Origin of the sequence: Streptomyces sp. NPDC100445 (genome assembly GCF_044759735.1) — a bacterium.
Lineage (GTDB): Bacteria > Actinomycetota > Actinomycetes > Streptomycetales > Streptomycetaceae > Streptomyces.
On sequence record NZ_JBIVZV010000014.1, the window covers coordinates 1 to 113,034 of the forward strand.

Annotated in this window: 101 protein-coding genes and 1 tRNA gene; 49 read left to right on the plus strand and 53 right to left on the minus strand. The window is 73.0% G+C overall.

From position 1 onward, the window contains the following. Positions 1–598 precede the first annotated feature (598 nt). Positions 599–1,621: a tryptophan--tRNA ligase gene (gene trpS / locus ACIQVT_RS28835; protein ID WP_403760283.1), complete on the plus strand. Its 1,023-nt coding sequence runs from the start codon at positions 599–601 to the stop codon at positions 1,619–1,621. A gap of 84 nt (positions 1,622–1,705) precedes the next feature. Here trpS and proC read toward each other — a convergent pair whose 3' ends face one another. The 4 genes from proC to ACIQVT_RS28855 form a co-directional block, all read right to left on the minus strand. Beyond that, complete coding sequence (gene proC / locus ACIQVT_RS28840) at positions 1,706–2,518, minus strand: pyrroline-5-carboxylate reductase (RefSeq protein ID WP_403760286.1); 813 nt, start codon at positions 2,516–2,518, stop codon at positions 1,706–1,708. A gap of 88 nt (positions 2,519–2,606) precedes the next feature. Then, positions 2,607–3,416: a class I SAM-dependent methyltransferase gene (locus ACIQVT_RS28845; RefSeq protein ID WP_403760289.1), complete on the minus strand. Its 810-nt coding sequence runs from the start codon at positions 3,414–3,416 to the stop codon at positions 2,607–2,609. Between the two features lie 205 nt (positions 3,417–3,621). Beyond that, complete coding sequence (locus ACIQVT_RS28850; protein WP_403760292.1) at positions 3,622–4,170, minus strand: EamA/RhaT family transporter; 549 nt, start codon at positions 4,168–4,170, stop codon at positions 3,622–3,624. A gap of 91 nt (positions 4,171–4,261) precedes the next feature. Beyond that, positions 4,262–4,576, minus strand: a complete 315-nt coding sequence (locus ACIQVT_RS28855; protein ID WP_403760295.1) for an SH3 domain-containing protein — start codon at positions 4,574–4,576, stop codon at positions 4,262–4,264. Between the two features lie 148 nt (positions 4,577–4,724). On the opposite strand from ACIQVT_RS28855, the gene ACIQVT_RS28860 reads away from it, so the two are divergent. Continuing rightward, positions 4,725–6,905 carry a serine/threonine-protein kinase gene (locus tag ACIQVT_RS28860; protein ID WP_403760298.1) on the plus strand — a complete coding sequence of 727 codons (2,181 nt, stop codon included), beginning with the start codon at positions 4,725–4,727 and terminating at the stop codon, positions 6,903–6,905. 82 nt (positions 6,906–6,987) lie between these two features. On the opposite strand, the gene ilvD is transcribed toward ACIQVT_RS28860, so the two are convergent. The 3 genes from ilvD to ACIQVT_RS28875 all read right to left on the minus strand — a co-directional run bounded on the left by ilvD (position 6,988) and on the right by ACIQVT_RS28875 (position 12,069). Then, positions 6,988–8,841 carry a dihydroxy-acid dehydratase gene (ilvD, locus tag ACIQVT_RS28865; protein WP_403760301.1) on the minus strand — a complete coding sequence of 618 codons (1,854 nt, stop codon included), beginning with the start codon at positions 8,839–8,841 and terminating at the stop codon, positions 6,988–6,990. Between the two features lie 1,367 nt (positions 8,842–10,208). Next, on the minus strand, positions 10,209–11,033 hold the full coding sequence (locus ACIQVT_RS28870) for a sugar phosphate isomerase/epimerase family protein (protein ID WP_403760304.1): 825 nt from the start codon (positions 11,031–11,033) through the stop codon (positions 10,209–10,211). Between the two features lie 103 nt (positions 11,034–11,136). Further along, positions 11,137–12,069, minus strand: a complete 933-nt coding sequence (locus ACIQVT_RS28875) for a Ppx/GppA family phosphatase (RefSeq protein WP_403760307.1) — start codon at positions 12,067–12,069, stop codon at positions 11,137–11,139. A 72-nt stretch (positions 12,070–12,141) separates the two neighbouring features. Here ACIQVT_RS28875 and ACIQVT_RS28880 point away from each other — a divergent pair, with 72 nt between their 5' ends. Then, positions 12,142–12,981 carry a hypothetical protein gene (locus ACIQVT_RS28880; protein WP_403760310.1) on the plus strand — a complete coding sequence of 280 codons (840 nt, stop codon included), beginning with the start codon at positions 12,142–12,144 and terminating at the stop codon, positions 12,979–12,981. A gap of 33 nt (positions 12,982–13,014) precedes the next feature. Here the strand turns inward: ACIQVT_RS28880 and ACIQVT_RS28885 are convergent, their stop codons facing one another. Beyond that, positions 13,015–14,769 (minus strand): hypothetical protein, encoded by a 1,755-nt coding sequence (locus ACIQVT_RS28885; RefSeq protein WP_403760313.1) that lies wholly within the window; start codon positions 14,767–14,769, stop codon positions 13,015–13,017. 255 nt (positions 14,770–15,024) lie between these two features. On the opposite strand from ACIQVT_RS28885, the gene radA reads away from it, so the two are divergent. Both radA and disA read left to right on the plus strand, forming a co-directional pair. Then, positions 15,025–16,434: a DNA repair protein RadA gene (gene radA, locus ACIQVT_RS28890; RefSeq protein ID WP_403760317.1), complete on the plus strand. Its 1,410-nt coding sequence runs from the start codon at positions 15,025–15,027 to the stop codon at positions 16,432–16,434. An 80-nt stretch (positions 16,435–16,514) separates the two neighbouring features. Then, positions 16,515–17,639 carry a DNA integrity scanning diadenylate cyclase DisA gene (gene disA / locus ACIQVT_RS28895; protein ID WP_403760320.1) on the plus strand — a complete coding sequence of 375 codons (1,125 nt, stop codon included), beginning with the start codon at positions 16,515–16,517 and terminating at the stop codon, positions 17,637–17,639. A 184-nt stretch (positions 17,640–17,823) separates the two neighbouring features. Here disA and ACIQVT_RS28900 read toward each other — a convergent pair whose 3' ends face one another. Next, positions 17,824–18,645, minus strand: a complete 822-nt coding sequence (locus tag ACIQVT_RS28900; RefSeq protein WP_403760323.1) for a hypothetical protein — start codon at positions 18,643–18,645, stop codon at positions 17,824–17,826. A gap of 181 nt (positions 18,646–18,826) precedes the next feature. On the opposite strand from ACIQVT_RS28900, the gene ACIQVT_RS28905 reads away from it, so the two are divergent. The 5 genes from ACIQVT_RS28905 (at position 18,827) to cseC (ending at position 23,266) form a co-directional block, all read left to right on the plus strand. Further along, complete coding sequence (locus tag ACIQVT_RS28905; RefSeq protein ID WP_403760328.1) at positions 18,827–19,702, plus strand: A/G-specific adenine glycosylase; 876 nt, start codon at positions 18,827–18,829, stop codon at positions 19,700–19,702. A 274-nt stretch (positions 19,703–19,976) separates the two neighbouring features. Continuing rightward, positions 19,977–20,516: a SigE family RNA polymerase sigma factor gene (locus tag ACIQVT_RS28910; protein WP_392071801.1), complete on the plus strand. Its 540-nt coding sequence runs from the start codon at positions 19,977–19,979 to the stop codon at positions 20,514–20,516. Beyond that, positions 20,504–21,157: a hypothetical protein gene (locus ACIQVT_RS28915; RefSeq protein ID WP_403760331.1), complete on the plus strand. Its 654-nt coding sequence runs from the start codon at positions 20,504–20,506 to the stop codon at positions 21,155–21,157. Before ACIQVT_RS28910 ends, ACIQVT_RS28915 begins: the two co-directional genes overlap by 13 nt. 38 nt (positions 21,158–21,195) lie before the next feature. After that, on the plus strand, positions 21,196–21,900 hold the full coding sequence (gene cseB, locus ACIQVT_RS28920) for a two-component system response regulator CseB (protein WP_403760335.1): 705 nt from the start codon (positions 21,196–21,198) through the stop codon (positions 21,898–21,900). Between the two features lie 13 nt (positions 21,901–21,913). Next, positions 21,914–23,266: a two-component system sensor histidine kinase CseC gene (cseC, locus tag ACIQVT_RS28925; protein WP_403760338.1), complete on the plus strand. Its 1,353-nt coding sequence runs from the start codon at positions 21,914–21,916 to the stop codon at positions 23,264–23,266. Positions 23,267–23,350: 84 nt separating this feature from the next. Here the strand turns inward: cseC and ACIQVT_RS28930 are convergent, their stop codons facing one another. Continuing rightward, positions 23,351–24,922 carry an MDR family MFS transporter gene (locus tag ACIQVT_RS28930; RefSeq protein WP_403760342.1) on the minus strand — a complete coding sequence of 524 codons (1,572 nt, stop codon included), beginning with the start codon at positions 24,920–24,922 and terminating at the stop codon, positions 23,351–23,353. Between the two features lie 124 nt (positions 24,923–25,046). Between ACIQVT_RS28930 and ACIQVT_RS28935 the strand changes: the two genes are divergently transcribed. Further along, the gene (locus ACIQVT_RS28935) at positions 25,047–25,646 is read left to right on the plus strand and encodes a TetR/AcrR family transcriptional regulator (protein ID WP_403760349.1); all 600 of its coding nucleotides are present in this window, start codon (positions 25,047–25,049) and stop codon (positions 25,644–25,646) included. Position 25,647: 1 nt separating this feature from the next. Here ACIQVT_RS28935 and ACIQVT_RS28940 read toward each other — a convergent pair whose 3' ends face one another. Then, positions 25,648–26,199, minus strand: coding sequence for a M23 family metallopeptidase (locus tag ACIQVT_RS28940; protein WP_403760354.1), 552 nt, complete (start codon positions 26,197–26,199; stop codon positions 25,648–25,650). Positions 26,200–26,653: 454 nt separating this feature from the next. Between ACIQVT_RS28940 and ACIQVT_RS28945 the strand changes: the two genes are divergently transcribed. Then, entirely contained in the window at positions 26,654–27,307 is a 654-nt protein-coding gene (locus ACIQVT_RS28945; RefSeq protein ID WP_403760359.1) for an HAD family acid phosphatase, read from the plus strand. Positions 27,308–27,535: 228 nt separating this feature from the next. Here the strand turns inward: ACIQVT_RS28945 and ACIQVT_RS28950 are convergent, their stop codons facing one another. Then, a complete protein-coding gene (locus ACIQVT_RS28950; RefSeq protein ID WP_403760362.1) occupies positions 27,536–30,061 on the minus strand; it encodes an ATP-dependent Clp protease ATP-binding subunit in 2,526 nt (841 codons plus the stop codon). A gap of 429 nt (positions 30,062–30,490) precedes the next feature. Between ACIQVT_RS28950 and ACIQVT_RS28955 the strand changes: the two genes are divergently transcribed. Beyond that, positions 30,491–31,117 (plus strand): SCO3374 family protein, encoded by a 627-nt coding sequence (locus ACIQVT_RS28955; protein ID WP_403760365.1) that lies wholly within the window; start codon positions 30,491–30,493, stop codon positions 31,115–31,117. On the opposite strand, the gene ACIQVT_RS28960 is transcribed toward ACIQVT_RS28955, so the two are convergent. The 10 genes from ACIQVT_RS28960 to ACIQVT_RS29005 form a co-directional block, all read right to left on the minus strand. Continuing rightward, positions 31,096–31,431 carry an Lsr2 family protein gene (locus ACIQVT_RS28960; protein WP_030751806.1) on the minus strand — a complete coding sequence of 112 codons (336 nt, stop codon included), beginning with the start codon at positions 31,429–31,431 and terminating at the stop codon, positions 31,096–31,098. The genes ACIQVT_RS28955 and ACIQVT_RS28960 overlap by 22 nt on opposite strands. 203 nt (positions 31,432–31,634) lie before the next feature. After that, positions 31,635–32,168, minus strand: coding sequence for an amino-acid N-acetyltransferase (locus ACIQVT_RS28965; RefSeq protein ID WP_403760370.1), 534 nt, complete (start codon positions 32,166–32,168; stop codon positions 31,635–31,637). Between the two features lie 9 nt (positions 32,169–32,177). After that, a complete protein-coding gene (locus ACIQVT_RS28970; protein WP_403760373.1) occupies positions 32,178–32,576 on the minus strand; it encodes a BlaI/MecI/CopY family transcriptional regulator in 399 nt (132 codons plus the stop codon). A 214-nt stretch (positions 32,577–32,790) separates the two neighbouring features. After that, positions 32,791–32,970, minus strand: a complete 180-nt coding sequence (locus tag ACIQVT_RS28975) for a hypothetical protein (RefSeq protein ID WP_403760376.1) — start codon at positions 32,968–32,970, stop codon at positions 32,791–32,793. 66 nt (positions 32,971–33,036) lie between these two features. Beyond that, a complete protein-coding gene (locus tag ACIQVT_RS28980) occupies positions 33,037–33,681 on the minus strand; it encodes a hypothetical protein (RefSeq protein WP_403761031.1) in 645 nt (214 codons plus the stop codon). A 155-nt stretch (positions 33,682–33,836) separates the two neighbouring features. Beyond that, a complete protein-coding gene (locus ACIQVT_RS28985) occupies positions 33,837–34,634 on the minus strand; it encodes a type III pantothenate kinase (protein ID WP_403760379.1) in 798 nt (265 codons plus the stop codon). 5 nt (positions 34,635–34,639) lie between these two features. Continuing rightward, the gene (nadC, locus tag ACIQVT_RS28990; protein ID WP_403760382.1) at positions 34,640–35,617 is read right to left on the minus strand and encodes a carboxylating nicotinate-nucleotide diphosphorylase; all 978 of its coding nucleotides are present in this window, start codon (positions 35,615–35,617) and stop codon (positions 34,640–34,642) included. Positions 35,618–35,622: 5 nt separating this feature from the next. Next, positions 35,623–37,344 (minus strand): L-aspartate oxidase, encoded by a 1,722-nt coding sequence (locus ACIQVT_RS28995; RefSeq protein WP_403760385.1) that lies wholly within the window; start codon positions 37,342–37,344, stop codon positions 35,623–35,625. Then, entirely contained in the window at positions 37,341–38,333 is a 993-nt protein-coding gene (panC, locus tag ACIQVT_RS29000; protein ID WP_403760388.1) for a pantoate--beta-alanine ligase, read from the minus strand. The genes ACIQVT_RS28995 and panC overlap by 4 nt, the downstream gene beginning before the upstream one ends. Beyond that, entirely contained in the window at positions 38,330–39,322 is a 993-nt protein-coding gene (locus ACIQVT_RS29005) for a Rossmann-like and DUF2520 domain-containing protein (RefSeq protein ID WP_403760391.1), read from the minus strand. The genes panC and ACIQVT_RS29005 overlap by 4 nt, the downstream gene beginning before the upstream one ends. A 182-nt stretch (positions 39,323–39,504) precedes the next feature. Here ACIQVT_RS29005 and ACIQVT_RS29010 point away from each other — a divergent pair, with 182 nt between their 5' ends. After that, a complete protein-coding gene (locus ACIQVT_RS29010; protein ID WP_403760394.1) occupies positions 39,505–40,653 on the plus strand; it encodes a threonine aldolase family protein in 1,149 nt (382 codons plus the stop codon). A gap of 43 nt (positions 40,654–40,696) precedes the next feature. Here the strand turns inward: ACIQVT_RS29010 and ACIQVT_RS29015 are convergent, their stop codons facing one another. Then, entirely contained in the window at positions 40,697–40,903 is a 207-nt protein-coding gene (locus ACIQVT_RS29015; RefSeq protein WP_403760397.1) for a hypothetical protein, read from the minus strand. Between the two features lie 214 nt (positions 40,904–41,117). On the opposite strand from ACIQVT_RS29015, the gene ACIQVT_RS29020 reads away from it, so the two are divergent. Continuing rightward, positions 41,118–42,260: a DUF5937 family protein gene (locus ACIQVT_RS29020; protein WP_403760400.1), complete on the plus strand. Its 1,143-nt coding sequence runs from the start codon at positions 41,118–41,120 to the stop codon at positions 42,258–42,260. A 48-nt stretch (positions 42,261–42,308) separates the two neighbouring features. Here the strand turns inward: ACIQVT_RS29020 and ACIQVT_RS29025 are convergent, their stop codons facing one another. Together ACIQVT_RS29025 and ACIQVT_RS29030 are read right to left on the minus strand one after the other, a co-directional pair. Next, positions 42,309–42,980: a response regulator gene (locus ACIQVT_RS29025; RefSeq protein WP_403760403.1), complete on the minus strand. Its 672-nt coding sequence runs from the start codon at positions 42,978–42,980 to the stop codon at positions 42,309–42,311. A gap of 99 nt (positions 42,981–43,079) precedes the next feature. Continuing rightward, complete coding sequence (locus ACIQVT_RS29030; protein ID WP_403760406.1) at positions 43,080–44,285, minus strand: sensor histidine kinase; 1,206 nt, start codon at positions 44,283–44,285, stop codon at positions 43,080–43,082. Between the two features lie 118 nt (positions 44,286–44,403). Here ACIQVT_RS29030 and ACIQVT_RS29035 point away from each other — a divergent pair, with 118 nt between their 5' ends. After that, entirely contained in the window at positions 44,404–45,483 is a 1,080-nt protein-coding gene (locus ACIQVT_RS29035; protein ID WP_403760409.1) for an SAM-dependent methyltransferase, read from the plus strand. A gap of 21 nt (positions 45,484–45,504) precedes the next feature. Here ACIQVT_RS29035 and ACIQVT_RS29040 read toward each other — a convergent pair whose 3' ends face one another. Beyond that, complete coding sequence (locus ACIQVT_RS29040) at positions 45,505–46,656, minus strand: NADH-quinone oxidoreductase subunit D (protein WP_403760413.1); 1,152 nt, start codon at positions 46,654–46,656, stop codon at positions 45,505–45,507. Positions 46,657–46,687: 31 nt separating this feature from the next. Here ACIQVT_RS29040 and ACIQVT_RS29045 point away from each other — a divergent pair, with 31 nt between their 5' ends. After that, entirely contained in the window at positions 46,688–47,191 is a 504-nt protein-coding gene (locus tag ACIQVT_RS29045; RefSeq protein WP_403760416.1) for a PH domain-containing protein, read from the plus strand. Further along, positions 47,188–48,534 (plus strand): PH domain-containing protein, encoded by a 1,347-nt coding sequence (locus tag ACIQVT_RS29050; RefSeq protein WP_403760419.1) that lies wholly within the window; start codon positions 47,188–47,190, stop codon positions 48,532–48,534. The genes ACIQVT_RS29045 and ACIQVT_RS29050 overlap by 4 nt, the downstream gene beginning before the upstream one ends. 87 nt (positions 48,535–48,621) lie before the next feature. Here the strand turns inward: ACIQVT_RS29050 and ACIQVT_RS29055 are convergent, their stop codons facing one another. Next, positions 48,622–49,884 carry a hypothetical protein gene (locus tag ACIQVT_RS29055; protein WP_403760423.1) on the minus strand — a complete coding sequence of 421 codons (1,263 nt, stop codon included), beginning with the start codon at positions 49,882–49,884 and terminating at the stop codon, positions 48,622–48,624. 98 nt (positions 49,885–49,982) lie between these two features. After that, complete coding sequence (locus tag ACIQVT_RS29060) at positions 49,983–51,110, minus strand: alpha/beta hydrolase (protein ID WP_403760426.1); 1,128 nt, start codon at positions 51,108–51,110, stop codon at positions 49,983–49,985. Between the two features lie 226 nt (positions 51,111–51,336). Between ACIQVT_RS29060 and ACIQVT_RS29065 the strand changes: the two genes are divergently transcribed. From ACIQVT_RS29065 to ACIQVT_RS29090, 6 genes are all read left to right on the plus strand, one after another. Continuing rightward, a complete protein-coding gene (locus ACIQVT_RS29065) occupies positions 51,337–53,151 on the plus strand; it encodes a phosphatidylglycerol lysyltransferase domain-containing protein (protein WP_403760429.1) in 1,815 nt (604 codons plus the stop codon). A 128-nt stretch (positions 53,152–53,279) separates the two neighbouring features. Beyond that, the gene (gene folP, locus ACIQVT_RS29070) at positions 53,280–54,242 is read left to right on the plus strand and encodes a dihydropteroate synthase (protein ID WP_403760432.1); all 963 of its coding nucleotides are present in this window, start codon (positions 53,280–53,282) and stop codon (positions 54,240–54,242) included. After that, a complete protein-coding gene (locus tag ACIQVT_RS29075) occupies positions 54,239–54,772 on the plus strand; it encodes a nuclear transport factor 2 family protein (protein WP_403760437.1) in 534 nt (177 codons plus the stop codon). Before folP ends, ACIQVT_RS29075 begins: the two co-directional genes overlap by 4 nt. Positions 54,773–55,042: 270 nt before the next feature. Continuing rightward, positions 55,043–55,402 (plus strand): dihydroneopterin aldolase, encoded by a 360-nt coding sequence (gene folB, locus ACIQVT_RS29080; RefSeq protein ID WP_403760440.1) that lies wholly within the window; start codon positions 55,043–55,045, stop codon positions 55,400–55,402. Next, the gene (gene folK, locus ACIQVT_RS29085) at positions 55,399–56,010 is read left to right on the plus strand and encodes a 2-amino-4-hydroxy-6-hydroxymethyldihydropteridine diphosphokinase (protein ID WP_403760443.1); all 612 of its coding nucleotides are present in this window, start codon (positions 55,399–55,401) and stop codon (positions 56,008–56,010) included. The genes folB and folK overlap by 4 nt, the downstream gene beginning before the upstream one ends. A gap of 79 nt (positions 56,011–56,089) precedes the next feature. After that, positions 56,090–56,578, plus strand: a complete 489-nt coding sequence (locus ACIQVT_RS29090) for a DUF3180 domain-containing protein (RefSeq protein WP_403760447.1) — start codon at positions 56,090–56,092, stop codon at positions 56,576–56,578. A 24-nt stretch (positions 56,579–56,602) separates the two neighbouring features. Here the strand turns inward: ACIQVT_RS29090 and folE are convergent, their stop codons facing one another. From folE to dacB, 6 genes are all read right to left on the minus strand, one after another. After that, positions 56,603–57,208 (minus strand): GTP cyclohydrolase I FolE, encoded by a 606-nt coding sequence (folE, locus tag ACIQVT_RS29095; protein ID WP_356821310.1) that lies wholly within the window; start codon positions 57,206–57,208, stop codon positions 56,603–56,605. Between the two features lie 132 nt (positions 57,209–57,340). Continuing rightward, positions 57,341–59,380 (minus strand): ATP-dependent zinc metalloprotease FtsH, encoded by a 2,040-nt coding sequence (ftsH, locus tag ACIQVT_RS29100; protein WP_403760451.1) that lies wholly within the window; start codon positions 59,378–59,380, stop codon positions 57,341–57,343. Between the two features lie 196 nt (positions 59,381–59,576). Then, entirely contained in the window at positions 59,577–60,137 is a 561-nt protein-coding gene (gene hpt, locus ACIQVT_RS29105; protein WP_365873602.1) for a hypoxanthine phosphoribosyltransferase, read from the minus strand. 85 nt (positions 60,138–60,222) lie between these two features. Next, positions 60,223–61,287 carry a tRNA lysidine(34) synthetase TilS gene (tilS, locus tag ACIQVT_RS29110; protein WP_403760455.1) on the minus strand — a complete coding sequence of 355 codons (1,065 nt, stop codon included), beginning with the start codon at positions 61,285–61,287 and terminating at the stop codon, positions 60,223–60,225. A gap of 195 nt (positions 61,288–61,482) precedes the next feature. Then, complete coding sequence (locus tag ACIQVT_RS29115) at positions 61,483–62,580, minus strand: zinc-dependent metalloprotease (RefSeq protein ID WP_403761034.1); 1,098 nt, start codon at positions 62,578–62,580, stop codon at positions 61,483–61,485. Between the two features lie 122 nt (positions 62,581–62,702). After that, positions 62,703–64,262 carry a D-alanyl-D-alanine carboxypeptidase/D-alanyl-D-alanine-endopeptidase gene (gene dacB / locus ACIQVT_RS29120; RefSeq protein ID WP_403761037.1) on the minus strand — a complete coding sequence of 520 codons (1,560 nt, stop codon included), beginning with the start codon at positions 64,260–64,262 and terminating at the stop codon, positions 62,703–62,705. A 124-nt stretch (positions 64,263–64,386) separates the two neighbouring features. Between dacB and ACIQVT_RS29125 the strand changes: the two genes are divergently transcribed. Further along, positions 64,387–64,878, plus strand: a complete 492-nt coding sequence (locus tag ACIQVT_RS29125; protein ID WP_030734045.1) for an inorganic diphosphatase — start codon at positions 64,387–64,389, stop codon at positions 64,876–64,878. Between the two features lie 136 nt (positions 64,879–65,014). Continuing rightward, entirely contained in the window at positions 65,015–66,670 is a 1,656-nt protein-coding gene (locus ACIQVT_RS29130; protein ID WP_403760458.1) for a threonine/serine exporter ThrE family protein, read from the plus strand. An 18-nt stretch (positions 66,671–66,688) separates the two neighbouring features. On the opposite strand, the gene ACIQVT_RS29135 is transcribed toward ACIQVT_RS29130, so the two are convergent. After that, entirely contained in the window at positions 66,689–67,747 is a 1,059-nt protein-coding gene (locus tag ACIQVT_RS29135) for a DedA family protein (protein ID WP_403760461.1), read from the minus strand. A 176-nt stretch (positions 67,748–67,923) separates the two neighbouring features. On the opposite strand from ACIQVT_RS29135, the gene ACIQVT_RS29140 reads away from it, so the two are divergent. Continuing rightward, positions 67,924–68,289: a YbjQ family protein gene (locus ACIQVT_RS29140; protein WP_403760464.1), complete on the plus strand. Its 366-nt coding sequence runs from the start codon at positions 67,924–67,926 to the stop codon at positions 68,287–68,289. Between the two features lie 15 nt (positions 68,290–68,304). On the opposite strand, the gene ACIQVT_RS29145 is transcribed toward ACIQVT_RS29140, so the two are convergent. After that, entirely contained in the window at positions 68,305–69,069 is a 765-nt protein-coding gene (locus ACIQVT_RS29145; RefSeq protein ID WP_403760467.1) for a MerR family transcriptional regulator, read from the minus strand. 111 nt (positions 69,070–69,180) lie between these two features. Between ACIQVT_RS29145 and ACIQVT_RS29150 the strand changes: the two genes are divergently transcribed. Both ACIQVT_RS29150 and ACIQVT_RS29155 read left to right on the plus strand, forming a co-directional pair. After that, positions 69,181–70,467 carry an ion channel protein gene (locus ACIQVT_RS29150; RefSeq protein WP_403760470.1) on the plus strand — a complete coding sequence of 429 codons (1,287 nt, stop codon included), beginning with the start codon at positions 69,181–69,183 and terminating at the stop codon, positions 70,465–70,467. A gap of 30 nt (positions 70,468–70,497) precedes the next feature. Continuing rightward, positions 70,498–71,904, plus strand: a complete 1,407-nt coding sequence (locus ACIQVT_RS29155) for a glutamate decarboxylase (protein WP_403760473.1) — start codon at positions 70,498–70,500, stop codon at positions 71,902–71,904. Positions 71,905–71,919: 15 nt separating this feature from the next. Here ACIQVT_RS29155 and ACIQVT_RS29160 read toward each other — a convergent pair whose 3' ends face one another. From ACIQVT_RS29160 to ACIQVT_RS29175, 4 genes are all read right to left on the minus strand, one after another. Then, positions 71,920–72,561: a PadR family transcriptional regulator gene (locus tag ACIQVT_RS29160; RefSeq protein WP_403760476.1), complete on the minus strand. Its 642-nt coding sequence runs from the start codon at positions 72,559–72,561 to the stop codon at positions 71,920–71,922. Between the two features lie 54 nt (positions 72,562–72,615). Further along, positions 72,616–73,152 (minus strand): DinB family protein, encoded by a 537-nt coding sequence (locus ACIQVT_RS29165; protein WP_403760479.1) that lies wholly within the window; start codon positions 73,150–73,152, stop codon positions 72,616–72,618. Between the two features lie 102 nt (positions 73,153–73,254). Continuing rightward, positions 73,255–74,715 carry an aldehyde dehydrogenase family protein gene (locus ACIQVT_RS29170; RefSeq protein ID WP_403760482.1) on the minus strand — a complete coding sequence of 487 codons (1,461 nt, stop codon included), beginning with the start codon at positions 74,713–74,715 and terminating at the stop codon, positions 73,255–73,257. 88 nt (positions 74,716–74,803) lie between these two features. Further along, on the minus strand, positions 74,804–75,628 hold the full coding sequence (locus ACIQVT_RS29175; protein ID WP_403761040.1) for a helix-turn-helix domain-containing protein: 825 nt from the start codon (positions 75,626–75,628) through the stop codon (positions 74,804–74,806). Between the two features lie 355 nt (positions 75,629–75,983). Between ACIQVT_RS29175 and ACIQVT_RS29180 the strand changes: the two genes are divergently transcribed. Continuing rightward, a complete protein-coding gene (locus ACIQVT_RS29180; RefSeq protein ID WP_403760486.1) occupies positions 75,984–76,481 on the plus strand; it encodes an ATP-binding protein in 498 nt (165 codons plus the stop codon). A gap of 110 nt (positions 76,482–76,591) precedes the next feature. On the opposite strand, the gene ACIQVT_RS29185 is transcribed toward ACIQVT_RS29180, so the two are convergent. Further along, complete coding sequence (locus ACIQVT_RS29185; protein WP_205614162.1) at positions 76,592–76,861, minus strand: DUF397 domain-containing protein; 270 nt, start codon at positions 76,859–76,861, stop codon at positions 76,592–76,594. A gap of 351 nt (positions 76,862–77,212) precedes the next feature. On the opposite strand from ACIQVT_RS29185, the gene ACIQVT_RS29190 reads away from it, so the two are divergent. Then, positions 77,213–77,728: a DUF4232 domain-containing protein gene (locus tag ACIQVT_RS29190; protein ID WP_403760489.1), complete on the plus strand. Its 516-nt coding sequence runs from the start codon at positions 77,213–77,215 to the stop codon at positions 77,726–77,728. 4 nt (positions 77,729–77,732) lie between these two features. On the opposite strand, the gene ACIQVT_RS29195 is transcribed toward ACIQVT_RS29190, so the two are convergent. Then, a complete protein-coding gene (locus tag ACIQVT_RS29195) occupies positions 77,733–78,842 on the minus strand; it encodes a DUF2786 domain-containing protein (RefSeq protein ID WP_403760492.1) in 1,110 nt (369 codons plus the stop codon). A gap of 137 nt (positions 78,843–78,979) precedes the next feature. Between ACIQVT_RS29195 and ACIQVT_RS29200 the strand changes: the two genes are divergently transcribed. Then, positions 78,980–79,777: a Clp protease N-terminal domain-containing protein gene (locus ACIQVT_RS29200; protein WP_403760495.1), complete on the plus strand. Its 798-nt coding sequence runs from the start codon at positions 78,980–78,982 to the stop codon at positions 79,775–79,777. Positions 79,778–79,866: 89 nt separating this feature from the next. Continuing rightward, positions 79,867–81,570: a bifunctional 3'-5' exonuclease/DNA polymerase gene (locus ACIQVT_RS29205; RefSeq protein WP_403760498.1), complete on the plus strand. Its 1,704-nt coding sequence runs from the start codon at positions 79,867–79,869 to the stop codon at positions 81,568–81,570. A gap of 24 nt (positions 81,571–81,594) precedes the next feature. Here the strand turns inward: ACIQVT_RS29205 and ACIQVT_RS29210 are convergent, their stop codons facing one another. From ACIQVT_RS29210 to ACIQVT_RS29220, 3 genes are all read right to left on the minus strand, one after another. Further along, the gene (locus ACIQVT_RS29210) at positions 81,595–84,933 is read right to left on the minus strand and encodes a BTAD domain-containing putative transcriptional regulator (protein WP_403760501.1); all 3,339 of its coding nucleotides are present in this window, start codon (positions 84,931–84,933) and stop codon (positions 81,595–81,597) included. 466 nt (positions 84,934–85,399) lie between these two features. After that, complete coding sequence (locus ACIQVT_RS29215; protein ID WP_403760504.1) at positions 85,400–86,023, minus strand: pyridoxamine 5'-phosphate oxidase family protein; 624 nt, start codon at positions 86,021–86,023, stop codon at positions 85,400–85,402. 75 nt (positions 86,024–86,098) lie between these two features. Then, positions 86,099–86,443, minus strand: a complete 345-nt coding sequence (locus ACIQVT_RS29220; protein ID WP_403760507.1) for an ArsR/SmtB family transcription factor — start codon at positions 86,441–86,443, stop codon at positions 86,099–86,101. A gap of 153 nt (positions 86,444–86,596) precedes the next feature. Between ACIQVT_RS29220 and ACIQVT_RS29225 the strand changes: the two genes are divergently transcribed. Further along, on the plus strand, positions 86,597–87,850 hold the full coding sequence (locus tag ACIQVT_RS29225; protein ID WP_403760510.1) for an MFS transporter: 1,254 nt from the start codon (positions 86,597–86,599) through the stop codon (positions 87,848–87,850). 12 nt (positions 87,851–87,862) lie between these two features. On the opposite strand, the gene ACIQVT_RS29230 is transcribed toward ACIQVT_RS29225, so the two are convergent. The 3 genes from ACIQVT_RS29230 to ACIQVT_RS29240 form a co-directional block, all read right to left on the minus strand. Beyond that, positions 87,863–89,029, minus strand: a complete 1,167-nt coding sequence (locus ACIQVT_RS29230; protein ID WP_403760515.1) for an MAB_1171c family putative transporter — start codon at positions 89,027–89,029, stop codon at positions 87,863–87,865. Continuing rightward, on the minus strand, positions 89,019–89,531 hold the full coding sequence (locus ACIQVT_RS29235) for a hypothetical protein (protein ID WP_403760518.1): 513 nt from the start codon (positions 89,529–89,531) through the stop codon (positions 89,019–89,021). Before ACIQVT_RS29235 ends, ACIQVT_RS29230 begins: the two co-directional genes overlap by 11 nt. Positions 89,532–89,696: 165 nt before the next feature. After that, positions 89,697–90,122 (minus strand): helix-turn-helix domain-containing protein, encoded by a 426-nt coding sequence (locus tag ACIQVT_RS29240; protein ID WP_403760521.1) that lies wholly within the window; start codon positions 90,120–90,122, stop codon positions 89,697–89,699. Between the two features lie 355 nt (positions 90,123–90,477). On the opposite strand from ACIQVT_RS29240, the gene ACIQVT_RS29245 reads away from it, so the two are divergent. From ACIQVT_RS29245 to ACIQVT_RS29315, 15 genes are all read left to right on the plus strand, one after another. Continuing rightward, a complete protein-coding gene (locus ACIQVT_RS29245) occupies positions 90,478–91,260 on the plus strand; it encodes a thioesterase II family protein (protein ID WP_403760524.1) in 783 nt (260 codons plus the stop codon). Next, entirely contained in the window at positions 91,257–92,384 is a 1,128-nt protein-coding gene (locus ACIQVT_RS29250; RefSeq protein ID WP_403760530.1) for a LuxR family transcriptional regulator, read from the plus strand. The genes ACIQVT_RS29245 and ACIQVT_RS29250 overlap by 4 nt, the downstream gene beginning before the upstream one ends. Before the next feature lie 203 nt (positions 92,385–92,587). Beyond that, positions 92,588–93,457, plus strand: a complete 870-nt coding sequence (locus ACIQVT_RS29255; RefSeq protein WP_403760533.1) for a diiron oxygenase — start codon at positions 92,588–92,590, stop codon at positions 93,455–93,457. Continuing rightward, the gene (locus ACIQVT_RS29260) at positions 93,454–94,302 is read left to right on the plus strand and encodes a hypothetical protein (RefSeq protein WP_403760536.1); all 849 of its coding nucleotides are present in this window, start codon (positions 93,454–93,456) and stop codon (positions 94,300–94,302) included. Before ACIQVT_RS29255 ends, ACIQVT_RS29260 begins: the two co-directional genes overlap by 4 nt. Position 94,303: 1 nt before the next feature. Then, positions 94,304–94,720, plus strand: a complete 417-nt coding sequence (locus ACIQVT_RS29265) for a holo-ACP synthase (RefSeq protein ID WP_403760539.1) — start codon at positions 94,304–94,306, stop codon at positions 94,718–94,720. Between the two features lie 21 nt (positions 94,721–94,741). After that, positions 94,742–94,981, plus strand: coding sequence for a phosphopantetheine-binding protein (locus ACIQVT_RS29270; RefSeq protein WP_403760542.1), 240 nt, complete (start codon positions 94,742–94,744; stop codon positions 94,979–94,981). A gap of 18 nt (positions 94,982–94,999) precedes the next feature. Then, a complete protein-coding gene (locus ACIQVT_RS29275; protein ID WP_403760545.1) occupies positions 95,000–95,830 on the plus strand; it encodes an SAM-dependent methyltransferase in 831 nt (276 codons plus the stop codon). Positions 95,831–95,841: 11 nt separating this feature from the next. Further along, complete coding sequence (locus ACIQVT_RS29280; protein WP_403760548.1) at positions 95,842–96,792, plus strand: 3-oxoacyl-[acyl-carrier-protein] synthase III C-terminal domain-containing protein; 951 nt, start codon at positions 95,842–95,844, stop codon at positions 96,790–96,792. Then, a complete protein-coding gene (locus ACIQVT_RS29285; RefSeq protein ID WP_403760551.1) occupies positions 96,789–98,168 on the plus strand; it encodes an ATP-grasp domain-containing protein in 1,380 nt (459 codons plus the stop codon). The genes ACIQVT_RS29280 and ACIQVT_RS29285 overlap by 4 nt, the downstream gene beginning before the upstream one ends. After that, a complete protein-coding gene (locus tag ACIQVT_RS29290; RefSeq protein WP_403760555.1) occupies positions 98,165–99,475 on the plus strand; it encodes a type III PLP-dependent enzyme in 1,311 nt (436 codons plus the stop codon). Before ACIQVT_RS29285 ends, ACIQVT_RS29290 begins: the two co-directional genes overlap by 4 nt. An 18-nt stretch (positions 99,476–99,493) precedes the next feature. Continuing rightward, the gene (locus ACIQVT_RS29295) at positions 99,494–99,760 is read left to right on the plus strand and encodes an acyl carrier protein (protein WP_403760558.1); all 267 of its coding nucleotides are present in this window, start codon (positions 99,494–99,496) and stop codon (positions 99,758–99,760) included. 10 nt (positions 99,761–99,770) lie between these two features. Beyond that, entirely contained in the window at positions 99,771–100,616 is an 846-nt protein-coding gene (locus tag ACIQVT_RS29300) for a hypothetical protein (protein WP_403760561.1), read from the plus strand. 5 nt (positions 100,617–100,621) lie between these two features. Beyond that, positions 100,622–101,224 (plus strand): hypothetical protein, encoded by a 603-nt coding sequence (locus tag ACIQVT_RS29305; RefSeq protein WP_403760564.1) that lies wholly within the window; start codon positions 100,622–100,624, stop codon positions 101,222–101,224. Beyond that, a complete protein-coding gene (locus ACIQVT_RS29310; RefSeq protein WP_403760567.1) occupies positions 101,217–102,377 on the plus strand; it encodes an acyl-CoA dehydrogenase family protein in 1,161 nt (386 codons plus the stop codon). Before ACIQVT_RS29305 ends, ACIQVT_RS29310 begins: the two co-directional genes overlap by 8 nt. Before the next feature lie 31 nt (positions 102,378–102,408). Beyond that, positions 102,409–102,822 carry a holo-ACP synthase gene (locus ACIQVT_RS29315; protein ID WP_403760570.1) on the plus strand — a complete coding sequence of 138 codons (414 nt, stop codon included), beginning with the start codon at positions 102,409–102,411 and terminating at the stop codon, positions 102,820–102,822. Between the two features lie 70 nt (positions 102,823–102,892). On the opposite strand, the gene ACIQVT_RS29320 is transcribed toward ACIQVT_RS29315, so the two are convergent. The 5 genes from ACIQVT_RS29320 to topA form a co-directional block, all read right to left on the minus strand. Next, positions 102,893–102,969 (minus strand) — tRNA-Thr (locus ACIQVT_RS29320). 106 nt (positions 102,970–103,075) lie between these two features. Further along, complete coding sequence (locus tag ACIQVT_RS29325; protein WP_403760573.1) at positions 103,076–104,680, minus strand: alpha/beta hydrolase; 1,605 nt, start codon at positions 104,678–104,680, stop codon at positions 103,076–103,078. 101 nt (positions 104,681–104,781) lie between these two features. Then, a complete protein-coding gene (locus ACIQVT_RS29330) occupies positions 104,782–105,987 on the minus strand; it encodes a DNA polymerase III subunit delta' (RefSeq protein WP_403760576.1) in 1,206 nt (401 codons plus the stop codon). Between the two features lie 618 nt (positions 105,988–106,605). Beyond that, the gene (gene tmk, locus ACIQVT_RS29335) at positions 106,606–109,971 is read right to left on the minus strand and encodes a dTMP kinase (RefSeq protein ID WP_403760579.1); all 3,366 of its coding nucleotides are present in this window, start codon (positions 109,969–109,971) and stop codon (positions 106,606–106,608) included. Between the two features lie 131 nt (positions 109,972–110,102). Beyond that, complete coding sequence (topA, locus tag ACIQVT_RS29340; protein WP_403760582.1) at positions 110,103–112,931, minus strand: type I DNA topoisomerase; 2,829 nt, start codon at positions 112,929–112,931, stop codon at positions 110,103–110,105. Positions 112,932–113,034: the final 103 nt, after the last annotated feature.

The window sequence follows — 113,034 nt, forward strand, 5'->3', positions numbered from 1 at the left end:
CCCTTCGGTCTTGCGTTTCCGACTCTATCAGATCTTTCCGATCCGATTTCCTCGGTGCTTTCCAGGTTCCCGCTTCCGCGTTTCCCTTTCCGGCGCTTCCGACTCTATCAGACCCTTTCGGTGTCTGACTCCCAGTCAGCGGGGCTTGTCCTCCCGGCCCTTGGGCCGTTCCGACGAGTGAGACTTTAGCGGATTCCTGGCTCCCGAGCTAATCGGGGGCCGGCGCCCTTTCGAACGCGGATTCCTCATTTCGCGAATACGCGCGCCAATACGTTCGCCGCCGAAGCGTCGATCGATGGTGTGGTGCTCACGGAATGGCTGTCCGGGGACCGACCGGAGTCGGCGCTCACGTCGGACAACTCGGAGTACCTTACGGACGGGAACGGGGAGTGTCAACCGCACCCCGCTCGGCCCGTCCGCGGCGTACGGTGGGGAGGTGACCACGCGTACGTGTACCCAGCTCTGGTGGGCCGCCTGACGGCGGCCGTACACACGTATGCACTCGACGGCCGCCGCTTCGGCGGCCGTTCGTGTATCTCCCTCCGGGACTCCGGGGGCCGGCCGCGGGAGGGGCGGCCCGGACCGAAGGTGGAGTGAGATGAAGCGGGTCTTCAGCGGGATCCAGCCGACCGGGCACGTGACCCTGGGGAACTACCTGGGAGCCATGCGGCGCTGGGCCGAGGTCGATCAGCACCGGGCGGACGCGCTGTTCTGCATCGTGGACCTGCACGCGCTGACCGTGGACCACGACCCGGCGCGGGTGCGCAGGCTCAGCAGGCAGGCGGCGACGCTCCTGCTGGCGGCCGGACTCGATCCGGAGCGGTGCACCCTGTACGTGCAGAGCCATGTCGACGAGCACACCCGGCTGTCGTACCTGCTGGAGTGCGTGGCCGGCGACGGCGAGATGCGGCGGATGATCCAGTACAAGGAGAAGGCCGCGCGGGTGCGGGAGCGCGGTGGCAGCGTACGGCTGTCGCTGCTGACGTACCCGGTGCTGATGGCGGCGGACATCCTGGCCTACGGCACGGACGAGGTGCCGGTCGGGGACGACCAGGTGCAGCACGTGGAGCTGGCGCGGGACCTCGCGGTGCGGTTCAACCAGCGGTACGGGCACACGTTCGTGGTGCCCAGGGCCACGCTTCCGGGGGTGGCGGCCCGGGTCATGAACCTCCAGGACCCGACGTCGAAGATGGGCAAGTCGGACGCGGGGCAGGGCGTCGTCTATCTGCTGGACGAGCCGGACGTGGTGCGGAAGAAGATCATGCGGGCGGTGACCGACAGCGGCCGGGAGGTCACGTACGACCCGCGGGAGCGGCCGGGGGTCGCGAACCTGCTGGAGATCCTCGCCGCGTGCACGGGCGGGAACCCTGAGTCACTGGCGGACGTTCACGATTCGTACGGCTCTTTGAAGGAGGCCGCCGCGGAGGCGGTGGTGGAGGTGTTGCGGCCGGTGCAGTCCCGGCACCGGGAACTGTGTGCCGATCCGGCCCACGTGGAGGGGGTGCTGCGGGATGGTGCGGAGAAGGCCAGGGCGTTGGCGCGTCCGACCGTGGATACCGCCTACCGGGCGATCGGGCTGCTGCCGCCCGTGCCGGAGCCCTCGCTGAGCAGCGACCGGTAGCCGGGACGGTGACCGGCGGTCCCGGTGCGGGCGGGGCGGTGCCGCCGAACCGCACGGGGACCGGGCCGGCCGAGCCTCGCGGTCTCAGTCCTTCTTGCCGGAGGCCAGCTCGCGGCTGCGGTCGCGGGCGGCTTCCAGGGCGGCGATGAGGGCGGCGCGCACGCCGTGGTTCTCCAGTTCGCGGATGGCGTTGATCGTCGTGCCCGCGGGGGAGGTGACGTTCTCCCGCAGCTTGACGGGGTGCTCGCCGCTGTCGCGGAGCATCACGGCCGCGCCGATCGCCGACTGGACGATGAGCTCGTGGGCCTTGTCGCGGGGCAGACCGAGCAGGATGCCGGCGTCGGTCATGGCCTCGACCAGGTAGAAGAAGTAGGCCGGGCCGGAGCCGGACAGGGCGGTGCAGGCGTCCTGCTGGCCCTCGGGGACGCGGAGGGTCTTGCCGACCCCGCCGAAGATCTCCTCGGCGTGGGCCAGGTGCCGTTCGGTGGCGTGGCTGCCGGCGGAGATGACCGACATGGCCTCGTCGACGAGGGCGGGGGTGTTGGTCATGACCCGGACGACGGGGGTGCCCGCGGCCAGGCGCTCCTCGAAGAAGGAGGTGGGGATGCCGGCGGCTCCGCTGATGACGAGGCGGTCGGCGGGGAGGTGCGGGGCCAGTTCGTCCAGCAGGGCGCCCATGTCCTGCGGCTTGACCGTGAGGATCAGGGTGTCGGCGCTCTTGGCGGCCTCGGCGTTGCCGACCGGGCTGACTCCGTAGCGGGTGCGGAGTTCTTCGGCGCGTTCGGGGCGGCGGGCGGTGACCAGGAGGTCCGCGGGGGCCCAGCCGGCCCGGAGCATTCCGCTGAGCAGGGCTTCGCCGATCTTGCCGGTGCCGAGGACTGCGACTTTCTGGCTCATGCGGTTCAGTTTCGCACCGGTGAGGAGGGGTGCGGGCGGGTGTCCGCTGGGCGGACGGGGAAGGGTGGGACGCGTGGGGGTGGTGCGGTCAGGTCCGGTGCCCGGGCTTGACGGCGACCAGGAGGCGGACGTCGTAGGTCTCCTCGACGGTGCCGTCCGGGAACGCCACCAGCAGGTGGGCGCGCTCCTCCGCCAGGAAAGCGGCCGTCTGCTCCTCGGGGCGGACGAGGAGCGCCGAGTGACTGCCCAGGTTGGCGAGGTGGACGTCGACCGGGACGCGCCGGCTCCAGCGGACCGTGCGGCGGGCGAAGTCCAGGCGTCCGCTGGGGTCCGCCCGCTCGGTCCGCTCACCTGCCCGACGCTGTTCGGCGGCGGTGAAGCGGGGGCCGAGGAAGCGGGCCGTGCGCTCGGCGGCCTCGGCGATCCACTCGACGTCCAGTGCCTCCGTGTTCCACCACAGGGCCAGCGCGCCGCCGGGCCGCAGCACCCGGAGTGCCTCCGGCACCGAGCGGGCCGGGTCGGTCCAGTGCCAGGCCTGGGCGTAGGTGAGGAGGTCGGCGTGGGCGTCGGCGACGGGCAGCGCGTCGCCGACGCCACGGACCAGCGGGACGTGCGGCAGTGCGCGGCGGAACTCGGCGGCCATCCCCGCGCCGGGTTCGACGGCGAGGACGTCGGCGCCGCGGGCACGCAGGAGGGCGGTCGCGATCCCGGTGCCGGCGCCGACGTCCACGGTCCTGGCGCCGGACAGGGGACGGCCCGCCAGTTCCTCCAGGGTGTCGAGGAGGGCGGCCGGGTAGGAGGGGCGGTTCGCGGCGTACCGGGCGGCGGCCGAGTCGAACGAGCGGGCGCGGACGGCGTCGGAGGCGTCCGGGGAGGCGGACGGTTCGGGGGTGGCCATGGGGCCATGGTGGGCGGGGCGGGGGTGTGGGTACACCGGTTTCCGGCCAGGGTGCCGTGGTCGGCCGGGTGTCGGACGCGCGGGGGCGGGCGGGCGGACTGACGGACAGGCGGGTGCCGGTGCGGCGTCGGCGGGGGCCGCGGGGCTGCCGGTGTCCTAGGGCCTCTCGTTCGGATCATGCCGGGCCCGATCCAAACGAAAGACCCTAGCGGCGCCGCTTCTTCCGCGCCGGGTCGCCGGTGCGGCGGGTGGTGCGGCGTTCGTACTCCGCGCGGGCCGTCTCGTACTCCGCGCGGTGCAGTTTCTCGCCCGGGGCCTCGGTGAGGGAGCGGACGAAGTAGGCGAGGAGGGAGCCGACGAAGCCGATGGCGAGCAGGCCACGCAGCGAGGCCTGGCGCTGCGGGTCCTGCCGTACGCCGAAACCGTCCAGGGTGTTGCGGAAGGCGAGCGCGGTGCAGACGGCGAACATGGCGACGACCAGCACGGTCACGAAGGGACCGGTGTCGGCGATGCGGATGCCCTCGTACGCGAACCGCAGCACCAGGCAGGAGGCGGCCGCGGCGGCGAGGGAGCCGGCGGCGGCGCCGGCGCGGCGGGCCGCGTACCCGTTGTCGTGGTGCACCCAGGACGTGCCGAAGAAGCGCAGGGGTTCGGGGCGGGGGCCCGGGGCACGGTCCGGCGCCAAGCCCTCGTCCCGGTGTGCGCCGTCGGAGGGGACCGCCGAGGTGTCCGTGGTGCCGGTTTCGTCGCTCACGGGACGATTATGGCTCCGCGGGACGGCGGGCTCCCGGCGGGGGCGGGCTTCGGTGCCGGTCCCCGCCGGGTCCGGGCGGGCGGACCCGGGGTCAGCCGCAGCGGGCCGCGATGTAGCCGTCGCTGCCCGTGTGGACGTAGGCGTCCGAGACGTACTCGCCGCTGTCGATGAGGTCCCAGACGTTCGTCGTGCCGTAGGTGCCCGACACGGTGGCTCCGGGGGTCTGGCAGTAGATCGGGACCCGGACGCCCTCGGGCAGGACGCGCACGAGGTTGTAGCCGGGGCCGGGTCCGCTGCGGACGTTCAGCCGGACGCCGGGCGCGACGGCGTAGGTGCGGACGGCCGCCGCCCCCGCCGCCGGTCCGCCGTCGGTGTTCCCGGTCTCCTGCGCACGGTCGACTGACATGTCGGTGCTCCTCCCCCGTTGCTGAACCTGGCGCGAAACGCCTGTGCGCGACGCGCACGCAGACGCTAGCAAGCCGCCTCTGTCCCGTACGAACCATCGACTAGGCTCCGTGCGTCGCGCGCACGGACGAAGAGCACGGGGGTGGTCCATGGCGCCACAGCGCAACATCGGGGCGGGTGCGGAAGCGGAACTTCCCGAGTACGCCGGTCACTACCAGCTCGAGTCCTGTCTGGGCTCCGGTGGCATGGGCGTGGTGCACCTCGCCCGCAGCACCTCGGGGATGAAGCTCGCGGTGAAGGTCGTACACGCCGAGTTCGCGCGGGACCCCGAGTTCAGGGGTCGTTTCCGGCAGGAGGTGGCCGCCGCGCGGAAGGTCAGCGGTGCCTTCACCGCGCCCGTCGTGGACGCCGATCCCCAGGCCGCGCGGCCGTGGATGGCCACGCTGTTCATCCCGGGACCCACCCTGTCCGAACAGGTGAAGCGGAAGGGGCCGATGACCGCCCCGCAGCTGCGCCGGCTGATGGCCGGGCTCGCCGAGGCGCTGCGGGACATCCACCGGGTGGGCGTGGTGCACCGGGATCTGAAGCCGAGCAACGTGCTGCTCGCGGAGGACGGGCCGAAGGTCATCGACTTCGGCATCTCCCGGCCGACGGACAGTGAACTGCGCACCGAGACCGGGAAACTCATCGGCACGCCGCCGTTCATGGCGCCCGAGCAGTTCCGGCGCCCCCGGGAGGTGGGGCCGGCGGCGGACGTCTTCGCGCTGGGCTCGGTCCTGGTGCACGCGGCCACCGGGCGCGGCCCGTTCGACTCCGACAGTCCGTACGTCGTCGCCTACCAGGTGGTGCACGACGAGCCCGACCTGACGGGCGTACCGGAGAGCCTCGCGCCGCTGGTGCGGCGTTGCCTGGCCAAGGAGCCCGCGGAGCGGCCCACGCCGGACGAGCTGATGCGGGAACTGCGCTCGGTGGCGGCCTCGTACGACACGCAGGCGTTCATACCGGCGCAGCGCACGGATCCGGCGCCGCGCACGGACGTGGACGGGCCCGGTCCGGTGGCGGTGGCCGCCCCTGCCGAAGAGGCACGGCGGCGGCCGCGGTGGCTTTCGGCGCGGCGGCCGGGCCGGCGGGCGTTGTTGGGGACCGGTGCCCTCGGGCTGGTGCTGGCGGGCACCCTGGCCGCGGTGTGGGGCACCGGCGGGACGCGGGAGCCCGGCACCGCGGCGGTCCGGACGGCCGCGCCCCGCGCCTGGTCGGCGCGACCGGTGCCGGCCGGGGAGGGCATGCCGCAGTGCGCGGCCGCGGCGGGGAGGCTGTTGTGCGCGCGGCCGGGCGTGGTCTTCGCGCTCTCCCCGGACGACGGCCGGCTGCTGTGGCGGCGCCCGGCCGACACCCGGACCGCCGGCGGGCCGCCGGTGCTCTCGGGCGGCCTGGTGCAGCCGTACACGGACGGCGGGCCGCGGCTCGCCGGGCTCGATCCGGCCACGGGCAAGGAGGTCTGGCGGCGCCGCCTGCCCACGGGCACGACGGTGCGGTACGCCGGGGACACCGCCCTGCTCACCGGTCCGGCCGGCGCGGTCACCGGCGTGGACGGCGCGACCGGCGCCACCCGTTGGCGGGGTACGGTCCCCGGCCGGGGGGTGCCGTCCTTCATGACGTTCCCGGCGGCGTCCGGGGCGGCGGACGGGCCTGCGGACGGGGCGTCGGCCCGGGCGTCGGACGGGTCCGCGTACGCGACGCGGACGTCCGCCGACGGCACGCGCACGCAGGTGACCGCGGTGGATCCGCGCACGGGACGGGTGCGGTGGGACGTCCGGCTGAAGGGCTGGCTGAAACCATTCGCCACCCGGGCCGACGGTTCGGTGTTCTTCCTCGGGGTCGACAGCGGCTACGGCGCCCGGGAGATCGTCCGCTACACCCCCGGGAGCGGCGCGACGCGACGGGTGGCGCTGCCCGCCGTGCTCGCCGGCGCGCACGCCAGCGTGCGGGGGGACGTGGTCCACGTGCTGGCCACCGGCGGCTCCCTCGACGCGGTGGACATGGGGTCGGGCCGGCACCTGTGGCACCTGGAGACGTCGGTGAGCCGTGGCTCGGCGCCGGTCGCGGCGGGCGGGACGGTGTACGTCACCGGGAGCGACGGCCGGCTGCTCGCGGTCGACGCCCGCACGGGCAGGCTGACCGGGCAGACGCCGGCCCGGCTGGGCGCGCACTCGGCCGAGGTGATGAGCACGCCGGCCGCCCCGGTGGTCATGGGGGGCGACCGGGTCTGCGCCGCCGCGCCCGACGGCACCGTCTTCGCCGTCGACGCCCGCTCGCCCGGGACCTGGTGACCGGCGGCCGGGCGGCGCGCCGGCGGCACGACGAGGGGCCGCCCCCTGGGGAGCGGCCCCGCTGTCGGCTGATCCCGGCCGGTCAGCCCAGCCTGGACACGTCCCGCACCGCGCCCCGGTCGGCGCTCGTCGCCATCGCGGCGTAGGCGCGCAGCGCGGCGGAGACCTTGCGTTCGCGGTTCCTGGGGGCGTACACGCCGTTCAGCTCCTGCTCGCGGCGGGCCAGCTCCGCGTCGTCCACCAGCAGTTCGACGGTGCGGCCCGGGATGTCGATGCGGATGCGGTCGCCGTCCTGGACGAGGGCGATCGTGCCGCCCGAGGCGGCCTCCGGGGAGGCGTGGCCGATGGACAGGCCGGAGGTGCCGCCGGAGAAGCGCCCGTCGGTGATCAGGGCGCAGCTCTTGCCGAGGCCGCGGCCCTTCAGGTACGAGGTCGGGTAGAGCATCTCCTGCATGCCGGGGCCGCCCCTGGGGCCCTCGTAGCGGATGACGACGACGTCGCCGTCCTTGACCTGCTGGGTGAGGATCCGCTGGACGGCCTCCTCCTGGGACTCGCAGACGACCGCCGGGCCCTCGAAGGTCCAGATCGACTCGTCGACGCCGGCGGTCTTGACGACGCAGCCGTCGACGGCGAGGTTGCCGCGCAGGACCGCGAGGCCGCCGTCCTTGGAGTAGGCGTGCTCGGCGGAGCGGATGCAGCCGTTCTCGGCGTCGTCGTCCAGTGCCTCCCAGCGCTCCGACTGGGAGAAGGCCTCGGCGGAGCGGACGCAGCCGGGGGCCGCGTGCCACAGTTCGATCGCCTCGGCGGAGGGGGAGCCGCCGCGCACGTCCCAGGTCTTCAGCCAGTCGGCGAGGGACGGGCTGTGGACGGCGTGCACGTCCTCGTTGAGCAGGCCTGCGCGATGCAGTTCGCCGAGCAGGGCGGGGATGCCGCCGGCGCGGTGCACGTCCTCCATGTAGTACGTGCGGTCCTTGGCGACGTTGGGGGCCACCTTCGCCAGGCAGGGGACGCGGCGCGAGACGGCGTCGATCTGGTCCAGGCCGAACGGGACGCCCGCCTCCTCGGCGGCGGCCAGCAGGTGCAGGATCGTGTTGGTGGAACCGCCCATCGCGATGTCCAGGGCCATGGCGTTCTCGAAGGCCTGGAAGGTGGCGACGTTGCGGGGCAGGACCGTGTCGTCGTCCTGCTCGTAGTAGCGGCGGGTGATGTCCATGACCGTGCGGGCCGCGTCCTCGTACAGGCGGCGGCGGGCGGTGTGGGTGGCGAGGACCGAGCCGTTGCCGGGCAGGGAGAGGCCGATGGCCTCGGTGAGGCAGTTCATCGAGTTGGCGGTGAACATGCCGGAACAGCTGCCGCAGGTCGGGCAGGCGTTCTCCTCGATCCGGAGGATGTCCTCGTCGGAGATCTTGTCGTTGACGGCGTCGGAGATCGCGTCGACCAGGTCGAGCGTGCGGACCGTGCCGTCCACGAGGGTGGCGCGGCCGGACTCCATGGGGCCGCCGGAGACGAAGACCGTCGGGATGTCCAGGCGCAGCGCCGCCATCAGCATGCCCGGGGTGATCTTGTCGCAGTTGGAGATGCAGACCAGGGCGTCCGCGCAGTGGGCCTCGACCATGTACTCGACGGAGTCGGCGATCAGGTCGCGGGACGGCAGCGAGTAGAGCATGCCGCCGTGGCCCATGGCGATGCCGTCGTCCACGGCGATCGTGTTGAACTCGCGCGGGATGCCGCCGGCCGCGGTGATCGCCTCGCTGACGATCCGGCCGACCGGCTGGAGGTGGGTGTGGCCCGGCACGAACTCCGTGAAAGAGTTGGCCACGGCGATGATCGGCTTCCGGCCGATGTCCGCACCGGGTACACCCGAGGCGCGCATAAGGGCGCGGGCGCCCGCCATGTTGCGGCCGTGGGTGACTGTGCGGGACCTCAGCTCGGGCATCGTCGCTCGCTCCTTCGAAGACCTTCTGGTGAAGAGACCAGAGAGTTCTGACTCCCCTCCGAGCGTACGCCGCCCCTCCGAACCGTGGACACAACTGTCCGGAATGCGGGACGGACGTTCCAGCACGGCACCACGCGGGGCGGTCCGCATGCGCGGGGCGAGGGCGGCGATCGGGCAGCGGCCGCCTGCGAGGCCGCCTGCGGAGGGGTGCGGATCGCCGGGGGACTCCCGGGCCCCAGGGACGGGGCGGGGGCGCTCACCCACGCCATCCGGCAGGCCGTCGGCCACCGCGTTCCGTATGTGCGGGGCGGGGGCGGCAGCCGGACGCGTTACCGCCCACGGAGGGGGCGGGTTGGGACTCCCGGGACCGGGGGCGGGGGAGGGCGGCCGCTCCCCACGCCGTCCGGCGGGCCACCGGCCACGGCGTTCCGCATGCGCGGGGTGGCGGTCAGGCAACGGACGGACGTGCGAACGCCGGCGGCGGGGTCCGGGTCGCGGGGACCTCCCGGATACCAGGCCCGAGGCGGGTCAGCCGCTCCCCGACACCAGCCGGCGGGGCGGCGGTCAGGCAGCGGACGCGGCCGAACGCGACGCCGCTGGCGACGAGGTGTGGGGCGCGGGGGGTCTCCCGGACATCGGGACGAGTCGATCGCTCCCCCCACACGATCCGACCGGCCGTCGGCCGCCGCGTCCCGCACGCGGGACGGTGCGCCCAGCCGGACGCCAGGCCGCCGACAGCGGGCGTGTAGATCGCGGGGTCTCCCGGGCCGCAGGGATGGGCACACCATCCGGTGAGCCACCGGCCAGCCCATCCCGCACGCGCGGGACGGCGCAGCGGACGCGGCCGGACGCCGAGGCCCTGGCGGCGGGGGTGTGGGGCGCGGCGGGCCTCCCCGGACACCGGGACGGGACGAGTCGGTCGCTGCCCCACACGATCCGACCGGCCGTCGGTCACCCCAATCTCGCACACGCGGGACGGCGCGCCCAGCCGGACGCCAGGCCGCCGACAGCGGGCGTGTGGTCGCGGGGCCTCCCGGCCACACCATCCGGTGGACTACCGACCGGCCCATCTCGCACGAGCGGGACGGGGCCCAGGCAGCGGACGCGGCCGGAGCGACGCCGCCGGCGGCAGGGTGTGGGCCTCCCCGGGCACCGGGACGGGACGAGTCGGTCGCTGCCCCACACGATCCGACCGGCCGTCGGTCACCCCAATCCCGCACACGCGGGACGGCGCGCCCAGCCGGAGGTCGGGCCGCCGGCAGCCGGGGTGCGGGTCGCGGGGCCTTACGGGCATCGGGGACGGGACAGGTCAGCCGCTCCCCCGCATCATCCTGGCCGGCGCGTCCCCATGCACGGGGCCGCCCCGGTCATCCCCGGGGTATCCGCACCGCCGCCGAGGTCAGGTGTTTACGGGTGAATTCGAGGGCCTCGGCGAGGTCGGCCTCGCGCTCGGCGCCGGACATCGCGCGCCGGGTGTTGACCTCGATCACGACGTGCCCGTCGAAACCGGTGAGCGCGAGATGTTCCAGCAGCTCGGCGCAGGGCTGGGTGCCGCGGCCGGGCACCAGGTGCTCGTCCTTGGCGGAGCCTCGGCCGTCGGCGAGGTGGACGTGCCCGAGCCGGTCCCCCATGCGGCCGACCATGTCCAGGGCGTCGGTGCGGGCCGTCGCCGTGTGGCTGAGGTCGATGGTGAAGTGCCGGTAGTCGTCGCGGGTGACGTCCCAGTCGGGGGCGTAGGCGAGCATCTCGCGGTCGCGGTAGCGCCACGGGTACATGTTCTCCACGGCGAACCGCACGTCCGTCTCGTCCGCCATCCGCCAGATGCCGTCGACGAAGTCCCGGGCGTACTGCCGCTGCCAGCGGAACGGCGGGTGGACGACGACGGTGGACGCCCCGAGCTTCTCCGCCGCCGCCCGGGCGCGCTGGAGCTTGGTCCAGGGGTCGGTCGACCAGACCCGCTGGGTGATCAGCAGGCAGGGGGCGTGGACGGCCAGGACCGGGATGCCGTGGTAGTCGGACAGGCGGCGCAGCGCCTCGATGTCCTGACTGACGGGATCGGTCCACACCATGACCTCGACGCCGTCGTAGCCGAGGCGTGCGGCGATCTCGAAGGCCGTCGCCGTCGACTCCGGGTAGACGGAGGCGGTCGACAGCGCGATGCGCACGTCCGTTGGTTCACCCACGTCCGTCACCTTACGGCGTGGGGGTACCCGGGCGTTGGGTGCCGGCCGGCCGTTGTGAGGTATGCCATGCGGACCGGCTGGCGGGGGTCGCGGCCCCTGCCCGGTCGCGCCGTCAGGCGGAGCCCAGGTGGTCCAGGCGCCGCAGGATCACGCCCTCCCGCAGGGCCCACGGACAGACCTCCAGGCTCTCGACGCCGAACAGGTCCATCACGGCCTCGGCGACCAGGGCGCCCGCGACGAGCTGGCCCGCCCTGCCCTCGGAGACGCCGGGGAGTTCGGCCCGCTGATCGGTGGTCATGCCGGCGAGGCGGGGGACCCAGGCCTCCAGGGACTCGCGCTTGAGCTCCCGCTGGACGTAGAGCCCCTCGGCGCTGCGGGCGGCGCCGGCGATGCGGGCCAGCTGCTTGAAGGTCTTGGACGTGGCGACGACGTGGTCGGGGGCGCCGAAGCGGCTGAACTCACCGACCGTGCGGGCGATCTCCGTGCGGACGTGGCGGCGCAGGGCGCGGACCTCCTCGGGCGTGGGCGGGTCGCCGGCGAGCCAGCCCGCGGTGAGGCGGCCGGCGCCGAGCGGCAGCGAGACGGCCGTGTCCGGCTCCTCGTCCATGCCGTAGGCGATCTCCAGGGAGCCGCCGCCGATGTCCAGGACCAGCAGCTTCCCGGCGGACCAGCCGAACCAGCGGCGTACGGCGAGGAAGGTGAGCCGGGCCTCCTCCGCGCCGGCGAGGACCTGGAGGCGTACGCCGGTCTCGTCGGCGACCCGCGTGAGGACGGCGTCGGCGTTGGTGGCCTCGCGGACGGCGGAGGTCGCGAACGGCAGCACTTCCTCGACGCCCTTGTCCTCGGCGGCCTGGAGGGCGTCCCGGACCACGGCGATCAGTCTGTCGACGCCCTCGTCGCCGATGGCGCCGCTGTCGTCGAGGAGCTGGGCGAGCCGGAGGTCGGCCTTGTGCGAATGCGCGGGCAGCGGGCGCGCGCCGGGGTGGGCGTCCACCACCAGCAGATGCACCGTGTTCGAACCCACGTCCAGGACACCGAGTCTCATGGACGGAAACGCTACTGCCCCGGAGCCGGTCCGCGGTCCCCGGAGCGGCCCCCGGCCACTTACCCTGGACGGGTGCCAAAGACGAACAAGGCGAAGTCCGTGAAGCCGGATAAGACGGACAAGGTTCGCAAGGCCGGAAAGACTCCCAAGGGGGCGAAGGTGAGCGACGAGAAGGGGCTCGACTTCGCGCGCGCGTGGGTGGAGTTTCCCGACCCCGCGGACGACGAGCAGGTCTTCCGTTGCGACCTGACGTGGCTGACCTCCCGCTGGAACTGCATCTTCGGCAGCGGTTGCCAGGGCATCCAGGCGGGCCGCGCGGACGACGGCTGCTGTTCGCTGGGGGCCCATTTCTCCGACGAGGACGACGAGAAGCGGGTCGCCGGGCACGTCGCCCGGCTCACCCCGGACATCTGGCAGCACCACGCCGAGGGCCACCGCGACGGCTGGGTCTCCGAGGACGAGGAGGGGTCGCGGCAGACGCGGCCCTTCGAGGGGTCGTGCATCTTCCAGAACCGGCCCGGGTTCCCGGGCGGCATGGGGTGCTCGCTGCACATCCTCGCCCTGAAGGAGGGCCGGGAGCCGCTGGAGACCAAGCCGGACGTGTGCTGGCAGCTGCCGATCCGGCGGACGTACGACTGGATCGACCGGCCGGACGACACGCGCGTGCTCCAGGTGTCCATCGGCGAGTACGACCGCCGGGGCTGGGGTCCGGGCGGCCACGACCTGCACTGGTGGTGCACCTCGGCGACCTCGGCCCACGGTGCCGGCGAGCCGGTCTACGTGTCCTACCGGGCCGAGCTGACCGAGCTGATGGGCAAGGCCGGCTACGACCGCCTGGTCGAGCTGTGCGAGCAGCGGCTGGCGTCGCAGCTCCCGCTGGTGGCCCCGCACCCGGCCGACCCGCCCCGCTAGCCGTCGGGCGCTCGACCGCCGCTGCGCGGGCACCTAGCCGTCCGTCGAACTCGGCGGGTCCGTGGCCGGCGCGGTGGGGGACGGGGGCGCGGGGTCGGAGGGGGGTGGGCCGGTCGGATCGGGGGACGGGTCGGCGGGAGGCGAGGACTGGGTCGCGGGGGGCTCGGTCGGGGGTGTGGCCGGCGGCGTCGAGGGAGGCGCGGAGGACGGCCGGGGCGCCGGACGGCTCGGTGCGGTGCCGTAGCCGTCGATGGTGACCACCGCGCCCGCCGGGGCCACCGCCACCCGCGCGCGCCAGTGGCCGGAGGGCTCGCGCAGCTGGTCGACGTACACCTTGACCGTGAACGTGCCGCCGGGCCGGAGGGTCCCCGAGGACCGGCTGAAGTAGAGCCAGGCGGCCGGCGTGGACACCGACCAGTGGACCTCGGCGGTACCTGAGGCCTTGAGCGTGATCAGTGTGGTGTCGCCGTCGTTGGCGGCGTCGACCGTGAGCCGGCCGGCGCCCGCGCCGTCCTTCCCGCCCACGCCGACGACCGCGACGGAGACGTCCGCCTTGCCGTCCTCGCCGTGCCGGGCGCCCGGCCGCACGCCGGCGTTCCCCGCGTTCTCGTAGCCGCCGGCCGGGTCGCCGCCGACCGCGTCGGGGCCTTGGGCCTCGTGCGTGGTCACGGAGCGGCCGTCGTCGTCCCCGGCCGGTCCGCCCCGGTAGGCGGCCCAGAGGGCGAGCACGGGCGCGGCGACGACCGTGGCGACCACCGTCGTGGTGACGGCACGCGCGCGCAGGCGGTCGCGGCGGGCCGCGCGGTCCTTGGGGTCCATGGGGAAGCCGCGCCGGTCGAACCGGGGTGCGGCGGCGCCCCGCGCCCGCGAGTGGTGCGCCGGCGACGTGCGGAGTTCCGTGCGCGGGGCCTCCAGGACCGGCAGCTCGGCCGGGGTGACGGTGGCGCCGGGCCAGCGGCCGGGGGCGGCGCGCTCGGCGGTGCGGCGGCAACGCGGACAGTCGTCGACGTGCCGGACCAGCTCGCACCTCACGGCCGTGCTGAGCACCAGCTGGCTGTCGCCCGTGAGGTGGGCCACGCTCGGGCAGTCGCCGGCCCGGACCACGGCCAGGGCCGCGCCGGTGCGCTCGACCTCGCAGGCGGCGGAGGCGAGCAGTTCCCGCGCGGCGGCCGGTTCCATGCCGAGGACTGCGGCCACCTCGTGGGCGGACAGGTGGTGGCGGACGGCGAGCTCCAGGGCCTCGCGCTGCTCGGGGGTGGTGCCGGCCGCCTCCGGCCAGGCCAGCAGGGTCAGCTCGCGGCGGTGCCGTTCCCGCTCCTCCGGCGCCGCGGCCGGCCCGGTGCCGTCGTCCTCGGCGCCCTTCCCGGTTCCGGTACGGCCCGCCGCGTGCGTGGCCTGACGTTTCTGCTTGGCCTCGGCGAGCTTGCGCAGGCACGCCCAGCGAGCCAGCGCGTACAGCCAGGCCCTGCGGTCGCCGGCGGCCTCGGGGACCCGGTGCGCGCGCCGTTCGGCCAGGGCGAGGGCGTCGCCCAGGGCGGCGGTGGCCGCGTCGTGGTCGCACAGGACGGAGAGGCAGTAGGTGAACAGACCGTCGAGGTACGGCTCGTAACGCGCCGGCGTGCGCAGCGCGAGGTTGCGCGCCGCGGCGCGGTCGCGCGCCTCTCTTGCCTCGCGCGCCTCGCGTCGCGCTCCCCGCGCCTCATGCGACTCACGTGACTCACGCGACTCGCGGTGCGCCCGGTGCGCGCCGGTCGTGCGGGTGGTGGTCTCCGGACTGCTGCTCATCACCCGTGCGACCGTAGGCGCCGCCGGAGCGCCCCTTCCGGAACCTTGAGCACTTTTAATTCGTACGGGTGAAACGATCCCTCAAAAGGGGACAGGGACCTTCTGTTCCGGGCCCGGAGCCCCCGAGCGGTGACCGGCGCCGGCCCGCCCCGGCCGCGTCCGTCCTCCGCTCCGTGCCCGGTCCGTCGCTCCCTCCGAGTTCCGGTCCGTCCTCCCGTCCGTGGTCCCGTTGTCAGTGGCGCGGGCTACGGTTTCCGCATGGCTGCCCGTACCAAGACCACCAAGGACCGCCCGTCCTACCGCTGCACCGAGTGCGGCTGGCAGACGGCCAAGTGGCTCGGCCGCTGCCCCGAGTGCCAGACCTGGGGCACGGTCGAGGAGTACGGGGCGCCCGCGGTCCGGACGACGGCACCGGGCCGCGTCACCACCTCCGCGCTGCCCATCGGCCAGGTCGACGGCCGGCAGGCCACCGCCCGCTCCACCGGCGTGCCCGAGCTGGACCGGGTGCTCGGCGGCGGCCTCGTCCCCGGCGCGGTCGTGCTGCTCGCCGGCGAGCCCGGGGTCGGCAAGTCCACCCTGCTGCTGGACGTGGCGGCCAAGGCCGCGAGCGCCGCCCACCGCACCCTGTACGTGACCGGCGAGGAGTCGGCGAGCCAGGTGCGGCTGCGCGCCGACCGGATCGGCGCGCTCGCCGACGACCTGTACCTGACCGCGGAGACCGATCTGTCGGCCGTCCTCGGCCACCTGGACGAGCTGAAGCCGTCCCTGCTGGTCCTCGACTCGGTGCAGACGGTCGCCTCCCCGGAGATCGAGGGCGCGCCCGGCGGCATGGCGCAGGTCCGGGAGGTCGCCGGCGCCCTGATCCGCGCCTCCAAGGAGCGCGGCATGTCCACCCTGCTGGTGGGCCACGTCACCAAGGACGGCGCCATCGCCGGCCCCCGGCTCCTCGAACACCTCGTGGACGTCGTCCTGCACTTCGAGGGCGACCGGCACGCGCGCCTGCGCCTGGTCCGCGGCGTGAAGAACCGCTACGGCGCCACGGACGAGGTGGGCTGCTTCGAGCTGCACGACGAGGGCATCACCGGTCTCGCCGACCCGAGCGGCCTGTTCCTGACCCGCCGGGCCGAGCCGGTGCCGGGCACCTGCCTGACCGTCACCCTGGAGGGCCGCCGCCCGCTGGTCGCGGAGGTGCAGGCGCTGACCGTCGACTCCCAGATCCCCTCCCCGCGCCGCACGACCTCCGGCCTGGAGACCTCACGGGTGTCGATGATGCTGGCCGTCCTCGAACAGCGCGGCCGGATCAGCGCGCTGGGCAAGCGGGACATCTACTCGGCGACGGTCGGCGGCGTGAAGCTGTCGGAGCCGGCCGCCGACCTCGCCATCGCGCTCGCCCTCGCCTCCGCCGCCAGCGACACCCCGCTGCCGAAGAACCTGGTCGCCATCGGCGAGGTGGGGCTCGCGGGCGAGGTGAGACGGGTCACGGGCGTGCAGCGCAGGCTCTCCGAGGCGCATCGGCTGGGCTTCACGCACGCGCTGGTACCGACCGATCCCGGCAAGGTCCCGCCGGGCATGAAGGTCGTGGAGGTCGCCGACATGGGGGACGCGTTGCGGGTGCTGCCGCGCGCCCGTCGCCGAGAGGCCCCACGGGAGGCGGAGGAGCGCCGGTAGACTTTGCGCAGGTCTCGCCCGTCCGTACGAACCGCGTGCCGGAACGGGAGCGCCTCACAACCCGCGACCGGAGGAGTGCAGTGGCAGCCAACGACCGGGCAGCAGCTCCCGGCAAGTCCGGTGGGAGTGCCGGTGCCGATGGCCTGATGCGCTCCTCGCTGAGCGCCGTGGCGCCCGGCACCGCCTTGCGGGACGGCCTCGAGCGAGTCCTGCGGGGCAACACGGGCGGCCTCATCCTGCTCGGCTCCGACAAGACGGTCGAGGCCATGTGCACGGGCGGGTTCGTGCTGGACGTCGAGTTCACCGCGACCCGGCTGCGGGAGCTGTGCAAGCTCGACGGCGGCATCGTGCTCTCCTCGGACCTGTCGAAGATCCTGCGGGCGGGCGTGCAGCTGCTGCCGGATCCGACGATCCCCACGGAGGAGACGGGCACGCGGCACCGCACGGCGGACCGGGTCAGCAAGCAGGTCGGCTTCCCCGTGGTCTCCGTCTCGCAGTCGATGCGGCTGATCGCCCTGTACGTGGACGGCCAGCGGCGCGTCCTGGAGGATTCGGCGGCGATCCTGTCCCGCGCCAACCAGGCTTTGGCCACGCTGGAGCGGTACAAGCTCCGGCTGGACGAGGTCGCGGGCACGCTGTCGGCGCTGGAGATCGAGGACCTGGTGACGGTCCGGGACGTCTCGGCCGTCGCGCAGCGCCTGGAGATGGTGCGGCGCATCGCCACCGAGATCGCCGAGTACGTGGTCGAGCTGGGCACGGACGGCCGTCTTCTCTCGCTCCAGCTGGAGGAGTTGATCGCCGGGGTCGAGCCCGACCGGGAACTGGTCGTCCGGGACTACGTGCCCGAGCCGACGGCCAAGCGGTCCCGTACGGTCGCGGAGGCCCTGGCCGAGCTGGACGCCCTGAGCCACGCGGAGCTCCTCGAACTGGGCACCGTGGCGAAGGCCATGGGCTACACCGGCTCCCCCGAGACGCTGGACTCCGCTGTGTCGCCGCGCGGCTTCCGCCTCCTGGCGAAGGTGCCGCGGCTGCCCGGCGCGATCATCGACCGCCTGGTGGAGCACTTCGGCGGTCTCCAGAAGCTGCTGGCCGCGAGCGTCGACGACCTCCAGACGGTCGACGGTGTCGGTGAGGCCCGGGCGAGGAGCGTGCGCGAGGGGCTGTCCCGCCTGGCGGAGTCCTCGATTCTCGAACGCTACGTCTGACCTCCGGCGCCACCCGCCGGGCCGCCCGGGTCCCACGCCCGCGACCCGGCCGGCCCGCGCGGCCGGTCCCGCGGCCTCGACCGAGGGCCGTCCGGGCCGAGGGCCGTCCGGGCCGAGGGCCGTCCGGGCCGAGGGCCGTCCGGGCCGAGGGCCGTCCGGACCCGGACCGTCCGCGTCGCGGGACCTAGTCCGCGGACAGGACGAACGAAGCCTGGGTCTTCGCGAACCCCGGGGCCTTCGCCTCCAGCAGGTACGTGCCCGGCTCGGCCGAGCCCGCGGACGGCGTCGCGCAGTGCGGGGAGCTGGGCTTGCGGTCCCACGTCACCGTGTAGGTCACGCTCTTGCCCGCCGGCACCCGGAAGGTCAGACTCCCCGCGCCGTCCGGGCAGTCGTCGGACGACCAGTAGGCGTCGTCCGTGTCGGCCGGCGTGATCGTCAACACGGCCTTCTTCGGGCCGAGATCGGTCTTGCAGTCGGCGGACGAGGTGTTCTTCGCGGTGAGTTCGAAGGTCGGCGTCTGGTCCGGCGAGTACGAGTTGTGCACGCTGCGCAGGCTCAACCGCACCGCCCCGGCCGTGCAGTCGGGCAGCGGGGAGGACGCCGCGAGCGCGTCACCCGGGCCGACGTGACCGCCGGCCGAGCCGGCACCCGAACCGTCCGAGCCGCCGTCCCCGCCGGAACCGGAGCCGGAACCCGAGCCGGAACCCGAACCCGAACCCGAGCCGGAACCGGTGCCGTCGGAGCCGCCGCCGCCCGACTCGTCGCGTCCGCCGGGGTGTTGGCTGTACGCGGGACCGGACTCGGAGTCCGACGGTCCGGGAGTGATCGTGTGCCCGGGGTTCTTGCCGTCGGAGCCGTCGGCGTCCTTCTTGCCGCCTCCGCCGCCGAGCGCGACGATCAACGTGACCACCAGCACCAACAGGGCGAACACGGACAGCAGTACGGCCCTCCGACGCCAGTAGATGGAGGAGGGAAGCGGCCCGACCGGATTGCGCAGAGATCCCACGGCGCAAACTGTACGAGAGATCCCCGGGCTTGCTCGCGCCACCCGCCGCACACCCACGAACTTTTCCGGATCATCATTCCGGTAACTGCCGCCACCGGCACGGCCCTTCCCGGTTCGGCACGCTCGGTGACCGCGCCGTCACCCCCCATGTCCGCGCCGCCCGTGGCAGGATCGTAGGGCCATGACTGAGACGCTCCACGCCCCCGTGATCACCTGGTTCGACGCCCATGCCCGTGACCTCCCCTGGCGCCGCCCGGAGGCGGGTCCGTGGGGTGTGATGGTGAGCGAGTTCATGCTCCAGCAGACCCCGGTGAACCGGGTGCTGCCCGTCTACGAGGAATGGCTGACCCGCTGGCCGCGCCCCGCAGATCTCGCCGGGGAGGCACCCGGCGAGGCGGTGCGCGCCTGGGGCCGGCTCGGCTACCCGCGCCGCGCCCTACGCCTGCACGGCGCCGCGGTCGCCATAACGGAGCGGCACGGCGGGGACGTGCCGACGGGCCACGCGCAACTCCTCGCGCTGCCCGGCATCGGCGAGTACACGGCGGCCGCGGTGGCGTCGTTCGCGTACGGGCAGCGGCACGCCGTGCTGGACACCAATGTGCGCCGAGTCCTGGCGCGGGCGGTGACGGGCGTGCGGTACCCGCCGAACGCCACCACGGCCGCCGAGCGGCGGCTGGCCCGGGAGCTGCTGCCGGACGACGAGCGGACCGCCGCCCGGTGGGCCGCCGCCTCCATGGAGCTGGGCGCGCTGGTGTGCACGGCGAAGAACGAGGAGTGCCGGCGCTGCCCGATCGCCGAGCGCTGCGCCTGGCGGCTCGCGGGCAAGCCGGAGCACACCGGGCCGCCACGCCGCGGGCAGACGTACGCCGGCACGGACCGGCAGGTGCGCGGCAAGCTGCTGGCCGTGCTGCGGGAGGCGCACGTGCCGGTGGAGCAGGCGGCGCTGGACCGGGTCTGGCACGAGCCGGTGCAGCGGGCCCGCGCGCTCGACGGGCTGGTCGCGGACGGTCTGGTGGAGCCGCTGCCCGGCGGTCTGTACCGGCTGCCGCTGGGCTGACGCACAGGCATGTCACAGCCCCCGGGAGTCCGTTACGACACTCCGGAGCGGACATAGCCCACCAAAAGGGGCTGATGGGTCGCCCGCTGTACCCCGTTCCGCTCTTCGTTACACAACCGACGGATAGCCGACTGCCAGCCGCAGGCTGGTCCGCACAGCCCCGTGACAACCGCTCCGTAGCTTCTTCTCCGTGCCCGGCGGACCACCGGACACGTGGAACGGCAGGACTTCGGGCAACGGCCCGGGGGACGACGGGGAGCGGAGGCGGTTGATCATGGCGCAGGGCGAGGTGCTCGAGTTCGAGGAGTACGTCCGTACCCGACAGGACGCGCTGCTGCGCAGTGCGCGGCGGCTGGTGCCGGACCCGGTCGACGCCCAGGACCTGCTCCAGACCGCGCTGGTGCGGACGTACGGCCGCTGGGAGGGCATCGCCGACAAGCGGCTCGCCGACGCCTATCTGCGCCGGGTCATGATCAACACGCGGACCGAGTGGTGGCGTGCGCGCAAGCTGGAGGAGGTCCCGACCGAGCAGCTCCCGGACGCCTGCGTGGACGATTCCACCGAGCAGCACGCCGACCGGGCCCTGCTGATGGACGTCATGAAGGTGCTCGCTCCCAAGCAGCGCAGCGTCGTGGTGCTGCGACACTGGGAGCAGATGTCCACGGAGGAGACGGCCGCTGCCCTCGGCATGTCGGCCGGTACGGTCAAGAGCACGCTGCACCGGGCGCTCGCCCGGCTCCGTGAGGAGCTGGAGGCCCGCGATCTGGACGCACGCGCGCTGGAGCGTGAGGAGCGGGAGCGTTGCGCGGCCTGACCGGGGCCGGACCCGACGGGGTCCGAGGCAGTACACAGGCGGTGATCGCGGCGGGGACCGTGCTCGCCGCCCTCGCCCTTTTCGCCGCCGCCTGCGGCAGTGGGGGCACGGGCGCGCGGGACGAGGGCCCGGCGCACGCCTCGGCGGTCGTCGGAGCCGTCGCCTCCCCCTCGCCCAGCCCGTCCCGGTCGTACCGACGGGTGGACCCGGTGGCGCTGGTCAAGCACGACCCCGAGGTGTCGGGTGCGGTCAAGCGGGAGCTGCGACCCTGCGACGGCGACGAGTACCCGGTCGACGTCTCCTACGGCAATCTGACCGGCGGCCCGGTGGACGACGTCGTCGTCAACGTGCTGACCTGTGCCGACGCGGTCGGTGTCGGCTCGTACGTGTACCGGAGGGACGGCAGCGCGTTCACCGACGTGTTCAAGAGCGAGGAGTCCCCGGTCTACGCGGAGATCGACCAGGGCGTCCTGTCGGTGACCCGGCAGTACTACGAGCGGGGGGATGCGATCTCCAGCCCGTCGGGTGAGATCGTGACCCCCTACACGTGGCGGCTGGGACGGTTCACCCAGGGCAAGCCCACCCGCAACGAGTACAGCAAGTCCGCCGGCGGGGGCCCGACCCCCGCGCCGGACAACTGACCGCCCACACGCACACCACGAGGACTGAGAGCACCGGGATGGCAGACCAGACCCACGTCCTGTTCGTCGAGGACGACGACGTCATCCGCGAGGCCACCCAACTCGCCCTGGAGCGGGACGGCTTCGCGGTCACCGCCATGCCCGACGGCCTGTCCGGCCTGGCCGCGTTCCGGGCGGACCGCCCCGACATCGCGCTGCTGGACGTCATGGTCCCGGGGCTGGACGGCGTCAGTCTGTGCCGCCGCATCCGCGACGAGTCGACCGTCCCGGTGATCATGCTGTCGGCGCGCGCCGACTCCATCGACGTCGTCCTCGGCCTGGAGGCGGGCGCCGACGACTACGTGACCAAGCCGTTCGACGGCGCCGTCCTGGTCGCCCGGATCCGCGCGGTGCTGCGCCGCTTCGGGCACGCCGGCGGCGCCGGGCAGGCCGGTGACCCCGCGCCCGCCGTCACCGGCGGCACGCTGGCCTTCGGGGACCTGTACATCGACACGGACGGCATGGAGGTGCGCCGGGCCGGGCACCCCGTGGCGCTGACCCCGACCGAGATGCGGCTGCTGCTGGAGTTCTCCTCCGCGCCGGGTACCGTGCTCTCCCGCGACAAGCTGCTGGAACGCGTGTGGGAGTACGGCTGGGGCGGTGACACCCGGGTCGTGGACGTGCACGTGCAGCGGCTGCGGCAGAAGATCGGCCAGGACCGCATCGAGACGGTCCGCGGCTTCGGTTACAAGCTGAAGGCCTGAGCGGAGCGACGGTATGCGGGGGATCCTTCGGTACCCGGTCCGGCGCATGGAGCGCGCGGACCTGCGGACCGGGCTGAGATGGAAGCTGAGCGCGGCGATCGCGCTGGTGGCCGGCCTGGTGGCGATCGTGCTGAGCCTGGTAGTGCACAACGCGGCGCGCGTCTCGATGCTGGACAGCGCGCGCGAGCTGGCCAACGAGCGCCTGCTGCTGGCCCAGCGCAACTACGAGCTGAACCGGGGGCCGATCTTCCCCCACGTCCGGACCGACGACCCGGAGTTGCCCGTCGCGCTGCGCGCGAAGGTCGAGGAGGGCCGCCGGGCCAGTGACGTCTCCGGACACGGAGGGGTGCCGGACGTCTGGGCGGCCGTACCGGTGAAGGACGGGCACGTCCTCTCCGTGCACATGCACCTGCCGGACCGCAGCAGCGACGTCATGCGGGACCTGGACCAGGCCCTGGTGATCGGCTCGGTCGCCGTCGTGCTCGGCGGCAGCGCGCTGGGCGTGCTGATAGGCGGCCAGCTGTCCCGCCGGCTGCGCAAGGCGGCGGCCGCCGCCAACCGCGTCGCCAAGGGCGAGACCGACGTCCGGGTGCGGGAGGCCATCGGCGGGGTAGTGCGCGACGAGACCGACGATCTCGCCCGCGCGGTGGACGCCATGGCGGACGCGCTCCAGCAACGCCTGGAGGCGGAGCGGCGGGTCACCGCCGACATCGCGCACGAGCTGCGCACCCCGGTCACCGGCCTGCTCACGGCCGCCGAACTGCTGCCGCCGGGCCGGCTCACCGAACTGGTGCTGGACCGGGCGCAGGCGATGCGCACGCTGGTGGAGGACGTCCTGGAGGTGGCCCGGCTGGACGGGGCGTCGGAGCGGGCGGAGCTCCAGGACATCATGCTGGGCGAGTTCGTCACCCGTCGGGTGGCCGCCAAGGACCCGGACATCACCGTACGGGTGGTGCACGAGTCGGAGGTCACGACCGACCCGCGGCGGCTGGAGCGGGTGCTGTTCAACCTGCTCGCCAACGCCGCCCGGCACGGCCGCCCACCCATCGAGGTCACCGTGGAGGGCCGGGTCATCCGGGTCCGCGACCACGGCCCCGGGTTCCCGGAGGAGCTCCTCGCCGAGGGGCCGAGCCGGTTCCGCACCGGCAGCGAGGACCGCGCCGGGCAGGGGCACGGGCTGGGCCTGACCATCGCGGCCGGTCAGGCGCGGGTGCTCGGCGCCCGGCTGACCTTCCGCAACGTACGGCCCGTGGGGACGCCCGCCGGCCTCCCCTCGGAGGGCGCGGTGGCCGTCCTCTGGCTCCCCGAGCACGCCCCGACCGCCACGGGCAGCTTCCCGATGCTGCCGCGCCCCCTCGGCGCGTGAGGGTGCGCGTCCCCGCGGGGGGCGCGGACATGCCGAAGGCCCCGGGGGCGGACACCCCGGGGCCTTCGTGGCGCGTGACCGGTGTCAGAGGGCCTCGGCCATCGTCACCGGCACCGCGTCCCCGCCGTCGGCGGACGGCTTCGTCGGCCCGCCCTTGAGCGGGACCTCCTTGACGAACAGCGCCGCGACCAGGACCACGACCGCGATGACGGCGCCGAGCAGGAACGCGGAGTGCGTCCCCTCGGACACCGCGTGCTGGTAGGCCTCGCGGGCCTGCACGGGCAGCTTGGCCAGGCTCGCCGCGTCCAGCTGCGCCGACTTCTCGGTCAGCTTCGAGCCCAGCGCACCGGCCCGCTCGGACATGACGTCCTGGACCCGGTGGTTGAACAGCGCGCCCATGATGGCGACGCCGAAGGAGGACCCGAGGGTGCGGAAGAGCGTGGCGGACGAGGAGGCCACGCCCATGTCCTTCATCTGCACGCTGTTCTGCGCGACCAGCATGGTGATCTGCATCAGGCAGCCCATGCCGGCGCCGAGCACCGCCATGTAGAGGCCGGAGGTGAGGCGGGTGGTGCCCGTGTCCATCAGCGACAGCAGGTACAGCCCGACGATCATCAGCGCGCCACCGGCGACCGGGAAGACCTTGTACCGGCCGGTGCCGGTGGTGACCCGGCCGGCGACCATCGAGGTCACCAGCATCGCGCCGAGCATGGGCAGGAGCAGCAGACCGGAGTTGGTCGCGGAGGCGCCCTGCACCGCCTGCTGGTAGAGCGGCAGGAACAGGGTGGCGCCGAACATCACGAAGCCGGTGATGAAGCCGATCAGCGCCATCAGGGTGAAGTTGCGGCTCCGGAAGATGTGCAGGGGCAGCACCGGCTCGGCCGCCCTGGTCTGCCAGAACACGAACCCGACCAGCGTGGCCACACCGATGCCGATCAGTTCCATGATCCGCGCGGACGTCCAGGCGTACTCGCTGCCGCCCCAGGTGGTGACCAGCACGATGGAGGTGATGCCCACGGTCAGCAGGACGACGCCGAGGTAGTCGATGCCCGCCTTGGACCGCTTCCTCGGCAGGTGCAGCACGGCGGTGACCAGCGCGAGGGCGACCGCGCCGAGCGGCAGGTTGATGTAGAAGGCCCAGCGCCAGCCCCAGTTGTCGGTGATGGTGCCGCCGACCAGCGGTCCGCCGATCATGGCGAGCGCCATGATGCCGGCCATCATGCCCTGGTACTTGCCCCGCTCACGCGGCGGCACGAGGTCGCCGATGATCGCCATGACCCCGACCATCAGGCCGCCGGCGCCGAGGCCCTGCACGGCGCGGAAGCCGATGAGCTGGCCCATGTCCTGGGCCATGCCGCTCAGCGCCGAGCCGACCAGGAAGATCACGATCGAGCTGAGGAAGGCGCCCTTGCGGCCGTACATGTCGCCGACCTTGCCCCAGACCGGGGTGGAGGCCGCGGTGGCCAGGGTGTATCCGGTGACGACCCAGGACAGGTGCTCCAGGCCGCCGAGATCACCCACGATCGTCGGCATCGCCGTACCCACGATCATGTTGTCCAGCATCGCGAGCATCATCGCGATCATCAGTGCGAGCAGTACCACTCGCACGCTTCTGGGCTGTTTGCCCTCGGTGACAGTCTCGACCGCGTCCGCCATCCTCGTCCACTCCCCCTGCGGCAGCTACTTACTTGCCGCCCGGCTAGTTCAGTACACTGAGAAAGTAGACCTGTCACTAGCCGGTCGTCAAGTAAGTTTCCGCGGGAGCGCGAGGAGTACGAGGATGGGCGTCACCATGGACGGCACCAAGCAGCAGCGCCGCGGCAACACCCGCCAGCGCATCCAGGACGTGGCGCTCGAACTCTTCGCGGAGCAGGGATACGAGAAGACCTCCCTGCGCGAGATCGCCGAGCGCCTCGACGTCACCAAGGCGGCCCTGTACTACCACTTCAAGACGAAGGAAGAGATCATCGTCAGCCTCTTCGAGGACCTGACGCAGCCGATCGAGGACCTCATCGAGTGGGGCAGGCGACAGCCGCACACGCTGGAGACCAAGCGCGAGATCGTACGGCGCTACAGCGCGGCCCTGGGGGGCGCCGAACCGCTGTTCCGCTTCATGCAGGAGAACCAGGCGACCGTGCGCGAGCTGCGCATCGGCGACACCTTCAAGGACCGGCTGCGCGGCCTCAGGGACATCATCATCGACCCCGAGGCACCGCTGGTGGAGCAGGTCCGCTGCGTCAGCGCGATGTTCACGCTACACGCGGGGATGTTCGTGATGCAGGACCTGGAAGGCGACTCCGGGAAGAAGCGCGAGGCCGTTCTCGAAGTCGCCCTGGACCTGGTCACGCAGGCGCACCGGGGCGCCCACGGGACGGAGTAGCTCAGACGGAGACGCCCTTGGCGTGCAGGAAGGCGACCGGGTTGACGGCGGAGCCGTAGTTCGGGGTCGTGCGGATCTCGAAGTGCAGGTGCGGCCCGGTGGAGTTGCCGGTGGAGCCGGACAGGGCGATGTGCTGGCCGGTCGCGACGACCTGGCCGACCCGGACGTCGATCCGGGACAGGTGGGCGTACTGCGAGTACGTGCCGTTGCCGTGCTTGATCACGATGGCGTTGCCGTACGCCGGGCCGTCGCCGGCGCCGTTGGGACCGGCCTTGACGACGGTGCCGCCGTGCGCGGCCATGACCTCGGTGCCGGTCGGCACGGCGAAGTCCTGACCGCTGTGCTTGGCGACCCAGTGGCTGCCCGCCTGGTCGAAGCCCGCGGAGAGCGTGTAGGACTTCACCGGGTCGACCCAGGAGGCGGCGGACGCCGTGGCGGCGGACGCGACCCCGGTCCCCAGCACGGCCGTGGCGCCGATACCGGCCGCCAGGACGGCCACGCGGTTGCGGAGCGAGGACGTGCGGGAAGAGCGGGACGTGACGCGCTGGAACATCGATACCTCGTGGATTCGGGGACGTGTGGTCCACCCGGCGTACAGACGTCCGACCGGGCGGCTATCCCTTGGTAACCGAGCACCCCGGCTGTTCTCAAAACGCCCATCTACGGACAGAGGTAGTACATGACGGCGAAACCAAGCGAGTCTTGACAGACCCCACCGACCCTGGCCACCCCCGTTGACGACGGGTTTTCCCGTCGGGGACCCGAGGGGTAAATGTCCGTTTTATGGTCTTATTTAGGTTCACTAGCTGCCTTAGTAGGCCTTGTATGGCCTGTGCGGCTTATCACCGGACACGCGCCACAGCGATCACGGAAATGTGACGCAGGCCTCTAGGCACCTACCGTCCGGTAACCCTACGGTTCCCCTCGCGCCATCCTCGGCTCAGATCATGCACCTGACATTCAGGACGCGTACGGACACGCGTACCGACGTGAGAGGACCCCCACCGATGACCCGACGCCCCTGGGCGCGCCCCGCCTCCCTGACCGCCGCCGGCGCGGCCGCGGCCTGTCTGGCCGCCCTCGCCGGACCGGCCGCCCCGGCCCTGGCGGCCGGCCCGGCGCCCGCCCCGGCGGCCGCCCCGGCGGCCGCCGCCCGCGCCGCCGCGGCGGTCGACCACGCCGTCTGGCAGCGGGACTGCCAGGCCGTCATGGACCAGGCGCTGCCCTACCTGGAGCAGCGCATAGCCGCCGCCAGGCCCGGTGAGAAGCAGGCCGTCGTCCTCGACATCGACAACACCGCGTTGGAGACCGACTTCGGCTTCAGCTACCCCCAGCCGGCCAACAGGCCCGTCCTGGACGTCGCCCGGTACGCCCAGGACCACGGCGTCGCCCTCTTCTTCGTGACCGCCCGTCCCGGCATCCTCGCCTGGCCCACCGAGTACAACCTCGAGCACGACGGCTACCGAGTCGCCGGCCTCCGCGTCCGCGGCCTCGTCGACCTCTTCAAGGACGTCGCCGCGTACAAGACCGCCCAGCGGACCGGCATCGAGAAGGACGGCTACACGATCATCGCGAACATCGGCAACAGCCCCACCGACCTCTCCGGCGGCCACGCCGAGAAGACCTTCAAGCTCCCGGACTACGACGGACAGCTGTCGTAACAACCGACGACCGGCCCTTCCCGACCGACGAGGAGCCGGGCGGCCCGGACATGGAGGGCGTCCGGGCCATATGCCCCGACGGCCCGGAACCCGTCCGGCACCCGCACCGCCGCGCTCCGCCGTTCGACGGCCCGTCCGGTCCCGCTCCGAGCGGCGCGCGGCCGGAAAGCCGGAAGGGGCCGGTGCCCATAGGCACCGGCCCCTTCGCTCGGTCTGTCCGCCGGACGCCTACGCGTCCTTGCTCAGGTTCGGACCGGCACCGCCGGCCGCCTGCTCGATCGGCGGGACGTCGGGCAGCGCCGACTTCTCCTCACCCCGGAAGGTGAAGGTCTGGGTCTCGCCCTCGCCCTCGGTGTCCACGACCACGATGTGACCGGGACGCAGCTCGCCGAAGAGGATCTTCTCCGACAGCGTGTCCTCGATCTCGCGCTGGATCGTGCGACGCAGCGGACGCGCGCCCAGCACCGGGTCGTAGCCCTTCTTGGCCAGCAGCTCCTTGGCGGGCTGGGAGAGCTCGATGCCCATGTCCCGGTCCTTCAGGCGCTCGTCGACCTTGCCGACCATCAGGTCGACGATCCGCAGGATGTCGGCCTGCGTGAGCTGCGGGAAGACGACGACGTCGTCCACACGGTTGAGGAACTCGGGGCGGAAGTGCTGCTTGAGCTCGTCAGAGACCTTGTTCTTCATGCGCTCGTAGTTGGTCTTCGTGTCACCCGAGGCCGCGAAGCCCAGGTTGAAGCCCTTGGAGATGTCCCGGGTGCCGAGGTTGGTCGTCATGATGATGACCGTGTTCTTGAAGTCCACGACCCGGCCCTGGGAGTCGGTCAGGCGACCGTCCTCCAGGATCTGGAGCAGCGAGTTGAAGATGTCCGGGTGGGCCTTCTCGACCTCGTCGAAGAGGACGACGGAGAACGGCTTGCGGCGGACCTTCTCGGTCAGCTGGCCGCCCTCCTCGTAGCCCACGTAACCGGGGGGCGAACCGAAGAGCCGCGACACCGTGTGCTTCTCGCTGAACTCCGACATGTCGAGGGAGATCAGCGCGTCCTCGTCGCCGAAGAGGAACTCGGCGAGCGCCTTGGACAGCTCGGTCTTACCCACACCGGACGGACCGGCGAAGATGAACGAGCCACCCGGACGCTTCGGGTCCTTCAGACCGGCACGCGTACGGCGGATCGCCTTGGACAGCGCCTTGACGGCGTCGACCTGGCCGATGACCCGCTTGTGGAGCTCGTCCTCCATGCGCAGCAGGCGGCTGGACTCCTCCTCGGTCAGCTTGAAGACCGGGATGCCGGTGGCCGTGGCGAGGACCTCGGCGATCAGCTCGCCGTCGACCTCGGCGACGACGTCCATGTCGCCGGCCTTCCACTCCTTCTCCCGCTTGGCCTTGGCGGCCAGGAGCTGCTTCTCCTTGTCGCGCAGGGACGCGGCCTTCTCGAAGTCCTGCGAGTCGATCGCGGACTCCTTGTCCCGGCGGACGCCGGCGATCTTCTCGTCGAACTCGCGCAGGTCCGGCGGAGCGGTCATCCGGCGGATGCGCATCCGGGAGCCGGCCTCGTCGATCAGGTCGATCGCCTTGTCGGGCAGGAAGCGGTCCGAGATGTACCGGTCGGCCAGGGTGGCGGCCTGGACCAGAGCCTCGTCCGTGATGGAGACGCGGTGGTGCGCCTCGTACCGGTCGCGCAGGCCCTTGAGGATCTCGATCGTGTGCGGCAGGGACGGCTCGGCGACCTGGATGGGCTGGAAGCGGCGCTCGAGGGCGGCGTCCTTCTCCAGGTGCTTGCGGTACTCGTCCAGGGTGGTCGCACCGATGGTCTGGAGCTCACCGCGGGCCAGCATCGGCTTCAGGATGGAGGCGGCGTCGATCGCGCCCTCGGCGGCACCCGCACCGACCAGCGTGTGCAGCTCGTCGATGAACAGGATGATGTCGCCGCGGGTGCGGATCTCCTTGAGGACCTTCTTCAGGCGCTCCTCGAAGTCACCGCGGTAGCGGGAGCCGGCGACCAGCGCACCGAGGTCCAGGGTGTAGAGGTGCTTGTCCTTGAGGGTCTCGGGCACCTCGCCCTTGACGATGGCCTGGGCGAGGCCCTCGACGACGGCCGTCTTGCCGACGCCGGGCTCACCGATCAGCACCGGGTTGTTCTTGGTGCGGCGGGACAGCACCTGCATGACCCGCTCGATCTCCTTCTCGCGCCCGATGACCGGGTCGAGCTTGGACTCACGGGCGGCCTGGGTGAGGTTCCGGCCGAACTGGTCCAGGACCAGGGAGGTCGAGGGGGTGCCCTCGGCCGGGCCGCCGGCGGTGGCGGTCTCCTTGCCCTGGTAACCGGAGAGCAGCTGGATGACCTGCTGCCGCACCCGGTTGAGGTCTGCGCCCAGCTTGACCAGGACCTGGGCGGCGACGCCCTCGCCCTCGCGGATCAGGCCGAGCAGGATGTGCTCTGTGCCGATGTAGTTGTGACCCAGCTGAAGGGCCTCGCGGAGCGACAGCTCCAGGACCTTCTTGGCACGGGGAGTGAAGGGGATGTGCCCGGACGGGGCCTGCTGACCCTGCCCGATGATCTCCTCCACCTGCTGGCGGACCGCCTCAAGCGAAATGCCGAGGCTCTCCAGGGCCTTAGCGGCGACACCTTCGCCCTCGTGGATGAGACCCAGGAGGATGTGCTCGGTGCCGATGTAGTTGTGGTTGAGCATCCGGGCTTCTTCCTGAGCCAGGACGACAACCCGCCGCGCGCGGTCGGTGAACCTCTCGAACATCGTTAATCGCTCCTCAGAGCGGTCAGGCAGTGGGGGGAACTTCCCCTCCCTGTCCTTCCGCAGCTTAGTCCCGCAAGCGGGGACCGCTCATTCCAACTGCCGACACCGTCGATGGCCTCCTGACCCCGAACGCCGACATCTGTCCCAACCCGATGGTGCGAGACGATGTTCCCGCAGGCCAGGCAGTTACCCCAGTCGCCAGTACGCCGATGGCGAACGTGAGACGCCCCGTCCTGCGTGTCGCCCCCTCCCACTAGGCATGTCTTACCCGCGGGCACCGTCGGTCCATGCCGCGGGCACCGGTTCGCTCCGCTACGGGCGAACAACCTCACGCCTCCCCGGACCCCCACGCTCACCCTCCCGGAACACCCGGCGCAGCCGGGCGGACACCCAGCGTAACCCGCGGGCCCGCGGGACGGTTGCAGAGGTATGGCTGGTCCGGTCCTCACCACGTCCACGGTCCCTCTTCCCCGCCGACCCCCCGGTCCGGACGCACCGGACGCCCGTCTCCGGCACTGGTACGAGAACGATCTGGGCTGGCCGACCGTGCCCGGACGGCCGCTGCGGCTGCGTACGGGGGTGCTGTTCGACGTGCTGGACGTGCCGGCCGAGGCGGGCGCGCGGGTGCTCCGGCTGCTGGCGCCCGGCTCTCCGGTGGCCCTGCGCGGGGACCGGATGGAGCTGCTGCTGGCCGCGGGCGGCGCGGAGGAGGTGCCCGGGGTGCTGGAGTGGCTGGAGTGGGGCGCCGTGCGGCTGGACCTGCGCCTGCTGGGCGCGGGCGGCACGGTGCGGGCCCCGGCGCGGCCCGCGGGAGCCGTCACCTCGGGACGGGCGGGAACCGTGCAGGGGGCCGCCGTGTGGCTGCGGCCCCCTGAGCCGGGACGCGGGGTCGAGGCTTCGCTGCCGGCCATGCCGGCCGTGGGACGCGCGGGAGGCGTCCCCGATCTCGTACGACTGCTGGACACGGTGGCAGCGCACTGTCACCGTGTCCGGCTGCGACGCTCGGGCGCCGGGCCGGCCGATTCCGGGCGGAATCAGCCGTTGGCCTTCTCGTAGGCCTCGCGGATGGACGCCGGAACACGGCCGCGGTCGTTGACCTCGTAACCGTTCTCCTTCGCCCAGGCGCGGATCGCCGCGGTGTCCTGGTTGCCGCCGGAAGCGGCACGCGCCTTTCCACGTCCACCGGAGGCACGGCCCCCGGTACGACGACCGCCCTTGACATAGGGGTCGAGAAGACCGCGCAGCTTGTCCGCATTGGCAGTCGTGAGATCGATCTCGTACGTCTTGCCGTCCAGCGCGAACGTGACGGTCTCGTCCGCCTCGCCGCCGTCGAGGTCGTCGACAAGAAGGACCTGAACCTTCTGTGCCACCGCATTTCCTTTCATCGATAACGTTGAGGACCAGGGGTGTGCGGCGTCCGCCGTTTCGCCGCCCCTGTTATATGCAGTACTGCGTTACGTCGGAAAGCAAACCGCTTTTGCCGGAAAAACACAAACCCCCGGCAGAGCCTCGGCGCACCGGCACGGCCCGGAAACATGCGCGTTTCGGACATAGGGCACCGGGGCAATGACGATCACAGATGCAGAAGCATCCGGCTGTTGCCCAAGGTGTTCGGTTTCACTCGTTCGAGACCGAGGAACTCCGCGACGCCCTCGTCATAGGAGCGCAACAGCTCCGCGTAGACATCGGTGTCGACCGGCGTCTCCCCGATCTCGACGAAGCCGTGCTTCCCGAAGAAGTCCACTTCGAAGGTCAGGCAGAAAACCCGGCGAACGCCGAGCCAGCGTGCGGTCTGGAGCAACTTCTCCAGCAGCCGGTGACCGACGCCGGCGCCCCGGAGGCCGGGCTTCACCGCCAGCGTGCGGACTTCGGCGAGGTCCTCCCACATGACGTGCAGCGCTCCGCAACCGACCACCTCGGCGTTGTCGTCGCGTTCGGCGACCCAGAACTCCTGGATGTCCTCGTAAAGGGTGACCATGGCTTTGTCGAGCAGGATGCGGTCACGGACGTACGCGTCGAGGAGGTGGCGCAGGGCGGGGACATCGCTGGTCCGGGCCCGTCGGACGGTCAGGGCTTTTGCGGGGACTTCGGGACGCTCTGCTGGCATGAACGGACGCTATCGCCCGTCCGACCCCTCCGCCGAGCCGGGGTTCTCCTCTCGGCGGTCTTCGGCGGGCGGCCGGGTTTCTTCCGGTCCCTGGACGATGCGTACGGCGTCCCGGAGGGCCTGGCGCTGTTCGTCGCTCATCATCCCGAAGAAGGCGACGAGAGCGGCGGCGGGGTTGTCGCTCTGCGACCAGGCGTCGTTCATGAGGGCGGCGGCGTAGGCGGCTCGTGTCGACACGGCTTCATATCGATAGGCCCGTCCTTCCGCCTCCCGGCGGACCCAGCCCTTCTGATGGAGATTGTCCAGAACGGTCATCACGGTGGTGTACGCGATCGTCCGTTCCTGCTGTAGGTCTTCCAGGACTTCCCGAACGGTCACCGGGCGGTTCCACTTCCACACCCGCGTCATGACCGCGTCTTCGAGTTCTCCCAATGGGCGAGGCACAACTCAGAACAATAGTGGGAGATCCCGGCAATGGCGTACCGGACGTGCGCTAGGCCTGCGAACGCGCACAAAAAGGGCGTACGGCCCGGACGGCTCCGGGATCACGTACGCACAGGTGGGCGCCCGCGCGGGAAGCGCGGGCGCCTGAGCCGGGGCAGGGCGCGCGGCGGGCCGCCGCTCAGACGTCGCCGGCGGCGGGGGCGTTGCGCACACCCTCCGCACGCGCGAGGGCGGCGTCGACGGCCGCGTCCTCCTTGGCCTTGGCGGCCCCGCCCTGGGTCTTCACGATCACCCTGACCACACCGACGAAGAACGCGGCCATGACGACCGGGGGCACGAGCGCGGAGACGTAGTCCATACCACCAGGGTAGCCACGGATCCCGGCCGGACCGGCGCGGGGTGGGCCGCGCGGCGCGTACGGCGGCTAGCCGGCGGCCAGCTCCCGGGGTTCGGCCGGCTTGCGGCGCGGGAAGACCTCGCCCGGCGTCGGGACGGGCCGCTTGGGCGCGTCGGGGGCGTCGGGGGCCGGTCGCTCCCCGGGGGTGGGGGCGGGCTTCGGGGCCGGTTCCGGCGCGGGCGTGGCGGGCTCCTCGGACCGGGCCGCCGCACGGTGCGCGGACGGCTCGCCGGCGCCGCCGGCGAGGGCGTGCAGGCGCGTGCGCGCGGACGGCACCGCGGGCGCCGGGACCCGGCGCGCGCCCTGGGCGAACCGGGTCCGCACGTCCTGTTCGGCCAGCGTCCGGCAGTGGCCGAGGAGCGCCGCCGCCGCCGGGTTGCCGCGCAGTGCCCGGAGCGCGGCGAGGTCGTCCGGCACGGGCCGGTACCCCGCTGCCAGCGCCTCCTCCAGGAGGGTGAGGTAGCCGGCGGCGCCGCCCGGCAGCGCGGCCCGGTACCGGCCCAGGTCCGCCACGAGGAAGGCGCGCAGTCTGGCACCCTCGCGCGTCGCCTCGTCGAGGGACTCGGCGAGGCGGAAGCAGTCCTGCGCGTCCTCGGCGGAGGCGTGGCCGGGGTGGAGGGCGAGGGCGAGGGCACGGCGGAGCACTCGCAGCTCCTCCACGCCGAACGCCATGCCGCCGCGGGATCCGTATGGCGTGGGCATGCGGTGACGCTATCGCTAATCGGACAAAAGAGACACATCGGGACGTTGTTCCGACGCGTGTCGCTCCCGCTTTCCCCCGTCCGGGGTCATCCGCGGCCGGCGCCCCGGGGCGCCGGCCGCACCGCTCACATCCGCGACACGTTGCGTTCGTACACCAGCCGCAGTCCGATCAGCGTCAGCCACGGCTGGTGCTCGTCGATCACCGACGACTCCCCCAGCACCATCGGTGCGAGCCCGCCCGTGGCGATCACCGTCACGTCGTCCGGGTCGCCGGCCAGCTCTCGCGCCATCCGGCCGACCACACCGTCGACCTGTCCGGCGAAGCCGTACACGATGCCCGACTGCATGGCCTCGACCGTGTTCTTGCCGATCACGCTGCGCGGCCGGGCCACCTCGATCTTGCGCAGCTGCGCGCCCTTGACGCCGAGCGCCTCCACGGAGATCTCGATGCCGGGCGCGATCACCCCGCCGACGTACTCCCCGCGCGCGGAGACCGCGTCGAACGTGGTCGCCGTACCGAAGTCGACGACGATCGCCGGGCCGCCGTACAGCTCGACGGCGGCGACCGCGTTGATGATCCGGTCCGCGCCGACCTCCTTGGGGTTGTCGGTGAGGATCGGCACGCCCGTCTTCACGCCCGGCTCGACCAGCACGGCGGGCACGTCGCCGTAGTAGCGCCGGGTGACCTCACGCAGCTCGTGCAGGACCGACGGGACGGTCGCGCAGATCGCGATGCCGTCGATGCCGTCGCCCAGCTCGTCACCGAGCAGCGGGTGCATGCCCATCAGGCCCTGGAGCAGCACCGCCAGCTCGTCCGCCGTGCGGCGCGCGTCCGTGGAGATGCGCCAGTGCTCGACGATGTCCTCGCCGTCGAACAGGCCGAGGACCGTGTGCGTGTTGCCGACGTCGATCGTGAGCAGCATGGCCGTTACTCCGCCTCGCGCAGGTCCAGGCCGATGTCCAGGATCGGCGAGGAGTGGGTGAGCGCGCCGACGGCCAGGAAGTCCACGCCGGTCTCGGCGTACGCGCGCGCGTCGGCGAGCGTCAGCCGGCCGGAGGCCTCCAGCAGCGCACGGCCACCGGCGATGCCGACGGCCTCCTCGCACTCGCCGGGCGTGAAGTTGTCCAGCAGGATCAGGTCGGCGCCCGCGTCCACCACCTCGCGCAGCTGGTGCAGCGTGTCGACCTCGACCTCGATGGGCACCTCCGGGAAGGCCTCCCGGACGGCCGCGAAGGCCTGCGCGACGCCGCCGGCGGCGACCACGTGGTTGTCCTTCACCAGGGCCGCGTCCGAGAGCGACATGCGGTGGTTGACGCCCCCGCCGCAGCGGACGGCGAACTTCTCCAGCGAGCGCAGGCCCGGGGTCGTCTTGCGGGTGTCGCGCACGCGCGCCCCGGTGCCCTCCAGCGCGTCCGCCCACGCGCGCGTGGCGGTCGCGACGCCGGACAGCCGGCACAGGATGTTCAGCGCGCTGCGCTCGCCGGTGAGCAGGTCACGCGTGCGGGTGGTGACGGAGAGCAGCCGCTGCCCGGCCTCGACGCGGTCGCCGTCCTCCACGTGCCGCTCGACCTCCAGCTCGTCCGTGCAGACCACGGAGAGCACCGCCTCGGCGACCCGGAGGCCGGCCACGACGCCGGCCTCGCGCGCGGTGAAGTCGGCGGTGGCCACCGCCTCCTCGGGGATGGTCGCGACGGTCGTCACGTCCACGCCGCCGTCCAGGTCCTCCTGGACGGCCACGTTGGCGATGTCCTCGACCTCGACCGGGTCGAGGCCGGCCGCGGCCAGCAGTTCGGCGAGCGCGGGGTCGAGCCCGCACTCCGGATACTCCTCGTCGCCCTCCGCGCCGCAGGCGCAGCCGTCACCGCAGCCGCCGTTCGGGGCGAGGGGAAGGTCTTCGGTGCTCACGTCTGTCACTGCTCCTGTGGACGCTGGTCGGGCCGGATCGGGGGGAAGTCTGCGGTGGCGGTGGTGCGCACGGCGAGCGACCGGTCCGGATCGAGCCGTACGACGATGTGGCGCCGCCAGGTGGTGTCGTCGCGCTCGGGCCGGTCCTCGCGCCAGTGGCAGCCGCGGGTCTCCTCGCGCCGGAGCGCCGCGGCGACCAGGACCCGGGCCACGCACAGGAGGTTCGTCGCCTCCCAGGTGTCCACGCCTGGCTCGGCGGTCTTGCCGTTCTCCTCCAGCGCGACCCGGGCCTCGCCGTGCAGCTCGTGGAGCTGCTCGGCGGCCCCGGCCAGGGAGTCCCGCGAGCGCAGCACGCCGGCGCCGCCGGTCATGATCCGCTGGATCGCGAAGCGGCTCTCCGGGGCGAGCAGCGGGTGCGCGGGGCGGCCGGGGTGCGGGACCGGCGCGGGCACCCGCGCGCGCAGGCCGCCGTCCGCGTGCGCGGCGGCGATGTCGGCGGCGATCCGCTCGGCGTACACGAGACCTTCGAGGAGCGAGTTCGAGGCGAGCCGGTTGGCGCCGTGCACGCCGGTGCAGGCCACCTCGCCGCACGCGTACAGGCCGGGCACGGTGGTGCGGCCGCGGGCGTCGGTGCGCACGCCGCCGGAGGCGTAGTGGGCGGCCGGGGCGATCGGGATGGGCTCGGTGACCGGGTCGATGCCGTTGGCCCGGCAGGCGGCCAGGATCGTCGGGAAGCGGTGCTCCCACATCTCGGCGCCGAAGTGCCGGGCGTCGAGGAACATGTGCTCGGCGTCCTGTTCCCGCATGCGCCGCATGATGCCCTTGGCGACGATGTCCCGGGGAGCCAGTTCGGCCAGTTCGTGCTGGCCCACCATGAAGCGCACGCCGTCGCCGTCGACCAGGTGGGCGCCCTCGCCCCGCACCGCCTCGGAGACCAGCGGCTGCTGGCCCTCGGCGTCCGCGCCGAGGAACAGCACGGTCGGGTGGAACTGCACGAACTCCAGGTCGCTGACCTCCGCGCCCGCGCGCAGCGCCAGCGCCACGCCGTCGCCGGTGGACACCGACGGGTTGGTGGTCGCGGAGAACACCTGGCCCATGCCGCCGGTCGCGAGCACCACCGCGGGGGCGTGCACGGCGCCCACGCCGTCGTGCTGGCCCTCGCCCATCACGTGCAGGGTGACTCCGGCCGTGCGGCCCTCGTCGTCGGTCAGCAGGTCCAGTACGAGCGCGTTCTCCACGGTGCGCAGCCCGCGCGCGCGGACGGCCTCCACGAGCGCGCGGGAGATCTCCGCGCCCGTCGCGTCGCCGCCCGCGTGCGCGATGCGGCGGCGGTGGTGGCCGCCCTCGCGGGTGAGCTCCAGCTCCCCCTCGGCGGACTCGTCGAAGTGGGCGCCGGTGTCGATGAGCCGCCGTACCGCGTCGGGGCCCTCGGTGACGAGGATCCGCACGGCCTCCTCGTCGCACAGACCCGCGCCCGCCACCAGTGTGTCCTCGAGGTGCTGCTCGGGGGTGTCCCCCTCGCCGAGGGCGGCGGCGATGCCGCCCTGCGCCCAGCGCGTCGAGCCGTCGTCCAGGCGGGCCTTGGTGACGACGACCGTGCTGAGCCCGGCGGCCTCGCAGCGCAGCGCCGCGGTCAGCCCGGCCACACCGGAGCCGACCACGACCACGTCCGCGGAGACGGACCAACCGGGCGCGGGTGCGTGCAGGCGTATGCCTGTGCTGGTCACGAGGCGGCTCCGAAGGTGAGGGGGAGGTTGTCGATCAACCGGGTCGTGCCGACCCGGGCGGCGACGGCGAGGACGGCGTCGCCGGTGAAGTCGGCACCGATCTCCGTGAAGTCGGCGGGGTCGACCAGCGCCAGGTAGTCGAGCCGGAGCGGCGGTTCGAGGCGGGCGGCGTCGTCCAGGACCTGGCGGGCGGCGGCGCGGACGGCCGCCGGGCCGGCGGGCACGGCCGTGGCCACCGCGTGCGCGTCGGCCGCCGCACGGGACTCGCCCAGGGCGCTCAGCGCCTCGGCGCGCGCCCGCGTGGAGGGCACCTCCCGGGCCCGCGCGCACAGTGCCTCCTGCGCCGCGTGCCGGTCCCGGCCGGCGAACAGCGCGCGGGACAGCGCGAGCGCGGTACGGCGTTCCGGCGGCGAGAGGTAGCGGTTGCGGCTGGACAGGGCGAGCCCGTCCTCCTCGCGGACGGTCGGTACGGCGACGATGTCGACGCCGAAGTTCAGGTCCCGCACCATGCGCCGGATCAGGGCCAGTTGCTGGGCGTCCTTCTGCCCGAACAGGGCGGCGTCCGGGCGGGTGAGGTGCAGCAGCTTGGCGACGACGGTGAGCATGCCGTCGAAGTGCCCGGGCCGTGAACCACCCTCCAGCCGCTCACCCATGGGGCCCGCGGAGATCCGCACCTGGGGCTCGCCGCCCGGGTAGACCTCGTCGACGGAGGGCGCGAACACCGCGTCGGCGCCGGACCGCCCGGCCAGCGCCAGGTCGGCGTCGAGGGTGCGCGGGTAGCGGTCGAGATCCTCACCCGCGCCGAACTGCAACGGGTTGACGAACACGGTGACGACGACCTCGCCGTCCGGCCCGGCGATCTCGCGGGCGGTGCGGATCAGGGTGGCGTGGCCCTCGTGCAGGGCGCCCATGGTCATCACGACGGCACGGCGGCCGGTGCGCGGGCGCGCGTGCAGCTCCTCGGCGGTGCTGAGCAGGGCGGTGGTCATCGGTCGTTCCCCTCGGTGCCGGTCGGGCCGTCGGTGTCGTCGCTTCCGGGCCTCCCCGGATCTCCGGGGGCTCCGGGCGTTCCGGGCGGCACGTCGGCGAGCACGCCGAGGAGCGGCTCGGCCAGTTCCGGCTTCAGCAGACCGTGGGCGAGGGCCCGGTCGGCCGTCGCGCGGGCCATCGCCAGGTAGCCCGCCACCGTCTGCGGGGCGTGCGCGCGCAACTCGGTGACGTGCGCGGCGACCGTGCCGGCGTCCCCGCGGGCGACCGGGCCGGTCAGGGCGGCGTCCCCGGACCGCAGGGCGTTGTCCAGGGCGGCGCCGAGCAGCGGGCCGAGCATCCGGTCGGGCGCCGTCACGCCCGCCGTGCGCAACAGCTCCATGGACTGCGCGACCAGGGTGACCAGGTGGTTCGCGCCGAGGGCCAGGGCCGCGTGGTAGAGCGGGCGCCGCTCCTCGCTGATCCACTCCGGCTCGCCGCCCATCTCGATCACCAAGGCCTCGGCGGCCAGCCGCAGCTCCTCGGGCGCGGTCACACCGAAGGAGCAGCCGGCCAGGCGCTGGACGTCCACGGGGGTGCCCGTGAAGGTCATCGCCGGGTGCAGGGCCAGCGGCAGCGCGCCCGCGCGCAGGGCCGGGTCGAGGACCCTGGCGCCGTAGCGCCCGGAGGTGTGCACGAGCAACTGCCCGGGCCGCACCGCGCCGGTCCCGGCCAGGCCCGCGACCAGGCCGGGCAGGGCGTCGTCGGGGACCGTCAGCAGCACCAGGTCGGCGCGGCGCAGGACCTCGGCGGGCGGCACCAGGGGCACGTCGGGGAGCAGGGCCCCGGCGCGCCTGCGGGAGGCGTCGGAGACCCCCGAGGCGGCCACCGGGCGGTGCCCGGCGAGCTGGAGGGACGCGGCCAGCGCAGGGCCCACGCGGCCGGCGCCGACGACACCGACGGTGAGCCGCGCGGGGCGGTCCCTGAGGTCTGGCTGGTGGACTGTACTCACGCGACGGCGGCCTTCCCGTTCCAGTCCGCTCTGGGTACCGGACGATTTCTCGTCATGTTAACGCTATCCGGGGGACGGCGGCCGGTCGTCCACAGGCTGTGGGCACCGCCACGCCTCCGCGCGGGCCGGGCGACGGGAAACCCGGTGTCCGTGCGCGCGTGCGGCACGGCATCATCGCGCGCATGGACGATGCGGTGGAACAGGATGGCGAGCGGTCGGTGCGGCAGCGGCGGGCGGCCGTGTACCGGAAGGCCCGCGTGCTGTCGCGGCCCGGGCTGCGGGACACGCTCGGCGAGCGGCTGGCGTACCTGACGCAGACGGCCCCCCTGGTCTACGACCTGGACGAGCCGGGCGACGTGTACGGCGACCGGATCGTCGCGCATCTGGAGGAACGGGTCGCCGCCCTGCTCGGCACGGAGGCCGCCGCGTTCTTCCCGACCGGGACGATGGCCCAGCAGGTCGTCCTGCGCTGCTGGGCGGGCCGCACCGGCTCCCCCACGGTCGCCCTGCACCCGCTCGCCCATCCCGAGCGGCACGAACGCGACGCCTTCCGTGAGGTCAGCGGTCTGCGCCCGGTCCGGGTGACCACCGAGCCCCGGCTGCCCACGGCCGCCGAGGTCCGCGGCTTCGAGGAGCCCTTCGGCACCCTGATGCTGGAACTGCCCCTCAGGGACGCCGGTTTCGTGCTCCCCACCTGGCAGGAGCTGACGGAGGTCGTCGAGGCGGCACGGGAGCGCGACGCGGTGGTGCACTTCGACGGCGCGCGCCTGTGGGAGTCCACCGTCCACTTCGGCCGCCCGCTCGCGGAGATCGCCGGCCTCGCCGACACGGTGTACGTGTCGTTCTACAAGTCCCTCGGCGCGTTCGGCGGTGCCGCCGTCGGCGGCCCGGCGACGCTGATCGAGGAGGCCAGAGCCTGGCGGCACCGTTACGGCGGGATGATCGTGCAGCAGTTCCCGACCGTGCTGTCGGCGCTCGCGGGCCTGGACCTGAAGCTGCCCCGGCTGCCCGAGTACGTGCGGCACGCGCGCGTGGTGGCCGCCGCGCTGCGTGAGGGGTTCGCGGCCGCCGGGGTGCCCTGGTCGCGCGTCCACCCGGAGGAACCGCACATCCACCAGTTCCAGGTCTGGCTGCCCCACGACGCGGACGTCCTGGCGGAGGCGGCGGTGCGTCAGGCCGAGGAGACCTCGGTGCTGCTGTTCGCGAGCGGCTGGGAACCGGCCGGCCCCGGGCTCGCGTACACGGAGGTCACGGTCGACGAGGCCGGGCTGGAGTGGACGGCGCGGGACGTGCGGGCGGCGGTCGCGGAGTTCGTGGCGCGGCTGCCGTAGGGGGCGTGCGGGCAGGGGCGGCGGGGCCGGCGGGGCCGGCGGGTCACAGTGCGCGCGGGCGCCGCCAGCGGTCCAGGGCGCCGCGCAGCCGTCCGTGCGCCGGGCGCTCGGCGACGACCGCGCGAAAACGCCGGTGGTCGCTCAGCTCGCGCATCAGGTCGAGTTCGCCGCGGCCCGGCGCAGGCGGTGCGGGCTCGCCGTGCAACCGGGCGCGGTAGCTGTCGAGGAGGTACTGCTGGGTGATGCTCACGGCGGACCGCCTTCTCGGGATGCGTGGACAGGGGGACGTGGGCCGAGTGCCGCCGCGCGCTCGCCGTGCGATCACCGACCGTTCGGCGACCGATCGGCGCCGCGACCGCCCCGGTGCCCTCAGACTGCTCCGGCCCCGCTGTGAAGTCCCGTGGATTGACGGCCGTCGTCAATCCACGGGGGCGCTGTCGGTGGCGCAGTGCACCATGGGGGGCATGAGCGTGACCATCGACATCACCGGGCTGGCCACCGACACGGACGCCTCCGGCCCGACCCCGGCCGACAGGTGGGCGAAGGTCTCGGTCGTGCCCTCTCCCCTCGCCGAGCTGGGCATGGCGCTGCACGCGCTCAGCGAACCCGGCCACCACCCGGACCTGCGGGGCTGGGCGACCGCCGTCTCCTCCCGGCTGGACCCCTGCCTGGCGGACCGGCTGTGCGAGGCGGACTTCCTGTGGCGCACGACGTTCTCGGACGTCTTCGCGCCGTTCGCCGGCATCCCCGGCGGCCGGGCGCTCCCCGGGGCCACGCTCACCGAGGAACTGGACCAGCTGGACACGCTCACCGACGACCAGTTCGTCAACGCCGCGCTGGAGTTCACCTGCCAGCTGCGGTACGACCTGAAGGAGCCGGGTCCGCTGGACGACCCGCGGTTGCGCCGGCGCTCCCTGGAGCTGGCCGCCGCGCGCGGTGCCGTCCAGGAGCGGTTCACGCGCCGCCTGCTGACCGATCCGCCGGCCGTCCGCGCGTGGTTCCGGCAGCTGATGCTCGACTGCGACGAGGCCTTCTTCGCCGAGGCCTGGGCCCGTGTCCACCCCCAGCTGGCCGCGGACGCGCGCCACCGCACGGACCTGCTGCGCCGCAAGGGGCTCGGCGAGGCGTTGGCGTCGCTGTCGGGGGCGATCTCGCTGGACGAGGAGGCCGGGCTCATCACGGTCGACAAGCTGCTGGTGGGCCATGCCGCGACGGGTGACGGGCACCTGGTGCTGGTCCCGACCAGCCTCGGCTGGCCACACGTGATGGTCCTGCACCGGTACGGCTGGCAGCCCTCGATCACCTACCCGGCGAGCGGCACGCGCGCGCAGGCACCCTCGGTGGAGCAGCTCACCCGGCGTCTGGAGGCACTGGCCCACCCGGTGCGGATGCGGCTGTGCCGGCACCTCGCGCGGGCCCCGCACACCACGAGCGAGCTGGCCGACGCGCACGGCATGTCGGCGCCGGAGATATCCCGGCACCTGACGGTGCTCAAGAAGGCGGGTTTGATCAGCGGCTGCCGCCGCGGCCGGTACGTCCAGCACCAGCTGGACCTGTCGGCGGTGGCCCGGCTGGGCAGCGACTTCATCGAGGGCGTCCTGCGCTGAGGAGCCGCCAAGGGTCGCGGAGCTGAGGGACCGCCCGGCGTCGCGGCGTCAGCCGTGGCCGCCCGCGCGCACCAGCCCCGTCTCGTACGCCAGCACGACCACCTGCACGCGGTCACGCAGACCGAGCTTGGTCAGGATGCGGCCCACGTGGGTCTTCACGGTCGCCTCGCTCAGCACCAGCCGGGCCGCGATCTCCCCGTTCGACAGGCCGTGCGCGACGAGCACCATCACCTCGCGTTCCCGCTCGGTGAGCCGCTCCAGCTCTTTGTGCTGGGGGTTCTTGCCGGCGGAGGGCAGCATCGGCGCGAAGCGGTCGAGCAGGCGGCGGGTGGTGGAGGGCGCCACGACCGCGTCACCGCTGTGCACGGCGCGGATGGCGGCCAGCAGGTCGCCGGGGGGCACGTCCTTGAGCATGAAGCCGGAGGCGCCCGCCTTGAGCCCGGAGAACGCGTACTCGTCCAGGTCGAACGTGGTCAGGATGAGCACCTTCGGCGCGTCCGGCTCCGCGCAGATCCGCCGGGTGGCCTCCACGCCGTCCAGCTTCGGCATGCGGACGTCCATCAGGACGACGTCGACCGTCGCGGACCGCAGCACCTGGAGTGCCTCCACGCCGTCGCCCGCCTCCGCCACGACCTCCATGTCCGGCTGGGCGGCGAGCACCATCCGGAACCCGGTGCGCAGCAGCACCTGGTCGTCGACGAGCATCACGCGGATCGTCATGGGTCCTCTTCCGTGTCGTTGATTGCCGTCCTCGCCGTCCGGGGCCGTCGCCGGCCGCCGTCGGCGCAGGGGTGGGTGCGGCCAGGGCGCGCGGTGGGGTCAGTGCGCCGGTTTCAGCGGCAGCAGGGCGCTGATCCGGAATCCTCCGCCCGGGCGCGGGCCGGCGTCCAGCGTGCCACCGACCATGCCGACCCGCTCGCGCATGCCGATCAGCCCGTGTCCGCGCCCGTCCGCGCCGCCCTCCTCGTACAACTCGTGCGGGGCGCCCTTGCCGTCGTCCTCGACCAGCAGGCCGAGGCCGTCGTCGAAGTAGACCAGCCGGACGCTGGCGCCCGCGTGGGGCCCGCCGTGCTTGCGGGTGTTGGTCAGCGCCTCCTGCACGATCCGGTACGCGGTCAGCTCCACCCCGCTGGGCAGCGGGCGCGGGGTCCCCTCCACCCGGAAGTCGACGGGCAGACCGGAGCTGCGGCACTGCTCGACCAGGTCGTCGATCTGCTCGACGTCGGGCTGCGGGACGTACTCGCCGCCCTCCTGGTGCTCGCCGGTGCGCAGCACGCCCAGCAGGCGGCGCATCTCGGCGAGGGCCTGGCGGCCGGTGGAGGAGATCGTCTCCAGGGCCTTCCTGGCCTGATCCGGCGCGGCGTCCAGGACGTAGGCGGCGCCGTCGGCCTGCACCACCATCACCGACACGTTGTGGGCGACGACGTCGTGCAGTTCGCGTGCGATCCGGGCGCGCTCGGCGGCGACCGCGACCTTCGACTGCGCCTCGCGCTCCTTCTCCAGCCGGGCCGCGCGCTCCTCCAGCTGGGCGAAGTAGGCGCGCCGGGTGCGCATGGAGTCACCGAGCACCCAGGCCAGGGCGAAGGGCACCGTCTGGAAGACCACGATGGCGATCTGCCCGAGGAAGCCGGTGTGCGTGGCCGGCCAGCGGATCTGGGCGAGGGCCGCCGCGCAGAGGCTGACGAGGAGCGCGAGCCGGGAGGCCCAGCGCTCGCCGACCGCCGCCACCGTGTAGGTGATCACCAGCATGGCGAAGTCGGCGACGGTCGTCTCGACGTCCAGCACCAGCTGGGCCAGGCCGGCCACCAGGGCGACCAGCAGCATGGGTTCCGGGAGACGGCGGCGCAGCGCCACGACGGCGCACAGGACGACGGAGACGGCCATCCCCGCGACGAGTGACCCGTGGTGATCCCGCACCCCGTCGAGGCTGACCACGCTCACCGCGGACAGCCCGAACAGGGCGACGGCCCAGAAGGCGTCGACCCAGGTCGGGTGGCGGCGGAGGAAGTCGTAGAGGCGCTGCACGTAACCCAGAGTAGGTAGAGCGGAAGTGCGCGGGGGTCAACCGGAGGGCCGATCCGGGCCCGGCGCGTGTACTCCGCAAGGTGGAGACCCTGATCATCTGTGCGCCTAGTCTGTTCCGGTGACGGACGGGACGACGGCGCGGGACCCGCGCGAGGACCGCGGCCCGCGCGGTTGGCGCGCGGCGGCCGAGGAGGCGCTCTACGGGCCCGGCGGCTTCTACCGGCGCCCGGAGGGGCCGGCCGGCCACTTCCGTACGTCCGTGCACGCCTCCCCGCTGTTCGCACGGGCCGTGGCCCGGCTGCTGTGCCGGGTCGACGAGGCCCTGGGGCGGCCCGCGGTGCTGGACTTCGTCGACCTGGGTGCCGGGCGGGGGGAACTGGTCACCGGGGTGCTCGCCGCGCTGCCCGCCGGGGTGGCGGCACGCGCGCGGGCGTACGCCGTCGAGATCGCCGGCCGCCCGCCCGGCCTGGACCCCCGCGTCACCTGGCGGCACGACCTCCCGGAGACGGTGACCGGGCTGCTGTTCGCCAACGAGTGGCTGGACAACGTGCCCGTGGACGCCGTCGAGGTGGACCGCGCCGGCGTGCCCCGGCTGGTGCTGGTCGCGGCGGACGGCTCCGAACGGCTCGGGGAGCCCGTGACGGGTCCGGACGCCGACTGGCTCGCCCGCTGGTGGCCGCTGCCCGCCGAGGAGGGGCTGCGGGCGGAGGTCGGGTGGCCCCGCGACCTGGCGTGGGCGTCGGCCGTGAACCGGGTGGCCGGCGGCCTCGCGGTGGCCGTGGACTACGCCCACACCGTCTCCACGCGCCCCCCGTTCGGGACGCTCACCGGCTTCCGGGAGGGGCGCGGGACGGCGCCCGTGCCGGACGGTTCCTGCGACATCACGGCGCACGTCGCCCTGGACGCCTGCGCGGCGGCACCCCGGTCCGCCGGGTCGGCGCGCGGAGCCGGGGGAACGGCGCGCGAACATCACGGCGCACGCCTGCTCACGCAGCGCGCCGCTCTGCACGCCCTTGACCTCACCGGCGCACGCCCCCCGCTGGCGCTGGCCTCCACGGACCCGGCCGCCTATGTGCGGGCCCTGGCGGGCGCCGGGGAGGCCGCCGAGCTGACCGCCCCGGGCGGCCTCGGCGACTTCGGCTGGCTGCTCCAGCCGGTCGGCATCCCCGACCCGCTGGCCCCGGAGGCGCCCCGCTGACCTCGCGCCGCGGGCCCCTGTCTACTTGTCGATGTCGCCGACCACGAAGAACATCGACCCCAGGATCGCCACCATGTCCGCCACCAGCGTGCCCGGCAGCAGTTCGGTCAGCACCTGGATGTTGTTGTACGACGCCGAGCGCAGCTTGAGCCGGTACGGGGTCTTCTCACCCTTGCTGACCAGGTAGTAGCCGTTGAGGCCGAGCGGGTTCTCGGTCCACGCGTACGTGTGCCCCTCGGGCGCCTTCAGCACCTTCGGCAGCCGCTGGTTGACCGGCCCGGGCGGCAGCTCCGCGAGCCGGTCCAGGCAGGCGTCGGCGAGGTCCAGCGCGTTGTGGGTCTGCTCCAGCAGGACCTCGAAGCGGGCGAGGCAGTCGCCCTCCTCCCGGGTGACGACCCTCAGGACGTCCTGGAGCTCGCCGTAGGCCAGGTACGGCTCGTCGCGGCGCAGGTCGAAGTCGACGCCCGAGCCGCGCGCGACCGGCCCGCTCACCCCGTAGGCGTGCACCGTCCCGGGCGCCAGCACCCCCACCCCGCGCGTGCGCCCCCGGAAGATCTCGTTGCCGAGCACCAGGTCGTCGAAGACGCCCATGCGCGAGCGCACGACGGCGACGGCGGCGCGCGCCCGGGCCGCCCATCCGGCCGGCAGGTCCTCCTTGAGGCCGCCCACACGGTTGAACATGTAGTGCACGCGCCCGCCGGAGACCTCCTCCATCACGTTCTGGAGCACCTCGCGCTCCCGGAACGCGTAGAACACCGGCGTGATCCCGCCCAGCTCCAGCGGGTAGGAACCGAGGAACATCAGGTGGTTGAGCACCCGGTTCAGCTCGGCGAGCAGGGTGCGCGTCCACACCGCGCGCGCGGGGACCTCCATGCCGAGCATCCGCTCCACGGCGAGGACCACGCCCAGCTCGTTGGAGAAGGCCGACAGCCAGTCGTGGCGGTTGGCGAGCATGATGATCTGCCGGTAGTCGCGGGCCTCGAAGAGTTTCTCGGCGCCGCGGTGCATGTAGCCGATCACCGGCTCCGCGCGCACGATGCGCTCCCCGTCCAGCACCAGCCTGAGCCGCAGCACACCGTGCGTGGACGGGTGCTGGGGCCCGATGTTGAGCACCATGTCGGTGCTCTCCGCCGCGCCGCCGATCCCGACCGTGGTCTCCGCCGTAGGGGTCATGGCCCCAGTTTCCCCTACGTACGCTGGCCCCATGGAAACGGGGATCGGGGAAGACACGGGGATCTCGGCGGACGAGCCGGTGTGGCGGGGGCTGCGGCCCGGCCTGCTGCGCGTGCGCCGGCTGCTGCTGGCGGTGTGGGCGGGGGTGCTGGCGGTCGCCACGGGGCTGCCGCTGGGGCTCCTCGTGGGGCCCGCGTGGGCGGCGTGGGCGCTGCTGCCCCTGTCGGCCGCGGTCTGGGGCGGGCGGCTGCTGGAGCGCAACTGGCGCTCGTGGCGGTACGCCGAGCGCGCGGACGACCTGCTGATCAGCCGCGGTGTGCTGTGGCGCGAGGAGACGGTGGTGCCGTACGGGCGGATGCAGCTGGTGGAGGTGACCTCCGGGCCCGTGGAGCGGCGGTTCGGACTGGCCACCGTGCAGCTGCACACGGCCGCCGCCGCCACCGACGCGACCATCCCCGGCCTGGACCCGGCCGAGGCGGAACGCCTGCGCGACCGGCTCACCCGGCTGGGCGAGGCCCGATCGGCGGGCCTGTGACCACCCCGGGCGGCACCGGCGGCGAGGACGGCGGCATATCCGAGGGCCCGCCCGTCGTGGAGCGCCGGCTGCACCCGGTGACGCCGTTCCGCCGGGCATGGGCGCCGCTCGCCGTCCTGGCCGGCTGGGCGGTGCACGATCCCGGCGGCGCGCGGGAGCAGCTGACGCGGCTGACCGGCACCCTGCTGCTGCTCGGCGCCGCCGTGGTGGTGGCGGTGGCCGGGCTCTACGGCTTCCTGTCCTGGTGGTACACGCACTTCTCGGTCACCGGGACCGAACTGCGCATCCGTACGGGGCTGCTGTTCCGGCGCACCGCGCACATCCGGCTGGAGCGCGTCCAGGCCGTCGACGTCTCCCGGCCGCTCCTCGCGCGCGTGGTGGGTGTCGCGAAGCTGCGGATCGACGTCGTCGGCGCCGACGACAAGGACGAACTGGCCTTCCTGGGCGAGCGGGAGGCGCGCGCCCTGCGCGCGGAGCTGCTCGCGCGCGCGGCGGGCTTCGCGCCGGAGGCGGCGGCCGGGGTGGGCGAGGCGCCGGCGCGGGTGCTGCTGCGCGTCCCCGCGCGGGCGCTGCTGTGGTCCCTGGCGCTGACGGGAGCCACCTGGGCGTCGCTGGGCGCCGCGCTCGCCGTCCCCACCGTGCTGTGGCTCGTCACCCACAACGTGTGGACGGTCCTCGCCACCGCCCTGCCCCTGCTCGGCGCGGCCGGCGCGCGCAGCGCGGGCCGCTTCGTCACCGAGTTCGACTGGACGGTGAGCGAGTCGCCGGACGGGCTGCGCATCGACCGCGGGCTGCTCGACCGCGCGCACGAGACGGTTCCGCCGGGGCGCGTGCAGACCGTGCGGATCGTCGAACCGCTGCTGTGGCGCCGGCCGGACCGGGTGCGGGTGGAACTCGACGTGGCGGGCTCCGCCGGTTCGGTGCTGGTGCCCGTCGCCCCGCGCGCGGTCGCCGAGTCCCTCGTCGCGCGCGTGCTGCCCGGCGTCACGGTGCCGCGGGACCCGGCACCGGCGCCCCGCCGGGCCCGGTGGTGCCTGCCGCTGTGGTGGCGCGGCCACCGGCTCGCGGTCACCGGCGCGGTGTTCGCCGCCCGCAGCGGCCTGCTGCGCCGCCGGCTCTCGCTGGTGCCGCACGCCAAGGTGCAGAGCGTGCGGCTCACCCAGGGGCCCTGGGAGCGCCGCTGGGGACTCGCGGACGTGCACGTGGACACGGGGGCGGACAAGACGGTCACCGCCCGGCTGCGGGGCGCCGAGGAGGCCGCGCGGTTCCTGGCGGAGCAGGCGGAGAGGTCCCGCACGGGCCGCCGGGACGCCCCGCCGGACCGCTGGATGACCGCCGGCTGACGGTTCGCCGGGCGACGCGTCGGGCCCGGCTCCCCCTGGCGGGAGGGCTGGGCCCGTCCGTTCCGGTACGTCCGGTCCGACGGAGGCTCAGGACGCGGCGCCGCGCAGCCTCTGGACGTCGATCTGCTCGGTCTCGTCGTGCGCCGTCAGGTCGATGACCTGGCCGACGCCCCGGGACCGCGCGTCGGCGGGCTTGAACCCCGCCTCCGCCTCCGCCTTGTGCACGGCGAGCGCCTCCTGGCCGACGACGTCCGCCAGGTCCTCGTTCTGCACGGAGTCCAGGGCGGCCTTCGGCGCGCCCTTCTGGGTGCCGAAGAAGTCGAAACCGCCCTCGGCCGCGTGGCGTCGCGCGGGCGCGGCCGGCGCGACGGCGACGGCGGTGGGCACCGTGAAGTGCCCGGCGGGACGGACCGCCCCGGCCGGCTCGCCCACCGGGTGCGCCTCCCCCGCCGGGACCTCCGGAGCGGCGTCGACAGCGGCAACGGCGGCGGCAGCGGCCCCGGTGCCTCGGGCGGCGGGCCGGGTGTCCGGGACGACGGACCCGGTGTCAGGGGCGCCGGCCTCCGGCGCGGGTGCGGTGGTCTCCGGCGCAGGTGTCCCCGCCTCCGGCGCCGGTGCGGCCTCCGGGTCGGGCTCCGGTTCGGGGCCGCCCTCGGACGCCGGCCCGGCCCCGGTCCCGGCCGGCGCGTCCGGCGTCCGCCGGTCGAAGCGGGCCAGGGCCGTCAGGGCCCGCCGGTACAACCGCGCGCCCTCGGGCGAGAAGACCGGGCACGGCGGGGCGGTGTCCGCGGCGGTGCCCACGGCCGCCGGACCCGCCGCCTCCCGCTCCGCCCCGGCGCGAACGCTCCGGCCGGGCGGCAGGGCGGGGGAGGACGAGGGCGCCGGACCGGGCGGCACCGTCTCGATCTCCAGCAGCCGGCGTCCCTCCAGGGCGCTCGCGCGCTCGGTCTCCGCCGTGGCGTACCGGCGCAGCAGGGCCGCGTGCTCGTTGCGCAGGCCCGCCAGTTCGGCGCGCTTGGCCCGCAGCCGCTGCTCCAGCTTCACGCGCAGTTCGCGGGACTCCTCGAGGTCGGTCTCCAGTTCGGCGACCCGTTCCTCGTACCGCCATTCGTCACCGGCACGCGCGCGCGTGAGTTCGGCGACCTGCCGGCCCGCCTGCGTGTCCCAGCGGCGCATCACGACGGCGCCGGCGACCGCGGTCACGGCGGCCGCGGCGGCCAGTGCGCGCACCGCCGTCGCCCCGGCGAACACCCAGGGGCCCAGCGCGCAGATGACGGACACACCGGCGAGCGCCGAGGGAGGCAACAGCCGGTGCAGAGGCGGGGAATGGCGGTGGCGTCCACGTGGCATGGCCAGAAACTTACCGCCCGTGAGCGAATCATGGGCCCCCGCCCCGTAAAAACACGGCCACGGTGCGTGCTTCACGGAGCGTCAGGGGCCTCATGGGCTCAGCGGTCGGTGAGCCGCCCGCTGAGCCACTGGAGCGACGGCGGGATCTCGCGCCGCCAGGTGTTGAAGTTGTGGCCGCCGCTGTCGAGGATGATCGACGAGATCCGGGTCAGGTTCGTGGCCTGCACGCGCGCGATGAACCGCATGGTGGCGTCGTAGTTGTGCTCGCCGACCCTGCTGCTGGTCACGAGCAGCGAGGTGTCCGGCGCGGACCCGTGCGCGAGCAGCCACGTCAGGTCGGCCCGGTCGCGCAGCCGCTGATCGCCGTGGAAGAGGTCGCCGGTGGTGGGGTCGATCGGCGCCCGGTAGTACGGCGAGAGGCCGGCGCCGGCCGCGTACACGCCGGGGTGGTGCATGGCGAGCTTGAGCGCGCAGTAGCCGCCCGTGGAGTCGCCGATGACGCCCCAGCTGCCCGGGCGCTTCCCGGCCCGGTAGTGCGTGAGGACGGCCTCCGGGAGGTCCTTCGCAAAAAACGTTTCCGCTTGCGGGCCGCCCGGGACGTCCACGCACTCGGTGTCCCGCGGCGGCGCCACCGTGGGCCGCAGCATGATCAGGATCATCGGCTGCACCCGCCCGTCCTTGGCCAGCTCCTGCGCCGTGCGCGGGTAGTTCAGCTTGTCCACCAGCGACCGCGCCGTGCCGGGGTAGCCGGTCAGCACCACGGCCGCCGGGAACGTGCGCGTGCGGTACTGCGGCTGGAAGTACTCCGGCGGCAGGTACACGTACGCCGGGGTGGCGATGTGGGTCGTACGGCCGACGATGTCCACCTTCTGGATCTGCCCACCGGTCTCGGGCCGAGCGGCGCGCACCCCCGGCACGTCGGAGGTGGAGACCACCTGGAGGGGGCCGCCGGTGCTGCCGTTGGCCGAGTGGTCGACGACGATCCCCTGTTCGGTCTCCGTGCCGAACAGGTCCGCCCAGCTGGCGTAGAAGCCGAAGGCCTGGTTGGCGGCGAGCCCGACGGACGCGAAGAGCGCCAACTGGGTGGCCAGCAGCAGGCCCACCCGTCCGGCGACGGCCCGCCAGCTGAGGCGGGCCAGGCGCGGCCACAGCCACACCGTGCCGACGAACAGCCCGGCGGCGATCACGATCGCCGACAACAGCACTTTGTTGCTCGTGAGACCCATGAGCTGTTTCCTGCCTGCGCTTTCCGCCCGTACCCTGCCCACACTCTTCGCGCAGGCTTGCCCGGGGCTTTCCTTGGCCTTTGACCGGACTTTCCGGTGAGGAGTGAACCTCTCTCCCCGAGACACCGTCCTAGAGGGCGCAATGTCGCCGGCTGCCCGATCGGGCCCGGGTTCAAGGTCTCTCGCAGAACTACGGGATGCGATGTCTGTCAGGATAGATGGGGAAATGTCGGGCGAGGTTCCGGGTCGATCAAGCCGGGCGCGGCGAGTGCTGCGCGGTCCGCGTCCCGAGGCCGTCCCCGGTCTGGTCGGCAGGGCCGCCGCGCTCGTGGGCCTCATGGACATCGCCGCGGGCGTGTTCCCGCGCTTCCGTCACAGCCGTATGCACGCCCTCGCCGAGGTGCTGCCGGGCTCGTTCGGTCCGTTCGCGGCGGCGCTCTCGCTGAGCGCGGGCGTGCTGCTGCTGCTGCTCGCGCACGGGCTCAGGCGGCGCAAGCGCCGGGCGTGGCGCGCGGCGGTCGCGCTGCTGCCGGCGGGCGCGGTGGCGCAGTTCGCGTACCGGCACTCCATCGTCGGCATGCTCATCGCGTGCGTGCTGCTGGTGCCGCTGCTGCGCCACCGGGGCCAGTTCGCGGCCCTCCCGGACCCGCGCAGCAGGTGGCGCGCGCTCGCCAACTTCGTGCTCATGAGCGCCGGTTCCCTCGCTCTCGGACTGGTCATCGTCAGCGTCCACCCGGACCGGACGATCGGCGACCCGAGCCTGGCCGATCGGCTGACGCACGTCATCTACGGCCTCTTCGGCTTCGAGGGCCCGGTCGACTACCAGGGCAACACCTCCTGGACCGTTGCCTTCTCCCTCGGCGCGCTCGGCTGGATCACCGCCGTCACCACCGTCTACCTGGCCTTCCGCCCCGAACACCCGGCCGCGCGCCTCACCGAGGAGGACGAGGGCAGGCTGCGCGCCCTGCTGGAGAAGCACGGCCGGCGCGACTCGCTCGGCCACTTCGCGCTGCGCCGCGACAAGGCGGTCGTGTTCTCGCCGAGCGGCAAGGCCGCGGTCACCTACCGCGTCGTGTCCGGTGTGATGCTGGCCAGCGGCGACCCCATCGGGGACGTCGAGGCCTGGCCGGGCGCCATCGAACGGTTCATGGACGAGGCCAGGGCCCACTCCTGGACCCCCGCCGTGATGGGCTGCTCGGAGACGGGCGGCGAGGTGTGGACCCGCGAGACCGGCCTGGACGCCCTGGAACTGGGCGACGAGGCGGTGGTCGACGTGGCGGATTTCTCGCTCGCCGGACGCGCGATGCGCAACGTGCGCCAGATGGTCAAGCGCATCGAGCGGGCCGGCTACGAAACGCGGGTACGGCGTGTCCGTGACGTCGGCGACGCCGAACTGGAGCGGATCCGCCGGGCCGCGGAGGACTGGCGGGGCACCGACACCGAGCGCGGCTTCTCCATGGCGCTCGGCCGCATCGGTGACCCGTCCGACGGCGACTGCCTGGTCGCCACCGCGCACAAGGCCGACGACGCGCCGGGCGAGTACGGCGACCTCAAGGCGATCCTGCACTTCGTGCCCTGGGGCGACGACGGCGTCTCGCTGGACCTGATGCGCCGTGACCGCAGCGCCGACCCGGGCATGAACGAACTGCTGATCGTCGCCGCCCTCCAGGCCGCCCCGAAGCTCGGCATCGCCCGGGTGTCGCTGAACTTCGCGATGTTCCGCTCCGCCCTCGCGCGCGGGGAGAAGATCGGCGCCGGTCCGGTGCTGCGCGCCTGGCGCGGACTGCTGGTGTTCCTCTCCCGCTGGTTCCAGATCGAGTCGCTCTACAAGTTCAACGCCAAGTTCCAGCCGCGCTGGGAGCCGCGCTTCGTGGTCTACCGCGCCTCCGGCGACCTGCCCCGCATCGGCTTCGCCGCCATGCAGGCGGAGGGCTTCGTCAACCTCGCCCTGCCGCTGCCGCGCTTCCTGCGCCGGCGCAGGACGGCCGCCCAGCGCCCGTGCGCCCACGCGATGGCCGAGCGGGACGTCCGGGCGGCCTGAACCCGGACGGACGACGCACCGTGCGGCGCCACGACCGGCCCGGGCCGAAGCCCCACCCCCTCCGGCACGAGGGCTTCGGCCCGGGCCGCCGCGCGTTCACGGCCCCCCGCTGGGCCTACGCTGAACGTATGAACAACCTCAGCGGACGCGGCCGCGTGGCCGGCCTTCCGGCATGGGACCGGTGCGCGGTCATGGGGGTCGTGAACGTGACCCCCGACTCCTTCTCCGACGGCGGCCGCTGGTTCGACACGACCGCCGCCGTCAAACACGGCCTGGATCTCGTCGCCGAGGGCGCGGACCTGGTCGACGTCGGCGGTGAGTCCACCCGGCCGGGCGCCACCCGCGTGGACGAGGCCGAGGAGCTGCGGCGGGTCGTCCCCGTGGTGCGCGGCCTCGCCTCCGAGGGCGTCGCCGTCTCCGTGGACACCATGCGCGCCTGCGTCGCCGAACGGGCCCTCGCGGCCGGTGCCGCCCTCGTCAACGACGTCAGCGGCGGCCTGGCCGATCCCGCCATGATCCCGGTGGTCGCCGACACGGGCGCCCCGTTCGTCGTCATGCACTGGCGCGGCTTCCTCCAGGGCGGCAACGCCCGGGGGGTCTACGAGGACGTCGTCACCGAGGTCGTGGACGAGCTCCGGGCCCGCGTGGAGGCCGTGCTGGCGGGCGGCGTCGCCCCCGACCGCGTGGTCGTCGACCCCGGCCTGGGCTTCTCCAAGGAGGCCGGCCACGACCTGGCCCTCCTCGCCCACCTCGACCGCCTGCGCGCCCTCGGCCACCCCCTGCTGGTCGCCGCGTCCCGCAAGCGGTTCCTCGGCCGGGTCCTCGCCGGGCCCGAGGGGGCGCCCCCGCCGGCCCGGGAGCGGGACGCCGCCACGGCCGCCGTGTCCGCGCTGGCCGCGCAGGCCGGCGCGTGGGCGGTGCGGGTGCACGAGGTACGCGCCACCGCGGACGCCGTACGGGTCGCCCGGGCCGTGGAGGGGGCGCGCACGGCGGGGCCGGCGCCGGACGCCGGGGACGGGCGCGGCGCGCCGCCGGGCACGGCGCACGCGCGGGGTGCCGGAGCCGAGCACGGGGCGGAAGGAGACCGGTGAGCGCCCCCCATACCGATGTCGAGCAGGTCGAGGCCGCCAACACCGCCTTCTACGAGGCGCTGGAACGCGGCGACTTCGAAGAGGTCTCCTCGCTCTGGCTCGCCCCCGCCGACCTGGGCGTGGACGAGACGTACCACGACCCCGCGGACACCGGCGTCGTCTCCTGCGTGCACCCCGGCTGGCCGGTCCTCACCGGCCGCGGCGAGGTCCTCAGGTCGTACGCCCTGATCATGGCGAACACCGACTACATCCAGTTCTTCCTCACCGACGTGCACGTCTCCGTCACCGGTGACACCGCGCTCGTGTCCTGCACGGAGAACATCCTCAGCGGCGGCCCGGCCCCGGAGGACGGCGCGGAGCTCGGGCCGCTGGTCGGCCAGCTCGTGGTCGCCACGAACGTGTTCCGGCGCACGCCCTCCGGCTGGAAACTGTGGTCCCACCACGCCTCTCCCGTCCTCGCCGAGACCGACGACGAGGACGAGGAGGAGAGCGTGAACGGCGTCGATCCGGGCGACGAGCCCCTCGCCTGACGCGCACGGAGGCCGCCTCCGCGCACAAGCGGGAGCGGGACGACGACGCCGGGTGATTGGACGCGCCCGGCGGGGGTAGGAGCGGCTACCAGCCGACGGCACGGCCGGGTTCCCCGGGGGAAACATCCGGTGAACCCTCCGCGCCGTGGCCGACCCCACGCACCCGCGGCCCGGCCGGGCCGGTGCCCGCGGGTAGATTCGTCCCAGGCCGGTGTGCCGCCCGCACGCGGCACCGACCGGCCGTTCCCGACGATTGCAGGAGTGATTCGCGTGGATCGTGTCGCGCTGCGCGGCCTGAAGGCCCGCGGGCACCACGGTGTGTTCCCCCGGGAGCGCGAGGAGGGCCAGACCTTCATCGTGGACCTGGTCCTCGGCCTGGACACCCGGCCGGCGGCCGCCGACGACGACCTGACGAAGACCGTGCACTACGGCATCGTCGCCGAGGAGGTCGTGGCCGTCGTCGAGGGCGAGCCGGTGAACCTCATCGAGACGCTCGCCGAGCGGATCGCCCGGACCTGCCTGGAGCACGAGGGGGTGCTGGAGGTCGAGGTCTGCGTCCACAAACCCGACGCGCCGATCACCGTCCCCTTCGACGACGTGACCGTCACCATCATCCGGAGCCGAGCATGACCCGACCCTTCCGCCCGGGCCAGAGCGACCCCACCGTCCAGCCGGTGCCCGCCTCGGTGGTGGAGAAGGTGGACGCCGCCGACACCACCCTGCACAACCCGCAGTGGGCCGTCGTCTCCATCGGCTCCAACCTCGGCAACCGCCTGGAGACCCTCCAGGGGGCCGTCGACGCCCTGGAGGACACCCCGGGCGTCCGCGTGAAGGCCGTATCCCCGGTGTACGAGACGGAGCCGTGGGGCGTGGCACCCGGCAGCCAGCCGTCGTACTTCAACGCGGTGGTGGTGCTGCGGACGACCCTGCCGCCCGCCTCCCTGCTGGAGCGGGCGCACGCCGTCGAGGAGGCCTTCCACCGGGTCCGCGACGAGCGCTGGGGCCCGCGCACCCTCGACGTCGACATCGTGGCCTACGCCGACGTCACCTCCGACGACCCGCAGCTGACCCTGCCCCACCCGCGCGCCCACGAGCGCGCCTTCGTGCTCGCACCCTGGCACGACGTGGACCCGCAGGCGCGGCTCGCCGGCCGCGGCGCGGTGGCCGACCTGCTGTCCGCCGTCACCCGTGAGGGCGTGGCACCGCGGGGGGACCTGGAACTCCGGCTGCCCGAGTAGTCGTTAAGGTCGAGACGGGTCGGGACCGAGACCACCACGACCACACACCGGGACGGTCCGGGGGAACTGAAGGGACACCGTGAGAGAGCTGCGCATCAGGGTGCTGGTCGGCGTGTTCGTCGTGGCCGGGATCCTGTCCTGGGCGGGCGCCCGCCTCTGGAACTCGATCGGGACCCTGCCCAGCGTCCCCCTGGCCGCCCCCGTGGTGCTCGCGCTGATCGCGGTGGTGCTGCTCGCCACCGCGTTCTCGCTGCGCGCCCGCCTCAGGGCCCAGCGCGAGCGCCGGCCCGGCGCCAAGGGGGTCGACCCGCTGATGGCGGCCCGAGCGGTCGTCTTCGGGCAGGCCAGCGCCCTGGTGGCCGCGCTCGTCGCCGGGATGTACGGCGGCACGGGCGTGTTCCTGCTGGAGCTGCTGGACATCCCGGCCCGCCGCGACCAGGCGTTCTACGCCGGCTTCTCGCTGCTGGCCGGCCTCGGCGTGATAGCGGCCGCCCTGTTCCTGGAGCGGGTGTGCAGGCTCCCCGAGGACGACGACCAGAACCCCACGGGAGCGGAGCCGGCGGCCTGACCGCCGGCGCCCCCGCCGGCGGGGTCAGCGCGCCATGATGAGGCTCATCGCCTCGTTGCGGGTCGCCGCGTCCCGCAGCTGGCCGCGCACCGCGGACGTTATGGTCTTCGCGCCGGGCTTGCGGATGCCGCGCATGGACATGCACATGTGCTCGCACTGGATGACCACGATGACGCCCCGCGGCTCCAGGATGCTCATCAGGGAGTCGGCGATCTGCGTGGTCAGCCGTTCCTGCACCTGCGGCCGGCGGGCGTAGACGTCCACCAGGCGGGCCAGCTTCGACAGGCCGGTGATCTTGCCGGCCTCGGACGGGATGTAGCCGACGTGGGCGACACCCCGGAACGGCACCAGGTGGTGCTCGCACGTCGAGTAGACCTCGATGTCCTTGACCAGGACCATCTCGTCGTGCCCCAGGTCGAACGTCGTCGTCAGGACGTCCTCGGGCTGCTGCCACAGACCGGCGAAGATCTCCTTGTACGCCCGCGCGACCCGCGCCGGCGTCTCCCGCAGACCCTCGCGGTCCGGGTCCTCACCGACCGCGATCAGCAGTTCCCGTACGGCGTTCTCGGCGCGCTTCTCGTCGAACTCACCGATGGGCCCCTGGCCGTCCAGCGTCACCGGGTCGGTCATCTGGGTTCCTCGTTCCTGTGCCTTGCACGCGCGTCGGGCACGCGTTACGTCTGCGGACATGCGGAAATGCCGCGCCCCCCAAGGCTAGAACCTGGGGGGCGCGGCATACATTCCGGGCCTGACGGCCGGGGGTCAGCTCTCGGAGCGGTCCTCCGGGGTCTGCTCCGTGACCGGGGCGGACTCCGTGGCGGTGGACTTCACCGTGCTGATCGACGCCGTCGCGCCGTTCGCACCGTTGGTCAGTGCCAGCTCCTTGGGGGAGAGCACCGGCGGGCGGGTGGAGGGGGTGCGGCGGCTGGAACCGGTCCAGGCCGGCCGCGGCGGGCGCTTGACGATGGTGGCGAAGACCTCGGCGATCTCCTCCTTGCCCAGGGTCTCCTTCTCCAGCAGCTGGAGAACGAGGTTGTCGAGCACGTCGCGGTTCTCGACCAGGATCTCCCAGGCCTCGTTGTGCGCGGTCTCGATGAGCTTCTTGACCTCTTCGTCGACGAGCGCGGCGACCTCTTCCGAGTAGTCGCGCTGGTGCGCCATCTCGCGGCCGAGGAACGGCTCGCTGTTGTCCCCGCCGAACTTGATCGCGCCGAGCCGCTCGGTCATGCCGTACTGCGTGACCATCGCGCGGGCCAGGTTGGTGGCCTTCTCGATGTCGTTCGCGGCGCCGGTGGTCGGGTCGTGGAAGACCAGTTCCTCGGCCGCCCGGCCGCCCAACATGTAGGCGAGCTGGTCGAGCATCTCGTTGCGGGTCGTGGAGTACCTGTCCTCGTCGGGCAGGACCATCGTGTACCCGAGGGCACGGCCGCGGGACAGGATCGTGATCTTGTGGACCGGGTCGGAGTTCGGTGAGGCCGCCGCGACCAGGGCGTGTCCGCCCTCGTGGTACGCGGTGATCTTCTTCTCCTTGTCCGACATGATCCGGGTCCGCTTCTGCGGGCCCGCGACCACGCGGTCGATCGCCTCGTCCAGCGCCTTGTTGTCGACCAGCTTCTGGTCACCGCGGGCGGTGAGCAGCGCGGCCTCGTTCAGCACGTTGGCGAGGTCGGCACCGGTCATGCCCGGCGTACGGCGGGCGACCGCGGCCAGGTCGACGTCGGGCGCGACCGGCTTGCCCTTCTGGTGGACCTTGAGGATCTCCAGACGGCCCTGGAGGTCCGGCGGGTCGACCGCGATCTGGCGGTCGAAGCGGCCGGGACGCAGGAGGGCCGGGTCGAGGATGTCCGGACGGTTGGTGGCGGCGATCAGGATGACGCCGCCCTTGACGTCGAAGCCGTCCATCTCGACCAGCAGCTGGTTCAGCGTCTGCTCACGCTCGTCGTGACCGCCGCCGAGGCCGGCGCCGCGGTGCCGGCCGACCGCGTCGATCTCGTCGACGAAGACGATCGCCGGGGCGTTCGCCTTGGCCTGCTCGAACAGGTCGCGCACCCGGGAGGCACCGACACCGACGAACATCTCCACGAAGTCGGAACCGGAGATCGAGTAGAAGGGGACGCCCGCCTCGCCGGCGACGGCGCGCGCGAGCAGGGTCTTGCCGGTACCCGGGCGGCCGTACAGCAGCACGCCCTTGGGGATCTTGGCGCCGACGGCCTGGAACTTGGCCGGCTCCTGGAGGAACTCCTTGATCTCCTGGAGCTCCTCGACGGCCTCGTCACAGCCCGCGACGTCGGAGAACGTCGTCTTGGGGGTGTCCTTGGTGATGAGCTTCGCCTTGGACTTCCCGAAGTTCATGACCCGGGAGCCGCCGCCCTGCATCTGGTTCATCAGGAACAGGAAGACGACCACGATCAGGACGAAGGGCAGCAGCGACAGCAGGACACCGAGGAACGGGTTCTGCTTCGACGGCGCGACCGTGTAGCCGTCCGTGATCTGCTTGTCCTGGTACTTGGTCTGGAGCGTCCCGGCGATGGCGACGCCCTGGTCGCCGATGTAGCTCGCCTGGATCTTGGAGCTGCCCTGGACCTTGTAGCCGTCCTTGAGGGTGACCTTGATGTTCTGCTCGTCACCGGTGGTGATCTTGGCCGACTCGACCTTGTTCGCGTTGATCGCCGCCACGACCTGGCCGGTGTCCACCGTCTTGTAGCCGCCGGACGAGCCGACGACCTGCATCAACACGACCACGGCAAGGACGGCCAGCACGATCCACATGACCGGCCCACGGAAGTATCGCTTCACGTCCATCCATACGGAGCGGTGTCGCCCCGTCCCTCCTGCCATAGTGAGTTTGATAAGACAGTTCTTCTGACGGTACCCCAGCATTGTTGCCCGAAGCCGCACAGAGCCGTTTCGACGGCCGGGAAAACCCGTCTCCGAAAGCTTCAACGGCACGGGACCCGCTGGGGTTCCCGATCATCCCGCCGGGCTTGGGCCGACTGGCTCAGCCGCCGTACACATGGGGCGCGAGCGTGCCGACGAACGGCAGGTTGCGGTACTTCTCGGCGTAGTCGAGGCCGTAGCCGACGACGAACTCGTTCGGGATGTCGAAGCCGGCCCACTCCACGTCGATGGCGACCTTGGCGGCGTCCGGCTTGCGCAGCAGCGTGCACACCTTCAGGGAGGCGGGCTCGCGGGACCCCAGGTTGTTGATCAGCCAGGACAGGGTCAGGCCCGAGTCGATGATGTCCTCGACGATCAGGACGTGCCGGCCCTTGATGTCGGTGTCGAGGTCCTTGAGGATGCGCACGACGCCGGAGGACTGGGTGCCCGCCCCGTAGGAGGACACGGCCATCCAGTCCATGGTGACGGGGGTGGACAGCGCCCGGGCGAGGTCCGCCATGACCATCACCGCGCCCTTGAGGACGCCGACGATCAGCAGGTCCTTGCCCGCGTACTCCGCGTCGATCTTCGCGGCCAGCTCGGCCAGCTTCGCGTCGATCTCTTCCTTGGTGATGAGCACCTGCTGAAGGTCGGCACCCATGTCTTTCGCGTCCACCCGCATCACTTTCGGTCGTCCCGCACTTACGGCCGCATGCACGGCCACGGCTGCCCGGCCCGCCGGAGGGTCGCTCCGGGAGGGGTCGGTTTCAGCCTTGCCGAATCACCAGTCTGCCACCCTGGCGCTGGGCGACGACTTTGCCCGGGAGATTGATGGCCCCCTGGCCGCGCCAGCCGGTGATCAGACGGTCGATCTCCTCGATGTGGCGGGCGAAGAGCGATCCGGCCGGGGCGCCGGCCTCGATTGCCGCGCGGCGCAGGATCCGGCGGCGCACGGCGGGCGGGAGGGCGTAGAGCTTGGCGCACTCCAGCAGTCCCGCCGCGTCCCGTACGGCGGCCTCGGCCTGGCCGGCCCAGGCGTCGAGGGCGTCGGCGTCGTCGCGGGACAGCTGGGCGGTGCGGGCGAGCGCCTCCACGACCCCCTTGCCCAGGGCCTTCTCCAGGGCGGGCAGGCCCTCGTGCCGCAGCCGGGAGCGGGTGTAGGCGGGGTCGGCGTTGTGCGGGTCGTCCCACACGGGCAGGGACTGGACCATGCAGGCCTTGCGGGCGGTCTGCCGGTCGAGGTGCAGGAAGGGCCGCCGGTAACGGCCGCCGGCCCCCGAGACCGCGGCCATGCCCGACAGGGAGCGGATGCCGGAGCCGCGGGCGAGGCCCAGCAGGACGGTCTCGGCCTGGTCGTCGCGGGTGTGGCCGAGCAGGACCGCGGTGGCGCCGTGGCGTTCGGCGGCGGCGTCGAGGGCGGCGTAGCGGGCGTCGCGGGCGGCGGCCTCGGGGCCGCCCTCGCGGCCGACGGTCACGGCGACGGACTCGACCGGGCCGAGGCCCAGCTCGCGCAGGCGCAGGGCGACCTCGTCGGCGCGCGGACCCGAACCGGGCTGGAGGCCGTGGTCGACGGTGACCCCGCCGGCGCGGATGCCGAGTCTGGGGGCCTCGAAGGCGAGGGCCGAGGCGAGGGCCATGGAGTCGGCGCCGCCGGAGCACGCGACGAGGACGAGCGGGGAGGAGGACCGCTCGGCCGTCGTGCCGGGCCGCTCGCGCTCGCCGGGGGCCGGCCGGCCCGGGTGCGCGCGGGAGGTCTCGTGGTCGTTCAGGATGTCGTGGAGGACGCGGCGAACCGCCAGGCGTATCGCCGCGACCGCAGGATGGGGACCCATGTCCGGTTCCCTTCATGAAGTTTTCCGGGGGTTGAGCCCGGCTCGGTCACACAGAGTGTGTAGATGGTGACAGAACCGGGCCGTTCCCCGAGCATCGCACGCCTACGCATGGCTCACGGTCCCTCGGACGGGTGATTGAAGGACCGTTCCCTCGCCGACGGCCGGATTCGTCTCACGATGACCGGATACGGGTCACTACTCGGGCTTGCGGTGCACCCGGGTCACCCAGTCGGCGGGCTGGGCGATCTCGGCCTTGGTGGGCAGCGTGTTGGGCGAGGTCCACACCCGGTTGAAGCCGTCGACACCGACCTGGTCGACGACGGCCCGCACGAACCGCTCGCCGTCCCGGTACTGCTTGAGCTTGGCGTCCAGGCCCAGCAGCTTGCGCAGGGCGAGGTCGAGCCGGGAGGCGCCCTTGGCGCGGCGCTGCTGGAACTTCTCGCGGATCTCCGCGACGGTCGGCACGACGCTGGGCCCGACGCCGTCCATGACGTAGTCGGCGTGCCCCTCCAGCAGGGACATCACGGCGGTCAGCCGGCTCAGGATCTCGCGCTGGGCGGGGGTCTGCACCAGCTCGACGAAGGAGCGTCCGCCGTCCTCCTCCTCGGCCTCGGGGCGGCCGCCGGCCAGGGACTGTGCGGCTTCCCGGATGCGCTCCAGGAAGGTCATGGGGTCCACGTCGGTCTCCGCCAAGAACGACTGGATTTCGCCCTCCAGGTGGTCGCGGAGCCAGGGCACGGCGGTGAACTGCGTGCGGTGGGTCTCCTCGTGCAGGCACACCCAGAGCCGGAAGTCGTGCGGTTCCACGTCGAGTTCGCGCTCCACGTGGACGATGTTGGGCGCGACGAGCAGCAGCCGGCCGCCGCCGTTCGCGCCGGCCGGGAGGTCGGGGGCGGCGGGGGCGAAGGTCTCGTACTGGCCGAGGACGCGGGAGGACAGGAACGACAGGAGCATGCCGACCTCCACGCCGGTGACCTTGCCGCCGACGGCGCCGAGGACCGCGCTGCCCGGGTTGCCGCCGCGCCGTTCCTGCATCTTCTCCAGGAGCGGTTTGAGGATCTCCCGGAAGCCGGCGACGTTGGCGCGGACCCAGCCGGGGCGGTCGACGACGAGGACGGGGGTGTCGTGGATCTCGTCGGTGCCCATCCGGGTGAAACCGCGGACGTGTTCCTCCGAGGCCTTCGCGTGCCGGCGCAGTTCCGCGACGGCGGACCGGGCCTCGTCACGGCTGACGTCGGGGCCCGGCCGTACGAGTCGTGTCGCGGTCGCCACCGCGAGGTTCCAGTCGACCATCCCGGGAGATGCGGTGCCACCGAAGCCAGTCATGCGTCAACGGTACGTGAGCGGCCCGCGTGGGGGCAGGCCGTGAGGGCCGCCGGAGCACGGGCGGGCGCGGACCGGGCGTGAAGCGGGCCCTACCGGCAGCCGCAGCCCGCGAGCGCCGTGGCGGCGGCGTCCAGGGCCGACTGGGCCTGCGCCGGGTCGGTGGTGCGCGAGGCGAGGAAGGCGAAGGCCAGCAGCCGGCCGTCCTCGTCGACGACCGTGCCGGCGAGGGTGTTCACGCCGGTCAGGGTGCCGGTCTTGGCGCGTACGACCCCGGCGGCGCCGTCGGTGTAGCGGGTGCTCAGGGTGCCGGTGAAGCCGGCGACGGGCAGGCCGGTGAGGACCGGGCGCAGACCGGGGCGGGCCGGGTCGCCCGCCTTGACCAGCAGCGCGGTGAGGAGGTCCGCCGTCAGCCGGTCGGCGCGGTCGAGGCCGCTGCCGTCGTGGAAGGCGGCCCCGGACAGGGGCAGTCCGAGCTTGCGCAGTTGGGTGGCGATCGCCCGGGCCCCGCCGGCGAAGCTCGCGGGGTCGCCGCCGGCGAGGGCGGTCTGGCGGGCCAGGGCCTCGGCGATGTCGTTGTCGCTGTTGGTGAGCATGCGCTCCACCAGGGCGGACAGCGGGGGTGAGGAGACGGTGGCGAGGGTCTGCGCGCGCGTGCTGGCCTTGGACGGGCCGGGGGTCGTGGTGGTGATGCCGGCGTCCTCGAGGAAGCCCGCGAACTTCGCCGCCGCGTCGGCCGCCGGGTCGCTCACGCGGGGCGCGGGGCCGCCGGTGGAGCCGTCGGCGCGGCCCTCGTCGACGGCGAGGGCGCTGACCGGGGCGAGGTTCTCGTTGACGCCGATGGGGTGCAGGGCGGGGCCGCTGTAGAGGGTGGTGTCGTAGGAGAGCGTGATCTCGTGGACGCCGCGCCCGGCGAGGGCCTTCGCGGTGTCCGCGGCCAGGGCGCGCAGACCGGCCGCTCCCCCGCCGGCCCCCGGGTGCGCGGTCAGGGTGGGGTCGCCGCCGCCGACCAGGACGAGCTCGCGGGTGTCGGGTTCCAGGGCGGCGCGGGTGGTGAGGCGGTGGTCGGGGCCGAGGGCGGACAGGGCGGCGACGGCGGTGGCGATCTTGGTGGTGGAGGCGGGGGTGAGGGCCTTGCCGGCGCCGGTGGCGTAGAGGCGGGTGCCGGTCGTGGCGTCGACGACGGCCGCCGCGTGGTCGTCCCCGAGCCCGGGCGCGGCCAGGAGGGGCTTCAGGACGTCCGGCAGGTCCTTGCCGCCCGAAGGGGCCTTCCGGGTGCCGACGGCGCCCCGGGTGCCGCCCAGGGCCGCCAGGACGGGCGCGGCGCTCGGCGCGGGCCGGGGCGCCCCCGCGGCCGCGCCGGAGCCGCCGTGATCTGCGCCACCTGATCGCTCCAGTGCGGCGGCGCGGTCCCCCTCGGCCGTACGCTGACCGTTGGCGTCCCAGGGACCGGCCACGGTCACCACGCCGGCGGCCAGCACCAGGCCGGCGGTGGCGGCGCCCGCGGTGTACTGCCAGGTCCTGACGGTCCGCGGACGACAGAGGTGCGCAGGCGCTGCCCGCACGGCCCTCGCCAGCCGCGCGATCCGCGGCCCGGCGGCCGTCGTGGCACGCGCCAGACGCGGTCGTACGGCGTCCGCGATCCGCGCCACCTGCGGTCTCGCGGCCCGCCAAGGCCTCAGTACTGGCACGACCACCAGCCCCTTTCGCGATCACACACCTGCGTGAGGGACACTTAACCACCAGAACTATGTGCTGATCACGGAGGAGCCACCGGTGGAGTTCGACGTCACGATCGAGATTCCGAAGGGTTCGCGGAACAAGTACGAGGTGGACCACGAGACCGGTCGGATCCGCCTGGACCGTCGCCTCTTCACCTCGACCGCCTATCCGACCGACTACGGCTTCGTCGAGAACACCCTCGGCGAGGACGGCGACCCGCTGGACGCGCTGGTCATCCTGGACGAGCCGACCTTCCCGGGTTGCCTCATCCGGTGCCGCGCGATCGGCATGTTCCGCATGACGGACGAGGCCGGCGGCGACGACAAGCTGCTGTGCGTCCCGGCGACCGACCCGCGGGTGGAGCACCTGCGCGACATCCACCACGTGTCGGAGTTCGACCGCCTGGAGATCCAGCACTTCTTCGAGGTGTACAAGGACCTGGAGCCCGGCAAGTCGGTCGAGGGTGCGAACTGGGTCGGCCGTACGGACGCCGAGACGGAGATCGAGCGGTCCTACAAGCGCTTCAAGGAGCAGGGCGGCCACTGAGCCCGCGCATCGCTGGAACGGGCCGCACGCGCACGCGTGCGGCCCGTTCGCGTGTCCGGACGGCGGGTGCGGCCCGTGCGGGCACGTGTGCGCATACTGAGGCATACGGAATGCGCGGGTCAGGGAGCGGTGCGAGGTGACGGAGACGGAGGACCGCAAACCGCGGTCCGACGAAGCGCGGTACGACCCGGAGGTCACGTCCGAGTTCGCCGTCCCCCGGGGCCTCGACGTTCCCAGGGCCGGTGGTGAGCCGGAGACGACGTCCGAGTTCGCGGTGCCCGACGGGCTGCGGACACCGCACCCGTCCGGTGCCGAGCCGGAGGGGTCCGCGTTCACCACGCCCAGCACCTACGACGCGAAGAGCCCGCCGGCCGCGTTCACGCCGGCCGCCGGGGTGCCGCTGGTCAGTCTGGTCAAGGACGCGCCCTGGCAGGACCGGATGCGCACGATGCTGCGGATGCCGGTGACCGAGCGGCCGGCGCCGGAACCGGTGCAGCGCGTGGAGGAGGGCGGCCCGGCCGTCCCGCGCGTGCTGGACCTGACCCTGCGTATCGGGGAGCTGCTGCTGGCGGGCGGCGAGGGCGCGGAGGACGTGGAGGCCGCGATGTTCGCGGTGTGCCGGTCCTACGGCCTGGACCGGTGCGAGCCGAACGTCACCTTCACGCTGCTGTCGATCTCGCACCAGCCGTCGCTGGTGGAGGACCCGGTGACGGCGTCCCGGACGGTACGGCGGCGGGGCACCGACTACACGCGGCTGGCGGCCGTCTTCCGGCTCGTGGACGACCTGACGGACCCGGAGGCCCACGTCTCCCTGGAGGAGGCCTACCGGCGCCTGGCGGAGATACGCCGCAACCGGCATCCGTACCCCGGCTGGGCGCTGACCCTGGCGAGCGGACTGCTGGCCGGCGCGGCCTCCATCCTGGTCGGCGGTGACCCGGTGGTGTTCCTCGCGGCGGCCGTCGGCGCGATGCTCGGCGACCGGCTCGCGTGGCTGTGCGCGGGGCGCGGACTGCCGGAGTTCTACCAGTTCACGGTCGCCGCGATGCCGCCCGCGGCGATCGGGGTGGCGCTGACGCTGGCGCACGTGGACGTGAAGGCGTCCGCCGTCATCACCGGTGGGCTGTTCGCGCTGCTGCCCGGGCGGGCGCTGGTGGCGGGCGTGCAGGACGGGCTGACGGGCTTCTACATCACGGCGTCGGCGCGGCTGCTCGAGGTCATGTACTTCTTCGTCGGCATCGTCGTCGGGGTCCTGGTGGTCCTGTACTTCGGCGTGCAGGTCGGCGGTGAGCTGAACCCGGACGCGGCGTTGGGCATCTCCAAGCGTCCGCTGATCCAGATCGTGGCCTCCATGCTGCTGTCGCTGACCTTCGCGGTGCTGCTCCAGCAGGAGCGGTCCACCGTGCTCTGGGTGACCCTCAACGGGGGTGTCGCCTGGTCGGTGTACGGCGCGATGCGCTACGCCGGGAGCATCTCGCCGGTGGCGTCCACGGCCGTGGCGGCCGGGCTCGTCGGGCTGTTCGGGCAGCTGCTGTCCCGGTACCGGTTCGCCTCGGCGCTGCCGTACACGACCGCGGCGATCGGGCCGCTGCTGCCCGGCTCGGCGACCTACTTCGGGCTGCTGTCCATGGCGCAGAACAACATGGACAAGGGGCTGGTGTCGCTGGCCAAGGCCGCCTCCCTGGCGATGGCCATCGCCATCGGGGTCAACCTGGGGTCGGAGATCTCCCGGCTGTTCCTGCGGGTCGGCTCCGCCGGCAAGCGGCGGGCCGCGAAGCGCACCAGGGGTTTCTGAGCGTCCGGCCCGCGCCCGCTACTGCCGCCGGTGGTCGTACGGGTACTGGTTCGGGTCGTACGGGTCCCGGTCGTACTCGTCGTACCGGTTCTGCTCGTACTGACCCTGCCCGTACGGGTTCTGCGGGTGCTGCTGCTGGTGCTGATCCTGGTTCTGGGGGTCGTAGCCGCCCTGGTCCCAGTGCTGCTGCGGTGGCTGCGGCTGCTGGTACCGGTCCTGCGGGTACTGCTGCTGGTATGGGTCCTGCGGGTACTGCTGCTGGTACTGCTCCTGCGGGTACTGCTGCTCGTACGGCCGGTCCGCGTCGATGCGGCGCAGGCGGGTCGTGGCGTCGTCCGTCACCGGCGGCCGCTGGTACGGCTGCTGCTGGTGGGCGGGCTGCTGCTGGTACGGCTGGTGGGCGGGCCGCCGCTGGACGGACTGCCCCGGGGCCTCCGGCTCGGTCCCGGCCGCCTTGCCGCTCTTGCCGCGCGCGCGGAGGAACTCGATCGCGATCGGGACCACCGAGACCAGGACGATCAGAATGAGGATCGCCTCGATGTTGTTCTTGACCACCCCGATGTTGCCGAGCCAGGAGCCGAGGAGGGTGACGCCCGCGCCCCACAGCAGACCGCCGATGACGTTGAACGTCAGGAACGAGCGGTACCGCATGCCGCTGACGCCCGCGACGATCGGCGTGAACGTCCGCACGACCGGCACGAAGCGGGCCAGCACCAGGGACTTGGGGCCGTACTTCTCGAAGAAGTCGTGCGCCTTGACGACGTTCTCCCGCTTGAACAGGCGGGAGTCCTCGCGGTTGAACAGGGACGGGCCGACCTTCTTGCCGAACATGTAGCCCGCCTGGTCGCCGAGGATCGCGGCGAGGCAGATCAGGCCGATCGCGGCCCACAGCGGGAAGTCCAGCCCACCCGACGTGATCAGCAGGCCGCAGGTGAACAGCAGGGAGTCACCCGGCAGGAAGAAGCCGATGAGCAGGCCGGACTCGGCGAAGACGACCAGCAGCAGACCCCAGATGCCGTACGTGCCCAGCAGGTGGTTGGGATCCAGCCAGCTCGGGCCTAGGGCGAGTGTCATCACGGGTCCGGGCTCCTGAGGGGGTGAAGTCGGCTGGGGCGGCCGCCGCGCTCGCTGTGTCTGCCGCGACTGCCGTGTCCAAGTGGCACCGCACAAAGCTATCAACGTGGGAGGACCGCCCCGGGTTCCACGGGCGCCTCCAGGATGCACTGTCGGGCGACCGGGAGAAAGCTGTGCCCATGGGACTCGACGACTACGGCGGCGGCCAGGGGCCCCGGCCGGACGTGCTGGTGGTGACGACGAACGACGTGCCCGGGTACCGGGTGCGCGAGGTGCTCGGCGAGGTGTTCGGGCTCACCGTACGCTCCCGGCACCTGGGCAGCCAGATCGGAGCCGGGCTGAAGTCCATGATCGGCGGTGAGCTGAAGGGGCTCACCAAGACGCTGGTGCAGACCCGCGCCCAGGCCATGGACCGCCTGGTGGAGCAGGCACGCGCGCGTGGCGGCAACGGCGTGCTGGCGTTCCGCTTCGACGTGACGGAGGCCGCGGACGTGGGCACCGAGGTGTGCGCGTACGGCACCGCGGTCGTGCTGGCCCGGGAGTGATCCCGGGCCGGCGCCTCAGGACGCCCGGTGCCGGGCCGCGTTCGCCGCGATCGCGTCCCGCAGATAACCGGCCAGACCGGGCCGGATGTCCTCGTACGTGGCGGTGAAGCGCTCGTCGGAGACGTACATCTCGCCGAGGCACGCGTGCAGGGCGTGCCCGCAGTCGTAGTAGGCGCGCGTGATGAACCGGCGGTGTTCCTCGGCGACGTCCATGGCCGCCGCCGAGTCCGCGGGCGTGCCGTCCGCGAGCAGGGCCGCCATGCGGTGGTGAAGGGCGTCCATCTCCCCGGTGATCCGCTTCCAGTCCTCCTTGGTGTACGAGGCGGTCCGGCGCCGTGACTGCCGGTAGGCCTCGGTGTCGCCCCAGCGTTCCTCCACCTCGTCGGCGTACCGGTCCGGGTCGAAGTCCCCGAAGACCTCGAACCTCTCCTCGGGTGTCAGGCCGATTCCCATGCTGCGTGCCTCCATGGCGTGTTCCACGGCCGCGGCCATCTTCTTCAGCTTCTCGATCCGGGCGGTCAGCAGCTCGTGCTGGCGGCGCAGGTGCGCGCGGGGGTCCGGGTCCGGGTCGTCGAGCAGGGCCGCGACCTCGTCGAGCGGGAAACCCAGCTCCCGGTAGAACAGGATCTGCTGGAGCCGGTCCAGGTCGGTGTCGTCGTAGCGCCGGTGGCCGGCGTGCGTCCGGTCCCCGGGCACGAGCAGCCCGATCTCGTCGTAGTGGTGCAGGGTGCGCACCGTGACCCCGGCGAACCCCGCGACCTGTCCCACGGAGTAGCTCACTTTCCGCTCCTTGTCGTCGGTACGCCTCCACGTAAAGGCATCACGCCGCGTGAGGTGCAAGCCCGCGCGGTTCGGAGTGTTGGGCCCTGTTTGTCCGCTTATGGTGAGCCCGTGGCCCAGGAGACGACGCAGCAGGCGCCCACGAGCGCCCACACGGCCCCGGCACGGGCCCTGCTGCCGTTCATCCTGCCCGCCGTCAGCGTGGGCGTGGCCGCGAGCCTGATCCTCCTCGGCGTGGACACGGTGGCGGAGAAGCTCCAGCACGTGCTGTGGGGACCGCTGCCGGACGCGCTCGGTGTGGGCCGCTACTCGGTGCTGTGGATGTTCGCCATGCTGGTGGCGACCGGCATCGCCGTCGGGCTGGTGGTCCTGCTGGTGCCCGGGCACGCCGGACCCGACCCGGCCACCCTCGGCCTCGACGCCCCGGTCCTGCGGCCGGGAGTGCTGCCCGGGCTTTTGCTGGCGACCGCGCTGATGCTGGCCGGCGGCCCCAGCCTCGGCCCGGAGAACCCGATCATCGCCGTGAACGTGGGCCTCGCGGCCTGGCTCGGCGGGCGTCTGCTGCCCCGGGCGCCGGGGGCCCTGTGGCCGGTACTGGCGGAGTCGGCGACGATCGGCGCGCTGTTCGGGACGCCCGTGGCGGCGGCCCTGGTGATCTCGGAGGCGCTGGCGGGACGGCCGATGCGGGGGCGGCTGTGGGACAACCTGTTCGCGCCGCTCACGGCCGGCGCGTGCGGGGCCATGACGACCACCCTGGTGGCGCACCCGACCTTCGACCTCGGCCTGCCGCCCCTCGGCCGGCCGCACGTCGGCGACCTGCTGGCGGCCCTCGTGATCGCCCCCGCGTCCGCGCTGCTCGGCATGACCGCCGTGTACGCCTTCCCGTACGTCCACGCGGCCTTCCGCCGGCTGCGGCACCCGCTGCTGATGCTCCCGGCGGGCGGGGTGGTGCTCGGGGCCCTCGCGGCCGTCGGCGGCCATCTGACGCTGTTCAAGGGGCTGTCGGAGATCGCGCAGCTGGCCCATGACCCCGAGGGCTGGTCGGCCGGGCAGTTCGCCACCATGACCGTCGTCAAGCTGGCCGCGCTGCTGGTGGCCGCGTCCTGCGGTTTCCGCGGCGGACGCATCTTCCCCGCGGTGTTCGTGGGCACCGCGCTCGGCCTGTGCGCCCACGCGCTGGTTCCGGCCGTGAATCCCTCGCTCGGCGTGGCCACCGGTGTCCTGGGCATCCTCCTGGCGATCACCCGGCAGGGCTGGGTGAGCCTGTTCACCGCCGCCGTCCTGGTCGCCTCGCCGACGCTCATCGCGCTGCTGACCATCGCCTCGCTGCCGGCCTGGCTGCTGGTGACGGGCCGCCCGCAGATGCAGCTGCGCGAGGACGGCACCCCGGTCCGCTGACCCACCCTCTCCCATCCTCCGGAGGCACCCATGGCTCTGCACAAAGGTCCCGCGAAGCACGAGGAACGGTCGATGTCGGTCAACCCGTTCTTCGGGGAGGCCGACCCGGTCGGCGGCATGACCGAGGCCCCGCCCACGCACCGGCTCCCCGACGCCCCACTGCCGCCGACGACGGCGTACCAGCTGGTCCACGACGAGCTGATGCTGGACGGCAACTCCCGCCTGAACCTGGCGACCTTCGTCACCACCTGGATGGAACCGCAGGCCGGGGTGCTGATGGCGGAGTGCCGGGACAAGAACATGATCGACAAGGACGAGTACCCGCGCACGGCCGAGCTGGAGCGGCGCTGCGTGGCGATGCTCGCCGACCTGTGGCACGCGCCGGACCCGGCCACCGTGGTGGGCTGCTCGACGACCGGTTCGAGCGAGGCGTGCATGCTCGCCGGGATGGCGCTGAAGCGGCGCTGGGCGAAGCGGAACGCCGACCGGTACCCGGGCGCGCGGCCCAACCTGGTGATGGGCGTCAACGTGCAGGTGTGCTGGGACAAGTTCTGCGCCTTCTGGGAGGTGGAGGCCCGGCAGGTGCCCATGGAGGGCGACCGGTTCCACCTGGACCCGCAGGCCGCCGCCGAGCTGTGCGACGAGAACACCATCGGGGTGGTCGCCGTCCTCGGCTCGACCTTCGACGGCTCCTACGAGCCCGTCGCCGAGCTGTGCGCCGCCCTGGACGCCCTCCAGGAGCGCACCGGGCTGGACGTGCCGGTGCACGTCGACGGCGCCTCGGGCGCCATGGTGGCACCCTTCCTGGACGAGGACCTGGTGTGGGACTTCCGCCTGCCGCGCGTGGCCTCGATCAACACCTCGGGCCACAAGTACGGGCTGGTGTACCCCGGGGTCGGCTGGGCGCTGTGGCGGGACAAGGAGGCGTTGCCCGAGGAGCTGGTCTTCCGGGTGAACTACCTGGGCGGCGAGATGCCCACCTTCGCGCTGAACTTCTCCCGGCCCGGCGCCCAGGTGGCCGCGCAGTACTACACGTTCCTGCGGCTGGGCCGCGAGGGCTACCGGGCGGTGCAGCAGTCGACGCGCGACGTGGCGCTCTCGCTGGCCGGGCGGATCGAGGCGCTGGGCGACTTCCGGCTGCTCACGCGCGGGGACGAGCTGCCGGTGTTCGCGTTCACCACGGCCGACGGCGTGACGGCGTACGACGTCTTCGACATCTCCCGGCGGTTGCGCGAGGGCGGCTGGCTGGTGCCGGCGTACACCTTCCCGGCCAACCGGGAGGACCTGTCCGTGCTGCGCGTCGTGTGCCGCAACGGCTTCTCCCACGACCTGGCCGACCTGTTCGTCGCCGACCTGACCCGTCTGCTGCCGGAGCTGCGCGGGCAGCAGGGCCCCGCCACCCGCGACAAGGGCGCGGCCACCGGGTTCCACCACTAGCTAGGACCCTCGGGGTCAGCGGTCGTCCTCCGGGTGCCGCTCCCCCGTGGCGTACGGGTTCTCCCGGCCCTCGGGCAGCACGCCGACGAAGGGTTCGCCCTCGCCCGCGAAGGTGTACGCGCCCGCCTCCAGGCGGGCGATCAGCCCCTGGGTCCAGGCCACGTCGGAGTCGGCGGTGTGGACCCAGAGGTCCATGATCTCCCCGATGTGGCCGAGCCCGCCGGGACCGTCCGGCGGGAGGTAGTGCCCGGTGACCGACGCCCGCCACGCCCCGATCCGGCGGACGCGCTCCCTGAGCAGCTCCAGCGCCTCGGCGCGGTCCAGCTCGACCAGGAAGCCGATGGCGGCGGACCGGACGTCCGGCTTCTGGTCGTAGGAGACCAGGGACTCTCGCAGCAGCCGGAAGAACTCGTCCTCGCCCCGGTCCGTGACCTCGTACTCCGTGCGCGGCGGCCCCCCCGCCGTGGACGGCGCGACCTCGTGCGCGCGCAGCAGCGACTGCCTGGCCATCTGCTTCAGGGCGTGGTAGATCGAGCCGGGCTTGGCGTGGGACCACTCGTGCGCGCCCCAGTACTCCAGGTCGTTGCGGACCTGGTAGCCGTGGGCCCGCCCGTGCTGGCGGACGGCGCCCAGCACGAGGAGACGGATCGCTGACATGCGGTCCAGGTTATGACCGTACGGCGGCCCGCCCGTCCGCGGGCCGCCCCCGCCTCAGGCCCGCGCCAGCGCCACCAGCTCGAAGGCGGTCCTGCCGTCCAGCGACTCGCGGATGATGTCGGCGTGGCCGGCGTGCCGGGCGGTCTCCCGGATCAGGTGCAGGCACAGCCAGCGCAGGGAGACGCGGCCCTCGGGCGGGAACCAGGGGTCGGGCGGCAGCGGGAAGGTGTCGTCCAGGCTCGGCGCCGCGCGGATGAACTCCTCCGTGCCGGCGGCGACCCGCTCCCAGTACGCGAGCTGCGAGGCGACCGTCTCTCCCTCGGCCGGCTGGAAGGACTCGTGGAAGTTCGAGGCGTCGCGCGGTACCGCGGGCGGCTCCTGCCGGGCCCGGGCGATCCAGCTCTGCTCGACCTCGGCGACGTGCTTGAGCAGGCCGCCGAGGGACAGCTCACTGGCGCTGGGGCGGGAGCGGGCCTGCTCCTCGGTCAGTCCCAGCAGGGCCCGGCGGATGCCGCCGCGCTGTTCCTCCAGGAACGCGAGCAGTGCCCCGCGCTCGTCGCCCCTCGTCTCCGTCGCCACGTGCGTGACCATGACCGGCCGCCTCTCATCGGGTCCTCGTGCTGACACCGATGACGCTAGGGCCCCTTGCGGTCAGCCACTGTCCGCAAGGGTCCGCCGCTCGGGTCCGGCGGTCTAGAACGGGAAGCCGCTGCGCCCGTGCTGCACCGAGATCCACTTGACCGTGGTGAACGCCTCCAGCGTCGTCTCGCCGTTGAGGCGGCCGATGCCGGAGTGCTTCTCGCCGCCGAAGGGCACGAGCGGCTCGTCGTGGACGGTGCCGTCGTTCACGTGGAACATGCCGGTGTCGATCCGCTTGGCGAAGGCCACGCCCCGCTCGATGTCACCCGTGTGCACGGCGCCGCTGAGGCCGTACGGGGTGTCGTTGACGATGCGCACGGCCTCCTCCTCGCCGTCGAAGGGGATGAGGAAGACGACCGGGCCGAAGACCTCCTGCTGGAGCAGGGCGGAGTCGGCGGGGATGCCGGTGAGCACGCTGGGTCCGACCAGGTTGCCGGTGGTGGTGCCGTGCACCAGGGCGGTGGCGCCCTCGGCGAGCGCCTGCTCGACGGTGCCCGCGAGGGCGCCCGCCTGCGCGGAGTTGATCACCGGGCCGATGACGGTCCGCGGGTCGCGCGGGTCACCGACCTTCAGCGTCCCGACCTTGGCGACGAACTTCTCGGTGAACTCGTCGGCGACGGCCCGGTCCACCAGGACCCGGTTGGCGGCCATGCAGACCTGGCCCTGGTGCACGAAGCGGCTGAAGACCGCCGCGTCCACCGCGTAGTCGAGGTCGGCGTCGTCCAGCACCACCAGCGCGCTGTTGCCGCCCAGTTCGAGGACGGAGCGCTTGAAGTTCGCGGCGCAGACGGTGGCGACGTGCCGGCCGACCTTGTCCGAGCCGGTGAAGGAGATCACCTTCGGGACCGGGTGCTCGATGAACGCGTCACCGATCTCGGCGATGTCGGTGACGACGACGTTGAGGAGGCCGCCGGGCAGCCCGGCCTCCTCGAAGATCTTCGCGATGAGGGTGCCGCCGGCGATCGGGGTGTTCTGGTGCGGCTTGAGCACCACGGCGTTGCCGAGCGCGAGGGCCGGGGCGACCGACTTCAGCGACAACAGGAAGGGGAAGTTGAACGGGCTGATCACACCGACGACCCCGACCGGCACCCGGTAGACGCGGTTCTCCTTGCCGTCGGTCGGCGAGGGCAGGATCCTGCCCTCGGGGCGCAGCGCGAGGTGCACCGACTCGCGCAGGAACTCCTTGGCGAGGTGCAGTTCGAAACCGGCCTTCACGCGCGTGCCGCCGAGCTCGGCGATGATCAGGTCGGCTATCTCCTGCTCGCGGTCCTCGATCAGCCTCAGCGCCCGCTCGAACACCGAGCGCCGGGTGTAGGGGTTGGTGGCGGCCCATTCCTTCTGGGCGCGGGCGGCGGCCCGGTAGGCCTCGTCCACCTCGTCGACCGTGGCGACCGTGATCGAGGCCAGCTTCTCGTCGTCGTAGGGGTTGAAGTCGATGACGTCCCAGGATCCGGTACCCGGGCGCCACTCGCCGCCGATGTACTGCTGGGCCAGGTCGGTGAAGTAGGACGACATGTGATCCCTCAATCGCTAGCGGACACCAGATTCACGCCACGTCTGATAGCACGTCATCGTACTTGTGACGGAGGGGAGTTGGGCCGCGTCAGGAGAGCTGGAGGAGGCCGCGGAGCAGGTCCCGGCTCTCGTCCGGGCCGGGGCTGTCCTGCTGTAGCTCCTTCAGCGCCTGCTCGTACTGGGCGACGTCCTCGCGCTTGTCCAGGTAGAGCGCGCTGGTCAGCTGCTCGACGTAGACCACGTCGGAGAGGTCGGCGTCGGGGAAGCTGAGGATGGTGAAGGCGCCGCTCTCGCCCGAGTGGCCGCCGAAGCCGAACGGCATGACCTGGAGCCGCACGTTGGGGCGCGCGGAGATGTCGATCAGGTGCTGGAGCTGGCCGCGCATCACCTCGCGGTCGCCGTAGGGACGGCGCAGGGCGGCCTCGTCCAGGACGATGTGGAACTCCGGGCCTGCGTCCGACAGCAGGTACTTCTGCCGTTCCAGGCGCAGCGCGACCCGCCGCTCCACGTCGGCGGCGCTCGCGCCCTTCATGCCGCGCCGGACCACCGCGCGGGCGTACTCCTCGGTCTGGAGCAGGCCGTGCACGAACTGGACCTCGTAGACGCGGATCAGGGAGGCGGCGCCCTCCAAGCCCACGTAGGTGGGGAACCAGGTCGGCAGGACGTCGGTGTAACTGTGCCACCAGCCGGCCACGTTGGCCTCCCGGGCGAGGGAGAGCAGAGACTCCCGCTCGGAGTCGTCCGTGATGCCGTAGAGCGTCAGCAGGTCCTCCACGTCCCTGGTCTTGAAGCTCACCCGGCCCAGTTCCATCCGGCTGATCTTCGACTCGGAGGCGCGGATCGAGTATCCCGCCGCCTCGCGCGTGATGCCGCGCGCTTCCCGCAGTCGCCTGAGTTGCGAGCCGAGCAGCATCCGCCGCACCACCGATCCGGGCTCTCCCGCGCTCACGTTCGCCAGCCTCCCCAACCGTCTCCAGGGGCCGAAGTCTGCCACTAAAACACTTCGAGCAGTACTCGTCCGGTTACGGAAACGGAAAGACCTCGGCCGCCGTGGCGGGGTCCCGCGGGGCAGAGGTCGGGACCTCTGGCGGAAACCGTGGGGAACCGTCGGGTAGATGGCAGAAAAAATGGCCAAGAAGTGGTACGGGCAGCCTCATTTCGGTCACGTGCACGTGCATCTGCCCTTGCATCTGCTCTACGCATCCGAAACCATGGGTGCCGCGCCACCGCTGCATCGCAACGACCGCGAACAACCGGGAGTGCCTCGCATGGGGACGAATGGATCGACCATGCTCAAGCCGTTACGGCAGGGCCTTCCGCCGTTGGATCCCGCGGCCGTGTCCGATGCGGCCTCCTGCGCTCTGCCCGCCCGGTACGAGGCGGTGCGCGAGGCCCGGCGCTTCACCCGCGACACGCTCGACCAGTGGGACGTCGGCGACCGCTTCGACGACATCTGCCTCGTCGTCTCCGAACTCGTCACCAACGCCCTGCGCCACGCGATGCCGTCCGACCAGCGCCGTGGGGACACGTGCGGGCCGACCGTGCGGCTGCACCTGCTGCGCTGGACCGAGCGGCTGGTGTGCGCGGTGCGCGACCCCAGCCACGACACGCCGGTGCCACGCGACTCGGAGGACTTCTCCGCCGAGTCGGGCCGCGGGCTGTTCCTGGTCGACTCCTTCGCCGACAGCTGGGGCTGGCACCCGCTCGCGGGCACCCTCGACGGCAAGGTGGTCTGGGCGATGTTCCGGCTGAAGTCGGCCGCCTGAGCCGGTACGGCATCGACGGACGCCCGCGTTCTACGCGCGTCAGCGCACCGAGTGGGCGCGGCCGCGCGTCCGACATCGTTGCCAGCGGGCCGTACCGCGGTGTTCCGGGGTCAACTGCCCACCAGGTGATCGAACTCGCCGTCCTTGACGCCGAGGAGCATCGCCTCGATCTCCGCGCGCGTGTAGACGAGCGCCGGCCCGTCCGGGAAACGCGAATTGCGGACGGCGACCTCGCCGCCCGGGAGTCTCGCGAACTCCACGCAGGAGCCCTGCGAATTACTGTGCCTGCTCTTCTGCCAGGCCACTCCGTCCAGCTGCGTGGCAGCCATGCCGTTGTACACGTCGTACCCCCCGTACACGTTGTCAACGTCGCGGTCCACAGGTCGCTCCCCGGTGGTGCACTGGCTGATGTGGCCATAGATGCTGTGGTCAACTGACCCGGATCATAACTCTGTTCACGTGCAAACGCATGAGCAGATGCACGTGCACGGGGAGTGGTCCCGCGATTACGGCCTTGACGCCCGCTTTACCGTGCCGGACCGTCCGGACCGAACCCCCGTGCACCAGGAAGAGACGCGTAGCGAGCCCTTACTGTTCCAGGGCTCGGGTGCGGTTCCGGCGGCGGGGTGCCGCCGGAACCCCGCGGTCGCGGAGGGGCGCGCGAACGGAGCCCGCCGCGAGGGGCCATGATGCAGAGGCACCGTCACCACCACGTGGACAGGGACCTGCTCATGCGCGTCATTCCGCTCACCGTCACCGCCCTCACCGCCGCCCTCCTGCTGACCGCCTGCGACGGCGGCGGGAGCGACAGCGGGAGCGGAGCCGGCTCGGCCTGCACGATCGGGGGCGTCTCCCTCCAGGTCGGCTCGGCGAGCGTGGCCCCGGCGGCGGGCGACAGCGGCGAGATCCCCGTCAGCATCACCAACCACAGCGCCCCCTGCACCCTGGACCACTTCCCGGGGGTGGTGCTGACGTCCGGCACCACGCGGGCGACCGTGCCCGCGCTCCAGGGCGCGAAGGCGCAGAAGCTGAAGCTCGCCAAGGGCGACGCCGCGACCTTCTCGATCAGTTACGTGCGCGGCAAGGAGGGCGACAAGAACACCCTGGCGGCCAGGACGGTCCGGGTCGGCCTGCCCGGTTCCGGCACCACCCGCACCTTCCCGTGGTCGTACGGCCCCGTCGCCGGCCGGGGCAGCGGCGGCGGCCCGGACGCCTCCGTGAGCGCCTTCCAGCAGGTCGGCGACTGACGGGTCAGCCGAGCCGGTGGCGGGATCTCACCTGCGCCCGGTCGGCCGCGCGGGCACCCTCGGTCCAGCCCGCGGCGTCGCTCACCCCGCGCAGCCGGGTGGTCGTGGTCTCGGGGAACATGTGCTCCAGGCGGCCGGTGACGGCCGCCTCGCGGGTGGCCAGCACCGGCAGCAGGTCCCGGGTGACCTGGGTCTCGGCGGCGGCCGCGAGCCGATCACCGACGCGGTGCGCGTAGGCGGCCAGGAACGACTGCCGGAAGGTCTTGGTCCGCTTGCGGCCGCCGGCCCGCTGCGCCGCCTCGGCCTCGGTCATGGCGTGGGTGGCCTGCACCAGCAGCGAGGTGTGGAGCAGCTCGACCGCCTCCAGGTCCGCCTCGAAGCCGACGACCGTGGCGAACCCGAGCGGTTCGTTCCACACCGCGCGGCAGTGGTTGGCGGTGGCCACCGCGTCCAGCAGGACCGCCTTGGCCTGCTCGTACGGCGGGTCGACGCCGATGCGGCAGGCGCCGGGCGCGTCCGGCGCGGGCGCGCCGGCGGCGAGCAGCGCCTCGTCGACGCTGTGCCGGGCCATCAGCTCCTGCGCCTTGGCGCTGAGCGCCTCGGCCTCCTCCGGGTAGCCGGTCGCCTCGGCCTTGGCGAGCAGCGCGCGGATGCGGCTCAGCATGCGGGAGGCGCCCGGACCGTGGGCGCGGCGGGACTCGTCCTCCAGGGGCTCCAGCGGGGGCAGGCGCAGCAGCAGGCGGTACAGCTCCAGGACGGCGGTGGCCCGCGAGAACCGGTCGCCGCCGGGTGCGCTCCCCTCGGGCAGGGCCGCCAGCTGGGCGGCCCAGCGGCGTCCGCGCGGCCGGTCCCGCCCCGCCTGGGCCCGGATCAGCGCGGCGGCCAGGCCCACGTGCACGCCGTCCAGTTCGCGCCGCACCATGCGTTCGACGTCGGCGGGCTGCCAGCCGCGCCGCCAGGCCGCCGCCACGAACTCCTCGCCGCGCGCGGCGAGTTCGGCGTCCGCGCCGGGATCGGCGGCGAGCAGGGAGGCCGCCGTGTCGAGTCCGGTGTCGGTGTCGTCGTGGAGGGCGGCGCGGAAGGCGCGTTCGACGGTGCTGGCAGTGCTGGTCACACCGTCGATCGTGCCACGCGGCACCGACAGCCCGACCCGGCCGTCCACATCCTGTGGACAACTTTCGCCGCCACCGGCCTCGCTCTCTTGTCAACCTGTCGTTGACACTCCTCTACTGACAACCTACGGTTGACAGCATGGCGACCAACCAGCGCATCAAGGCATCCGTGCGCCTCGACGACCTCATCGAGGCCATCAAGAAGGTCCACACCGAACCGCTCGACCAGCTCCAGGACGCGATGATCGCCGCCGATCACCTCGGCGACGTGGCGGACCACCTGATCGGACACTTCGTCGACCAGGCCCGCCGCTCCGGGGCGTCCTGGACCGACATCGGCCAGAGCATGGGGGTGACCCGGCAGGCGGCACAGAAGCGGTTCGTGTCGAAGGAGTCCGCCACCCTCGACCTCAGCCAGGGCTTCAGCCGCTACAGCCCCCGCGCGCGCAGCGTGGTCGTGGCCGCGCACAGCGAGGCGGTGGCCGCACGCACCCCCGAGGGCCGTCCCGAACACCTGGTCCTCGGACTGCTGGCCGAGCCCGAGGGCCTGGCCGCGAAGGCGATCACCGCACAGGGCGTCCCCCTGGACGCCGTGCGCGGGGCCGCGACCGCCGCCCTGCCGCCCGCCGCGGACGACGTACCCGACCTGATCCCCTACGGCCCCGAGGCCAAGAAGGTCCTGGAGCTCACCTTCCGCGAGGCACTGCGCCTCGGCCACGACCACATCGGCACCGAGCACGTCCTGCTGGCACTGCTGGAGCACGAGAACGGCCGGGGCGTCCTGAGCGGCCTCGGCGTCACCAAGGCGGGGACCGAGCAGTACGTCGCCGAGGTGCTGGCCCCGCTGCTGGAGCAGAGCCGGCGGGAAGGCCGGGACGGCCGGGAGGAAGGCCAGGAGGAGGGCCGGGAGGGGGAGGACCGGGAGGAGGGGAGGTAGCCGGTGGGCGGGCGGCCCGCAGGAGGGACTCGCTTCGAGTCCAGCCGCAGGTCGGGGCCGTTGTCAGACCCCCCTGCCAGACTCGTTCCATGACCGACCGGTGGGCGCTCGCACCGGCCGAGGACGGTGGCGTGGACGTCGCCCCCCTCGGCCCGGACGGGCTGCCCGCCGGGCCGGTGCGGCGCGAGAGTGATCTCGCCGGGGCGGTGCGGAGCCGCCCGGAGGTGACGCGATGGGTGTGGCGGTCGACCGCCGAGGTCTACCCGCGTCTGCTCGCCACGGGGGTGCGAGTAGAGCGGTGCTACGACGTCGAGGACGCCGAGACACTCCTGCTGGGCCACGAGGGCCGGTCGGGCGAGCCACGCTCGGCCGCCGCCGCCCTGGCCCGCCTCCGCGGCGGCCCCGTACCGCCCGACCCGCCGCAGCGCGCGGCCGTGCCGGGCGCCCAGTCCCCCCTGTTCGAGCCGGCCGGCACCCGCCTGCCCCTGCCGGACCTGCTCGCCGTCCACGCCGAGCAGTTGCGGCGTCACGCCCTGACCACCCACCCCGACCGGATGCTGCTGCTGACCGCCGCGGAGTCCGCCGGGATGCTGGTGGCCGCCGAGATGAACCACGCGGGCCTGCCCTGGAGCGCCGACGTCCACCGCGAACTGCTGCATTCCCTGCTCGGCGAGCGGTATGCGGGCGGCGGCCAGCCGCGCCGCCTCGCCGAACTGGCCGACCAGGTGTCCGCCGCCTTCGGCCGCCGGGTGCGGCCCGACCTGCCCGCCGACGTGGTCAAGGCCTTCGCGCAGGCCGGGATCAAGGTGAGATCCACCCGCCGCTGGGAGATCCGCTCCGTCGACCACCCGGCCGTCGAGCCGCTGCTGGAGTACAAGAAGCTCTACCGCATCTGGGTGGCCCACGGCTGGTCATGGCTCCAGGACTGGGTGCGCGACGGCCGCTTCCGTCCCGAGTTCCTGGCCGGCGGCACGGTCACCGGACGCTGGGTGACCAATGGCGGGGGCGCCCTCCAGATCCCCAAGGTGATCCGCCGCGCCGTGGTCGCCGACCCGGGTTGGCGGCTGGTGGTGGCCGACGCCGACCAGATGGAGCCGCGCGTACTGGCCGCGATCTCCCGCGACCCCGGCCTGATGGAGGTGGCCGCCCGCCCGAGCGACCTCTACCAGGCCGTCTCCGAGCGCGCCTTCTCCGGCGACCGCGACCAGGCCAAGCTCGCCGTCCTCGGCGCGGTCTACGGCCAGACCGCGGGCGACGGACTGAAGAACCTCGCCGCGCTGCGCCGCCGCTTCCCGCGGGCCGTCGCCTACGTCGACGAGGCCGCCCGTGCGGGCGAGGAGGGCCGGCTGGTGCGCACCTGGCTGGGCCGCACCTGTCCGCCGGCCGCCGGCGCGGGCGAGGACGCGGCGGAGGAGGCGGGCATCCCGCCGGCCGGGGTGGAGGACACCGGGGCGCGACCGGACGGCCGTACCGGCTGGGCTCCCGGTCACGCCTCCGGCGACTCCCGCGCGCGGGGCCGCTTCGCCCGCAACTTCGTCGTCCAGGGCAGCGCCGCCGACTGGGCCCTGCTGCTCCTCGCCGCGCTGCGCCGCGCGTGCGTGCCGCTCCGGGCCGAGCTGGTCTTCTTCCAGCACGACGAGGTGATCGTGCACTGCCCCGCCGAGGAGGCCGAGACCGTCGTCCGGGCCATCCGTGACGCCGCCGACCTCGCCGGCCGGCTGACCTTCGGCGAGACACCGGTGCGGTTCCCGTTCACGACGGCCGTGGTGGAGTGCTATGCCGACGCCAAGTGAACGGGGCCGCGGGGCGGGCGGGTGTCACCGCGGGGCGGGCGGGGCGCCGGCCAGCAGGTCCGCCAACTCGGCCAGGACCGCCCTCTCGTCCGTGCCGGCCAGCGCGTCGAGCGCCGCGCGCCAGGCGTCGCACGCCTCCCGCCGTCGCCCCTCCCCGGACAGCAGCAGGCCGCGCTGGTGCAGAGCGAGGCCGCCCACGTAACGGTCGGCGCGCGACTCGGCCCGGCGCAGCAGCTCGGCGCACTCACCGGCCGCCCGTCCGGTCTCCCCCAGCTCCCGCAGCGCGCGGACCAGGCCGAGCCGCGTCTGCGACTCCCCGTGCCAGTCGCCGTGCAGGCCCAGGAGACGCAGGCTCTCCTCGAAGTGCCGGGCGGCGGCGGCCGGTTCACCGAGCGACAGGTGGGCGTAGCCGATGTTGCAGTGCGCCGAGTGCCGCACGACGACCGCGCCGATCGCCTCCCCGATGGCCAGTGAGCGCCGGTGCTGCTCGATGGCGGCGCGCGGATCGCTGTGCTCGTAGAGGTTGCCCAGGTGGCTGTGGGTGACGGCCTCGCCGTAGGAGTCGTTCAGCGACCGGGAGTACGTGAGGCTCCGCCGCAGCGCCTCCCCCGACTCCTCGAACCGGCCGAGCCCCTCCAGCAGCAGCCCGCGGTTGTTGAGGCAGCGCCGGATGCGGGAGGTCCGGCCGAGCCGGCGCCAGATCTCCAGGGCTCGGTCGGTGAGGGCGAGGGCGTCGTTGTGCCGGCCGGTCAGGAAGTGCAGGCCCGCGAGGTCGCCCAGCGCGTACGCCTCGGCGGCCGGGTCCGCGAGCCGTCGCGCGGCGGTGAGCGCGGCCCGGCCCAGCACCTCCATCTCGGCGACCCGGCCGCTGCGCTGCACGTAGGGGAAGAGCAGCCGTACCAGCGTCGCGAGCGCGGCGTCGGTGCGCGGATCGTCCGTGCCGGCGTTCCGCTCCACCAGCGCGACGACGTTCTCCAGCTCCGTCTCCCCCCAGGCGCAGGCCTCCTCGGCCGACTCGAAGAACGCCAGGGCGGCCAGGTCGGCCGCGTGCTCCACCGGGTGCCCGCCGGTCGGCCGCCGCCGGTCGTCCTGGTCGACCCCCGGCTCCATGACGGCCGTCAGCACCCGGTCCGCCACCGCGGCGTACCACCACAGCGCGGTGCGATCAGGAGCGGCGGTGTCCTGGCGGACGGCCGCGCGGGGCACGGGGCGGGCACCCGCCGTCGGGGCGGGCCGGCCGGGGGCGGCGGCCGGCTCCGTCGGGTCCGCTCCGCGAGCCGCGGCGGTCGTGTCCGGGGCCTTCGCAGGGGGGACGGCCGGGGCCGGCGGGGAGCCCGGGGGCGTGGCCGCGTCGGCCAGTTCGCGGGCGAAGTCGCGGACCAGGTCGTGGGGGGTGTAGCGGCCGTACGCCGTCTCCTCCAGGAGGGCGACGTCGACCAGGCGGTCCAGGGCGGCCTCGGCGCGGCGCTCGTCGGTGCCGGTGAGGCGGGCGACGAGCGGGGCGCCGTAGGCGGGCAGGTCGAGGGCGCCTATGTGGCGCAGGGCGAGGGCCGCGTCCCGGTCGGCCTGGCGTTCGCCGGCGGCGAGCGCGTCGTGGGCGACGGCCAGGGAGCGCCGGACGCTCAGGTCGTCGTACTCCAGGTGGTGCAGGCGCCCTCCCGTGTCGGCCAGTTGGCCGGCCAGGACGTCGGGGGTGAGGGCGCTCCGGGCGGCGAGCCGGGCCGCGACCACGCGCAGCGCCAGCGGCAGCCGCCCGGTCAGTTCGACCAGGGGGTGACCGGCGTCCAGCCCCGCCCTTCCGCTCACGGCGCGCAGCAGCGCCGCGCTGTCCTCGCCGGTCAGCGGGGTGAGCGGGAAGCGCCGCGCGCCGTCGAGCGCGGTCAGCGGCGAGCGGCTGGTGACGATCACCGCACAGCCGGGTCCGGCCGGGAGCAGGGGCCGGACCTGGGCCGCGCCGGCCGCGTCGTCCAGCACCAGCAGGAGGTGCGCGGGGGCGAGCAGCGAGCGCAGCAAGGCGGCCGCGGCGTCCGGGTGTTCGGGGACGTTCCGCGGTTCGGTGCCGAGGTCCCGCAGCAGCGCGGCGAGTGCCTGCGCGGCGGTCAGCGGGGTCACGCCGGGGGTGGCGCCGTGCAGGTTGACGTAGAGCTGACCGTCGGCGAAACGTTCCCTCAGCTCGTGCGCGACATGCAGCGCCAGCGCGCTCTTGCCGACGCCCGCCATGCCGCTGATCACGGCCACGGCGGGTGCCGGGGCGGGCGGCTCGGTCAGCGCCCGGCGCAGGGCGCGGCTCACACCGGCGCGCCCGGTGAAGTGCGCGGGAGGGGCCGGGAGCTGGGCCGGGCGCGGGGTCCGCCGCCGTTCCGGCCCACCGCCTCCGGACGACGCGGGCGGAGTCGAGGGCGCCGGGTCCGCTTCGCCGGCGGCGCTCCCCCGGCCGCCCTCGTCCGGCCGGCGCCCGGCACCACCGGCGGGTCCGGCCCCGTCCGGCTCGCCGGCCTCGCGCCGCGCCCCGTCGCCGCCCCGCAGCACCTCGACGTGTGCCGCGCGGACCGCGTGCCCGGGCTCGACACCCAGCTCCCCCACCAGACGGGCGCGCAGGTCGCGGTGGACGGCGAGCGCCTCGGCCTGCCGGCCGGTGCGGTGCAGGGCGAGCATCAGCTGGCGGTGATAGGCCTCGCGCAGCGGATGCTCGGCGGCCAGCGCCGCCAGCTCCGGCACGAGCGCCGGCAACCGTGCGCCGCCGAGAGCAAGTTCGGCGTCGTACCGCCACTCCAGCAGGGACAGCCGGGCCTCTTCGAGACGTTGCACGAGGGCGTAACCGCCGAGGTCGGCGGGGAGCCCGCTGAGCGGGGTGCCGCGCCACAGCGCGAGGGCGGCGGTGCCGGCGTCCACGACGCCCGGCCAGTCCCGCCGGGCGTGCGCGGCGCGCGCCTGCGCGACCCGGGCGTCGAAGACGTGCACGTCCAGCTCGCCGGGGCCGACGCGCAGCGCGTAGCCGGGCGGTACGGCTCTGAGCCGCTCCGGGTCGTCCAGGAGACGGCGCAGCCGGGTGACGTGGTTGTGCAGGGAGGCCTTCGCGGAGACGGGCGGGGCGCCGCCCCACAACGCGTCCTTCAACGACTCCAGCGGCACGACCCGTCCCGGCTCCAGCAGCAACGCGGCGAGCAGGGCACGGACTTTGGGGCTGCCGATGGCCCGGACCCCCTGGTCAGCGGCGTCGTCGCGGCGCCCCCGGTGGGCGTGCGTCTCCGCCCGGCCGGGCTCCCCCGGTCCCGGCGAGGTGGTGCCCGGCGTCCCGGACGGCGGCCGGTCGTAGAGGACCGGCGGCCCCAGCAGCCCGAAGCGCAGCTCGCACCGCCGCATCACGCCGCTTCACTGCCTTTCCGCGCGGTCGGCCCCGGCCGCGCACCGCGGCAGGCGTGTGCCCGCCGTCGTCTGGCGGAATCCCGCCCTGCCCACAACGGTTTCCCGCCACCTTCCGTCCGCCGGTCCGGCTCCGGAACCACCCGTGGATCCGGGCCTTCTCCGGCGCCGCCGCCGTCGCCGCGGGGCGACTTCCGGCCAGACGGCTCGCCGTTCACCGGCGAACCGTTGGCCACATGTTAGCGATCCGTTGGCGAATCCTGATGTGATCATTTCATCGGGTCCGGCCCGACGGCGCGCGCGGAAGTCGCGTAACTCGGGGGAGTGTCGCCGCAGGCCGGGTCCGGGGACGAGCAGGGCCCCGGTCGTCGGAGGTGAACGACCGGGGTCCCGTCCCGCCTTCCCTCGTCCCGGCCGGTCCGCTTCCCGGTACCCGGCGGTCCGGTCCCGTGAACGCGCGGACGCGTCAGGCGTCGTCGCCGAGGCGGGCCCTGAGGCGGCGGTTCTCCTCCTCCAGCGCGGCGAGCCGGGTGCGCACCGGATCGAGCGCGGCGGCGAGTTCGGCCTCCGAGTAGCGGGGCGTGATGTGCTGGTGGCAGTTCCAGTTGAACCCCTCGACGCGGATCACCATCAGGCGTTCCAGGTGACCGGGGGTGCGCCCGGCGGAGAGCCGCTCGGTGAGGGCCGGGTCGTCCTCCAGCGACCGGACGCAGGCCCGGCCGAAGATCTTCAGCCGGCGCCGCAGCGGGTAGTCCATGAGGAACAGCGCCACGCGCCCGTCCGCCCGGACGTTCCCCGTGGTGATGTACTGGCGGTTGCCCCGCACATCGGCGTAACCGATGGTGCGCTCGTCCAGGACATGGAGGAAGCCGGGCGCGCCTCCCCTGTACTGGACGTACGGCCAGCCGGTCTCGCTGACGCTGGCGAGGTAGAAGCCGTCGCGGGACTCGATGAAGCCGGCCTCGTCCGCCGTCAGCGTCTCGGGGTCGTCCCCCTCCAGGAGCCGGCGGCCGGCCACCGCCGCGCTCCCCTGTTCACTCTGTACCTGGCGCACCGATGCGGTGTACGCCAGGTGGGCGTAGCGTCCCATGCGACCTCCTGGGGCTCGGCTGGTCGGCGGCTGTCCGCTCCGTGTCGCTGCGGCGGGGTGCTGTCCCGTGCCGGGTCATCCGGCGTGCTGTCGCCGCTCCTCGGGTGCGGAGGCCGTCAGGATGGACGTGAGCAGGCCGGGGAAGCGGCGTTCCAGTTCGTCCCTGCGCAGCCTGCTGAGCCGTGAGTTGCCCACCAGCCGGGTCGCGACGACGCCGCTCTCCCGCAGGGTGCGCAGGTGATGGGAGACGGTCGACCGCTTGACGGGGACGTCCAGGGTGGTGCAGGAACCCTCGCCCGCGCTGTCGAGCAGCCGCACGATCAGCAGGCGTACGGGATCGGCCAGGGCCTGGAGGACCGTACCGATGTCGACCTCGTCGAGATCGGGCTCCGGCAGCCAGGTGTCCTTCGTGTCGCGCATCGCGGCCTCCATGGTGATCGCCTCTGACGATACACATCACATCTGCCCATCGTCCCGGGGGAGAGTCAACGCACATCGGTAGTTACGATCAGGATCGACATAGACTACGCTGCTCATCGTACGGCACGGCCTCTCTCGGAACAGGAGCACCCGATGACCGACACCGCGCAAGCCGACCACGGCGAGCGCTGGCGCCCTCATGCGATGGTTCTGGCCCTGGGCACCTTCGCCGTGGGAACCGACGCCTTCGTGATCGCCGGCCTGCTCCCCGACATCAGCCGCTCGCTGCACGTCGACACGGCCGCCGCGGGACAGCTGGTCAGCGTCTTCGCCATCGCCTACGCCCTGCTTTCACCCGTCCTGGCGGCCCTGACCGGCACCTGGTCCCGGCGCCGGGTGCTGGTCACGGCGCTCGCCGTCTTCGCGGTGGGCAACATCGTCACCGCGCTCGCCCCCGGTTACCCGCTGGTCCTGGCCTCCCGGGTGGTGGCCGCGGCCGGAGCCGCGATGTTCACGCCGAACGCGGGGGCCACCGCCGCGGCCATCGCCGGCGGCGAGCGGCGCGGCCGGGCGATCGCGATCGTGACCGTCGGCCTGACGTCCTCGCTCGCCCTCGGCGCGCCGCTCGGCACCACCATCGGCAACGCGTTCGGGTGGAGGGCCACGATGTGGTTCGTCACCGCGCTCGCCGTCGTGATCGCGCCGGTGATCGCGCTGCGGCTGCCGGACATCAGGCTCGGCGCCAAGGTGGGCCTGCGCCAGCGGCTCTCCCCGCTCACCGACCGCCGGGTGGCGAGCGTCCTCACCGTCACCCTGCTGGCCTTCGTCGGCATCTACCTGCCGTACACGTACATCAGCTCGGTGTTCGCGCCGGCCACCGACGGCGACGGCGGCCGGGTGGCGCTGCTGCTGCTGGTGTTCGGACTGGCCGGCACCGCGGGCAACCTGATGGCCGGCCGCCTGGCCGACCGGCACGGACCCCGGAACGTGGTCATCTGCGCCACCCTCGGTCTGGCCGCGGTGTTCCTCGCCATGCTGCCCAGCCAGAAGTCGTTCGCCGCCGCGGTGGTCGTGGTGGCGCTCAGCGGAGTGGGCTCGTGGTCGGTGACCGCCCCGCAGCAGCACCGCGTCATGGCGCTCTCCCAGCCGGGGGCCGAGGCGCTGGGGGTCTCGCTCAACGCGGCCGTGATGTACCTGGCGATCTCCCTGTCCAGCGTGATCGGCGCGATCGGCCTCAACTCGTTCGGCAGCGCCGCCTCGCTGCTGCCCATCGCGATGGTCTGCGTCCTCGCGGCGGCCCTGCTGACCTGGCTGTCGGCCCGGCCCGAGCGCCGGGCGGACGAGCGGGCCACCGGCGCCCCGACGGGCACGGCGGCCGGGGACCTCGGGGCACCGGCCGCGAAGTGACCCGGGCGGGGCTCAGCGGATCGCGGTGGGGAACCGGTGCGCCGAGGGGTCGGCCCCGCCGCCCGGCGCGGCGCGGCAGTAGGCGTCGGCGACCCGGACCAGGAAGGCGGTCTCGTGCACGAGATCGTGACCGCCCAGCGCGGACAGCCCCACGACCCGGGTGCGCGGCCCCTGCCCCCGGTTCTTGGCTCGGCGGGCCGCCGCCAGCCAGCGCGCCATCTCCGCCGCGTAGGCGGCGGACGGGTCGGAGGGCACCTTCGGGTCGGGACCGGGGAACGGCGGATCGGGCGACGCGTAGTCGCGCAGGACGAGGATGGCGTCACGGATCTCGATGACCTGGCGGTACACCAGCAGGCTCCAGGGACCGCGCGGCAGCAGCAGTTCCAGCAGGCGCGGGCGGGGCGGCGCGAGGGCCACCCAGGGCACCGCGGACACGAGGTCGCGCCAGAGTCCCCACAGACGCCAGAAGTCCCTGGCGTCCCGGTGCGCACGGCGGGCGGCCGAGAACGCCGGCGCGGCGATCACGGCCGCCCTGGAGAAGCAGAACACGCCCATGACGAAGGGAAGGACCGGCGCCACCCAGAAAGCGCCCGAGACCAGCTGGAGCACGCTTCCCGCCCAGGAAAGGGCCGCCAGGCAGCTGCCCAGTCCGAATAGGCCCATGGTGGTCCGGAGCGGCGATTTCCCGCCCTTGCGCCAGTGCCGCAGACACACGGCAATGCACAGAATGTTTCCGGCCTCGTGTATGCCGATCACTATCAGCCAGAAAACATCGCTCCCGACACCGTGCGACTGCTGGACGTTCATCCCCGGATTCGAGCGCGCGCCGAGGATTATCAGACAGACGACGGCCAGTCCGGAACCGAGATGAAGCCATTCCCGTTGGGCCCGGTCCGTCGTGACGAGGACGAAGTCCATGACGATGATGGCCGAAAGCACTCCGCACAGATGGGTCGCCAGCACATACGCCTGGTAGATGTGGAAATCACGGTCCACCGACGCGACCAGAAAATGCCGTTTGAGTGTCATGGTGACGGCCGCCGCCGCGACCGCGATCCACAGGCCGCGCTGCTGCGGTGACCGAACGGCGCAGGGGGCCCGTAACAGCAGGGCGAGCCACATGACCGACGTACCGACGCCCTCGACCCACAGTCCCGCCGTCTTCACGTCATAGGACACGCGACAGCCCCAGCGCCGCTTCCCATTCACTGGCGGATTCGGACAGCGGCGTCTCCGCCCGGAGCGCGAAGGTCCGGATGAGACTGGCGAGCATCTCGGCTTCCTGCTCCTGGCGCGTGGTGTAGTCGGTGCGCGCCAGGAGGCGCTGCGCGAGCCCGAGGTCGAGGTCCCCGAGCTGCCCGGGCGCTCCGAGGCCGCCGGGCAGGTCGAGCGTCGGGTGGTCGAACAGCATGTGGCCGATCTCGTGCAGGACGATGTGCTCCTGGTGCGGACGGCTGGTCTGCTGCTCGAAGAAGACGAAGTCGTCGGTGCCGGTGGCGAGCCACAGGCCGCAGGCTCCCGCCGCCGCCGCGCCACCCGGCAGCGGGAGCAGGTGCAGCGGCCGCCCCCGCAGACCGGTCAGGTGGGTACAGAGCTCTTCGAGGGAGAACGGGGGCTCCAACCGTAAGGCGCCCAGTACGGCCTCACAGCGGCGGCGCAGCCGCCGGTACCGAATCCGCATACCACTCCCCGTTCTTGCCCGGCTCCGGCGCCGTCTCCAGCGCTGCCCGAACGAACTGGCCGCCTGCACGGTATTGCTGTGATATCCCCCGCTGCCGGACCGGTGGTTGCGTGTGCGAGGCCCGGGACGCACCCTGGATACCGTGACTGACCATCCCTCAAGGCGTCAACTATCGCTGGTGTCCTTTTCCAGGGGCAGACCTTCCAGAGCGCGCAGCTGATCAAGTATTTCGGCCGCCGCCACCAGCCCCTTCGTGGACAGCCCATTGGCCCGCGCGGCAATCTTGGTGATGCCCGCGTCCCGCAGCGCCTCCCACTCGTTCAACTGGATGCCGGCCTCCCGCAGCGCGACCAGCCGCAGCAGCATGGAATCGACCTCCTCGGCGACCTCGTCGTCGAAGAAATACGCCGGCTTCACGCCGAAGAAGGCGGCCAGCGCCTCCAGGTGGTGCATCGTCGGGTTGCTGCGCGTCCCGTTGCGGAGGTAGGCGATGTACGCCTTCGAGATGTCCCCCCCTCGTTCACGGATCGCCCTGGCCACTTCGTCATTGCTGTAGGGGCCGCGGTCCCTCGGATGCACGGTGGCGAACAAGTGGTTCAGGCGACTTGCGAGCGCGCCCCTAGCGGAAGACCGCGCATTTTCAGCCATGCCTACTCCGATCCGTCACAGGGCAGTCTTTGACGCCAACCGTGCACCGGTTTGCATCGGTTGACAAGCAACCGCCGCGAGCTAAGCTGACCCCTCGGCAACTGGTGTGGCCGCGAATTCCCTGAGCCGCGTGATCGTAGGGGCGGTCAGTTGCCGCGAGCAATCCCTGGCACCGACGACCGCCCGTGACACGCCGTGCCGCCGCGCCCGACGCCGACCCTCTGCTCCGCGCGACCGCTCAACCCCCGGAACACGTTGACCTCCTTTTGTGCTGCGACCGGATGGGGATGACGACTCGATGGAAAAGCAAGCCGTCCGAGACACCGCGAACTGGATCCAGGTCCCCCGGCCCGTACCCGGCCCGGCGACACGCCTGGTCTGCTGTCCCCACGCCGGGGCGTCCGCGAGCGCCTTCGGGCCGCTGGCCAGAGCCCTGCCTGGCCACATCGAGGCGCTGTCCGTCCAGTACCCGGGCCGGCAGGGCGGTCCCGGATACCGGGGCTTCACCGACATCGGCGAACTGGCGGACGGGATCGCCGCCCGACTGCGGCCCTGGTGCGACCGGCCCTTCGCGGTCCTCGGCCACAGCATGGGATCCGTCGTCGCCTTCGAACTGACCCGGCGACTGGAGGCCGCGGGCACGCCCCCCGTGCGGCTGTTCGTCTCCGGCCGGCGTTCGCCGTCGGACGGGCTCGGCGTGCACGTACCGCAGGGCGATGCGGAGATCGTCGAAGAGCTCAGGGCGCTGGGAGCCGTTCCGGCCAAGCTGCTCGACAAGCCCAAGTACCGGGAGTCGATCCTGACCGTGGTCCGCAACGACTACCGGGCGAACTCCGGTTACCTGGCCCCGCCGGACGCGACGGTGCGCTGTCCCGTCACCTTCCTGCTCTCGGACGCGGACCCCTATGTCGACGCGGCCGCGGCCGAGGCCTGGGGAAGCCACACGACAGGGGGGCTGACGGTCGCCACCTTCCCCGGTGGCCACTTCTTCCTCAACGAGCGGCTGACCGAGGTGGCCGAGGCCGTCACCACGGCTCTCCCCGCCGGTTCCACCGGGCGGCATACGGGAGGTACGCGATGAAGAACGTGCTGGACACGGCCGTACCGTCGTGGTTGGAGCCGGCCGCGGACACCCGGCTGGACGGGACGGCACCGGCGAGGAACCGGCCCGCCCGCGAGATACCGGGCTCCTCGCCCGCGTGCGGGGAGGACGAACTGGCCGTCAGGGTCTACGAGGAGACGCTGGCGAACGGACCCGCCACCGTCCTCCAGGTGGCGAGTGCGCTGCGCCTCCCGACCGCCACGGTCGAGCGGACGATGAGCACGTTGCGTGGCCTGCGGCTGGTCAAGCGCTGCGAGGTGTCGGGCCAGTACCGGGCGGTGAGCCCGGACACCGCCCACGTCGAACTGGTGGTGCCGCTGGAGGAGGCCATCAGCGACAAGCGCCGTCAACTGGCCGGCCTCCACGAGAGGCTGAGCTCCTTCGCCGACACCTTCAGCGCCCTGCGGCGCTCCAGGCCCCGGCAGGAGGTGGTGGTGCGCTGCCACGACCCCCGGGAGGTGGAACTGCGGATGGCCGACGCCGCCCGCGACCGGATCGGCGAGGTGCTCGCCATGTGGCCGCTCGGCCCGACCCGGGCACAGCAGGACCGGCCCCTGGGGCCGGAGGCACTTCCGGACGGCGCGCGGCTGCGGATCCTGTGCCCCCACACCGCCCGTACCAGCGCCTCCGCCCGGGCCGGCCTGCGCAGGGCCGCCGAGGCCGGCGCCCGCATCCGCACGTCCAACCACGTGTTCGACTCCCTCGTCATCGTGGGGGACGACACGGTCTTCCTCTCCGAGCACACCGAGGACCAGAACACCCCCTTGGTCACGATCGTCTACGAGCCGGCGGTCGTGTCCCTGCTCCGCCGGGTCTACGAGTACGCGTGGCAGTCGGGGACCGACTTCGAGGCCGACGCCGTCTCGTACGGGGAGACGCTGGACGACGTCAAGGCCACCATCCTGGACCTGCTCGCCTCCGGTCTGAAGGACGACGTCGTCGCCCGCCGCATCGGCATGTCGTCGCGGACCTTCCGCAGGCACATCTCCGGCATCATGGGCGAACTCAACGCCGAGAGCCGGTTCCAGGCCGGAGTGGCGGCGGCCTGCGCCGGCCTCGTGGGCATGCGCGAGCCCGGCCCGCGGGTGGACCGGGCCGGCTGAGCAAACCCTTCCAGGCACGGCCTGCCGGGGTCCCGTGAGGGGGCCCCGGCAGGCCGTGCCTCCGTGTCCTTTCGCCCTCCTGTGATCCTGCCGGCCCGTTCCGCTGGCCAGGAGCGGCCAAGCCGCTTTAGGTCGTTGCCGCATACAGCGAACCCTCCTTACTGTTTTTCCAGTGCCCCATCCGAATGGGAGGACGTTCGCGCATGGTCAGCAAGTTGATCGACCAGGATGACCGTTTCCTCGGAATCCTGGACCGCCTGACCACCAAGGCCATCGACGACTACTACAACCCGTACAAATTGTTCGAGTGGCCGGACAGCCTGCCGGAGAACATGTGGTGGATGAGTCCGGAGCTGACGACGACGCACGGCACGGAAGCCGCCACACGGCTCACCGAGAAGCAGCTTCACACGCTTTCGCGCTACGAGAGCATCAACTTCTACAGCCTGAACGTGCACGGCATCCGCGAACTGCTCATCGAGGTCACCAGGCGCATCCACACCCCGGGCTTCGAGACTCCCTCCGAGTTCTTCCACCACTTCATCGGTGAGGAGAACGAGCACATGTGGTTCTTCGCCGAATTCTGCCTGCGCTACGGGAAGAAGATCTACCGGCAGCCGTCCGGCGGGTCCGTCGAGATCCCGCGCTCCGACGTGGAGAGCCTTCTGGTCTTCGTCCGGATCCTCATCTTCGAGGAACTGGTCGACCACTTCAACTCCAAGATGGCGGTGGACGACCGGCTGCACGAGACCGTCCGCGGCATCAACCGGATCCACCACCAGGACGAGTCCCGGCACATCGCGTTCGGCCGCGAACTGGTGTCCGCGCTGTTCGAGAACGTGAAGCGCACTTCCTCCGAGGCGGAACTCGAGGACATCGCCGCCTACCTCAGGCGGTACATGAGCTACAGCTTCGAATCGCTGTACAACCCGCAGGTCTACCGGGACGCGGGTGTCGAGAACCCGCTCGATCTGCGCCGGGAACTCCTGGACTCCCCGGCACGGGCGGAGTTCGAGAAGAGCGTCTTCCGTAAGACCACGAAATTCCTGGAGAAGACGGGGCTCATCCGATGACCGACGCCCACGCGACCCTCGACCTGTCCCAGGCGCTCGTCATCCTCGACCCCGACCGGACGGACCTGCTCAGGGAACTCGACCGGATCTTCGCCGACTGGGGCAGGTCCGCGGGCGCCCGCGAGATCCTCCCGCCACCGCTGTACCCGGTCGCCGACCTGGAGAAGTTCGACGTCTACGCGAACTTCCCCCACCTCGCCCTGGTCGCGGCCCCGCTCGATGTGGACAGCGGCGCGGCCAAGCCCGCCGACGGCCGCTTCGCACCGTCCGAACTGCGCGAATCACAGCTCGGGCTGCCGCACGCCACCTGCTACGGCGCCTACCTGTACTACGAGAAGAGCCGGGTCGGCGACGAGACCCTGGTGACCCTGGTCAACCGCTGCTTCCGCAACGAGGAGTACTACGGCGGACTGCGCCGGCTGCTCAGCTTCCAGATGCGGGAGATCGTCGCACTGGGCTCCTACGAGCACACCCAGCGGGTCATCGCCGCCTTCACCGAACGCATCACCGCGTTCGCCGAGGGACTGGATCTGCGACTGGAGAAAGAAGCCGCGTCCGACCCGTTCTTCGAGAACGACGGCGCCCGCGCCCTCATGGCGAGGCTCAGTCCGGTCAAGTACGAGTTCCAGGCCGCGGACGGCCTGGCGATCTCGTCCGTGAACACGCACCGCAATTTCTTCGGCGAGCGCTGCGAGATACGCCTCGAATCCGGTGCCGGATACGCCTATACGAGCTGTGTGGCGTTCGGCCTGGAACGGTGGCTGTCCGTCCTGCTCGACCTGCACGGCGGCGATGCCCGAAAGGCGCTGGAATCCGTCAGGGCGGCCGCCCGGCAGGTCGACTGACATGGAATGCGGACGGGTCGGGATCGATCTGGTCCCGTTCGGCCGGGTCCGCGAGATGACGGGGCGCGACAACGGCGCCGCACTGGCCCGGATGCTCTCGGAGGAGGAAAGGGAACTCTCCCGCACGGCCGGCGGGCCGGACATCGCGGGTATCGCCGGGCGGCTGGCCGCCAAGGAGGCGGTGTTCAAACTCTTCCGCGTTCCGGGACAGACCCTGCCGTGGCTCGGCATCGAGATCCTGAAAGGCGACGGCGGCTGGCCCGTCGTACGACTCAGCGGACGCGCCGCCGAACTGGCGCGGAACGCAGGTTTCGAGCACATCGACGTGAGCATCGCGCACGACGACCCATGTGCCGTGGCGGTCGCCTACTGCGCCGGCACGCCGAAAGCGGACACCGGTCGGCCGGCATCCGCCTGACAACGTTTCGAGGAGTGGGAAATGGCATCGGCAGGAATCGACGAAGTACGCGCGTGGATCCTGGAACGTCACCCGGAACGGGAGTCCGTCGAATCCAACGAGAACCTCATCGAGAGCCGGCTCGTGGACTCGCTCTCGTTCGTCGAGCTGGTCTACGCCATCGAGAACGCGAGCGGCGTGGAAATCGACTTCGAGGCCATCGACATCCAGGACTTCCAGACGCTCTCGGCGATCGAGAAGGCGTTCTTCGTCACGGTCTGACTCCCGGAGGGGACGAGCATGATGGAAGCTGTCTCGTACACGGCCCAGTGGACGGCCGCGGCCCGGGCGGTCGAGTCCGAACGCGGCGACGGGGCGATGTTCGACGACCCGTTCGCCCGCGCGCTGGCGGCTCCGCGCGGCTTCGAACTGCTGGAGAAGTACGGCGGGGGCGGCTTGGTGCAGTTCATCGCCATCCGCACGAAGTACCTGGACGACAGCATCGAGACGATCCTGCGGGACAGCGGCATCCGACAGGTCGTCCTCATCGCCGCCGGCATGGACACCCGTGCCTACCGGCTGGACTGGCCGCCCGGCGTGACGGTCTACGAGGTCGACCACCGGGCCCTGGTCGCGGAGAAGGGCAGGCGCCTCGCCGAGCTGGGCGCGCGACCGGCGACCGAACGCCGCGAGGTCGCCGCCGACCTGGCCGGCCAGTGGCTGCCCGCGCTGTACGACGCCGGGTTCGACCGCGACCGGCCCACGCTGTGGGTCGCGGAGGGACTGATGTTCTTCCTCACCCAGGAACAGGCGTCCGGGCTCCTCGGCGCCCTGGGCTCCGCCTCGGCCCCCGGCAGCCGGCTCGCCGTCGACTTCGTCAGCAAGGCCCTGCTGCGCAGCCCGTTCTCCCGCGCCTTCCTCGACGGCCTGCGCGAGGACGGCACGCCCTGGCTGTTCGGCACCGACGAACCCGAGGAGTTCCTGGCCGGCACCGGGTGGAAGGTGCGGGAGCTGAAGGAACCGGGCGAACCCGGCGCGGGACAGGGCCGGTGGCCGTACGAGGTACAGCCCCGCGACCGCAGGGGCGCGTCCCGCAGCTGGCTGGTCCGCGCGGAGTTCGCGGGCCGCTGAGAGGAGTACGCATGAGCGACGCGACGACCTTGGAGAGGATCGAGTCGTTCCTCCCCGAGCGCAGCGTGAAGATCGAGGAGGTCGCCGGCTCCCTCGGCCTCAGACGGGCCGAGGTGGGCGTGTTCCGGAAGATCTACGGCCTGGACCGACTCCGCTTCGACCCGGACACGAGCCTGTTCGACCTGGTCCTCCCCGCGGCACGGCAGGCGCTGAAGGCGCTCCCGGAAGGACACCGGGTCAGGTACGTCATCTACGCCCACACCATGCAGACCCTCACCCCGCCGCACATCGACGCCGCCCAGGTGATCCGTGACGATCTGGGGCTGCACGACGCCGAGGCGTTCGCGCTCACCCAGCAGGCGTGCGTCAGCAGCCTGGGCGCCATCGACCTGGCGGGCGAGCTGCTGCGGGCCGAGGCACCGGAGGGCGCCCACGCGCTCATGGTGACCGGCGAGCGGGCCTACTCACCCAAGGTCCAGCTGATCCCGCACAGCGCCATCATGGCCGACGCCGCGGCCGCCTGCCTGGTGACCGTGGGCGGCCGGGGCGACGAGGTGCGCTCCCACGTCACGCGCACCCTCGGCGAGTACGCGGCCGGACTGGAGATGACCAAGGAGGAGACCCAGGGCTTCGGCCGGGTCTACGGAACCGTGCTCGGCGAGGTCATCCTGGAGGCCGTGCGGGAAGCGGGGCTCACCTTCGCCGACATCGACCTCGTCGTCCCGCACAACGTGAACATGGTGTCCTGGCGGCAGACGATCAAGGACATGGGCGCCGACCCGGGCCGGTTCTTCCTGGAGAACATCGAGCGCTACAGCCACTGCTACGCCTCCGACGTCTTCGTCAACTACACCACGCTGCGCGACGGCGACCGGCTCGTCGACGGCCACCACTACGTCCTGTGCTCCGTCGGGCTGGGCGCCACCTTCGGCGCCATGGTGATCACCCACCGGAAGCGGTGAGCGCGGTGGACGCCATCGCCTACACGGCGGATCTCAAGGAAGCGCTCACCGGTGACCGCGACGCCCGATTCGTGTGGCTGTGCAACTTCGAGGTGGAGAACCAGTGGGCGCGCGGCTACACCGGTCTGCCCGCTCCACGCGTGTCCGCCACCGGCGCGACCGTGCAGCGCATGGAGGAACTCGGCGCCCTGCTGGCCGAACCCGCCGACTGTCTGCTGCTGGACCGGCCGCTGGACGACGGCTACCGCCGCTACGTCCACAAGACCGGCCTGGGCACCCCCACCGAGCTGGTCACACGCACCCCGGCAGGCGCCGGCGGCACCAGCCGGGCCGTGCTCGACTCACCGGAGCTGATGGACCGGCTCCGGCGGCTGGCGCGGGACGGCGCGTATCTGATGCCCATGGGCAACTCGCCGCTGGAGCAGCGGATCTCCCAGGAGACGGGGATGCGCGCCGCAGTACCGGACGCGGCCACCTACGAGCGGGTCAACAGCAAGATCTACAGTCGCCGCCTCGCCGCGGAGCTGGGGCTGCGCGAGATCCCCGGATTCTGCTGCGAGACGGTCCCGCAGCTGCGTCACGCGCTGGAGCAGGGGCTGGACGACGGCGGACCGCTCATCGTCAAGGACGCCTACGGCGTCTCCGGCAAGGGCCTGCTCGTCCTGGACGACCGCAAGAAGGCCGACCGGTTGCTGCGCATGGTCGAGCGCCGGGCGCGCAACACCGGTGACGACGCGATCCACGTGGTGGTGGAGCGGTACCTGCCCAAGCGGTTCGACCTCAACTACCAGTTCACCATCGACCGCGCCGGGAGGGTCCGGCTCGACTTCGTCAAGGAGGCGCTCACCTCCGGCGGGGTGCACCTCGGCCACGTCATGCCGGCCGGCCTCACCCCCGCCCAGCACGAGACGCTGGCCGAGGCCGCCGAGGCGCTGGGCGCACGGCTGTACAAGGACGGGTTCTTCGGCATCGTGGGCGTGGACGCCCTCGTCGGCGCCGACGACCTGGTCCACCCGGTCCTGGAGATCAACGCCCGTCTGAACATGTCCAGTTACCAGGGGCGCGTCACCGAACGGTTCCTGGCCCCCGGGGGCGCCGCGCTGGCCCGGCACCACCCGCTGCGGCTCACCGCCCCGGTCTCCTTCGACGAGGTGGCCGAGGCCCTCGGCGACCTGGCCGAACCGCCGTCGGCGGGCACCGGCGCGGTCATCACGTCGTTCGGCACCGTCAACGCGCAGAGCGGCGACTCCGTCCCGTTCGACGGCCGGCTCTACACCCTGCTCTTCGCCGCGCGACGCGAGGAACTCACCGCCCTGGACCAGCGGGTGGCCCGCGCGCTCGCACGATTCGGCACCACCACGGAAAGGAAGCCATGAGCAGCCGGCAGGAAGCCACCAGCGGCACCGACGGCACCAGCACCGAGTTCCACGTGCAGGGCGTGCCGGTCTCACGCATCGCCGAGGAGTTCGGCACCCCCCTGTTCGTCTACGACTCCGAGGAGCTGAACTCCGTCTACCGGTCGCTGCGCGACCGGCTGCACCCGGCGGTGGACGTCTTCTACTCCCTCAAGGCCAACCCGAACATCAGCGTCACCTCCCGGCTGGGCTCGCTCGGCGCCGGCGCGGAGATCTCCTCCATGGTCGAGCTGATGACCGTGACCCGAGCGGGCTTCGCCCCCGACGACATCATCTTCCTGGGACCGGGCAAGACACGCGCCGAGCTGGAGGCGTGCGTCGCCGCCGGCCTGTACGCCATCGTCTGCGAGTCGCTGGACGAGGTCACCGAGATCGAGGAGATCGCCGCCGCCACCGGCCGCGACGAGGTCCCCGTGCTGCTCCGCGTCAACCCGGACTTCCACACCAAGGGCTCCGGCCTGACGATGGGCGGCAAACCACGCCAGTTCGGCATCGACGCCGAGATCCTGCGCGGCTCCCGGGACCTTCTCGACGGCCTGGGCCGGGTACGGGTGCGCGGCTTCCACGCCTACATGGGCACCCGTTTCCTGGCCGCCGAGGACCTGGCGAACAACACCCGGCAGATCCTCGCCCTGGCCGACGAACTCGCGCGGACCCTCGGCATCGAACTCCAGGCCGTCGACTTCGGCGGCGGCTTCGGCGTCGCCTACTTCGACAACGAGAAGGACCTCGACCTCCAGGCCACGCTCGCCGGGATCAACGAGGCGGTCGAACCGTTCGCCGCCGCGCACCCCGGGTGCCGGCTGATCAACGAGCTCGGGCGGTACCTGACCGCGACGTGCGGCACGTACGTGGTGCGGGCGCTGTACGTCAAGGAGTCGATGGGCGAGCGGTTCGTCGTCGCCGACGGCGGCACCAACCACCACATGGCGGCGGTCGGGGTCGGCAGCTTCGTCAAGCGCAACTTCCCGATCCGCTCGCTGTCCCGGTACGACGACGAGCCGGTCGGCACCTGCACCGTCACCGGACCGTTGTGCACCCCCAACGACGTCATCGGCAAGAAGGTCGTCCTGCCCACGGTCCGGGCCGGTGACCTGCTCGGCGTCGAGCGCTCGGGCGCGTACGGACCGACCGCGTCACCGGGTCTCTTCCTCGGCCACGGCTTCCCGGCGGAGGTGCTGGTCCACAACGGCACCGCACATCTGGTGCGGGAACGGGACCGCAAGGAGGACCTGCTCACCAAGCAGCGCCTCATCGACTTCGACTGACACAGGAGCGAACTGACCATGGAACGCGGCAGCGTGATCTCGGCGGTGGAGAAGTCCCTCAGCGAGGTGCTGGAGCGCCCCGTCACCGGTCTCACCGAGGAGGTACGCCTCTTCGAGGACCTGCATCTGGACTCCACGTCCGTCCTGGAACTGCTCATGGAGCTGGAGGACGCCGTGGACATATCGGTGGACCCCGAGGACCTGGACATGGACGACTTCAAGTCGGTCGGCACGCTCACCGACTACGTCCTGTCCCAGGCCGCGCAGACCACCGGCGAGGGATGAGGCGGCGGCGGTGCCCACTCTGCGTGCCGCCCGCGCCGTGGTGTCCCCACCGCGCAGGCCCTACGACGACGATCCGTCCCTCCTGTCCTACTACCGCGACCTGGTCGGCCCGTTCGGGCTGGAGGTGGAGGAGGAACTGCTGCGCGCCGGGCCGAACGTCGGCCACCGCGACCTGGTCGACCGGCTGGTGGCGGCCGGGGACATCGGCGACGGCGCGCCCGATCTGGTGATCGTGACGCAGGCGTTGCCGGACGTCACCCCGTTCACCGCGATCTCGCCCTACCTCGACCGGCTCCTGGGCGGCCGTGCCACCAACTTCGGCATCCACCAGCAGGGCCTGGCGGCGCCGTTCACGGCGCTGCGCGTCATCTCCGCCTTCCAGCGCGCCGGCCGCGGCCTCGACGCGGTGCTCGCCGTGCTGGAGCAGACCACCCTGCCCACCCGGTTCCCGCTGGTCCACGACAACCACCTGGTGGACTCCGGGGTCCTGCTCCGGTTCGGCCGGGACGGCGGCCCCCGGGTGACCGGTGTCGAGACGGTCCCCGCCACCGAGCCGGTGGCCGCCCGGATCGGCGGACTGGCGGACAGGGAGCCGGACGGCACCCTGGTGGTGGCCGGACCGTGGCTGGACGCGGCCGCGCTCGACGGCGTCCGCCACCACCACCGGGCCGGCGGCGGCACGTACTGCACCAGCGTGTGGCTGGCGCTCGCCCGGCACTGGCGCTCCTGGCAGCAGGAGTACCCGACGGTGGTGCTGTGCGACACCGACCCGCGCTCCGGAGACAGTCACCTGGCCGTGCTGCGGTCGGACGGCCCCGGCGCACTCCCCGGCGCGGCGGGGGGTGCGGGACGGTGACGGAGGTGGACACCATCACGACGACGTCCCCGGACACCGCGGCCCCGCGGGACTTCGCCGCCGCGCTGGACGCCTGCCACGACCGGGCGGCCCTGGGTGGCCTGGTGGTCTCCCGCGGCGGCTGGGCCGTCGCCTCACCGGCGCGGGTGCCCGCCGGGGCGGGAGTGCCGGGCGCCTCGGGAGCGCTGGCGGCGGAGCGCGGCGGGACACCGTCCGACGACCGACGGCAGGAGGCGTTCGCGGACGAGCTGATCGGGCTGCACCGGCGGACCCTGCGCGGGGTCCTGGACGGCGCGGTCGCGCGGCTCGACGGGCGCGTCTCGGAGGGCTCCAACCTGCTCAACCGCCAGCTCGTCCGGGGCGCGGTGGCCGATGTGGCCCTCGCCCTGTCGGAGGCGGACGACCTGCGCGCGCTGCCCGGGAGCACGCCGTGGCGGCGCTGGCGGATCCACCGGCACCTGGTGGACGCGGGCCGCACCGTCCTCAAGCTGTACGGCGCCGGTGGCTTCGTCGCCGGCGGACCGGGGACCGTCCTGTACCTGGCCGAGGTGCTCGGCAACACCTACCTGCGCCCGGAGCGGCCGGGATCGGAGGCCGCGGATGACTGAGCCCAACGGCGAGCGGATCGCCGCACTGCGCTCGTACGTACGGGAGGCCGGCCGGGAACTGCGCGCGATCGGCCTGGAGATCGACCGCGACCCGGAGGCCATCGACCGCTGGCTGGGGCTGCCCGCCGTGGACATCATGCGCGGCAGCACCATACCGGCGGAGTACCTCGACTCCCCGCTGCGCGTCGGCCCGTACACCTACGACATGAGCTCCTGCCTCGAACACACGGTGACCATCGAGGAGCTGAGCCACGGCGACGCGGGCTTCATGCTCGCCTGCCCCGGCCCCCTCATGTCGGGGGTGGCGGTGGGCGCCCTGGGCGACGACAAACAGCGCCACCGGTACTACGAACGCATGGCCGGGCCGGACCCCGTCTGGACGTTCTTCGGGCTCACCGAACCGGCCAAGGGATCGGCCGCCACCGAGCTGGAGACCACGCTCGTCCCCGAGGGCGACGGCTTCCGCCTCACCGGCGAGAAGCGGTACGTCGGCAACGCCGCGTACGCCCAGCTGGGCGTGGTGTTCTGCCGCCGGGCACCCGGGCCGCTGGGCATCGAGGCGGTCCTGGTGGACACGGACGCCCCCGGGTTCCACGCCGAGCCGATCCCCACCGTCGGCATGCGCGGCGCGCGGATCTCCGCCATCAGGCTCGACGGCGTACGTGTGGAGCGCGAGCACATCCTCGGCTACGACAGCCTCCGGCCCAGCCGACGCGGACTGATCGGCGCGATCCGCACCCTCCAGCGGTTCCGTCCGGTGCTGACCGGCACCATCGTGGGGCTGTGCCGCGCGGTGCTGGACCACGTGCGCGAGCAGCGTCCGGCTCTGGCGGGGAGCGCCCGGGCCCGGCTGGAGGACCTGGAGGACCGGCTCGCCGCCGTACGCCGGCAGAACCACGAGGTCGCCGCGGCCATCGACGCCGGCCGGGTACGCGCCGACCGCATCGCCGGGGTCAAGACGCGCGCCGCCGAACTGGCCGAACGCTGCACGCTGGCCGCCGCGGACCTGATGGGCCCCGGCGCGCTCCTGGAGGACCCCCTGCTGAACAAGCTGTACCGGGACGCGCGGGCCTTCGAGTTCATGGAGGGCACCGGCCACATCCAGCGACTGGCCGTCTTCCAGGGCGTCCTCAAGGGGACGTTCCTCGACTAGCGGGACACCGCGAAGGGCAGGGGAACACACGGTGTGGATCGGTGTCGACGTCACGCACGAGAACGAACTGGCGGCCCTGCTCGCCCGCCCGTGGTTCCGTGACTACACGTACGCCGCGGAGGAACTGCGGACCGCCGCCACCTTCGGTGCGGAGCGGGCCCACGAGTTCCTGACCGGGCGCTTCGCCGGCAAGGAGGCGGTGCTGAAGGTCATCGGCACCGGCGTGGGGGCGGGCGTGACCCCGCGCCAGGTCGCCATCCTGCGGACCGAGTGCGGCGCCCCGGAGGTCCGCCTCTCGGGCGCGGCCGCCCGGCACGCCCGCGACCGGGGCATCGCCGGCATCAGCGTGTCCGTCACGCACAAGAAGGGAGTGGTCGTCGCCGTCGCGATCGGTGTGCCCGCCACCTCGCACGCCGACAGCGCGGCCCCCGAGGCCACGTACTGAACACCGGACCGCGCTCCCGACACACGACAAGAACCCCAGCTCAGAGGCGCACTCTGACTGGGGTTCTCCATGGAGCCGCTTTCGGGATTCGAACCCGAGACCTACGCATTACGAGTGCGTTGCTCTGGCCATCTGAGCTAAAGCGGCACGCCGTCCGCACCATGGTGCGATCAGCAACGTCGGTAAGTCTACACAGTTTCCCGGGGTGCTTCGCACCCGCCCCGGGGCGGTCGGTCCGGGGCGGGTGCGGTGGTCATGAGCAGCGCTTGCCGGGGGGCGGCGGGGTGCCGTGGAGGAGGTAGGTGTTGATCGCCGAGTCGATGCAGGAGCTGCCGCGGCCGTAGGCGGTGTGGCCGTCGCCGACGTAGGTGAGGAGGCGGCCGGAGGAGAGCTGGCCGGCCAGGGCCTGCGCCCAGCGGTACGGCGTGGCCGGGTCGCGGACCGTGCCGACCACCAGGATCGGCGCCGCGCCCCTCGCCTCGATGCGGTGCGGCTCGCCGGTCGCCCTCACCGGCCAGTACGCGCAGTTCAGCGACGCCCAGGCCAGGCCCGGACCGAAGACCGGGGACGCCTTCTCGAAGGCGGGCAGCGCCTTCTCGGCCTGCTCCGGGCCGGTGAACGCCGGCGGCAGGTCCAGGCAGTTCACGGCGGCGTTGGCCATCATCAGGTTGCTGTAGTGGCCACTGGCGTCCCGCTCGTAGTAGCTGTCGGACAGGGCGAGCAGGCTCGCGCCGTCGTCGTGCCGCATCGCCGAGGTCAGCGCCTCGCGCAGCTGCCCCCAGGATCCCTCGTCGTACATCGCCGCGATCACCCCGGTGGTGGCCAGCGCCTCTCCCAGCCGGCGGCCGTCCCGGTCGCCCGCGGGTACGGGGTGGGCGTCCAGCCTGCGGAAGAACGCCCGCAGGTGGTCACCGGCCTGCGCGGGCGTCGTGCCCTTCCCGCCGAGGGGGCAGTCGGAGCGCCGTACGCAGTCCTTGGCGAACGCCTGGAACGCCGTCTCGAAGCCCGCCGTCTGGTCCAGGTTCAGCCTGCGGGCGTCCAGGGACGGGTCCATGGCGCCGTCGAGGACCATCCGGCCGACCCGCGCAGGGAAGAGTCCGGCGTACGTCGCCCCGAGGAACGTGCCGTACGACGCGCCCACGTAGTTCAGTTTCCGGTCGCCGAGCGCCGCCCGCACGATGTCCATGTCGCGGGCCGTCTCGACGGTGGAGACGTGGCGCAGCACCTTCGCCGAGTGGGCCCCGCAGCCCTCGGCGAACTCCCGGTCCGCCTTGACGAGCGCGTTCCGCTCCCGCTGGTCGTCGGGGGTCATGTCGGTCTGCGTGTAGGCGTCCATCCGGGGCCCGTCGAGGCAGTGGACCGGTTCGCTGCGGGCGACACCCCGGGGATCCACCGCGACCATGTCGTAACGGGCCCGGATCCGCGCCGGGTAGCCGATGCCCGCGTACTCCTGGAGGTAGCCGACCGCCGAGCCGCCCGGGCCGCCCGGGTTGACCAGCAGCGAGCCGAGCGGCCTGCCCTTCCCGGTGGCCTTCTTGCGCGCGACGGCGAGCCGGACGGAGCCCGCGCCCGGGTCGGCGTAGTCCAGCGGGGCCTTCAACGTGGCGCACTGGAAGCCGGGTGCTCCGCAGTCGCGCCACCGCGGCCGCTGGCTGTAGTACGACGTCAGTGCCGAGGGCGTGGCATGCGGCAGCGCGGCAAGTGCCGCGTCCACCGTCGCACCTCTCGCCGTGCTGGAACTTCCCGGCGAGCAGGCGGACACGAGCAGGGCGGCGGCCGTGACGAGGGTGGCCGTCAGGCGGGCCGTCGTCCGGGTGCGGATGCCACGGATGCGGTGGGGGGAGGGCCTGGTGTGCATCAGCCGAGCGTAACGGTGCGCGACCGACCGGGTGCGTTCCGTGTGAAGCGTGGCTCGTACGGGGGACACCGTTCGCCGTGGCCCCGCCGGCCGGCCGGACATCACCCCGCCCGCAGGGCCATGGTCATCGCCTCCACCGCCAGCAGCGGGGACACGTTGCGGTCCAGGGCCTCCCGGCACGCGGCGATCGCCTCGATGCGGCGGAGGGTGGACTCCGGGGCACCGGCCCGGGCCAGCCGCTCCAGGGCGTCCCCGGCGTCGGCGTTGGCGATCGCCACGCGGGTGCCGAGCTGGAGGGCGAGGACGTCGCGGTAGAAGGCCGTGAGGTCGCCGAGGGCGACGTCGAGGCTGTCGCGCTGCGTACGCGTTCTGCGGCGCTTCTGCATCTCCTCGAGGTCCTTCATCACGCCCGCGGTACCCCGCGGCAGCCGGCCGCCCTGGGGCGCGCCCAGGGCCGCCTTCAGCTCCTCGGTCTCCTTGCCGTCCATCTCCTCGGCGAGCTGCTTGGCGTCCTCCGCCGCCGCGTCGACCAGTTCCTGCGCGGCTCTCAGGCACGCGCCGACCTCGTCGAGGCGCAGGGGCAGCTTCAGCACCGCCGCGCGGCGCTGGCGGGCCGCCGGGTCGGTGGCGAGGCGGCGGGCCCGGTCCACGTGGCCCTGGGTGGCGCGGGCGGCGGCCACCGCGACCTCCGGGTCGATGCCGTCACGGCGCACGAGCATGTCGGCGACCGCGTCGACCGCCGGGGTACGCAGGGTCAGGTGCCGGCAGCGGGAGCGGATGGTGGGCAGCACGTCCTCGACGGACGGCGCGCACAGCAGCCACACCGTACGGGGGGCCGGCTCCTCCACGGCCTTCAGGACGGCGTTGGCCGACTTCTCGTTCAGCCGCTCGGCGTCCTCGACCAGGATGATCTGCCAGCGGCCGGTCGCCGGGGCGGTGAACGACTTGCGGACGGTGTCCCGCATGTCCTTGACCAGGATCTCCGAGCCGACCGCGGCGACGGTCGTGACATCCGCGTGGGTGCCGAGCAGGGCGGTGTGGCAGCCGTCGCAGAACCCGCAGCCGGGGGTTCCGCCGAGGGCGCGGTCGGGGCTCACGCACTGGAGAGCGGCGGCGAAGGCCCGCGCCACCTGGTTCCGGCCCGCGCCGGGCGGGCCCGTGAACAGCCAGGCGTGCGTCATCTTCGACGCCTCGGGCGGCGGCTGGTTCGCCGCGGCGGCCGTGACGAAGGCATCGGCGTCCCGCGCGGCCGCGTCGAGCGCCGCGCTCACCTTCTCCTGTCCGACGAGGTCGTCCCACACGGTCATGGGTCACGCCGCCCTTCCGTCACACTGCGCGTTCCGGACTCCATTGTGCGGGCGGGGTCCGACAACCGGAGCCGCCGGTGACCCTGAGGGCACGGAAACAGGTAGGCGACCGGGCGCGGGCGGAGCGGCTGAGAGCGGCGGTGCGGTGGGTGCGCGGGCGCGGCGGGTGCGGCGGGCGCGGCGGGCGCGCGGGCGGCCCGGCGGTGAAGCGGGGCCCGTCCGGTGAAGAGGCGGCTCGTCCCGCCGGCTCCGATCTCCTCCGCCGCGCCGGGTGGGCATTCAGCCGACCCCCGGCCGACGCGGGGTAGGAACCGGCGCCGCCCCGCTCGAAGACGACGACCGCCCCGCCGGCCCGACTCCCTCCGCCGTGCCCGGCAGGCACCCAGCCGACCGGCCGACGCGGGAGAAACCGATGCCACCCCGCTGACCCCGCCGAGCCCGGCTCCCCCAGGCACGCCCGGCAGGCACCCAGCGGCCTCCGGCCGACACGCGGCAGGAACCGGCACCGCCCCGCTGAAAGACGACTGCCCCGCCGCCCCCAGCTCCCCGGCGGGCACTCCGGCGCCGCCCGCGCGGGGCAGGATTCGGTTCCGCCCCGCGCGTGGCGGTCGGCCGGGCTCAGCCGCGGCGGCCCCGGCCGCCGCGGCTCCCTCGGTCGCGCTCCTCGCCGGTGTCGCCCCGGTCGCCGCGCGGCTGTTCGTCGTAGGAACCCAGCAGTTCGTCCGCCAGCGTCGGCAGGTCGTCCAGCGGGGTCTCCTCGGCCCAGTCGGATCGCTGGCGGCGGCGCGGGGTGCCGTCGGCGTCGAGCTGGGGCATCTCGCGGGTGTGCGCCTCGGAGCCGTCGGGGCCGACGCCCGGACGCCGTACGCCCGGCTGCTCGTCCCGGAAGAAACCGGGCGGCACCCGGCCGGCCGGGCCGTCGTCCCGGACGGGCGGCAGCACGGCGGTCTCGTCGGCCGCGCCGCGGTCCACCACCGGCGGCAGCTTGGCCGTGTCCTCGACGGACACCGGCGGCAGCTTGGCCGTGTCCTCCACGGACACCGGCGGCAGTACGGCCGTCTCGTCCGCCGCACCCGGCGTCACGGGCGGCTGCGGCAGCTCGGCGGTCACCTCGGTGTCGGCGGGGAAGCGCCGGGTGCCCGCGGCCGGGCCGTCGTGCTCCTCGCGCACCGGACGCAGCACCCTGGTGTCGTCGTCGGTGCTCCGCGCATCCTCACCCGGTGCGGCGGAGTCCCGCCCGCCGCCACGGCGTCCGTCCACACCCGGTGAAGCCACCGGCGCGGGAGCCGTGGCCGGGGGGCCGGCCGGCAGCGGGGCACTGGGCCTGCGGGCCGCCGCGTCCGCCGCGGCCGCGGCCGCGGCGGCCTGCCGGCGGGCCTCCTCCGCCCGCAGCAGCGCCTCCTCGGCCTTGCGTTGCGCCTCCAGACGGCGGGCGTCCTCCTCGGCGCGCAGCCTGGCCTGCCGGGCCTCCTCCTCCGCGCGCCGCCGGGCCTCCTCCTCGGCCTGCCTGCGGCGCCGTTCCTCCTCGGCCCTGCGGCGGGCCTCCTCCTCGGCGCGTGCCTTCTCCTCGGCGAGGAGCCGCTGCCGTTCCTCCTCCGCGCGCCGGGCGGCCTCCTCGGCCCGCAGCCGGGCCTCCTCCGCCTGCCGTTCGGCCTCGCGGCGCTGCGCCTCCTCCAGCTCGCGGCGCTTGCGCTCCTCCTCCTCGGCGCGCAGCCGGGCGAGCTGCTCCTGGCGCTCGCGCTCCAGGCGCTCCTCCTCGGCCTTGCGGGCGGCCTCTTCCTCGGCCTTGCGGCGGGCCTCCTCCTCGGCCTTCCGCCGCGCTTCCTCCCGGGCCTCGATCTCGGCCTCGGAGAGGGGCAGCACGACGTCCAGCCGGTGCCGGATCACCGTGGTGACGGCCTCGGGCTCCTGCCCGGCGTCCACGACCAGGTAGCGGCCGGGGTCGGAGGCGGCCAGCGTGAGGAAACCGGACCGCACGCGCGCGTGGAACTCCGCCGGCTCCGACTCCAGCCGGTCCGGCGCCTCGGTGAACCGCTCGCGGGCGGTCTCCGGGGAGACGTCGAGCAGGACGGTGAGGTGCGGGACGAGTCCGTGGGTGGCCCAGCGGTTGATGCGGGCGATCTCGGTCGGCGACAGGTCACGGCCGGCGCCCTGGTAGGCGACGGAGGAGTCGATGTACCGGTCGGAGATGACCACCGCGCCGCGCTCCAGCGCCGGGCGTACGACGGTGTCGACGTGCTCCGCGCGGTCGGCGGCGTACAGCAGTGCCTCCGCGCGGTGCGACAGGCCCGCCGAGGAGACGTCCAGCAGGATCGAGCGCAGCCGCTTGCCGACCGGGGTGGCGCCGGGCTCGCGGGTGAGGACGACCTCGTGGCCCTTGGCGCGGATCCACTCGGCGAGGGACTCGGCCTGGGTGGACTTGCCGGCGCCGTCGCCGCCCTCCAGGGCGATGAAGAAGCCGTTCCCGGCCGGCGCGGTGACGGGGTCGTCGCCGCCCAGCAGCGCGTCCTTGAGGTCCTGGCGCAGCGGGACGCCGGAACGGTCGTCGACCTTGGCGAGCACCAGCGCGGCGACCGGCAGCAGCAGCGCGCCGACCAGCATCAGGGTGAAGGCGGCCCCGCCGTGTGCGAAGACGAACCTGCCGTTCGCCAGCCGGTGCGGGCCGATCAGCGCCGCGACCAGCGGCGCGATCAGGACGCCGAGCGCTATGAAGACGCGGACCACGGCGTGCAGGTGCTCGGTGGTGCGCGCCCGGCGGTGTTCCTCGGTCTCCTGGTCGAGCAGCGTGTGCCCGGTGTTGGCGGCCACGCCCGCGGCGGTGCCGGCCAGCGTGACGAGCAGCAGCACCGTGGTGACGTCCGGGACCAGTCCGGCGGCGAGCAGGGCGATGCCGGTGACGGCGAGGGCGAGGGCGAGCAGGCGCCGGCGGGAGAGCGAGGGCAGCACCGCGGGCGCGGTGCGGATGCCGATGCCGACCCCGCCGGTCAGGCCCAGCACCAGCAGGCCGTAGAGGACCGGGCCGCCGCCCAGGTCCCTGGCGTGCAGGACGCTCACCGCGACGGCCGCGGCGATGGCGCCGGCGACCGAGGCGCAGGCCGGGACGAGCAGCGGCACGGCGCCGGTGCGGCCCTTGTCGACGCCGGTGGCGGTGCGCGGGCGGCGCAGGCCCTCCAGCGGGGACCGCGCGCGCGGGGTGCGGACGCCGGGCAGTTCGAGTGCGGTCAGCACGGACACGGAGGCGGCGAACAGGCCCGCAGCCACGTACGACGCGAGGGCCGCCTGGTGCTGGTCGAACCAGGCGACACCGGTGCCCAGCAGGTTGTTCAGCAGGCCGGCGACGACCAGTACGGCGGCGGCCAGCGGAACCGTCAGGAACGTCGTCCGCAGTGCCAGGCGGCGCAGCGCGTCGAGGTGGTCCGGGAGCGGCCGTACCGTGGCGCCTTCCGGGGGCGGGGCCGGCAGCAGGGCGGGGGCGGCGCTCTCCCGGCACACCGTCCACAGCCGCTCGGCGACGCCGGCGACGAAGGCGGTGACGAGCAGGACGGCGAGCGCGTCGTCCGGGACCCAGGCGATCCACAGCGGCGCGACGATCAGCAGCGCGGCGCGCACGCCGTCGGCGCCGACCATGGTCCAGCGCCGGTCGAGGGGGCCCTCCTGGGCGGTGAGCGCGGTCAGCGGGCCGAGGAGGACGGCACCGAAGAGGAGGGTGGCGAGGACCCGCGCCGCGAAGACCGTGGCGACCGCGAGGGCCACCCCCCGGTACCCGCCGCCGAAGGTGCCCTCGGTGATCGCCGCCTGGAGGACCAGGACGACGAGTACGAGAAGGGCGAGGGTGTCGCCGACCCCGCTCACCAGCTGCGCGCTCCACAGGCGCCTCAGCTGCGGTCGGCGCAGCAGGGAGCGGACGGCGCGTTCGCGGGAGTCCGCGACCAGGGCGTCGTCCGGTGCTGTGGGGTGGGCCGTTGGCTGCTCGGCTCGCGTCATGCGTTCAGCCTATCCGCAGCCACCGACACCACACCTCGCCCGTGCCGGCATGCGCGCGCCCCGGCATCCACGTGATGCCGGGGCGTGCGGGGCGCGGGGCCGGAGCGGAGGTCGCCGGTCCGGTCCGGGCGTCAGTCGTCCGTGCCGGGGGCCGCCGCCCTGGAGGCCGTCGCCTTCTTGGCGGTGGCCTTGGCGGCGGTGGTCTTCTTCGTGGCCGTCGTCTTCTTCGCGGCCGTCTTCTTGGCCGCGGCCTTCTTCGCGGGGGCGGTCTTCTTCGCCGTCGCCTTCTTCGCGGTCTTCTTGGCCGGGGCCTTCGCGCGCTTCTCGGCGAGCAGTTCGAAACCACGCTCAGGGGTGATGGCCTCGACGCTGTCGTCGGAGCGGAGGGTCGCGTTGGTCTCGCCGTCGGTGACGTACGGACCGAAGCGGCCGTCCTTGACCACGACCGGCTTGCCGGAGATCGGGTCCTCGCCCAGTTCCTTCAGCGGCGGCTTGGCCGCGGCCCGGCCACGCTGCTTCGGCTGGGCGTAGATCGCCTGGGCCTCTTCCAGCGTGATCGTGAAGAGCTGGTCCTCGGTCTGGAGCGAGCGCGAGTCCGTGCCCTTCTTCAGGTAGGGGCCGTAGCGCCCGTTCTGCGCGGTGATCTCCACGCCGTCGGGGTCGGTGCCGACGATCCGCGGCAGCGACATCAGCCGCAGCGCGTCCTCCAGCGTCACCGTGTCGAGCGCCATGGACTTGAAGAGCGACGCCGTGCGCGGCTTGACCGCGTTCCTGCCGGTCTTCGGGGTGCCCTCGGGGAGGATCTCCGTCACGTACGGGCCGTAGCGGCCGTCCTTGGCGACGATCGTGTGGCCGGTGGCGGGGTCGGTGCCCAGCTCGAAGTCGCCGCTGGGCTTGGCCAGCAGTTCCTCGGCCAGCTCGACGGTCAGCTCGTCCGGCGCCAGGTCGTCCGGGATGTCGGCGCGCTGGTGCTGCTCGGTGTCCTTCTCGCCGCGCTCGATGTACGGCCCGTAGCGGCCGACGCGGAGCACGATGTCGTTGCCCACCGGGAACGAGGACACCTCGCGCGCGTCGATCGCGCCCAGGTCGGTCACCAGTTCCTTGAGGCCGCCGAGATGGTCGCCGTCGCCGTTGCCGGCGTCCGCGGCGGCCGCCGTGACGTTGCCCTCGCCGAAGTAGAAGCGCTTCAGCCACGGCACGGCCTTGGCCTCGCCGCGGGCGATGCGGTCGAGGTCGTCCTCCATCCGCGCGGTGAAGTCGTAGTCGACGAGCCGGCCGAAGTGCTTCTCCAGGAGGTTGACCACGGCGAAGGACAGGAAGGACGGCACGAGGGCCGTGCCCTTCTTGAAGACGTAGCCGCGGTCCAGGATCGTGCCGATGATCGACGCGTACGTCGACGGGCGGCCGATCTCGCGCTCCTCCAGCTCCTTGACCAGGGAGGCCTCGGTGTAGCGGGCCGGGGCCTTGGTGGCGTGGCCGTCGACCGTGATCTCCTCGGCGGACAGCGCGTCGCCCTCGGTGACCTGCGGCAGCCGGCGCTCGCGGTCGTCCAGCTCGGCGTTCGGATCGTCGGCGCCCTCGACGTAGGCCTTCAGGAAGCCGTGGAAGGTGATCGTCTTGCCGGAGGCGCTGAACTCGACGTCCCGGCCGTCGGCGGCCGCGCCACCGATCTTGACGGTGACGCTGTTGCCCGTCGCGTCCTTCATCTGGGAGGCGACGGTCCGCTTCCAGATCAGTTCGTAGAGACGGAACTGGTCACCGCTGAGGCCGGTCTCCGCGGGCGTGCGGAAACGGTCGCCCGACGGGCGGATCGCCTCGTGCGCCTCCTGCGCGTTCTTGACCTTGGCTGCGTAGGTGCGCGGCTGCGGGGGGAGGTAGTCGGCCCCGTACAACTGCGTGACCTGCGCGCGGGCGGCGGTGATCGCCGTCTCGCTCAGCGTCGTGGAGTCCGTACGCATGTACGTGATGTAGCCGTTCTCGTACAGCTTCTGCGCGATCTGCATCGTCGCCTTCGCACCGAAGCCGAGCTTCCGGCTCGCCTCCTGCTGGAGCGTCGTCGTGCGGAACGGGGCGTACGGCGAGCGGCGGTACGGCTTGGACTCGACGGACCGCACGGAGAAGCGGGTGTTCTCCAGGGCGCCGGCGAGGGCGCGGGCGGCGGCCTCGTCGAGGTGGAGGGTGTTCGCGCTCTTGAGCTGCCCCAGGGAGTCGAAGTCGCGGCCCTGGGCGACCCGCCTGCCGTCGACGGACTGGAGGCGGGCGACCAGCGAGGCCGGGTCCGACGGGTCGCCGGCGCGGCCGGTCCCGAAGGTGCCCGTCAGGTCCCAGTACTCGGCGGAGCGGAAGGCGATGCGCTCGCGTTCCCGCTCGACGACGAGGCGGGTCGCGACGGACTGGACGCGGCCGGCCGACAGCCGCGGCATGACCTTCTTCCACAGGACCGGCGAGACCTCGTAGCCGTAGAGGCGGTCGAGGATGCGGCGGGTCTCCTGGGCGTCGACCAGCTTCTGGTTGAGCTGGCGGGGGTTGGCGACGGCCTCGCGGATCGCGTCCTTGGTGATCTCGTGGAAGACCATCCGCTTGACGGGGATCTTGGGCTTGAGGACCTCCTGGAGGTGCCAGGCGATCGCCTCGCCCTCCCGGTCCTCATCGGTGGCGAGGAACAGCTCGTCGGAGTCCTTCAGCAGGTCCTTGAGCTTCTTGACCTGCGCCTTCTTGTCGGCGTTGACCACATAGATCGGCTGGAAGTCATGGTCGACGTCCACACCGAGACGGCGGACCTCTCCGGTGTACTTCTCGGGCACCTCGGCGGCGCCGTTGGGGAGGTCGCGGATGTGCCCGACACTCGCTTCGACGACGTAGCCGGGGCCGAGGTAGCCCTTGATCGTCTTCGCCTTGGCAGGCGACTCGACGATGACGAGTCGGCGGCCGCCCTGTGCGGTCTCGCTGGTCGGGGACAACTTCGCTCTTCTCTCCGGTCGACGCTGGGGCCTCCCCGGGGCTTCGTCCCGGGGGCACGCGTACTGCTGGTCGTGTGTCGCTGCGGAGTGTGACGCTACATCC

Excerpts from the sequence above, each read along its gene's own strand:
- ACIQVT_RS29225 (WP_403760510.1), top strand. The coding sequence starts at position 86,597 with ATGACCGACACCGCGCAAGCCGACCACGGCGAGCGCTGGCGCCCTCAT.
- ACIQVT_RS28980 (WP_403761031.1), bottom strand. The coding sequence starts at position 33,681 with ATGGCGTTCGGCGTGGAGGAGCTGCGAGTGCTCCGCCGTGCCCTCGCC.
- ACIQVT_RS29275 (WP_403760545.1), top strand. The coding sequence starts at position 95,000 with ATGATGGAAGCTGTCTCGTACACGGCCCAGTGGACGGCCGCGGCCCGG.
- ACIQVT_RS28955 (WP_403760365.1), top strand. The coding sequence starts at position 30,491 with ATGGCTGGTCCGGTCCTCACCACGTCCACGGTCCCTCTTCCCCGCCGA.
- ACIQVT_RS28965 (WP_403760370.1), bottom strand. The coding sequence starts at position 32,168 with ATGCCAGCAGAGCGTCCCGAAGTCCCCGCAAAAGCCCTGACCGTCCGA.
- tmk (WP_403760579.1), bottom strand. The coding sequence starts at position 109,971 with ATGACGCGAGCCGAGCAGCCAACGGCCCACCCCACAGCACCGGACGAC.
- ACIQVT_RS29220 (WP_403760507.1), bottom strand. The coding sequence starts at position 86,443 with ATGCGCGACACGAAGGACACCTGGCTGCCGGAGCCCGATCTCGACGAG.
- ACIQVT_RS29290 (WP_403760555.1), top strand. The coding sequence starts at position 98,165 with ATGAGCAGCCGGCAGGAAGCCACCAGCGGCACCGACGGCACCAGCACC.
- ACIQVT_RS29190 (WP_403760489.1), top strand. The coding sequence starts at position 77,213 with ATGCGCGTCATTCCGCTCACCGTCACCGCCCTCACCGCCGCCCTCCTG.
- ACIQVT_RS29040 (WP_403760413.1), bottom strand. The coding sequence starts at position 46,656 with ATGACCCCTACGGCGGAGACCACGGTCGGGATCGGCGGCGCGGCGGAG.
- ACIQVT_RS28910 (WP_392071801.1), top strand. The coding sequence starts at position 19,977 with ATGGCGCAGGGCGAGGTGCTCGAGTTCGAGGAGTACGTCCGTACCCGA.
- ACIQVT_RS29045 (WP_403760416.1), top strand. The coding sequence starts at position 46,688 with ATGGAAACGGGGATCGGGGAAGACACGGGGATCTCGGCGGACGAGCCG.
- ftsH (WP_403760451.1), bottom strand. The coding sequence starts at position 59,380 with ATGGACGTGAAGCGATACTTCCGTGGGCCGGTCATGTGGATCGTGCTG.
- tilS (WP_403760455.1), bottom strand. The coding sequence starts at position 61,287 with ATGGGTCCCCATCCTGCGGTCGCGGCGATACGCCTGGCGGTTCGCCGC.
- ACIQVT_RS28970 (WP_403760373.1), bottom strand. The coding sequence starts at position 32,576 with ATGACGCGGGTGTGGAAGTGGAACCGCCCGGTGACCGTTCGGGAAGTC.
- ACIQVT_RS29310 (WP_403760567.1), top strand. The coding sequence starts at position 101,217 with ATGACTGAGCCCAACGGCGAGCGGATCGCCGCACTGCGCTCGTACGTA.
- cseB (WP_403760335.1), top strand. The coding sequence starts at position 21,196 with ATGGCAGACCAGACCCACGTCCTGTTCGTCGAGGACGACGACGTCATC.
- ACIQVT_RS29115 (WP_403761034.1), bottom strand. The coding sequence starts at position 62,580 with ATGGTCGACTGGAACCTCGCGGTGGCGACCGCGACACGACTCGTACGG.
- ACIQVT_RS29165 (WP_403760479.1), bottom strand. The coding sequence starts at position 73,152 with ATGGTCACGCACGTGGCGACGGAGACGAGGGGCGACGAGCGCGGGGCA.
- ACIQVT_RS29245 (WP_403760524.1), top strand. The coding sequence starts at position 90,478 with ATGGAAAAGCAAGCCGTCCGAGACACCGCGAACTGGATCCAGGTCCCC.
- ACIQVT_RS28930 (WP_403760342.1), bottom strand. The coding sequence starts at position 24,922 with ATGGCGGACGCGGTCGAGACTGTCACCGAGGGCAAACAGCCCAGAAGC.
- ACIQVT_RS28950 (WP_403760362.1), bottom strand. The coding sequence starts at position 30,061 with ATGTTCGAGAGGTTCACCGACCGCGCGCGGCGGGTTGTCGTCCTGGCT.
- ACIQVT_RS29055 (WP_403760423.1), bottom strand. The coding sequence starts at position 49,884 with ATGCCACGTGGACGCCACCGCCATTCCCCGCCTCTGCACCGGCTGTTG.
- ACIQVT_RS29235 (WP_403760518.1), bottom strand. The coding sequence starts at position 89,531 with ATGCGGATTCGGTACCGGCGGCTGCGCCGCCGCTGTGAGGCCGTACTG.
- folE (WP_356821310.1), bottom strand. The coding sequence starts at position 57,208 with ATGACCGACCCGGTGACGCTGGACGGCCAGGGGCCCATCGGTGAGTTC.
- ACIQVT_RS29210 (WP_403760501.1), bottom strand. The coding sequence starts at position 84,933 with ATGCGGCGGTGCGAGCTGCGCTTCGGGCTGCTGGGGCCGCCGGTCCTC.
- radA (WP_403760317.1), top strand. The coding sequence starts at position 15,025 with ATGGCTGCCCGTACCAAGACCACCAAGGACCGCCCGTCCTACCGCTGC.
- ACIQVT_RS29170 (WP_403760482.1), bottom strand. The coding sequence starts at position 74,715 with ATGTCGTCCTACTTCACCGACCTGGCCCAGCAGTACATCGGCGGCGAG.
- ACIQVT_RS28845 (WP_403760289.1), bottom strand. The coding sequence starts at position 3,416 with ATGGCCACCCCCGAACCGTCCGCCTCCCCGGACGCCTCCGACGCCGTC.
- ACIQVT_RS29140 (WP_403760464.1), top strand. The coding sequence starts at position 67,924 with ATGGGACTCGACGACTACGGCGGCGGCCAGGGGCCCCGGCCGGACGTG.
- ACIQVT_RS29280 (WP_403760548.1), top strand. The coding sequence starts at position 95,842 with ATGAGCGACGCGACGACCTTGGAGAGGATCGAGTCGTTCCTCCCCGAG.
- ACIQVT_RS29250 (WP_403760530.1), top strand. The coding sequence starts at position 91,257 with ATGAAGAACGTGCTGGACACGGCCGTACCGTCGTGGTTGGAGCCGGCC.
- ACIQVT_RS28975 (WP_403760376.1), bottom strand. The coding sequence starts at position 32,970 with ATGGACTACGTCTCCGCGCTCGTGCCCCCGGTCGTCATGGCCGCGTTC.
- ACIQVT_RS29020 (WP_403760400.1), top strand. The coding sequence starts at position 41,118 with ATGAGCGTGACCATCGACATCACCGGGCTGGCCACCGACACGGACGCC.
- panC (WP_403760388.1), bottom strand. The coding sequence starts at position 38,333 with ATGACCACCGCCCTGCTCAGCACCGCCGAGGAGCTGCACGCGCGCCCG.
- ACIQVT_RS29295 (WP_403760558.1), top strand. The coding sequence starts at position 99,494 with ATGGAACGCGGCAGCGTGATCTCGGCGGTGGAGAAGTCCCTCAGCGAG.
- ACIQVT_RS29025 (WP_403760403.1), bottom strand. The coding sequence starts at position 42,980 with ATGACGATCCGCGTGATGCTCGTCGACGACCAGGTGCTGCTGCGCACC.
- proC (WP_403760286.1), bottom strand. The coding sequence starts at position 2,518 with ATGAGCCAGAAAGTCGCAGTCCTCGGCACCGGCAAGATCGGCGAAGCC.
- ACIQVT_RS28985 (WP_403760379.1), bottom strand. The coding sequence starts at position 34,634 with ATGCTGCTCACGATCGACGTCGGCAACACGCACACGGTCCTCGGCCTG.
- ACIQVT_RS29065 (WP_403760429.1), top strand. The coding sequence starts at position 51,337 with ATGTCGGGCGAGGTTCCGGGTCGATCAAGCCGGGCGCGGCGAGTGCTG.
- ACIQVT_RS29200 (WP_403760495.1), top strand. The coding sequence starts at position 78,980 with ATGGCGACCAACCAGCGCATCAAGGCATCCGTGCGCCTCGACGACCTC.
- ACIQVT_RS29270 (WP_403760542.1), top strand. The coding sequence starts at position 94,742 with ATGGCATCGGCAGGAATCGACGAAGTACGCGCGTGGATCCTGGAACGT.
- ACIQVT_RS28945 (WP_403760359.1), top strand. The coding sequence starts at position 26,654 with ATGACCCGACGCCCCTGGGCGCGCCCCGCCTCCCTGACCGCCGCCGGC.
- ACIQVT_RS29175 (WP_403761040.1), bottom strand. The coding sequence starts at position 75,628 with ATGCTGCTCGGCTCGCAACTCAGGCGACTGCGGGAAGCGCGCGGCATC.
- trpS (WP_403760283.1), top strand. The coding sequence starts at position 599 with ATGAAGCGGGTCTTCAGCGGGATCCAGCCGACCGGGCACGTGACCCTG.
- ACIQVT_RS28855 (WP_403760295.1), bottom strand. The coding sequence starts at position 4,576 with ATGTCAGTCGACCGTGCGCAGGAGACCGGGAACACCGACGGCGGACCG.
- ACIQVT_RS29330 (WP_403760576.1), bottom strand. The coding sequence starts at position 105,987 with ATGACCGTGTGGGACGACCTCGTCGGACAGGAGAAGGTGAGCGCGGCG.
- ACIQVT_RS29205 (WP_403760498.1), top strand. The coding sequence starts at position 79,867 with ATGACCGACCGGTGGGCGCTCGCACCGGCCGAGGACGGTGGCGTGGAC.
- ACIQVT_RS29060 (WP_403760426.1), bottom strand. The coding sequence starts at position 51,110 with ATGGGTCTCACGAGCAACAAAGTGCTGTTGTCGGCGATCGTGATCGCC.
- ACIQVT_RS29010 (WP_403760394.1), top strand. The coding sequence starts at position 39,505 with ATGGACGATGCGGTGGAACAGGATGGCGAGCGGTCGGTGCGGCAGCGG.
- ACIQVT_RS29160 (WP_403760476.1), bottom strand. The coding sequence starts at position 72,561 with ATGTCAGCGATCCGTCTCCTCGTGCTGGGCGCCGTCCGCCAGCACGGG.
- ACIQVT_RS29155 (WP_403760473.1), top strand. The coding sequence starts at position 70,498 with ATGGCTCTGCACAAAGGTCCCGCGAAGCACGAGGAACGGTCGATGTCG.
- ACIQVT_RS29325 (WP_403760573.1), bottom strand. The coding sequence starts at position 104,680 with ATGCACACCAGGCCCTCCCCCCACCGCATCCGTGGCATCCGCACCCGG.
- ACIQVT_RS29215 (WP_403760504.1), bottom strand. The coding sequence starts at position 86,023 with ATGGGACGCTACGCCCACCTGGCGTACACCGCATCGGTGCGCCAGGTA.
- ilvD (WP_403760301.1), bottom strand. The coding sequence starts at position 8,841 with ATGCCCGAGCTGAGGTCCCGCACAGTCACCCACGGCCGCAACATGGCG.
- hpt (WP_365873602.1), bottom strand. The coding sequence starts at position 60,137 with ATGCGGGTGGACGCGAAAGACATGGGTGCCGACCTTCAGCAGGTGCTC.
- folP (WP_403760432.1), top strand. The coding sequence starts at position 53,280 with ATGAACAACCTCAGCGGACGCGGCCGCGTGGCCGGCCTTCCGGCATGG.
- ACIQVT_RS28935 (WP_403760349.1), top strand. The coding sequence starts at position 25,047 with ATGGGCGTCACCATGGACGGCACCAAGCAGCAGCGCCGCGGCAACACC.
- cseC (WP_403760338.1), top strand. The coding sequence starts at position 21,914 with ATGCGGGGGATCCTTCGGTACCCGGTCCGGCGCATGGAGCGCGCGGAC.
- ACIQVT_RS28940 (WP_403760354.1), bottom strand. The coding sequence starts at position 26,199 with ATGTTCCAGCGCGTCACGTCCCGCTCTTCCCGCACGTCCTCGCTCCGC.
- ACIQVT_RS29260 (WP_403760536.1), top strand. The coding sequence starts at position 93,454 with ATGACCGACGCCCACGCGACCCTCGACCTGTCCCAGGCGCTCGTCATC.
- ACIQVT_RS28860 (WP_403760298.1), top strand. The coding sequence starts at position 4,725 with ATGGCGCCACAGCGCAACATCGGGGCGGGTGCGGAAGCGGAACTTCCC.
- folK (WP_403760443.1), top strand. The coding sequence starts at position 55,399 with ATGACCCGACCCTTCCGCCCGGGCCAGAGCGACCCCACCGTCCAGCCG.
- ACIQVT_RS29265 (WP_403760539.1), top strand. The coding sequence starts at position 94,304 with ATGGAATGCGGACGGGTCGGGATCGATCTGGTCCCGTTCGGCCGGGTC.
- ACIQVT_RS28905 (WP_403760328.1), top strand. The coding sequence starts at position 18,827 with ATGACTGAGACGCTCCACGCCCCCGTGATCACCTGGTTCGACGCCCAT.
- ACIQVT_RS28875 (WP_403760307.1), bottom strand. The coding sequence starts at position 12,069 with ATGAGACTCGGTGTCCTGGACGTGGGTTCGAACACGGTGCATCTGCTG.
- ACIQVT_RS29180 (WP_403760486.1), top strand. The coding sequence starts at position 75,984 with ATGGGGACGAATGGATCGACCATGCTCAAGCCGTTACGGCAGGGCCTT.
- ACIQVT_RS29255 (WP_403760533.1), top strand. The coding sequence starts at position 92,588 with ATGGTCAGCAAGTTGATCGACCAGGATGACCGTTTCCTCGGAATCCTG.